The organism is Pseudomonas sp. AC229 (genome assembly GCF_979254655.1).
Genome location: NZ_CEEDHK010000005.1, coordinates 230,686 through 346,028, shown reverse-complemented (window position 1 = coordinate 346,028; position 115,343 = coordinate 230,686). Strand labels below are relative to the sequence as shown.

The 115,343-nt window shown below is 61.7% G+C and carries 87 protein-coding genes (1 of these 87 running past the window's edge); 47 read left to right on the top strand and 40 right to left on the bottom strand.

All coding sequences use genetic code 11. The features are described from left to right. Positions 1-137: the final stretch of a GlcG/HbpS family heme-binding protein gene (locus AC0IW7_RS09635; protein WP_471817450.1), read on the top strand. It extends 298 nt beyond the left edge of the window; the window shows 137 of its 435 coding nt (coding positions 299-435); its start codon lies off the left edge, out of view; it ends in the stop codon at positions 135-137. 40 nt (positions 138-177) lie between these two features. Here the strand turns inward: AC0IW7_RS09635 and AC0IW7_RS09630 are convergent, their stop codons facing one another. Next, on the bottom strand, positions 178-1,113 hold the full coding sequence (locus AC0IW7_RS09630; RefSeq protein ID WP_471817448.1) for a LysR family transcriptional regulator: 936 nt from the start codon (positions 1,111-1,113) through the stop codon (positions 178-180). A 217-nt stretch (positions 1,114-1,330) separates the two neighbouring features. Between AC0IW7_RS09630 and AC0IW7_RS09625 the strand changes: the two genes are divergently transcribed. Continuing rightward, positions 1,331-1,813, top strand: a complete 483-nt coding sequence (locus AC0IW7_RS09625) for a VOC family protein (protein ID WP_471817446.1) — start codon at positions 1,331-1,333, stop codon at positions 1,811-1,813. Between the two features lie 30 nt (positions 1,814-1,843). Here the strand turns inward: AC0IW7_RS09625 and AC0IW7_RS09620 are convergent, their stop codons facing one another. Beyond that, the gene (locus AC0IW7_RS09620; RefSeq protein ID WP_463382648.1) at positions 1,844-3,061 is read right to left on the bottom strand and encodes an MFS transporter; all 1,218 of its coding nucleotides are present in this window, start codon (positions 3,059-3,061) and stop codon (positions 1,844-1,846) included. A gap of 128 nt (positions 3,062-3,189) precedes the next feature. Between AC0IW7_RS09620 and AC0IW7_RS09615 the strand changes: the two genes are divergently transcribed. Beyond that, entirely contained in the window at positions 3,190-3,963 is a 774-nt protein-coding gene (locus AC0IW7_RS09615; RefSeq protein WP_471817444.1) for an AraC family transcriptional regulator, read from the top strand. A gap of 307 nt (positions 3,964-4,270) precedes the next feature. Here the strand turns inward: AC0IW7_RS09615 and AC0IW7_RS09610 are convergent, their stop codons facing one another. The 17 genes from AC0IW7_RS09610 to tssA all read right to left on the bottom strand — a co-directional run bounded on the left by AC0IW7_RS09610 (position 4,271) and on the right by tssA (position 23,646). Next, positions 4,271-4,648, bottom strand: a complete 378-nt coding sequence (locus AC0IW7_RS09610) for a hypothetical protein (protein ID WP_471817442.1) — start codon at positions 4,646-4,648, stop codon at positions 4,271-4,273. Positions 4,649-4,664: 16 nt separating this feature from the next. Continuing rightward, on the bottom strand, positions 4,665-5,906 hold the full coding sequence (locus AC0IW7_RS09605; protein ID WP_471817440.1) for a TIGR02270 family protein: 1,242 nt from the start codon (positions 5,904-5,906) through the stop codon (positions 4,665-4,667). Between the two features lie 42 nt (positions 5,907-5,948). Continuing rightward, complete coding sequence (locus AC0IW7_RS09600) at positions 5,949-6,857, bottom strand: hypothetical protein (protein WP_471817438.1); 909 nt, start codon at positions 6,855-6,857, stop codon at positions 5,949-5,951. A 9-nt stretch (positions 6,858-6,866) separates the two neighbouring features. Next, positions 6,867-7,901 carry a PAAR-like domain-containing protein gene (locus tag AC0IW7_RS09595; protein WP_471817436.1) on the bottom strand — a complete coding sequence of 345 codons (1,035 nt, stop codon included), beginning with the start codon at positions 7,899-7,901 and terminating at the stop codon, positions 6,867-6,869. Beyond that, a complete protein-coding gene (locus AC0IW7_RS09590) occupies positions 7,901-8,938 on the bottom strand; it encodes a hypothetical protein (RefSeq protein ID WP_471817434.1) in 1,038 nt (345 codons plus the stop codon). The genes AC0IW7_RS09595 and AC0IW7_RS09590 overlap by 1 nt, the downstream gene beginning before the upstream one ends. After that, positions 8,938-10,047: a DUF2169 family type VI secretion system accessory protein gene (locus AC0IW7_RS09585; RefSeq protein ID WP_471817432.1), complete on the bottom strand. Its 1,110-nt coding sequence runs from the start codon at positions 10,045-10,047 to the stop codon at positions 8,938-8,940. Before AC0IW7_RS09585 ends, AC0IW7_RS09590 begins: the two co-directional genes overlap by 1 nt. A gap of 23 nt (positions 10,048-10,070) precedes the next feature. Continuing rightward, positions 10,071-10,526, bottom strand: a complete 456-nt coding sequence (locus tag AC0IW7_RS09580; protein ID WP_471817430.1) for a DUF6484 domain-containing protein — start codon at positions 10,524-10,526, stop codon at positions 10,071-10,073. A gap of 47 nt (positions 10,527-10,573) precedes the next feature. After that, positions 10,574-12,799: a type VI secretion system Vgr family protein gene (locus AC0IW7_RS09575; protein ID WP_471817428.1), complete on the bottom strand. Its 2,226-nt coding sequence runs from the start codon at positions 12,797-12,799 to the stop codon at positions 10,574-10,576. Positions 12,800-12,823: 24 nt separating this feature from the next. After that, on the bottom strand, positions 12,824-15,529 hold the full coding sequence (gene tssH / locus AC0IW7_RS09570) for a type VI secretion system ATPase TssH (RefSeq protein ID WP_471817426.1): 2,706 nt from the start codon (positions 15,527-15,529) through the stop codon (positions 12,824-12,826). Further along, positions 15,522-16,574, bottom strand: a complete 1,053-nt coding sequence (gene tssG, locus AC0IW7_RS09565; protein ID WP_471817424.1) for a type VI secretion system baseplate subunit TssG — start codon at positions 16,572-16,574, stop codon at positions 15,522-15,524. Before tssG ends, tssH begins: the two co-directional genes overlap by 8 nt. Next, positions 16,538-18,397, bottom strand: a complete 1,860-nt coding sequence (gene tssF, locus AC0IW7_RS09560; RefSeq protein WP_463382639.1) for a type VI secretion system baseplate subunit TssF — start codon at positions 18,395-18,397, stop codon at positions 16,538-16,540. The genes tssG and tssF overlap by 37 nt, the downstream gene beginning before the upstream one ends. Then, complete coding sequence (gene tssE, locus AC0IW7_RS09555) at positions 18,394-18,906, bottom strand: type VI secretion system baseplate subunit TssE (RefSeq protein ID WP_463382638.1); 513 nt, start codon at positions 18,904-18,906, stop codon at positions 18,394-18,396. Before tssE ends, tssF begins: the two co-directional genes overlap by 4 nt. Further along, positions 18,906-19,691, bottom strand: coding sequence for a type VI secretion system accessory protein TagJ (locus AC0IW7_RS09550; protein ID WP_471817421.1), 786 nt, complete (start codon positions 19,689-19,691; stop codon positions 18,906-18,908). The genes tssE and AC0IW7_RS09550 overlap by 1 nt, the downstream gene beginning before the upstream one ends. A gap of 138 nt (positions 19,692-19,829) precedes the next feature. Continuing rightward, on the bottom strand, positions 19,830-20,318 hold the full coding sequence (locus tag AC0IW7_RS09545) for an Hcp family type VI secretion system effector (RefSeq protein ID WP_122453684.1): 489 nt from the start codon (positions 20,316-20,318) through the stop codon (positions 19,830-19,832). 191 nt (positions 20,319-20,509) lie between these two features. Continuing rightward, complete coding sequence (gene tssC, locus AC0IW7_RS09540; protein ID WP_471817419.1) at positions 20,510-22,006, bottom strand: type VI secretion system contractile sheath large subunit; 1,497 nt, start codon at positions 22,004-22,006, stop codon at positions 20,510-20,512. A 14-nt stretch (positions 22,007-22,020) separates the two neighbouring features. Next, positions 22,021-22,530 (bottom strand): type VI secretion system contractile sheath small subunit, encoded by a 510-nt coding sequence (gene tssB / locus AC0IW7_RS09535; RefSeq protein ID WP_122496435.1) that lies wholly within the window; start codon positions 22,528-22,530, stop codon positions 22,021-22,023. 99 nt (positions 22,531-22,629) lie between these two features. After that, positions 22,630-23,646: a type VI secretion system protein TssA gene (gene tssA / locus AC0IW7_RS09530; RefSeq protein WP_471817474.1), complete on the bottom strand. Its 1,017-nt coding sequence runs from the start codon at positions 23,644-23,646 to the stop codon at positions 22,630-22,632. 380 nt (positions 23,647-24,026) lie between these two features. Between tssA and tagH the strand changes: the two genes are divergently transcribed. From tagH to AC0IW7_RS09465, 13 genes are all read left to right on the top strand, one after another. Further along, on the top strand, positions 24,027-25,601 hold the full coding sequence (tagH, locus tag AC0IW7_RS09525; RefSeq protein WP_471817417.1) for a type VI secretion system-associated FHA domain protein TagH: 1,575 nt from the start codon (positions 24,027-24,029) through the stop codon (positions 25,599-25,601). Between the two features lie 77 nt (positions 25,602-25,678). Then, positions 25,679-26,158, top strand: a complete 480-nt coding sequence (gene tssJ / locus AC0IW7_RS09520; protein WP_463549769.1) for a type VI secretion system lipoprotein TssJ — start codon at positions 25,679-25,681, stop codon at positions 26,156-26,158. 11 nt (positions 26,159-26,169) lie between these two features. Beyond that, positions 26,170-27,504: a type VI secretion system baseplate subunit TssK gene (gene tssK, locus AC0IW7_RS09515; protein ID WP_471817415.1), complete on the top strand. Its 1,335-nt coding sequence runs from the start codon at positions 26,170-26,172 to the stop codon at positions 27,502-27,504. Positions 27,505-27,508: 4 nt separating this feature from the next. Beyond that, positions 27,509-28,882 carry a DotU family type VI secretion system protein gene (locus AC0IW7_RS09510; RefSeq protein ID WP_471817413.1) on the top strand — a complete coding sequence of 458 codons (1,374 nt, stop codon included), beginning with the start codon at positions 27,509-27,511 and terminating at the stop codon, positions 28,880-28,882. Next, positions 28,879-32,394, top strand: a complete 3,516-nt coding sequence (tssM, locus tag AC0IW7_RS09505) for a type VI secretion system membrane subunit TssM (RefSeq protein WP_471817411.1) — start codon at positions 28,879-28,881, stop codon at positions 32,392-32,394. Before AC0IW7_RS09510 ends, tssM begins: the two co-directional genes overlap by 4 nt. Further along, positions 32,395-33,060, top strand: a complete 666-nt coding sequence (tagF, locus tag AC0IW7_RS09500; protein WP_471817409.1) for a type VI secretion system-associated protein TagF — start codon at positions 32,395-32,397, stop codon at positions 33,058-33,060. It begins immediately after the preceding gene. Then, positions 33,057-33,773: a PP2C family protein-serine/threonine phosphatase gene (locus AC0IW7_RS09495; RefSeq protein WP_122496444.1), complete on the top strand. Its 717-nt coding sequence runs from the start codon at positions 33,057-33,059 to the stop codon at positions 33,771-33,773. The genes tagF and AC0IW7_RS09495 overlap by 4 nt, the downstream gene beginning before the upstream one ends. 138 nt (positions 33,774-33,911) lie before the next feature. Beyond that, positions 33,912-36,989 carry a serine/threonine-protein kinase gene (locus AC0IW7_RS09490; protein ID WP_471817407.1) on the top strand — a complete coding sequence of 1,026 codons (3,078 nt, stop codon included), beginning with the start codon at positions 33,912-33,914 and terminating at the stop codon, positions 36,987-36,989. Continuing rightward, on the top strand, positions 36,989-37,708 hold the full coding sequence (locus AC0IW7_RS09485) for an ABC transporter ATP-binding protein (protein ID WP_471817405.1): 720 nt from the start codon (positions 36,989-36,991) through the stop codon (positions 37,706-37,708). The genes AC0IW7_RS09490 and AC0IW7_RS09485 overlap by 1 nt, the downstream gene beginning before the upstream one ends. Then, positions 37,708-38,907, top strand: coding sequence for an FtsX-like permease family protein (locus tag AC0IW7_RS09480; protein ID WP_471817403.1), 1,200 nt, complete (start codon positions 37,708-37,710; stop codon positions 38,905-38,907). Before AC0IW7_RS09485 ends, AC0IW7_RS09480 begins: the two co-directional genes overlap by 1 nt. Next, positions 38,900-40,609 carry a formylglycine-generating enzyme family protein gene (locus AC0IW7_RS09475; RefSeq protein WP_471817401.1) on the top strand — a complete coding sequence of 570 codons (1,710 nt, stop codon included), beginning with the start codon at positions 38,900-38,902 and terminating at the stop codon, positions 40,607-40,609. The genes AC0IW7_RS09480 and AC0IW7_RS09475 overlap by 8 nt, the downstream gene beginning before the upstream one ends. 64 nt (positions 40,610-40,673) lie before the next feature. Next, complete coding sequence (tagQ, locus tag AC0IW7_RS09470; RefSeq protein WP_471817399.1) at positions 40,674-41,579, top strand: type VI secretion system-associated lipoprotein TagQ; 906 nt, start codon at positions 40,674-40,676, stop codon at positions 41,577-41,579. A gap of 339 nt (positions 41,580-41,918) precedes the next feature. Further along, positions 41,919-43,505, top strand: coding sequence for an ABC-F family ATPase (locus AC0IW7_RS09465; RefSeq protein WP_471817397.1), 1,587 nt, complete (start codon positions 41,919-41,921; stop codon positions 43,503-43,505). A gap of 133 nt (positions 43,506-43,638) precedes the next feature. On the opposite strand, the gene AC0IW7_RS09460 is transcribed toward AC0IW7_RS09465, so the two are convergent. Beyond that, positions 43,639-50,028 carry a C80 family cysteine peptidase gene (locus AC0IW7_RS09460; RefSeq protein ID WP_471817395.1) on the bottom strand — a complete coding sequence of 2,130 codons (6,390 nt, stop codon included), beginning with the start codon at positions 50,026-50,028 and terminating at the stop codon, positions 43,639-43,641. Positions 50,029-50,381: 353 nt separating this feature from the next. On the opposite strand from AC0IW7_RS09460, the gene AC0IW7_RS09455 reads away from it, so the two are divergent. Then, positions 50,382-50,651 (top strand): hypothetical protein, encoded by a 270-nt coding sequence (locus AC0IW7_RS09455; RefSeq protein WP_471817393.1) that lies wholly within the window; start codon positions 50,382-50,384, stop codon positions 50,649-50,651. A 117-nt stretch (positions 50,652-50,768) separates the two neighbouring features. Here the strand turns inward: AC0IW7_RS09455 and AC0IW7_RS09450 are convergent, their stop codons facing one another. After that, positions 50,769-61,895: a retention module-containing protein gene (locus AC0IW7_RS09450; RefSeq protein ID WP_471817391.1), complete on the bottom strand. Its 11,127-nt coding sequence runs from the start codon at positions 61,893-61,895 to the stop codon at positions 50,769-50,771. Between the two features lie 458 nt (positions 61,896-62,353). On the opposite strand from AC0IW7_RS09450, the gene AC0IW7_RS09445 reads away from it, so the two are divergent. The 3 genes from AC0IW7_RS09445 (at position 62,354) to AC0IW7_RS09435 (ending at position 67,524) form a co-directional block, all read left to right on the top strand. Next, on the top strand, positions 62,354-63,721 hold the full coding sequence (locus AC0IW7_RS09445) for a TolC family outer membrane protein (protein WP_122498511.1): 1,368 nt from the start codon (positions 62,354-62,356) through the stop codon (positions 63,719-63,721). A 263-nt stretch (positions 63,722-63,984) separates the two neighbouring features. Next, positions 63,985-66,135, top strand: a complete 2,151-nt coding sequence (locus AC0IW7_RS09440; protein ID WP_471817472.1) for a type I secretion system permease/ATPase — start codon at positions 63,985-63,987, stop codon at positions 66,133-66,135. Positions 66,136-66,165: 30 nt separating this feature from the next. Further along, a complete protein-coding gene (locus tag AC0IW7_RS09435) occupies positions 66,166-67,524 on the top strand; it encodes an HlyD family type I secretion periplasmic adaptor subunit (protein ID WP_122498507.1) in 1,359 nt (452 codons plus the stop codon). A 21-nt stretch (positions 67,525-67,545) separates the two neighbouring features. Here AC0IW7_RS09435 and AC0IW7_RS09430 read toward each other — a convergent pair whose 3' ends face one another. From AC0IW7_RS09430 to AC0IW7_RS09415, 4 genes are all read right to left on the bottom strand, one after another. Continuing rightward, positions 67,546-68,475 carry an aliphatic sulfonate ABC transporter substrate-binding protein gene (locus AC0IW7_RS09430; protein WP_471817389.1) on the bottom strand — a complete coding sequence of 310 codons (930 nt, stop codon included), beginning with the start codon at positions 68,473-68,475 and terminating at the stop codon, positions 67,546-67,548. A gap of 1 nt (position 68,476) precedes the next feature. After that, the gene (gene mgrA, locus AC0IW7_RS09425; RefSeq protein WP_471817387.1) at positions 68,477-69,517 is read right to left on the bottom strand and encodes an L-glyceraldehyde 3-phosphate reductase; all 1,041 of its coding nucleotides are present in this window, start codon (positions 69,515-69,517) and stop codon (positions 68,477-68,479) included. A gap of 16 nt (positions 69,518-69,533) precedes the next feature. After that, complete coding sequence (locus AC0IW7_RS09420; protein ID WP_471817385.1) at positions 69,534-70,871, bottom strand: LLM class flavin-dependent oxidoreductase; 1,338 nt, start codon at positions 70,869-70,871, stop codon at positions 69,534-69,536. A gap of 522 nt (positions 70,872-71,393) precedes the next feature. Beyond that, positions 71,394-73,619 (bottom strand): TonB-dependent receptor, encoded by a 2,226-nt coding sequence (locus AC0IW7_RS09415; RefSeq protein WP_471817383.1) that lies wholly within the window; start codon positions 73,617-73,619, stop codon positions 71,394-71,396. Between the two features lie 281 nt (positions 73,620-73,900). On the opposite strand from AC0IW7_RS09415, the gene AC0IW7_RS09410 reads away from it, so the two are divergent. Together AC0IW7_RS09410 and AC0IW7_RS09405 are read left to right on the top strand one after the other, a co-directional pair. Continuing rightward, on the top strand, positions 73,901-74,947 hold the full coding sequence (locus AC0IW7_RS09410) for a LacI family DNA-binding transcriptional regulator (RefSeq protein WP_471817381.1): 1,047 nt from the start codon (positions 73,901-73,903) through the stop codon (positions 74,945-74,947). Between the two features lie 221 nt (positions 74,948-75,168). Beyond that, the gene (locus AC0IW7_RS09405; protein WP_471817379.1) at positions 75,169-76,329 is read left to right on the top strand and encodes an MFS transporter; all 1,161 of its coding nucleotides are present in this window, start codon (positions 75,169-75,171) and stop codon (positions 76,327-76,329) included. On the opposite strand, the gene AC0IW7_RS09400 is transcribed toward AC0IW7_RS09405, so the two are convergent. Beyond that, the gene (locus tag AC0IW7_RS09400; protein WP_471817377.1) at positions 76,326-77,540 is read right to left on the bottom strand and encodes a YbfB/YjiJ family MFS transporter; all 1,215 of its coding nucleotides are present in this window, start codon (positions 77,538-77,540) and stop codon (positions 76,326-76,328) included. The genes AC0IW7_RS09405 and AC0IW7_RS09400 overlap by 4 nt on opposite strands. Positions 77,541-77,680: 140 nt before the next feature. On the opposite strand from AC0IW7_RS09400, the gene AC0IW7_RS09395 reads away from it, so the two are divergent. Continuing rightward, positions 77,681-78,259, top strand: a complete 579-nt coding sequence (locus tag AC0IW7_RS09395) for a TetR/AcrR family transcriptional regulator (protein ID WP_471817375.1) — start codon at positions 77,681-77,683, stop codon at positions 78,257-78,259. A 2-nt stretch (positions 78,260-78,261) separates the two neighbouring features. On the opposite strand, the gene AC0IW7_RS09390 is transcribed toward AC0IW7_RS09395, so the two are convergent. After that, positions 78,262-78,510 (bottom strand): transmembrane sensor/regulator PpyR, encoded by a 249-nt coding sequence (locus tag AC0IW7_RS09390; RefSeq protein ID WP_471817373.1) that lies wholly within the window; start codon positions 78,508-78,510, stop codon positions 78,262-78,264. Between the two features lie 232 nt (positions 78,511-78,742). Here AC0IW7_RS09390 and AC0IW7_RS09385 point away from each other — a divergent pair, with 232 nt between their 5' ends. Continuing rightward, complete coding sequence (locus AC0IW7_RS09385) at positions 78,743-79,477, top strand: substrate-binding periplasmic protein (protein ID WP_471817372.1); 735 nt, start codon at positions 78,743-78,745, stop codon at positions 79,475-79,477. Positions 79,478-79,483: 6 nt separating this feature from the next. On the opposite strand, the gene AC0IW7_RS09380 is transcribed toward AC0IW7_RS09385, so the two are convergent. Continuing rightward, positions 79,484-80,692, bottom strand: coding sequence for a PilT/PilU family type 4a pilus ATPase (locus tag AC0IW7_RS09380; RefSeq protein ID WP_205898648.1), 1,209 nt, complete (start codon positions 80,690-80,692; stop codon positions 79,484-79,486). A gap of 174 nt (positions 80,693-80,866) precedes the next feature. Here AC0IW7_RS09380 and AC0IW7_RS09375 point away from each other — a divergent pair, with 174 nt between their 5' ends. Next, positions 80,867-81,145 (top strand): peptidylprolyl isomerase, encoded by a 279-nt coding sequence (locus AC0IW7_RS09375; RefSeq protein ID WP_122498487.1) that lies wholly within the window; start codon positions 80,867-80,869, stop codon positions 81,143-81,145. A gap of 70 nt (positions 81,146-81,215) precedes the next feature. Here the strand turns inward: AC0IW7_RS09375 and AC0IW7_RS09370 are convergent, their stop codons facing one another. Further along, on the bottom strand, positions 81,216-82,442 hold the full coding sequence (locus tag AC0IW7_RS09370) for an acyl-CoA dehydrogenase (protein ID WP_471817369.1): 1,227 nt from the start codon (positions 82,440-82,442) through the stop codon (positions 81,216-81,218). A gap of 160 nt (positions 82,443-82,602) precedes the next feature. On the opposite strand from AC0IW7_RS09370, the gene AC0IW7_RS09365 reads away from it, so the two are divergent. From AC0IW7_RS09365 to AC0IW7_RS09320, 10 genes are all read left to right on the top strand, one after another. Beyond that, on the top strand, positions 82,603-83,520 hold the full coding sequence (locus AC0IW7_RS09365) for a LysR family transcriptional regulator (RefSeq protein WP_122451037.1): 918 nt from the start codon (positions 82,603-82,605) through the stop codon (positions 83,518-83,520). An 80-nt stretch (positions 83,521-83,600) separates the two neighbouring features. After that, positions 83,601-84,005 (top strand): MbcA/ParS/Xre antitoxin family protein, encoded by a 405-nt coding sequence (locus AC0IW7_RS09360; RefSeq protein ID WP_463542124.1) that lies wholly within the window; start codon positions 83,601-83,603, stop codon positions 84,003-84,005. 29 nt (positions 84,006-84,034) lie between these two features. Continuing rightward, a complete protein-coding gene (locus tag AC0IW7_RS09355; RefSeq protein WP_122498579.1) occupies positions 84,035-84,685 on the top strand; it encodes an RES family NAD+ phosphorylase in 651 nt (216 codons plus the stop codon). A gap of 17 nt (positions 84,686-84,702) precedes the next feature. Next, entirely contained in the window at positions 84,703-85,353 is a 651-nt protein-coding gene (locus AC0IW7_RS09350; RefSeq protein WP_471817367.1) for a DUF502 domain-containing protein, read from the top strand. A 92-nt stretch (positions 85,354-85,445) separates the two neighbouring features. Beyond that, on the top strand, positions 85,446-85,823 hold the full coding sequence (locus tag AC0IW7_RS09345; protein WP_122498479.1) for a MerR family transcriptional regulator: 378 nt from the start codon (positions 85,446-85,448) through the stop codon (positions 85,821-85,823). A gap of 44 nt (positions 85,824-85,867) precedes the next feature. Beyond that, positions 85,868-87,031 carry an isovaleryl-CoA dehydrogenase gene (locus tag AC0IW7_RS09340; RefSeq protein ID WP_471817366.1) on the top strand — a complete coding sequence of 388 codons (1,164 nt, stop codon included), beginning with the start codon at positions 85,868-85,870 and terminating at the stop codon, positions 87,029-87,031. 113 nt (positions 87,032-87,144) lie between these two features. Beyond that, complete coding sequence (locus AC0IW7_RS09335; RefSeq protein WP_471817364.1) at positions 87,145-88,752, top strand: carboxyl transferase domain-containing protein; 1,608 nt, start codon at positions 87,145-87,147, stop codon at positions 88,750-88,752. A gap of 126 nt (positions 88,753-88,878) precedes the next feature. Then, the gene (locus AC0IW7_RS09330) at positions 88,879-89,679 is read left to right on the top strand and encodes a gamma-carboxygeranoyl-CoA hydratase (protein ID WP_122498473.1); all 801 of its coding nucleotides are present in this window, start codon (positions 88,879-88,881) and stop codon (positions 89,677-89,679) included. After that, on the top strand, positions 89,676-91,613 hold the full coding sequence (locus AC0IW7_RS09325; RefSeq protein ID WP_471817362.1) for an acetyl/propionyl/methylcrotonyl-CoA carboxylase subunit alpha: 1,938 nt from the start codon (positions 89,676-89,678) through the stop codon (positions 91,611-91,613). The genes AC0IW7_RS09330 and AC0IW7_RS09325 overlap by 4 nt, the downstream gene beginning before the upstream one ends. Before the next feature lie 125 nt (positions 91,614-91,738). Continuing rightward, on the top strand, positions 91,739-92,641 hold the full coding sequence (locus AC0IW7_RS09320) for a hydroxymethylglutaryl-CoA lyase (RefSeq protein ID WP_471817361.1): 903 nt from the start codon (positions 91,739-91,741) through the stop codon (positions 92,639-92,641). A gap of 5 nt (positions 92,642-92,646) precedes the next feature. Here AC0IW7_RS09320 and AC0IW7_RS09315 read toward each other — a convergent pair whose 3' ends face one another. Further along, positions 92,647-93,690 carry an ABC transporter substrate-binding protein gene (locus AC0IW7_RS09315; protein ID WP_471817359.1) on the bottom strand — a complete coding sequence of 348 codons (1,044 nt, stop codon included), beginning with the start codon at positions 93,688-93,690 and terminating at the stop codon, positions 92,647-92,649. 313 nt (positions 93,691-94,003) lie between these two features. Here AC0IW7_RS09315 and AC0IW7_RS09310 point away from each other — a divergent pair, with 313 nt between their 5' ends. From AC0IW7_RS09310 to AC0IW7_RS09300, 3 genes are read left to right on the top strand one after another with little or no spacing between them, the layout of a single operon-like run. Beyond that, a complete protein-coding gene (locus AC0IW7_RS09310; protein ID WP_471817357.1) occupies positions 94,004-95,596 on the top strand; it encodes an ABC transporter permease in 1,593 nt (530 codons plus the stop codon). After that, positions 95,593-96,441 carry an ABC transporter ATP-binding protein gene (locus AC0IW7_RS09305; protein ID WP_471817355.1) on the top strand — a complete coding sequence of 283 codons (849 nt, stop codon included), beginning with the start codon at positions 95,593-95,595 and terminating at the stop codon, positions 96,439-96,441. The genes AC0IW7_RS09310 and AC0IW7_RS09305 overlap by 4 nt, the downstream gene beginning before the upstream one ends. A gap of 31 nt (positions 96,442-96,472) precedes the next feature. Then, positions 96,473-98,080, top strand: coding sequence for an arylsulfatase (locus tag AC0IW7_RS09300; RefSeq protein WP_471817353.1), 1,608 nt, complete (start codon positions 96,473-96,475; stop codon positions 98,078-98,080). A 232-nt stretch (positions 98,081-98,312) separates the two neighbouring features. Here the strand turns inward: AC0IW7_RS09300 and AC0IW7_RS09295 are convergent, their stop codons facing one another. The 3 genes from AC0IW7_RS09295 to AC0IW7_RS09285 are packed head-to-tail and all read right to left on the bottom strand — an operon-like array spanning position 98,313 to position 100,263. Continuing rightward, the gene (locus AC0IW7_RS09295; RefSeq protein WP_471817351.1) at positions 98,313-99,530 is read right to left on the bottom strand and encodes a winged helix-turn-helix domain-containing protein; all 1,218 of its coding nucleotides are present in this window, start codon (positions 99,528-99,530) and stop codon (positions 98,313-98,315) included. Then, positions 99,502-99,999: a DUF3291 domain-containing protein gene (locus tag AC0IW7_RS09290; RefSeq protein WP_471817349.1), complete on the bottom strand. Its 498-nt coding sequence runs from the start codon at positions 99,997-99,999 to the stop codon at positions 99,502-99,504. Before AC0IW7_RS09290 ends, AC0IW7_RS09295 begins: the two co-directional genes overlap by 29 nt. 30 nt (positions 100,000-100,029) lie before the next feature. Next, positions 100,030-100,263, bottom strand: coding sequence for a DUF1127 domain-containing protein (locus AC0IW7_RS09285; RefSeq protein WP_471817347.1), 234 nt, complete (start codon positions 100,261-100,263; stop codon positions 100,030-100,032). Between the two features lie 137 nt (positions 100,264-100,400). On the opposite strand from AC0IW7_RS09285, the gene AC0IW7_RS09280 reads away from it, so the two are divergent. The 3 genes from AC0IW7_RS09280 to AC0IW7_RS09270 all read left to right on the top strand — a co-directional run bounded on the left by AC0IW7_RS09280 (position 100,401) and on the right by AC0IW7_RS09270 (position 102,369). Further along, entirely contained in the window at positions 100,401-101,255 is an 855-nt protein-coding gene (locus AC0IW7_RS09280) for a LysR family transcriptional regulator (protein WP_463382591.1), read from the top strand. Positions 101,256-101,352: 97 nt separating this feature from the next. Next, a complete protein-coding gene (locus AC0IW7_RS09275; RefSeq protein WP_463382590.1) occupies positions 101,353-101,793 on the top strand; it encodes a MarR family winged helix-turn-helix transcriptional regulator in 441 nt (146 codons plus the stop codon). Between the two features lie 147 nt (positions 101,794-101,940). After that, on the top strand, positions 101,941-102,369 hold the full coding sequence (locus AC0IW7_RS09270; protein WP_122498449.1) for an organic hydroperoxide resistance protein: 429 nt from the start codon (positions 101,941-101,943) through the stop codon (positions 102,367-102,369). 64 nt (positions 102,370-102,433) lie between these two features. Here AC0IW7_RS09270 and efp read toward each other — a convergent pair whose 3' ends face one another. The 3 genes from efp to AC0IW7_RS09255 form a co-directional block, all read right to left on the bottom strand. Next, entirely contained in the window at positions 102,434-103,006 is a 573-nt protein-coding gene (gene efp, locus AC0IW7_RS09265) for an elongation factor P (RefSeq protein ID WP_108094583.1), read from the bottom strand. A gap of 46 nt (positions 103,007-103,052) precedes the next feature. Next, complete coding sequence (gene earP / locus AC0IW7_RS09260; protein WP_471817470.1) at positions 103,053-104,186, bottom strand: elongation factor P maturation arginine rhamnosyltransferase EarP; 1,134 nt, start codon at positions 104,184-104,186, stop codon at positions 103,053-103,055. Between the two features lie 138 nt (positions 104,187-104,324). Then, complete coding sequence (locus AC0IW7_RS09255) at positions 104,325-104,534, bottom strand: hypothetical protein (protein WP_471817344.1); 210 nt, start codon at positions 104,532-104,534, stop codon at positions 104,325-104,327. Positions 104,535-104,781: 247 nt separating this feature from the next. Between AC0IW7_RS09255 and AC0IW7_RS09250 the strand changes: the two genes are divergently transcribed. Then, positions 104,782-105,903 (top strand): HPP family protein, encoded by a 1,122-nt coding sequence (locus AC0IW7_RS09250; protein WP_471817468.1) that lies wholly within the window; start codon positions 104,782-104,784, stop codon positions 105,901-105,903. 2 nt (positions 105,904-105,905) lie between these two features. Here the strand turns inward: AC0IW7_RS09250 and AC0IW7_RS09245 are convergent, their stop codons facing one another. Beyond that, positions 105,906-106,766 carry a LysR family transcriptional regulator gene (locus tag AC0IW7_RS09245; RefSeq protein ID WP_471817342.1) on the bottom strand — a complete coding sequence of 287 codons (861 nt, stop codon included), beginning with the start codon at positions 106,764-106,766 and terminating at the stop codon, positions 105,906-105,908. Positions 106,767-106,972: 206 nt separating this feature from the next. Between AC0IW7_RS09245 and AC0IW7_RS09240 the strand changes: the two genes are divergently transcribed. The 4 genes from AC0IW7_RS09240 to AC0IW7_RS09225 all read left to right on the top strand — a co-directional run bounded on the left by AC0IW7_RS09240 (position 106,973) and on the right by AC0IW7_RS09225 (position 111,167). Then, positions 106,973-108,208 (top strand): saccharopine dehydrogenase family protein, encoded by a 1,236-nt coding sequence (locus AC0IW7_RS09240; RefSeq protein ID WP_471817341.1) that lies wholly within the window; start codon positions 106,973-106,975, stop codon positions 108,206-108,208. 119 nt (positions 108,209-108,327) lie between these two features. Beyond that, positions 108,328-109,086: an EAL domain-containing protein gene (locus tag AC0IW7_RS09235; RefSeq protein WP_471817339.1), complete on the top strand. Its 759-nt coding sequence runs from the start codon at positions 108,328-108,330 to the stop codon at positions 109,084-109,086. A 353-nt stretch (positions 109,087-109,439) separates the two neighbouring features. Beyond that, positions 109,440-110,711, top strand: coding sequence for a RidA family protein (locus AC0IW7_RS09230; RefSeq protein WP_471817337.1), 1,272 nt, complete (start codon positions 109,440-109,442; stop codon positions 110,709-110,711). Between the two features lie 186 nt (positions 110,712-110,897). Further along, the gene (locus AC0IW7_RS09225; RefSeq protein ID WP_471817335.1) at positions 110,898-111,167 is read left to right on the top strand and encodes a YceK/YidQ family lipoprotein; all 270 of its coding nucleotides are present in this window, start codon (positions 110,898-110,900) and stop codon (positions 111,165-111,167) included. Positions 111,168-111,612: 445 nt separating this feature from the next. Here the strand turns inward: AC0IW7_RS09225 and AC0IW7_RS09220 are convergent, their stop codons facing one another. The 3 genes from AC0IW7_RS09220 to AC0IW7_RS09210 are packed head-to-tail and all read right to left on the bottom strand — an operon-like array spanning position 111,613 to position 114,384. Next, positions 111,613-112,344, bottom strand: a complete 732-nt coding sequence (locus AC0IW7_RS09220; protein ID WP_471817333.1) for an LLM class oxidoreductase — start codon at positions 112,342-112,344, stop codon at positions 111,613-111,615. 10 nt (positions 112,345-112,354) lie between these two features. Further along, positions 112,355-113,713, bottom strand: a complete 1,359-nt coding sequence (locus tag AC0IW7_RS09215) for a sensor histidine kinase (protein WP_471817332.1) — start codon at positions 113,711-113,713, stop codon at positions 112,355-112,357. Continuing rightward, the gene (locus AC0IW7_RS09210) at positions 113,710-114,384 is read right to left on the bottom strand and encodes a response regulator (protein ID WP_471817330.1); all 675 of its coding nucleotides are present in this window, start codon (positions 114,382-114,384) and stop codon (positions 113,710-113,712) included. Before AC0IW7_RS09210 ends, AC0IW7_RS09215 begins: the two co-directional genes overlap by 4 nt. Positions 114,385-114,508: 124 nt before the next feature. Here AC0IW7_RS09210 and AC0IW7_RS09205 point away from each other — a divergent pair, with 124 nt between their 5' ends. Beyond that, complete coding sequence (locus AC0IW7_RS09205) at positions 114,509-115,057, top strand: SDR family NAD(P)-dependent oxidoreductase (RefSeq protein ID WP_471817328.1); 549 nt, start codon at positions 114,509-114,511, stop codon at positions 115,055-115,057. The last annotated feature ends 286 nt before the right edge of the window (positions 115,058-115,343 follow it).

Here is a 115,343-nt window from a genome sequence, read left to right as displayed (position 1 = left end):
GCGGCGTGTTGATTCGCTCCGCGCACGGTGAACTGCTGGGGGCGATTGGCGTGAGTGGCGACACCTCGGATAACGACGAGCGCTGTGCACTGCTGGCGATTGCGGCGGCGGGGTTGCAGGCGGATTGCGGGGACTAGCTCCCCTCACCCTAACCCTCTCCCTGCTGGGGCGAGGGGACTAAAAGCAGACTGCGTTCAGACTTTCCGCCTGCGCCACCAGCACCGAACGAAACCAACTCAACGCCGGGTCCGCATCCTGATACGGGTGCCACTGCACCACCTGCGTCGCGGCCGGAAACGCCAGCGGCGCAGGCACCACGCGCAGTGGATAGCGGCTGGCAAACAAAGCCGCTTGCCGCCGAAACAGCGTGGCCACCCGCGCGGTGCCGACGATAAAGTCCGGCATCAAGGCAAAGCTTTCTACCGCCACCGCAACCCGGCGGCTGATGCCGAGTTCTTCCAGGTGCGCGGCATCCAGCGCCAACTGACGGCCATCGGCAAATTCGCGCACCACATGCTCCGCCTCGCAATACGCCGCCAAGCTGATGCCATCGGCATAGGCGGCGTGCTCGGCGCTCACCAGGCAGCACAGTTCATCGGTCAGTAACGGCTGCTGCGGGTACGCCGGATTGAGCCGGCGCTGGGGCACGATGGCGCAATCGCTGCGGCGATAATCCAGCGCTTCACTGACCACGTCGCCGTCGCGCGGCAGCGGCAAATCACGCACGGTCAAGCGCACGCCCGGCGCCAGTCGCGCCAGTTCACGACTGACCGCCGGCATCAACACGGCCGCCACATAATCAGACGCCACCACGGTAAAACGCCGTTCACACTGCGCCGGCTCGAAGCGCACCGGCGCATCGATAATCTCGCGCGTCAGCGCCAGCGCTTCGCGCACTTTCGGCAGCAGCGCCAAGCCCAGCGTGGTCGGTTGCATCGTGCGACCGACCGCCACCAACAGCGGGTCGTTGAAATGCTCACGCAAACGCCCGAGCGCCGAGCTGGTGGCCGATTGGCCCAGGCACAAACGCTCGGCCGCACGGGTCACGCTGCACTCGCTGAGCAAGGCATCCAGCGCGACTAACAAGTTGAGATCGAGGCGGCGAAAACGCATCGGCACGGCTCACAAAAAGGCGGTAGCCGACCCTAATTCAGCGCGCTTCATCAGACCAATCAGCATTGGCGCTGGCAGGTATCGCGGCCGCTTATGCCTGGCCGGGCTCATCTTCAACCGCTCCGCGAAGGTGCTTGCTGCACGGGCCGCTTATTGCTGCAGGAAAAAAACCGCAGCATCCGGAGCTGTTAACCGCCACCGATTTCGGAGCATCGCCATGACAAACGCCGCCATTACCATCCAGCGCCTCGACCACTTCACCATCCGCACCAAAAAATGGGACGAAACCGCCGACTTTTTCAGCAACGTGATCGGCCTAAAACACGGCCCCCGGCCGGCGTTTCGGTTTCCTGGTTATTGGCTGTACGCCGGCGATCAGCCGATTTTGCACATCGTCGCCATCACCGATGCGCGCTCCGGGTTGGAGGCGTACCTGGGCGCACGGTCGGCGCGGCACGGTTCCGGTTCGATTGACCATGTGTCGTTGCGCTGCATGGGCCTGGGTCCGATGCAAAAACGCCTGATGTCGCTGGGCATCAGCTTCAGTGAGCGGGTGATCCCCGAAATTGGCGAGCACCAGCTGTTCGTCGAAGACCCGAACGGCGTGGTGGTGGAGATGGTTTTCCCCCACTCGCCCCTGGACCGCATCATTGGCCAGCCCATCGAACAGCCCGCCATGCGCGGTGAACAGGATGCGTAACGCTCACCGTGCGCGGGCCGGGGCGCGGTTTTACACGCCCTTGGTTGAGGGCAACAGCACGGTGAGAATGCCCAGCAGCGGCAGGAACGCGCACAGGCGGAACACGTATTCGATGCCGTGAATATCAGCGAGATAGCCCAGCAAGGCGCCGCCGATTCCGCCGAAGCCAAACATCAGCCCGAAGAACACACCGGCAATCATGCCGACGTTGCCGGGCACCAGTTCCTGCGCGTACACCACGATGGCCGAGAATGCCGAGGCCAGAATAAAGCCGATGATCATGCTCAACACGCCGGTCCAGAACAGGTCGACGTAGGGCAGCGCCAAGGTGAATGGCGCGGCGCCGAGGATGGAAAACCAGATCACCTTTTTGCGGCCGATCTTGTCGCCAATCGGCCCGCCGAAAAACGTACCGGCTGCCACCGCACCGAGAAACAGGAACAGGTAGAGCTGCGAGCTGGTGACCGAAACGTCGAACTTTTCGATCAGAAAAAACGTGAAGTAACTGGTCAGGCTGCTCATGTAGAAGTACTTGGAAAACACCAGCAAGGCCAACACCACCAAGGCGCTAATCACCCGCTGTTTGGACAAGCCATGGGTCGCCACGCTGCCTTGCTTGAGCTTGAACAGCGTGAGGTGATTGCGGTACCAGCGGCTCAGGCCGTAGAGCACGGCAATGGCAAAGGTGGCGAATAAACCGAACCACGCGACATGGCCCTGCCCGTACGGAATCACGATGGCCGCCGCCAACAGTGGCCCGAACGCGCTACCGGCGTTGCCGCCCACTTGAAAGGTGGACTGCGCCAGACCATAGCGCCCGCCCGAGGCCAGCCGGGCGATGCGCGAGGCTTCCGGGTGAAAGGTCGACGAGCCGATGCCCACCAGCCCCGAAGCCAGCAGAATCGCGGGGAAACTGCCGACAAAGGCCAGCAGCAAAATACCCACCAGCGTGCACAGCGAGCCCACCGGCAACAGCCACGGTTTCGGGTGGCGATCGGTGTGGTAACCAACCCAGGGTTGCAGCAGCGAGGCCGTCAGTTGAAAAGTCAGGGTAATCAGGCCGACCTGGGCGAAGGTCAGGCCATAGTTGGCCTTGAGCATTGGGTAAATCGACGGCAGCACAGCCTGAATCAGGTCATTGATTAAATGCGCCAGGGCGCAGGCGCCGATCACACGCATCACCAACGGGCTGGCCTGTTGAGTGACGGTACTGGCTAACGAAGGTGACGCAGTGGCACTGGTGGACATAGGGCAGCTTCCAGACAAGCCAGCGCAGAAACATGCGCTGGTAATTTCAGGGGTTGACGCTATGCTACGGGCACTTAAAAGCGCCTGTCTCACGGGATGCAGACAACAACTATCGCAAAACAGACAACATGATCAGACCCTTGCCGCAGTTGCTGGAAGAAATCGACGCCGCCGCCTGGCGCGTGAGCACCAGCGCCACCGACTACCCCGCCGATTGGCAAATCGCGCCCCACTGCCACAACAAGCACCAGCTGATTTACGCCATTCAAGGCGTGATGGTGGTGCACGCGGCGATGCACCAATGGACCGTGCCGCCGAGTCGCGGCATCTGGATGCCGTGCGGCCACGAGCACGCCATCCGCTGCATCGGCCCGCTGAAAATGCGCAGCGTGTTCGTGCACCCCGACGACTCGCTAGACCTGCCCACCGAAACCCGCGCCGTGAGCATTTCGCCGCTGTTGAGCGAACTGATCCAGACCGCCATTGGCATTGCCGAGCCGTACGCTAACAATTCGCGCGAAGCGCGGGTAATGAACCTGATACTCGACGAGCTGAAAATTCTGCCCACCCTGCCCCTGCACCTGCCGCAGCCCAGCGACCCGCGCCTTGGCGTCATCTGCCACACCCTGCAAGAAAACCCCGGCCACACTGCCACCCTCGCCGACTGGAGCGCGCGCCTGCACCTGGACGAAAAAACCATCCAGCGGTTATTCCAGAAAAGCACCGGCATGACCTTCGGCCAGTGGCGCCAGCAAGCGCGGCTGATGCAAGCGCTGGAACGCATCGCCGTGGGCGAGAAAATCATCGAAGTGGCGGGTGCGCTGGGCTACGAGAGCCCAAGCGCGTTTGCGACCATGTTTAAAAAGCAGTTTGGGGTTACGCCGAGTCAGTTTTTTAAGTAGTGCGTGGACGGCGGTTGTGTGTGGGCGCTGAGGCGACGGGCCAGGAGCGGCCAGTTACCCTGTTCGCCACACCACTCTGGATCCCCGCGTGCGCGAGGATGACGGTGCTGTCTGTGGGATAGGCGCTTAGCTCTAGGGCCAGGTTATGTCTTCGAACGTAGCCCAAACCTCCGTCATCCTCGCGCACGCGGGGATCCAGAATCTCGGCCAGTAACGAAGCTCGCCAAACGAAACTGGACTCCGAAAAATTCCAATCCACACGCGCAAAAAAGGGGACCTAAGCCCCCCTCGCCCATGCCCACTCGCCTCAACAATTAATCCCGGTCCGCTTACTCCCGCGATACGTAATGTACGTAATCAGCAAAAACAAAACCGCCATCGTGCTAATCACGTAGTCAATCCGGCCGCGGGCAAAGAAGAAGTACCCAGACATCGACACCATCGCCCCGCTCAGCAACAACCACACCAGCACCCCGCTCGCCAGTTGGTTGGTTTTGTACTGGCCGATGCCGTAGATGCGTTTGCCGCGTTCGTTCATTTCGGTGACTTCCGCCACCTCCACTTCACACGCTGGCGAGCAGGCCAAGCCTTTGGGTAACACTACCGCGCAGGCGCGGCACACGCCCTTGCCACAGCCTCGGCAGAGGCCCACGCCCGTTGCACCCGGGTGTTCAAAACATTCCATGTGAAGTCCTCTGAAGTCAGGCGCCTAACGCGCGACGCTGCCGACGCGCTGGAGCCGTAATGGGAAAAATCGCCAGGGTCGGCACGTAGCGCGCCAGCAAGCCCGCCGCCACGTGCCGCTGGCGCTGGTTGCCGCTGCTCAATACGCGCCGGCACGCCGCTTCGCTGAAGGGTTCGCCGAGCACATAGGGCGTGCCGTTGTGCAACGCGCCCGCGTTCTGTTCCAGCCAAGCGCTGATCAGCCCGGCGTCGGGCCAGGGCAGATTTTCGTCAGGGTCCAGGGCCACGTTCGGGTCGTTGGGGTCGTCGTTCGGGCCACCGTCGTAATCGGGTGAATGGCGCAGTTCCAGATCGAGGTCGGCAAGGTCGGCGCCGGTGATCTGGCTGAAGGCTTCGCCAGCCGCTCGCGCCATGGGCAGGTCGTGCATCTGTTGCACCAGCCACGGCAGCGCCACGGGGTCGCCAAACAGGCCGGTGGCTTTGATGGCGATGCGGCGCTGCGCCGGGTTCTGGGTCATGCGCCGAATCCAGGCCATGCTGATGTCTCGCGCTTGCCAGGCCAGCACCACGTGCAAGGCGCGCTCCTGATAGCGTCCAGGCTGTTCGGCGAATTGTTGAAGAATCGGCAGCGCTTCCTCGTCGCCCATCTGCGCGGTGGCCCAGTTGCTCCAGAAGCGCACGGCGTCGTCGGCGTGCACACGGTGCAGACGAATCGGCTGCATCAAGTCGCGGCGCCGCAACTCCCCGGCCGTGCGCGCGGCGGCGGCCAATACGCTGGGGTCGCTGTTGCCCAGCGCAGACAGCAACGCCGGACCTGGGTCTTGCCGGTGAAGGCCGCATGCGGTCAAACCCAAGCGGCGGAACAGCGGCTCGGGCGATGTCAGCAGGCGTTCCACCCACGGCTGAATCGCCGGCCACTCCAGCCAGCCGAGCGCGGCGGCAAAGTAACGCTCGCCCTCCTCGCTGGTGCGAATGTGTTCGCCCAATGTTTTCAGCGCCGCGCTGTTGTTCATCTGAAACGCCAACACCGTGGCCGCGAATACCTCGCCGTTGGCGTTGGGGTTGAGTTGTTCGAGCAGCACGTTCAAGCCCTTGAGGCCCGCAATCTGCAAACCATCGAGGTGCGCTTCGATGCGGTTGTCGAGCGTGGTCAGGTGCGCGAGGTCGTAGTTCGGCGCGCCCACGGCGTGGTCGCGCAGCATGGCGAGGAAGCTGGCTTCTTCGGCGTGTTGGTCGAGGATTATGGCGTTTATGGGCATGAGCAGCCGCTCGCCAGATACGTCAACGAAACGCGCGCGAAGTTAAACCGGATCACGTTCGGACCATGTGTTGCCGTCGAAAACCATCACATGAAAGTCGGTGGTGAATAGCAACACACCATCGCCATAGGACAGAAATCCGCCGCCGGAAGATGGCGGCAGGCCACAATCCACAGCAGTCAACACGTCGTTATCCAGCCGGAACAGATTGCCCTGATCGGTGCACAGGAAAAGGGTGTCGAACGCCCGTTCGATGCTGCTGAATGTCTCAGTGGTGAGGTCTTGCTCAACCACGTTGAGCGCACCTGCATCGCCGAGAATAAGCGTGCCCTGCGCCCCGCCCGCAATGAATCGGGTACCGCCCAGGTGCCGAACCGCTTCAAGGCGAATGTTGGTCGGGCTGTCCAGCTGGCTCCATACCTGATCGACGCACAGCCAGATCTCACCGCTCAGGCCTACGGCGACGAGCCAGGCTTCGCTAGCGCCATCGATATCGTGAAGGCTGCCAACCTCCAGGCTTGAACGTGGGATGTAAACACCTTGGTCGACGCGCTGCCAATCGCTGCTGTCCAGGTGGCGACGGAACACTTGCCGCTGCGCGCCCGCTACATACACGTGCGAGCCGACTATGCGCACGCAACGCAACGGTCTCAGCAAATTAGGACCGCCGTCCGGCTCGTGCTCACCAACACGTTCCTCGTCGGCGCCGTCGAAATCAGCGGTTTCCACAAACCCGTCGATGCCTACCGTCATCAGCTTGGCAACGCCTCGGCTGTCATAGCTGGTGATGCCCGCCAGGCGATGTTCGAAGGACCAGCGATCCCAGCCCTCGTCTTGCGACTCGAATAGGATCGCGTGGTGCACATCCTGGTCTTCCAATTCGACGGCAACGCCTGCGACGTAGAGTTTGTCGCGGCGCAGTACTGAGCAAAAGGTGAAACCAAATTCCATAGTGCTACCTCACTTTCTTTTCTTTTTCGGCGGCGCGTATTTCTCGGCCAGCGTCGGCCGTACGTCTTCGCCAATAGCTTGGGTATGGGGTTCGTTTAACGGCCGCTGGCCGTCCTCGCCATAAAAATCATCGAGCTGGGCTTCCAGGCAGTCACGCTTGCAACCCGAGCCTTTGAACACTTCGGCGTGGGCGTCCAGGCAGGCCTTCTTGCCGGCGGTATAGTCCCAGCCGCCGTTGGGTTTGGCCGCGTCGAATCGAGCGCCGCCGGCCATATGCGATTCTTCAAACGTGCCCTGAATATCGTGCATGCCACGGTGCACGGTGCCGCGTGAGCGGAAGCGGTTGGCGCACACGCAGGGCGCGGCGTTGTAACCGGCCGAGGCTTGCGCTGTCGGAAAACCGGAGTTGCCCTTCACCCAGTGGTCTTCGACCATGTGGTGGCCGGTGGTGTCGGGTTTGCAGCACACGGTTTTGTCTTGGCCCTTGGGCACAAACAGGCAACGTTGAGCGTCTTTGCAGCCTTGTTCACAGTTGTCACTGGTTTGCCCCGCGCAGGCTTTTTTGCCCTTGTCGATTTCTTCCTTGCACGCTTTCTGCACCGCAGCGCTCATTTTCGACACGTGCGCCATGGGCGGTGTGTTGCCGTTAGGTGAGGCGTGGTTGTGAGTGGTCATGTCGAGATGGCGCACCACGTTTTCGCCTTCGAATTTCACGTTCATTGACCAGGCGATGAAGTACACCTTGCCTTTGATCTTACTGGTCATTACCCCTTTTTTCGGCGCACACCCGGCTTCATCACCGTAACTGGTTTTGAAGTAGCTCTTGTTCTTGAGCATGACTTCCTTGCCGGTGATTTTGATGGTCCGTGTACCGTTGGTGGTGTCGGTGGACATACCGGTGTTCGGGTAAGGAATCGGCACACCCATGGGCGTGGGCGGCGCCTGCGGTGGGGTAAAGCAAACGTCGGGAAACGCGGCGATGGATTTACCGCTTGCCGACTTGCACGACACCTCCATGTTGTTGGCATACACCTGATTGGCCATCAGCGTCCTCCCGGCGTGTGATAACTCAGCAAGGCAGCGGCGCGCTCGCCCGCATCGTTGCCCAGATGACAGCAAATGTTCGGCCCGTCGCCATAGCCTTTTCGGCTGGCTGCCAGGGCTACCGCAAGAATTGCCGGGCCTATCGCCGCCCCACATTCGCCAATGCAGTCAGCGGGGTGCCACAGGTGGAAGAACTCTTTGCGTACGCGCAAGGTTCGGCTCAAAGCCAATGCGGCTTCTTTGAAATAGAACTGCTCGCCGGACAAATCAGTCACGCGATAGTCCATGCTCTCCAGCCCGCAATCGGCTTCGGTTAAGGCGGCGCGTAGGGCTTTGGTCAGGCCTTCGGCGCGCAGCGGAATGTCGTCGGACTCAATGGTGGCGGCCTCTTTGCCGAACCCCAAGCCCACGCACATCAGCTGCGGTTTCCCATTGGCCAGAGGCGCGCTGACCAGCACGGCTGCTGCACCCTCGCCTGGAATAAAGCCGTTGGAATTGCGGCTGGTGAGCAAACGCTCACGTGCCTCGAATGCTTTTAGCGTGGCCGCTGAAAGCAGCGAATCAACACCGCAAATCAACACATGGCGGTGCCCGCCTTCGTGAATAAGCTTGCGTGCATTTAGCAGCGCCACGGCCGCGCCAACCCGGCCACGAGCAATCACATTCGAGGTCGGATGAAAGACCAGGCCCAATTCGGTCTGGATATCGGCCAGAAAGCTGCTATCCAACTGAGCGAGGCGGCCCGGCCTTTCCAATTCGGCCACACAGAGCAACAGCGGGATTTGCGACGCCTGCACGTCGGTCTGCTCGCTCAAGGTTTCGGCAATGGCTTGCGCCGCCATGCGGATCAGTTTCAGTCGACCGCGCACCGGATCCTGTAACTCGACGGCGGCACCTAGCTGCCAGGCACCGCCTTGGTCCATAAAGCGGGTTTCCTGGAAGTTATCGACTGCGCAACGAATGGCCGCGCAGCTTGAGGGCGCGTCGTAACCCACCGCCGTAACCATGCCGGAACTGACAATGCTGATGGCGGACATCAACTGTCCTCCGGCAAGCGTTTGGCCAGGCTCAGTTCAGCCAGTGAAGGGAAATAATCTTTGCCCAGTTCGCGGGCGCGCCACCAGCCACGGGACATCTCGCCAACCAGCAATTGCTCCAGTTCGAAGATGTTGCGCTTCAACGCCCTACTCGCCCGCCACGTCACCTCCACCACCCCCGCATCGGTATCAATCACCAACGTATCAATCACCGCCTGCACCGTTTCATGCCCGCCCTTCTTCAAAAAGAACGTCACCGGCACCTGCATCGTCGGCACTTTGAAGCCGGCGCGTTCCTGGCGGGTGAGGCACAGCAGCAGCACGTCTTCGCCGCCTTTAAGGTGCTCGGTTTGCTGGTCCGGCGGCGCGGCCTGGTAGTAGCGGTTGTCGAAGTCCGGCGGCAGGAACGGAAAGTGATCGGCCAGCCAGGCGTCGTCGTAGGTGCCGGCGTAGCCGATGCGCGGCGGCCAGCTACGGCCAATGGGCCCGAGCGCCATGGGGGTGAAGTCGCCGTGGGGGCTGTCGACCGGTTGGCCGAGCATTTCCGTGGTGGGCATCGGCATGCCGACGATGTCCGCCGTGCTGGTGCCTTTGGGAAACCAGCCACGGCCACAGGTGTTGGCCGGGTAGCTGTCACGCAGCTCGGGGTTGTCGGCCACCGCCACGCTGCCGCCAAAGGCGTGGGCGTAGTCGATGGCTTGTTCGGTAAAGGCTTGCGCCACGCCGGCACCGGCGCCGATCAGGCCGGGTTGCCACTGGCGCGGGCCATACACGGTGAAGGCTTTGCTCACGCGGCCAACGCGAATGCCGGCGGTCAACTGACTCACCGGGCGGCCTTCGGGGGCATAGGCTTTGCCGTGAACCAGCACGTCGCAAAACGGTTTGATCGGGGCGAAGTCCATTTCCCGTAGCGGCGCGGACAAGCCCGGCTCGCCTGCGTATTCGTCGGCCATCAGCAGCGGACGTTGCACCGCCGCCAACGTCGCTTCGCGGCCGTCGAGGGGCAAGGTGAAGGTGCCTTTGGCGATGACCACCAGCGACTCACGTCCGTCCGGGGCCAGGCCTTGGGTGTAGGCAGCAACCAGACCGGTCGCGTTAAGCAGTTCCATGAAGGGCTTCTTGCTTCAGTGAATCAGTTGATTTGCACCGAACCGCCTTTGATGCGGTTCACGCCCGTGGAGCGGCTGGACAGGTACGTGCCGCGCACGATCACTTTGCCTTCGCGGGTAAGGGTGATGCTGGCCTTGCCGCAGCGCAGCACGATTTCCTTCTCGGCGCAAAACTCCAGGCGCTCGCCGTCCAGATGCGCCACGGCTACCGGTTTTTCCACCGGTGCCAGGCGCTGAATGCGGCCGATCACCAGCGGTTGGCTGGGGTCGCCGCCGACGAACATCAGCGCCACTTGCGTGCCGATATCCTCGCGGCTCAGCTGCGTGGTGGTGGTGGCGGCAATGCCGGTTTCCGAAGGGCAACCGGGAAACGCCACCACCGGCGAGGCGGCTTGCGGCACGTCGAGCAATATGCCGATCACCACGCCATCCAGTCGGGTGGCAGCGGCGCTTGCCGGGGTGAAGTGCTGAACACTCATACTGGTTTCTCTTCCGTTGGGCGGCCGGGGTTAGCGGCCACTGCTAATCAGTTCTGCAGAATCTTCTGGCCTTTGACGACCACGTTTTTGCTGGCTTTGATATTGATCGCGCCCGAGCCGTCGATGGTGATGTTTTTGCCACGAATGACGATGGTGCCGTCTTTTTTCATGCTGATGCTGGCCGCACCCGTGGTCAGGGTGATGGAGTCGCCGGCCGTCAGCTCGAAGTTCTTGCCCACGCTCAGCGAGTCGTCTTTGCCCACATCGGTGCTGCGGTTTTTGCCAACGCTGCGGCTTTCATCGCTGCCGATTTTGGTGGTCTGGTTGCTGCCGATGTCGATGTCTTCGTTGCTGCCCACGCTTTCGGTGCGGTTGGCGCCAATGGTGATTTTTTCGTTGCTGCCGACATCTTCGGTGCGGTTGGCGCCGATTTTGATGGTCTCGTTGCTGCCGACTTTTTCCGTACGGTCGGCACCGATGGTGATGTCTTCGTTGGCGCCCACGCTCTCGGTGCGGTTGGCACCAATGGTGATTTTCTCGTTGCTGCCAACATCCTCGGTGCGGTTGACGCCGATGGAGATGGTTTCGTTGTTGCCGACCTTTTCCTTGCGGTCCACGCCGATGGTGATGGTTTCGTTGTTGTCGACGGTTTCGGTGCGGTCGTGTTTGACGTGCACGGTTTCATCGTGGTCGATGGTTTTCGTGCGGTCGTGGCCGACCCAGTGGGTTTCGTCGTTCTCGACTTCGATGTCCTGGTTCTTTTCCGCGTGAATAAACAGCTGCTCCGAACCCTTCAAATCTTCCATGCGAATTTCGTTGAAATTGGCCGGCGAGCCGCCTTTGCTGGATCGGCTTTTCACGCCACTTTGGGTGGCGTTGGCGGGCAAGTCGTAGGGCACGGTCTGTTCAGCGTTGTACACACGACCGGTGATGATCGGGCGGTCAGGGTCGCCCTCAAGGAAGCTGACGATCACTTCCTGGCCGATGCGCGGAATCTGAATGGAACCCCAATTCTTGCCGGCCCAGGATTGCGACACGCGCATCCAGCACGAGCTGTTTTCGTTGGATTGGTCGTGGCGGTCCCAGTAGAAATGCACCTTCACGCGGCCGTATTGGTCGGTCCAGATTTCCTCGCCTTTGGGGCCGACCACCATGGCCGTTTGCGGGCCCTGCACGATGGGCCGCACGGTGATCGGCTGCGGGCGAAATGCCTGGCTGGCGTCCATGCAGTCGAGGTGGCTGATGAACTGCTGTTCCACGTCGTCGAAGCCGGTTTCGTAGTGCTCTTGCACGATCGTGTAACGGGCGCCGACTACCAGGTATTCGCGGTTCTGATCGTCACGCGGGTAGCGGGTCATGCTGAACAGATTGCCCGAGCCAATGCCACGCGCGGTGCCGCGCAACTGCACGCGCTCGAACTGGGTGTGAATCGCTTCAATGCGGGTGCGCGCGTAGTGCTCGCCGTCGCCGCTTTGCACGTATTCGCCGGGGTAGTCGTACAGCGGGTAATCGCTGGCGGTGTGCGGGCGGCTGATTACCGAGCGCACTTCCAGCCGCGCGCTGGGGCGCTGGAAGTCGTAATCGTTGAGCGCCAGGGAACCGGGCTGCACTTCGTGGCTCAGGTGCCAGTCATCAATGTGGTCCCGCTCGCGCTGCTCAGCGGTTGGCGGATAGAACGGCACGCTTGCGTAACCGGCGGCGGTGCTGTGGGCGCCGTAGGCATCGGCCAACACCAATACGTGGCGGCCTTTTTCATGGCGGAAGAAGTAGTAGATACCTTCCTGCTCCATCAGCCGGCTGACGAAATCGAAGCTGGTTTCGCGGTACTGCACGCAGTAGTCCCACTCGCGGTACGAGCGGCTGAGGCTGTCTTCAAAGTCGGAGAAACCGAGGTCGCGAAACACCTGCTTGATGATGTCCGGCACCGTGCGGTTCTGGAAAATCTTGCAGTCGGAGGTGCGCGACATCAGCCACAACCACGGCTTGAGCGTGACCCGGTACACGGCGAACTGGCCGATGCCGGCGCCCTGGCTGGCGCGGGCGACGATGCCGTGAAAGTAGCGCTTGCTGCCGTCCTGCAACTCCATGGTGATGCTCATGGGTTTGCCGAGCAGGCTGTTGAGCGCCAGCGAGGTGTTTTCCGAGACCAGGTTCAGCTCGTAATCGAACACCCGCCCCAGCTCTTCCACGCCGTCGAGCTGGCGCAGCACCAGAACATCGGTGCCCAGCGGGCTGTCGACCTGAACCAGGCGCGTGCTTGTGCTTAATGCCATATCCGTATCCCGACTGCGACGGCGTTAAACCGCAGCGCTGCTGTCTGTTGAAGCGCCAAAGGAGTAGTGGAAATCGCTGCCCTGGCGGCTGATGCGCACCGCTTCCAACGGCTTGCCTTCGAGCATGCGCGTGAGGAATTCACGGCTCATATCCGGCAGCAAGGTGTTGGTCAGAATGGTGTCGATCATGCGCCCGCCGCTCTCGGTTTCGGTGCAGCGTTCGGCGATCAAGGCGATTACGCCGTCGTCGTATTCGAACGGCACTTTGTGGGTGGCTTCCACGCGCTTCTTCACCCGCTCCAGTTGCAGGCGGGCGATGGATTTGATCATCTCGTCGCTCAGCGGGTAGTACGGAATGGTCACCAGACGGCCGAGCAACGCCGGCGGGAAAATCTTCAGCAGCGGCTCGCGCAGCGCCTTGGCGATGGCGTCCGGCTCGGGCATCAGTTCCGGGTCGTTGCACAGGCTGGAAATCAGCTCGGTACCGGCGTTGGTGGTGAGCAGAATCAAGGTGTTCTTGAAGTCGATCACCCGGCCTTCGCCGTCTTCCATCACGCCCTTGTCGAACACCTGGAAGAAAATCTCGTGCACGTCGGGGTGGGCTTTTTCCACTTCGTCCAGCAGCACCACGCTATACGGTTTGCGCCGCACTGCTTCGGTCAGCACGCCGCCTTCGCCGTAGCCGATGTAGCCCGGTGGCGCGCCCTTGAGTGTGGACACGGTGTGGGCTTCCTGGAACTCGCTCATGTTGATGGTGATGACGTTCTGCTCACCGCCATACATGGCCTCGGCCAGTGCCAGCGCGGTTTCGGTTTTGCCCACGCCCGAGGTGCCGGCCAGCATGAATACGCCGATGGGTTTGCTCGGGTTGTCGAGGCCGGCGCGCGAGGTCTGGATGCGCTTGGCGATCATCTCCAGGGCGTGGTCCTGGCCGATGATGCGTTTTTTCAGGTACTGCGCCAGGTTGAGCACGGTTTCCAGCTCGTTGCGCGCCATGCGCCCGACTGGAATGCCGGTCCAGTCGGCCACCACAGAGGCCACGGCCTGGTAGTCGACAATCGGCAGAATCAGCGGCGACTCACCTTGCAGCGCGGCCAGGCGGGTTTGTACGTCTTGCAAACGGGTGTGCAGTTCAGCGTTCGGCTCGGCGGGCGCCGGCTCCGTGCCGGTATCGTCCACCGCTTCGGCAGCGGCGCGCAATTGGGCGCGGATGTCGAGCAGTTCATCGACCAGGGCTTTTTCGTCGGCCCAGCGCGTTTCCAAACCCGTCAGGCGTTCGCGCTCTTCGCTCAGCAAACTTTCGGCACCGCGCAGGCGGTCACCGATATTGATGCCAATGGCCTTTTCGCGGCCGATGATCGCCAACTCGGTTTCCAGCGCTTCGATGCGGCGGCGGCTGTCGTCCACTTCGGCCGGCACCGCGTGCAGGCTGATGGCGGTGCGGGCGCAGGCGGTGTCGAGCAGGCTGACGGATTTGTCGGGCAGCTGACGCGCCGGAATATAGCGATGGGACAGCTTCACCGCCGCTTCCAGGGCTTCGTCGAGAATCTGCACCTGGTGGTGTTTTTCCATGGTCGAGGCCACGCCGCGCATCATCAGAATGGCTTTGTGCTCGGACGGCTCTTCCACCTGCACCACTTGGAAACGACGGGTCAGGGCTGGGTCTTTTTCGATGTGCTTTTTGTACTCCGCCCAGGTGGTGGCGGCGATGGTGCGCAAGGTGCCGCGAGCCAGCGCCGGCTTCAGCAGGTTGGCCGCATCGCCCGTGCCGGCAGCCCCACCGGCGCCGACCAGGGTGTGGGCTTCGTCGATAAACAAGATGATCGGCTTGGGCGAGCTTTGTACGTCTTCAATCACCGAGCGCAGGCGCTGTTCGAACTCGCCTTTCATGCTCGCGCCGGCTTGGAGCAGGCCGACGTCGAGGGCGCGCAGTTCCACGTCTTTTAGCGCAGGCGGCACGTCGCCGGCGACGATGCGCAAGGCAAAGCCTTCGACCACGGCGGTTTTACCCACGCCGGCCTCGCCGGTGAGAATCGGGTTGTTCTGGCGACGGCGCATCAGCACGTCGACCAACTGACGGATCTCTTCGTCGCGGCCCACAATCGGGTCGAGCTTGCCGCTGCGTGCCTGCTCGGTGAGATCAACGGTGAATTTTTTCAGCGCTTCCTGCTTGCCCAGCGCGCCGGGCGCCATGGCACCGCTGGCCTCGCCCGGTGCGGCACTGCTGAAGCCGTCGCTGGCGGTCAGGGCGTTTTCCGGCGAGCTGCCGACGTACTCGTCAAAGCGCTCGGTCAGCGCTTCAACTTTTACCTTGTCGAACTCCTGGGACAACGCCAGCAAGCCATGGCGCAGGCTCGGGGTTTTCAGAATGCCGACGATCAGGTAGCCGGTGCGCACTTGGTTTTCGCCAAACATCAGGCTGCCGTACACCCAGGCGCGCTCTACGGCTTCTTCGACATTGGAAGACAAATCGGTAATCGAGGTGGAGCCGCGCGGCAGGCGGTCCAGCGCTTCGGTGAGATCGCGGGCCAGGCGCGCCGGGTCAATGTTGAACTGGCGCACCAGCTGGTGCAGGTCAGAGTCTTGCAGTTGCAAGATCTGGTGCAGCCAGTGGGCCATTTCCACATACGGGTTGCCGCGCAATTTGCAGAACACGGTGGCGGCTTCAATGGCTTTGTAGGCAAGGCTGTTCAGCTTGCCGAACAGTGCAACCCGGCTGATCTCACTCATGACTCATCTCCTTATTCGGGCGTTGCAGCAGCCGGTCTCCGGCGTACTGGCTAGCCAGCAGTAAATCCTTGGCATCCTCGCCGGGGTGTCCCAGCCAGGCGTTGAAACCCAACCGCACACCGCCGGCCAGGTCCAATGGGGGTATTTCTTCCTGGCTCAGCACCAGGTTCACGTCCCAGTCCAGCTCATGGCCCAGGTACTCGCCGACCCACGCGGCCAACTGGCGAAACAGCTCGCCACCGGGCAACAGGCGCTCGTACTTGGCCAAGGGCATGGGGCCCAGACGCAGACGAAATTTATGTTGGCGGTCCCACACGTGGGTGCCCAGGCACACGTCCATGCCCAGGGTGCTGGCCCCTGCGCCAAGGCGACTGCGCTCGGGCAGTTCCAGCCATTGGCCGACGTATTCCTCGATGGCCACCGGCAGCTCGAAGTACTCGGACAGAATCACCTTCAAGCCATCGGGATAGCGACTCGTGGCCGCCAGGTGACCGGTGTAGTAATAGCGCGCCTGATCGGGAATCGGGCCCTGGCCGAGCAGGCTGTCCATACCGCGACCAGACAACGCAGCGAGGCGTGCCGACCAGTAATCGTCGTCTGGCCGGTCGTGGCTCACCGATGGCCGCGCTTCCGCCCAGGCGCGGTAGAACAGCGTGAGCAGGCGGTGGTGGAACACGTCCATAAACCGCGTAAAGCCGGGGTCGCCTTCGTTGCGCTGACGCTCGCGGGCGTATTCGGTCAAGTGCAGCGGCAACGGCCCGTTCGGCCCGGTAAGGCCGAAAAAGAACTGTTCTACGCGTGGCGGCGCGGTGTCGCTGGCGGGCTGGACCAGCGACAAAGTTGACGGCGCAAAGCCGCAGTCCGGGGTTTGCCCCAGGCGCAGCGGGTCGTCGGCCAGGCGCACGGAATGGCCGAGCCGGGGTTTGTCCTGGGCTTCGCATTCGATACGGCGCAGCGCCTGGAAGAAGTCATGCTCCCAGGGCGCGGCCGCCATCGCGGCGAGCGAATTCAGAGGTTCGGTCGGCATCCGGGTTTCGCCTGCCAACGCATGATTTCGCCGCGCTCGGTGGTGCGCAGCACGGTTTCGGTAAAGCTGTTGACCGACACATAGCGGGTCAGGAATCGCTCGAACACCGCGCCCAGCAGAAACACGCCGGTGCCACGAAAGGCGTTTTCATCGAACTCCAGGCTGATCTCCAGGCCACGGCCAAACACAATCGGTCCCGGCATCGGCAAGCGTCGGGTGCAGGGTTTGCTGCTGACTTCGCGCAGGCCTTCGATCTGCAATTGCAGCGCCGAATCCGTGGGGTCGCCATACAAGCGCAACAGCTCGCGCAACGCGGCCGCGCCCTGCCCTTGTTCGGACAACGACAAGTAATTCAGCGACAGCTGACTGATCAAGCGCCAGGCGCTGGCGTCATGGGCACGGCTGGCGCGCGGACGACTCGGGCCCGCCAGGCAACGCACGTCGAGCACCGGCGCGCTGTCTTCCAGGCTGAAATCGCTTTTGCTGGTGCCCACCGGAATAAACAACGCCAGGTCGCGGTTCGTACACAGCGCGCTGACGCCCAACTGGCGCAGGTCGTGGCGGTACGGCGCCTGATTGGCGTCTACCAGCGAGACAAAGGTTTCGCTGCCCACATAAGTGGAGCGCGGGCCGTTGCGCCGCTGGTTGCTCGACAACAGACGCGGCTCGCGGCGCACGATGTAATACGCCTGCTCGCGGCCATAGCGCGACGGGTCGCGCACGGCATAGAACGGCTGGAACGGCTGCTCCGGCCCAGTGCCGTGACCGGTCACTTGGGTGAGCGAGTGAATCTCGAAATCCATCGGCCGCGTGCGGTCGGCGATCACCTGGTGCTCGTTCACCCGCTCGCTCAAATGGATGCGGTCTGCGCGGCGCGGAAACAGGTTGATCGCGGGAGTGCAGAACGGCACGAACTGCGCGCCGCTGACCGTGCCTTCCAGCGTGGCGTCGTGCTTGTTAAACAGAATGATCAGGTCCAGCTCATTGCCGGCGCAGCGCTGCACCGAGCGACGCAGCTCGGCGAATTCAACGAACAGGAAACGGTTGGGCAGCGCGAAGTATTCCTGCAACAGGCGGTAGCCCTGGAACGCGCGCGGCACCACCGGCAGCAGCGCATCTTCGTCATCGAAACCACGGGGGCGCAGCGAGCCGGGCGGCAGGCGCTCGACCCAATCGCTGCCCGGCGCCTGGGCAAACACCGCGCAGGCGTTGCCGAGCAATTGCTCGTACAGGCGAAACGGCTGCTCATCGGCGCCGTGCAGGTACAGCGGCAGGCTGTCCAGGCTCAGGCTGTTGAGCGGCAGGCCGGCGCCACTGCGCAGGCGAATGCGCAAACCGGCCTTGGCCTTCGGCTCGCTGGCGGCCAGGCGCCCGAGCACCGCCGCCGGGTTGCCAAAGTATTCGGCGCTGGCCACTTCCAGCGGCCACAGCGTCACCGAATGGGCCGTGCGGTATTCGCAGGCGGTTTGTTCTTCGCGGCCCAGCACGCCACGTAGCGGCGCATTGCGCTCGATGGTAAAGCCGCTGCTCAGCGAGCCTTCGTTGGGGTCGGCGCGCAGTTGCACCACGGTCATCGATGGCGTCGGCGCCAGGTAATGCGGGTAAGCAATTTCCAGCAGGTTGTGGGTGAACGTCGGGTACTCGGCGTCCAGCTTCAAATGCACCCGTGCGGTCAGGTAGGCAAAGCCTTCGAGCAGGCGCTCTACGTACGGGTCGGCGCAATCCACACCCGACAACGTCAGGCGGCTGGCAATTTTTGGAAACTCGCGGGCGAACTCGGCGGCGCTCTCGCGAATGTGCGACAGCTCCTGGTTGTAGTACTCGAGTAAGCGCGGATTCATGCGCGCCTCCGCTGCTCGTTGGGCACGATTTTCACGTGGCCGGTTTCCAGGTCCAGATTGGTCGTGAGGATCAACCGCAGCGGCACCGGCAGTGCCCACAGGTCGCCTTCAATCTCGAACGCCAGGGCGTTGTGGTCCATGCCCTCCTCCTGCAAGCGCGCTTTGACGCGCAAGGTGGAACGCAAAATGCGTGGCTCGAAGGTGGCGATGGTTTTCGTCAGCAAGGCTTCGATCGCCGGCACGTCGATGTTCGACAAGGTGCGCCCCGACAGCGCCGGCAAGCCGTAATTGAGCACCGAAGTGCCGGCCGGCGTGGCGGCGGCGGTTTCCACATCGAGCAAGGCGGTGGTGTTGAACAGCCAGGTGAGGTCGCGCAATACCGAGGCTTTCAGTTGGCTCATGGACAGCACGCGCTTGTCCGGGCTCTCGTTCGGGTTGCTGCGGTCGTTGTCCACCAGGCGGTCGAGCAGCGACGGTTGCAGGCGCTCCTGCAAAGGCATGTTGGCCATCAGGCGTCTGCCACAGCGAATTCCACGGTGCGCAAATCGAACAGCGCGGTATCGCCTTCATCGGTGGCGAACAGGCGCTGGCCCAGCGGCACGCCGTTGTCGAGGAAATCGGTTTTGCGCGACAGGCGCGCGGCGTCATCACCTTGCGCCACGGTGTCTGGATAGCGGCTGGGCAGCAGCGCGACGGTGGTGCCGCCATTGATCAACGTGAGTTCAGCGGGCAGCCACACCAGGTCGCGCAGATCGGTCGGCGCTTCCACCGTGAGGCTGGCAATGTTGCTCATCGGCAGCCAGGCATAGCGACCATTGACGATCACTTCCAGCACCGGGCCCAGGCGCGGATCGGCGTCGGCGAACCAGGCGAACGGCGTGCCATTGACCTGACCGGGATTGGCCGGCGCGGCTTCAAAGGCTTCAGCGCGCATCTGTTCGGCGGCCTCAGGGTGACCGTCGGCGTCCATCTTCAAGGCTTGAATCAATGGCGCAATCCAGGCGGCAGGTTCGCCGAGAATGACCGGCGTTACACGCCCGGCAAACACCTCGGCCCGCAGCGCCTCGCACTCCAGCGCGGTGCGATAGGTTTGCACCATCGGCAGCGCGGCGGCGTCGAGTTCACCGACCACCTTCAACTGGTTCTGCGCCCGGCTCCATTGGCCCATGACGGCCAACAATTGAAAAAGAAAAATCCTCAGCGTGGCGTTGGCGGGAGCGCCGCGAACCTGGTCTTGCAGGGCCTTGAGCGCATCATCGAGGCGACCGGCACGCAACAGTTCATCGGCAGTCATAACAGCACTTCCCTGGGATTGGATGACAGATAAAAAGGAGCTCCCCCTGTAGGAGCGGCTTTAGCCGCGATGCTCTTTATCGCTGAAAAGCATCGCGGCTAAAGCCGCTCCCACAGGTTGAGAGCGGGTGCAGCCTTATCAGATCTTGACGTTCTGACGGATGTTCCAGCCGTACTTGATTGGGCCGCCTTCTTTGGAGCCGTCTTCTTTCTGGGCTTGGTAGTCCACTTGCACCTGAGCGAAGTTCAGGCCGATGGTTTCGGTCAGGCGATCTTCGCCGCCGCTGCCGCCGGTGGTCACCGAGGAGATCAGCACTTCTTTCATGGTGATCACCAGGTATTCAACCTGCGCGCTGCCGCCGGCTTTACGCACGGTCAGCTTGGCTTCGGGGTAATGCTTGCCCGAGGAGCACGCCATCATCAGGTTCGGTGTGGCCTTGTCGAGGTACTTGGTCAGGGTCAGGTCTTGCACGTTGACCTTGCCAGCGCCGCCGCCAGTGCCCAGGTGCATGTTGCCGTTTTGCGACATGCCCCAGCTCCACGCCAATACGTCGACTTCATCAGCGTGGGCCTTGTCCTTGGACTCGCCCTTGATGTCACCGATCTTGATGAACATATCAACAGCCATGTTTCCTCCTGCGTGGCCGTAGCCACTTCATCTTTGTGAACCCACCACCATGGCAAGTCCGTTTAAATGCACTGTGCAAAATTTTGGAAAACGTCGAGAGCGACGGCCGGGCAAGGCAAATGCAGTTGGCTGTAGCCAATGAGCATTTTTGAACCTGCTTTTAACGCCGCCCGGGCTAAGCTCCCGGCGTTTTACGCGCCTTTGGCGGACGGCAGCTTCGATACGAGACGCAACGAAACAGTCAGCCCTTCCAACTGGTAATGCGGACGCAGGAAGAACTTCGAGTTGTAGTAACCCGGGTTGCCTTCCACTTCTTCCACCACCACCTCGGCAGCCGACAGCGGGTGCTGGGCTTTGGTGGTTTCGGTGGAGTGCGCCGGGTCGCCGTCGACGTAGTTGAGAATCCAGTCTTGCAACCAGCGCTGCATGTCGTCCTTCTCTTTGAAAGAGCCGATCTTGTCGCGCACGATGCATTTCAGGTAATGGGCAAAACGGCAGGTGGCGAACAGGTACGGCAGGCGCGCGGCCAGGTTGGCGTTGGCGGTGGCGTCCGGGTCGTCGTATTCGGCCGGTTTTTGCAGGGACTGGGCACCGATAAAGGCGGCGAAGTCGGTGTTCTTTTTGTGCAGCAGCGGCATGAAACCGTTCTTCGCCAACTCGGCCTCGCGGCGGTCGGAAATGGCGATTTCGGTTGGGCACTTCATGTCCACGCCGCCGTCGTCGGTTGGGAAGGTGTGGGCCGGCAGGCCTTCCACTTCACCGCCCGATTCCACACCACGAATGCGCGAGCACCAGCCGTACAGTTTGAACGAACGGTTGATGTTCACAGCCATGGCGTAGGCCGAGTTGGCCCAGGTGTATTTGCTGCTGTCGGCGCCGGTGGTTTCTTCTTCGAAGGCGAACTCTTCCACCGGGTCGGTTTTCGCGCCGTACGGCAGGCGCGCCAGGAAGCGCGGCATGGTCAGGCCGATGTAACGCGAGTCGTCAGACTCACGCAGCGAGCGCCAGCCAGCGTATTCCGGGGTAGTGAAAATCTTGGTCAGGTCGCGCGGGTTCGACAGTTCCTGCCACGAGCCCATGCCCATCACAGTTGGCGAAGCAGCGGCAATGAACGGCGCGTGCATGGCGGCGGAAATCTTGGCCATTTCGCTGAGCAGTTCCACGTCGGGTGGCGACTGGTCGAAGTAGTAGTCGCCCACCAGGCAACCGTACGGTTCGCCGCCGAACTGGCCGTATTCTTCTTCGTACATCTTCTTGAAGATCGGGCTCTGGTCCCACGTGGTGCCCTTGAATTTCTTCAGGGTCTTGTGCAGTTCCGGTTTGGAGATGTTGAGCACGCGAATTTTCAGCTGCTCGTCAGTCTCGGTGTTGTTGACGAGGTAATGCAGGCCACGCCAGGCGCTTTCCAGTTGCTGGAAATCGGGGTGGTGCATGATCAGGTTGATCTGCTCGGTCAGCTTGCCGTCGATGGCCGCGATGATCGATTCAATCGACTTGATGGCGTCGTTGGAAATCAGATTGGTCTGTGCCAGGGCGTGTTCGGCCAGGGTGCGCACAGCGGTTTCCACTGCTTCGCGGGCACGCTCGGTTTTCGGTTTGAATTCTTGCAGCAGCAAGCTTGCGAACTCGCTGGTCTGCTCGGTCGTTGCCTGGGGCAGCGCCTGATTGTCGGTGCTCAATTCGGCCATGCTAAATCGTCCTCTTAAGCTTGTGGCTCGTCGGTTGGCTTCGGTGCGCTGGCCAGGGCCTGCAGCAGGGCCGGGTCTTTGATCGCTTTCATGATCATGTCTTCGGCGCCGGTTTTGCCGTCCATGTAGGTCAGCAGGTTGGCCAGCTGGGTGCGCGCATCAAGCAGTTTGCTGAGCGAATCAACCTTGCGGGCAATGGCCGCCGGGCTGAAGTCGTCCATGCTTTCGAAGGTCACGTCCAGGCTCAGGTTGCCTTCGCCGGTCAGGGCGTTTGGCACGTTGAAGGCCACGCGCGGTTTCATCGCCTTGAGGCGCGAGTCGAAGTTATCGACGTCGATTTCCAGAAACTTGCGGTCGGCTACCGGAGCCAACGGCTCGGCAGGCTTGCCAGCGAGGTCGGCCATGACGCCCATTACGAACGGCAGCTGAACCTTTTTCTCGGCGCCATACAGCTCGACGTCGTATTCGATCTGCACACGGGGCGCGCGATTTCGGGCGATGAATTTCTGGCTACTGGTGACCATGTTGCTCCTCCCTCGCCATCAGGCGACTGAACAGTGACGTCATCGACAAACCACTGATGACCGACTTATTGGATTACGCAGTTGGGGCACGCCCCAACGTCATTCGGAATCAGGCCCGCGCAAGGCTTCGAACTGCGACATGCCATCGGGAATAAGGTTGCGCACGATGGCGGCGAAATCTGCGGTGACCAGGGTTTTCGCGCGGCTGAGCAACACCGGCACCGGGCTCGATGGCTCGTGGCGGGCGTAGTAGTCAAGCAGACGATCGAGCTGGCGCAACACGTCATCGCGCGTGGCAATTTCACCACTGGCCCGTGGCGGTTGTGTGGCACCCGCTGGGGCGTCGCTGGTGGCCATGCTGTCGCCCTCGCCCGCTGAGTCGTTGCTGCTGGTATCGGTTTGCGCATTGGCGCCGAGGGTTTGCCCGGCCTGGCGCAGCATCAATTTCAGCGGCGCCAGATCGACGCCCTGATCAGAGCCGACCTGCTCGCTGACTTCACGCTCGATGGCGGTCAGTGCAGTGAGCGCCTGGGCCACCGCGTCGCGGGTGGTTTGCAGCGCTTCGGCATCGCTGTCACGCAGCGCGGCGTTGAATTGATCCTGACCGAGGGTTTCGCTGGCGAAGCGTTGCAGGCCGTGGGCGTTGATCGCGGCACGAACCGTGACGGTGCCAAAGGTGCGCGAGCGCACCAGGGCGCTCTCCCACAACAGGCGCAGGTTGTCTTCGGCGTTAAGGCCGGTCAGCGCGTTGATGCGCGAGGTGGGGTCGTTGTCGTCGGGGTCCAGCCGTGGGTGCAAATCGACCCAGTACTGGTTGAGCAATTCGCTGATCAGCAACAGCGCCTGAGCAAATCCCGGCAGGCCGTAAAGGGCCAGGGAACTGCGCACCAGAATATTGGCGACACGCAGGTCTTTGGTGCGGGAAAAGAGGTCGTGAATTTGCTGATTGACGCTGGGCCATTCGGGCGGTTCTGCCGGTAAAACGGCGTCACCCATTTGGCGTTCCGGCTGACCTTGCGCACTACGCTCCAGCTCGAGAAAAGCTGCATCGTATTCAAGGTCCTCGCCGCAGGGTGCGTCGGCGTTTATCGGAGCCAGTAAAGCGGGTACATCCAACACTCGGGCGATCTCCATATCAGGCTGCTGGAACGCAGCCCTGATCCGATTGGGGTGCCTACGAGAACCGATTCCTTCGGCTCGCGTGGTGGCCAAACCATGGCTCAAAAAAACGCCACTGGCGGGGCGACGGGCATTCTTGGAGCACGTCAAAGCGTTGTCAAGCCGCGCTTGGAGGACGAGTGAGCAACAGCTAGCCTAGAAGATCAATCTGTGAAGCGTGTCTTTTTTATCCTGAATTTTCAGATGAAAGACGGAACTCTGTGCGTTGGCCGCTGTAGTATTCGCGCAGGAAAAATAAGGCGACGGGGTAAGGCTTTTCTTCAAGCCGCCCGCATCAGCCCGGAGGTAACGCCGCAAGGCGTGTGCAAGGAGTCGCAATGCCACTGCGTTTGACCATCACCAGCTACCACAAACTGACACCCGGCCAATTGTCGGAACGCCAGTTGGACCAGGGTAGCCTGACCATCGGCCGTGGCCCCGAAAACGATTGGGTGCTGCCCGACCCCGAACGCCTGGTGTCCAGCCTGCACTGCACCATCACCAGCCGCGACGGCGCTTACTACATCACCGACAACAGCACCAACGGCGTGCTCTTGGTGCAGTCGGGCCAACGCTTACGTCGCGGCAACAGCGAGCGTTTGCAAGACGGCGAATTGGTGCGCTTGGGCGAGTACGACATTCTTGTGCAGCTCGAGGCCATGAGCGGTTTTGCCTCCAGCAGCGCCGCCTCGGGCATCGCCACCGACCCCAACACCAGCTTCGATGCCTTGATGAGCCGCCAGGCCGGCAGCGTTGCGCCGGCCGCCATGCCGACGCCAGTGACGCAACACGCCGCCGCGCATTTCCAGGGCAACTCGCCGCTGGATACCAAGCCCGATCTGTTTGATTTCCTCAATCCGCCGTCGGGCGGCGCTGCGCCGATTCCGGATCATGTGCCGGCCGAGCGCCATGACTTTCGCCCGCCAACGCCGCAAGCCATGCCGACCTTTGATGCGCCGGCTGCCACACCGGTTGCCAGTGGCGGCGCGTCGATGATTCCGGATGACTGGGATCCGTTTGCCGATCTCTCAGCCGCCAAGCCTGCGATTCCTGATCCGTTCGCCCAGCAACCGCCCGCCGCCGTGCCGCCCGTGCCGCCCGTTTACGTCGCGCCGCCTGTGCCGGCTGAACCCGAGCCGATGGCAGTGCCGCCAAGCGCGGTGGCCGATGACCCGTGGGCCGGCATTGTCACCACGCCGAGCGTTGCGCCCCCTGCTCCGCCCGCGCCGCAGGAATTCATTCTCGACCCCACACCCGAGCCGGTTCGCGAGCCGCAGCCCATTCGCCTGCAACCGCCTTTGCCACCGCTGGACGCGGCGCCAAGCGGCGACTTGCTCCAGGCATTTTTACGCGGTGCTGGTGTGTCGCAACTGCGCGTCGACCCGGCGCAAGCCGAAGCGCAAATGGAAGCCATCGGCCGCAGCTACCGGCAAATGGTTGAAGGCATGATCGAGGTGCTGCGCGCGCGCAGCAGTTTGAAAGGTGAGTTCCGCATGCAGCAGACCACCATTCAACCGATCCAGAACAACCCGCTGAAATTCGCCCCGAACGTGGATGAAGCGCTGCTGTTGTTATTGCGTTCCGGCAACCAGGCATTCCTCGCCCCGGACCAGGCCATTGCAGACGGCTTCGACGACATCAAGGCGCACCAGATGGCCGTGATGGCCGGCGTGCAGGCGGCGATTCATCATCTGTTGCAACGCTTCGAGCCCAATGCCCTGGAAGCCCGTTTCGAAAAACCCAGCGGCTTTTCCGCCTTGCTACCCGGCGCGCGCCATGCGCAGTTGTGGGAGCAGTTCAGCGCCTTGTACGCGAGCATCCAGCGCGAAGCCGAGGACGACTTTCAAGACCTGTTCGGCCGTGAATTCAGCCGCGCTTACGAGGAGCACAGCAGCCGTTTGCGACGTCGCTAATTTTCTTCATACACGGAATCGTTGCCCGGCTTTGGCCAGGGCAACGCCAGTCAGGCGCTCATTTCAAGGACTCAAGAATGCCAAGAATTTTTTCCCTGTTGCACGGCGTGGTGCTGGCCTCGTTGCTGGCCGCCTGTGCATCCGAGCCACCACCGCCGCCACCGCCGACCGTGCTGCAACTGCACTTTCTCGGCTCCAGTGAACTGAACCCCTCCCCGGCTGGCGACCCCGCGCCGGTGCGCGTGCGCTTGTATGAACTGAAAAGCGCCAACAACTTTTCCCGCGCCGACTTTTTCAGCCTCATCGATAAACCGGAAAGCGCCCTGGGCTCCGACCTGGTCGCCCACGACGAATTGCTGCTGCGCCCCAGCGAGCAAAAAGAACTTGAGCGCACGTTGGACGAGCAAACCAAATTCCTCGCCATCGTCGTCGGCTACCGCGACCTCGACCACGCCTTGTGGCGTCAGGTGGTTGCCGTGCCCGCGCAAAAAACCAGCCCATACGACGTGATGGTCGGCAGTCATGCCGTGGCCATCACCCCGCGTTCAGCGAACTAGCAGGAGCCAGCATGTCTTGGAATAACCGCGTGGTCTGGTCGGAAGGAATGTTCCTGCGCCCCCAGCATTTCCAGCAACACGACCGCTACCTCGAAGCACTGGTTGATGGCCGTTGCCGCCCATTGCTCGCCGGTGGCTGGGGCTTTTCCGAGTTGCAGATCGACGAGGCGCTGCTGGCCCAGGGCAAGCTCGCCATCCTCAGCGCCAAAGGCATTTTGCCGGACGGCACGCCGTTCAATATTCCCGGCGACGACAGCACGCCCGTGCCGCTGAGCGTGGACGACAACGCCCGCGACGCCATCGTGCACCTGGCCCTGCCGCTGCGCCGTGCCGGCACCCGTGACACCGTGGACGAAGGCGAAGCCCTCGGCGGCGCCCGTTACCTGAGCCAGGTGCGCGAAGTGCGTGACGACAACGCCGCCTTTGAAAGCCGCGCCCCGGTATCCATTGGCGGCCAGGCCTTTCGCCTGCTGACCGACAAGGACGGCCTCGGCGAATACGCCAGCGTCGGCGTGGTGCGCGTGCGGGAAAAACGCGCCGACCGCGCCCTGGTGCTCGACCCCGATTACCTGCCGCCGCTGCTCGATGTGGCCGCCGCCGCGCCACTGGCCGGTTTCTGCAAGGAACTGGTGGGCTTGCTGCATCAACGCGGCGAAGCCCTGGCCGGTCGCGTAGTCGCCTCCAGCGCCGGTGGCGCTTCGGAGATTGCCGACTTCCTGCTGCTGCAATTGATCAACCGCGCCGAAGCCCTGACCGGCCACCTGGCCCGTTTGAGCCCGCTGCACCCGGAGCGCCTGTACACCGATCTGGTGGCCCTGGCTGGCGAACTCTCGACGTTCACCACCAGCGAGCGGCGCCCGGCGGAATACCCGCAATACGCCCATGACGACCTGGCCGGCAGCTTTGCTCCGGTGTTCCTCGCCTTGCGCATGGCCCTGGCAACGGTGATCGACAGCAAGGCCGTGGCCATTCCGATTGTGGAGAAATCGTACGGCGTGCACGTGGCGATGCTGGCGGACAAAACCCTGATCGACAACGCCGCTTTTATTCTGGTGGTGCGCGCCGATGTGCCGGGCGAAACCCTGCGCGGCAACTTCCCGCAGCAAGCCAAAGTGGGCTCGGTGGAACACATTCGCGACCTGGTGAACTTGCAGTTGCCGGGCATTGGCTTGCTGCCGATGCCGGTGGCGCCACGGCAGTTGCCGTACCACGCCGGCTCGACCTATTTCGAGCTGGATCGCGGCAGCGCGCACTGGAAGCAACTGCCTAATTCCGGTGGTTTTGCTTTCCATATTGCCGGGCAGTTTCCGGGGCTGAATCTGGCCTTCTGGGCCATCCGAGGATAATCCGATGCACCCAATCGACGATCCGTTCGGCAGCCCTCCACCCGGAACCGGCTCCACCAATAACCCCGGTGGTGGTCGCCCCGACGACCGCACCATGATCATGCCGCGCCCCGGTGGACGCGCGCCGGATCCGGCCGCCGCCGGCCGCCCGACGCCGCCGCCAGCACAACCTGCCGGCCCCATGGCCAGCGCGCCGTTGCCCACCACGCGCGGTCAGGGTTTGAATCCGCTGGAGCAGGCCGCCGGTCCGCTGCTGGCCTTGCTCACCCGCTTGCGCAACACCATCGCGCACCCGGCGCCGGCCAGCTTGCGCGCGCAAATACTCGGGCACTTGCGTCAATTCGAAGAGCAAGTGCGCCAGGCCGGCGTGCCGCAGGATGAAATGATGCTGGCGCGCTATGTGTTGTGCACCGCGCTCGACGAAGCCGTGCTCAGCACGCCGTGGGGCAGCAGCAGCGAATGGGGCAAACAGAGCCTGCTGATCACCCTGCACAACGAAGCCTGGGGCGGCGAAAAGGTCTTCCAACTGCTGGATCACTGCCTGCAAAACGCCCATCAGCGCCTGCATTTATTGGAGCTGTTGTACCTGTGCATGAGCCTCGGTTTCGAGGGCCGTTACCGGGTCATGAACGACGGCCGCAGCCAACTCGAAGCCTTGCGTGAACGCACCGCTGCCACCATTCGTTCGGTGCGCGGTGAGCGCGACCGTGAGCTGTCGCCGCACTGGCGCGGCTTGAGCGTGGTGCGCGACCGCCTCTCGCAATACCTGCCGCCGTGGGTCGGCATCGCCATCGGTTTGGCCCTGTTGCTGCTACTGGTGTTCGGCCTGCGCATGAAGCTGGCCGCCGACGCCGAACCCGTGTTCAAGAAGATTCATGCCCTGGGCGAAATTCCGGTACAGGCCATCGACCGTCCGCCGATGCAGCCGAAAATCATCGAGCGTCCGCGCCTGGCCGGCTTCCTTGCCGAGGACATCAAAGCTCAGCGTGTGGCCGTGGAAGACGCGGTGGACCGCTCGGTGGTGACCATTCGTGGCGACGAGCTGTTCAGCTCTGGCAGTGCCAGTATCGACAGCGACCTGCAACCGCTGCTGATGCGCATCGCCGACGCGGTGCAGAAAGTCAAAGGCAACGTGCTGGTCACCGGCCACAGCGACAACCGCCCCATCGCCACCCTGCGCTTCCCGTCGAACTGGAAACTGTCGCAGGCGCGGGCCCAGGAAGTGGCCGGCATTCTTGCGGCGAAAACCGGCGACAGCACGCGCTTCCGTGCCGAAGGTCGCAGTGACACCGAGCCGGTGGCCTCGAACGCCACCAACGAAGGCCGCGCGCGCAACCGCCGGGTCGAAATTACGGTATTTGCGGAGGGCGTCGAGTGAAGTCGTTTTTCAACTTTTTCGCCCGCTGGGTCATGCCGGTGCTGGGCCTGATTGCCCTGAGCCTGATCATCTGGTTTGTCGGCCCGTTGCTGCGCATTGGCGAGCACGAACCGTTGGCGTCGGCCACCAGCCGCTGGGTGCTGATTGCCCTGCTGTTTCTAATCTGGATCGGCTACCGCGTTGCCCGCATCCTGCAAGCCCGACGCAACGCCGCCAAGGTGATGAGCGGCCTGGCCGCCGTCAGCGCGCCGGATGCTGCCAGCGTGGCCACCGCAGAAGAACTGGCGACCCTCAAGCAGCGCATGGACGAAGCCCTGGCGTTGCTCAAGCGCGCCAAGCTCGGCGGTGATGAGCGCCGCAGCCTGTACGAGCTGCCGTGGTACGTGATCATCGGCCCGCCCGGCTCGGGCAAAACCACCGCGCTGATGAACTCGGGGCTGAACTTCCCGCTCGCCGGCGAACTGGGCAGCGGCGCCATTCGTGGCGTGGGCGGCACGCGCAACTGTGATTGGTGGTTTACCGACGAGGCCGTGCTGCTCGACACGGCCGGCCGCTACACCACGCAAGACAGCCACGCAGCGGTCGACAAAGCCGCCTGGTTGGGCTTTCTCGACTTGCTGAAAACCCAGCGCAAACGTCGGCCCATCGACGGTGCGTTTATCGCCATCAGCCTGTCGGATTTGCTGCTCGGCACCGAGGCCGAACGCCTGGCCCACGCCCGCGCCATTCGCGCGCGCATTCAAGAGCTGTACACCCAGCTCGGCGTGCGCTTCCCGATTTACGTGATGCTCACCAAGCTCGACCTGGTGCCGGGCTTTATGGAGTTTTTCGACAACCTGAGCAAAGAGGATCGCGCGCAGGTGTGGGGCATGACCTTTGCCCTGGACGATGGCAAAAACACCGACGGCCCGTTGGCGGTATTTGCCAGCGAATTCGCCGGCCTCGAACAGCGCCTGAACGAAGGCCTGGTGGAGCGCCTGCAAACCGAACGCGACCCGGCGCGCCGTGATCTGATTTACGGCTTCCCGCAGCAGGTTTCGGCGCTCAAAGACAACCTCAGCAGCTTCCTCGAAGGCGTGTTCAAACCCACCACCTTTGAAGAGCGCGTGCTGCTGCGCGGCGTGTACCTCACCAGCGGTACGCAGGAAGGCACGCCGATTGATCGGCTGATCGGCTCCATGGCGCAGTCGATGAACCTCGACCGGCAGCACCTGGCGCGGCAAAACGGCACCGGACGCAGCTACTTTATCGAGCGCCTGTTCCGCACCGTGGCCTTTGGTGAGCGCGGCTTGGTCGGCGCCGACGCCAAGGTCGAGCGGCGCCGCAAATGGCTGGCGCGCGGCGCCCTGGCCGCCACCGTGCTGGTGGTGTTGGTGGTGGCCGGCGTGTGGTTTGCCAGCTACCGCGCCAACCAGGCCTATATCGCCGCTGTCGAACAACGCGTGCAGCCGTTGCCCGCAGCGCTGGAAAGCCTGAGCCCGGCGCAGCGCGACGTGCTGGCGGTGCTGCCGCTGCTTAACGCGATCAAGAACGTGGCCGGCGATCCGCCCGGTTGGGCCGAAGGTTACGGCCTGTACCAAGGCGACATGCTTGGCGAGGAATCGGCCAGCGTGTACCGCAAGCTGCTGATTGCCGTGTTCGCGCCGCGTTTGGTCACCCGTATGGAAGAACAGCTGCGCTCCGGCGGCAGTTCAGACTTCCTCTACGAAGGCCTCAAGGCCTACTTGATGCTCGGCAGCCCGGACCATTACGACGCCGACTTCATCAAAGCCTGGATTGCTCTGGACTGGGACCGCGCCCTGCCCCGCGACCTGGCGCCCGAGCAGCGTCAAGCCTTGCATGAACACTTGGACGCCCTGCTGGAACGCCGGCCGCCGAGTGCGCGCCTGGACGAAAACCTGGTGGAAGACCTGCGCCGGCAACTGCAACGCCTGCCGGTGGCGCAGCGCGTATACGACCGGGTGAAACGGCAAAAACTGCCGCAAGGCCTGCCGGACTTCCGTATCAGTGAAGCGGCCGGTCGCGATGCGCCGCTGGTGTTCACACGCAAAAGTGGCAAGCCATTGAGCGAGCCGTTGAGCGGCTTCTTCACCTACCGGGGCTACCGCGAAGTGTTCCTCACCGCCAGCCTCAGCCAGGCCGGCACCATCGCCGAAGAACAGTGGGTGCTCGGGCGCACGCTGGACGACGTGCAAGGCGTAGCCGGTTTGGCCTCGGAAGTGCGCAAGCTGTATTTCGAAGACTACCTGCGCCAATGGGAAGGCTTGCTTGGTGACATCGACGTGGTGCCGATCAGCAACGTGGCGCAAGCCGCCGACGTGCTGCGCGTGCTCTCCGGGCCGAACTCGCCGTTCAAGAAGTTGCTGGTGGCGGTAGCGAAGGAAACCGACCTGCAACAAGCCGACCGTCTGCTCGCCGAACAAGGCAAGAAAGTCGACGGCACGGTAGACAAGCTCAAGCAACAACTGGGTTCGCTAGTGGGCGAAGAACAAGCCGCGCAAAGCGAAGCGCCGGCTGAAACCGATCCCATCAGTGCGCGCTTTGCCGAGCTCAACAGCCTGGTCGCCACCACCGGCAACGAACCGCCGCCCATCGACACCTTGCTGGCCGATATGAACGCGCTGTATGTGCAAGTCAGCGGCATGGTCGGCGCCAGTGGCGAGGCTTTGCTGGGTGAGTCGAAAAACCAGGTGGCCGCTGCCGCCTCGCGCGTGGCGCTTACCGCTGAGCGTCAGCCGCCTGTGGTGCAAGGGCTGGTGAAGTCGGTGGTCAACTCCACCACCAACAGCATGATGGGCGGCGTGCGCAATCAATTGAACGGCGCGTGGGTCAGCGAAGTGGTGAGCGTGTATCGCCAGTCCATCGCCGACCGTTACCCGATCAACCCCAGCAGCAGCCGCGACGTGACGCTGGAAGACTTCGGTCTGTTCTTCGGCACGGGCGGCGTAATGGACAACTACTTCCGCAAGTACTTGCAGCCCTACGTCGACACCTCCGCCGCGACCTGGCGCTGGCAGCCGGGCGCGGCGCAGAAGCTGGGTATCAACCCCAACGTGCTGGGCACCTTCCAGCGCGCGGCGGCCATTCGCGATGCGTTTTTCCGCGCAGGCGGCACGCAACCGGCGGTGCGTTTCGAGCTGCGGCCTGTGGCCATGGACGCCAGCATCGAGCAATTTTTGCTCGACCTCGACGGCCAGCAAATGACCTACGACCACGGCCCGAGCCGGCCGGTGGCGATGCAATGGCCGAGCCCCAACAGCACCGGTGGTGTGCGCGTGTCCATTCTGCCGCCGCCCACCGGTGGCCGTTCCGGGCTGACGCTGGATGGCCCGTGGGCGTGGTTCCGCCTGCTGGAACAATCGGAACTGGAACGCGGCAACGCGCCAGACCGCTTCACCCTGCGCCTGCATGTGGATGGTGCGAGCATCTCCTGTGAGCTGCGCGCCAGCAGCGCCTTCAACCCGTTCAAGAGCCGCGTGCTATCGGGTTTCAGCCTGCCGGAGCGGCTGTAAATGAGCGCTGGGTTTTACGGCAAGCTGGCCGCCCGTGGCGACTTTCTCAGTCGCGACCTGCCGCCCACGTTTATCGAAGCCTGGGACGCTTGGCTGGCCGCCGGCATGGCCGCCAGCCAGCGCGAGCTGGGCGATGCCTGGCTCGACGCGTATCTGGTCAGCCCGCTGTGGCGTTTCGCCGTGCCGGCCAACCTGCTCGGCAGCCAGCCGGTGGCGGGCGTGATGATGCCGAGCATCGACCGCGTCGGCCGTTACTTCCCGTTGACCATCGCCTGCCTGCTGCCGGCCGATGCCGACATCGCCAGCGTGGTCGGCGGCGACGAGCAATGGTTTGATCGCGCCGAAGCCTTGTTGCTGTCCACCCTCGAACCGGACGCCGACGTCGAGCTTTTCGAGCAGGCCGTCAGCGCCCTGGGTGAACCAGCGGTGGCGCCTCGCGCCCATGTCGGTGGGCTGGGCACTTTGTTGCGCAGCGACGTCACCACACCCCACGCGCGCTTGGCGCTGTTGGCTCAACTGAGCTGCGATGGCTTCAGCTGCTGGTGGGGGCACGGTTCCGATCAGGTCGCGGCCGGCCTGTTGCGCTGCCACGGATTGCCGGCGCTGGAAGACTTTGCCCGCCTGCTGATGGGCGAGCGCCGCAGCGTGCTGAGGGATTCGCCATGATTAGCGCGTATGAGGCCGCCAGTTACAGCCACGTCGGCATGGTGCGTCAGGTGAACGAAGACGCCTGCCTGGAACTGACCGAGCGCGGGTTGTGGGTGGTGGCTGATGGCATGGGCGGCCACGCGGCGGGTGACTACGTGAGCAACCTGATCATCGACACGCTGCGCCAGATTCCCGCGCCCCAGGAATTGGCCGAGTACGTCGCCGCCCTGCGCACGGCGCTGGCGCAGGTAAACGAACAAGTGCTGCAAGAAACCGCGCGCCGTGGCGTGAGCATGATGGGCAGCACCGTGGTGCTGTTGGCCACGCGTGGCGAGCAGGCCGTGTGCCTGTGGGCCGGCGACAGCCGCCTGTACCGCCTGCGCGACGGCCAGCTGGAAATGATTTCCCGCGACCACAGCTACGTGCAAGACCTGATCGACAACGCCATGCTCAGCGAAGAAGAAGCCCGCGTGCACCCACGTGCCAACGTCGTCACCCGCGCCGTGGGCGTGTTTGAACAGCTGGAGCTGGCCGAAGTGAGCTTTACCGTGCAGCCCGGCGACAACTTTCTGCTGTGCAGCGACGGCCTGAACAAAACCGCCGACGACAGTGAATTGCGCGACGTACTCAGCAACGCCGAACCCTACGCTATGGTGAGAAGCCTGGTTCACCTGGGGCTTACCCGGGGGGCGCCGGATAACATCACGGCGATTACGGTTCGGGCGTTGTGAATTGGTATGAAGAGCATCGCGGCTAAAGCGGAATGCCGCCCAGCCGTTCCCACAAAGACCGTGTGCTCTTTGTGGGAGCGGCTTCAGCCGCGATGCTTTTGAACGAAAAACTAGCCGCCTCATAAGAGCAGTAAAGGCATGCAAATCGAGATACCTGGATACGACATAGAACGCGGCCTTGGCGAAGGCGCCATGGCCACGGTTTATCTGGCCACGCAGCGCTCGTTGCAACGCAAGGTGGCGCTCAAGGTGATGGCCAGTGCGCTGGCGGCCGACCCGAGTTTTTGCGAACGCTTTCTGCGCGAGGGCCGCATTTTGGCGCGCCTGTCGCAGCCCAACACCGTGACCATTTTCGACATCGGCAACGCCGGGCCCTGGTACTACATGGCCATGGAATACCTGGCCAACGGCACGCTGAAAGAACGCATCGAAGAAGGGCTGAGCCCGGAACAGGGCTTGTCGATTCTGCGTCAGGTGGCCTCGGCGCTTGGCTACGCGCACTCGCAAGGGCTGGTGCACCGCGACGTAAAACCGGCCAACATTCTGTTCCGCGCCGACGGCACGGCGGTGTTGTCGGACTTCGGCATCGCCAAGTCGATTGAAGAAAGCACGCAGTTCACCCAGGTCGGTTTTGCCATCGGCACGCCCAGCTATATGAGCCCCGAGCAAGCCCGTGGTTTGCCCATCGACGGGCGTACCGACCTCTACGCCCTCGGCGTGGTGCTCTATGAAATTCTCACCGGCAAGCTGCCCTATGTCGGCACCGACTCGCTGTCCACCGCCCTCGCCCACCTGACCGAACCGCTGCCGGAACTGCCGATCAACCACGGCCGTTATCAGGACATTCTGCGCAAGCTGCTGGCCAAGAACCCGGACGAGCGTTTCCCCACCGCCGGGGCGTTTATCGCCGCGCTGGATCACCTGGCGCCAAGCGCCATGGAAAGCACGCAGATTCGCCCGCTGAACCTGCCGCCAACGCCGCGTAGCGAAGAAGCGCCCACCGCCGCCACGCCGGTAATTACCGCCGACACCGGTGGCCTGACGCCAATGTCCATCGACATGCCGCCGCTGCAAGCCACCGATGCCGGCGCCACCCTGCCGCCGCCCGCGCCCACTTACACGCCGCCCATCGAGAAGAAACGCTCGGGCAGCAAAGTGCCGCTGATTGCCGGCGCCGGTTTGGGCCTGCTGCTGATTCTCGGCGGCAGCGGTTATTTCCTCTTGAGCGGCTCGCCGAAAGCCGACAAACCGCCGGTTGCTCAGGTTGAGCCCGAGAAAAAACCGGCACAGCCGCCTGCTTCGACCACGACGGCATCAACCACAACCGCCAGCGTCGCCCCGGCCGCCAATCAGGACGGCGGCGACAAACCGCTGCTGATGGCCGGCAAGAAAACCCTGTTCCAGCGCGTGTTGAGCAAGCCCGGCGCGCAACTGGCCCAAGAAGCCGGTGGCAAAGCCGGCAGCACGGCGTTGCCGGCGTTCTCGGTGCTGTACGTGTATGCCCGCCAGCAAGTCGGCGGCGAACCGTGGGTGAAGGTTGGCGCCTCCAGCGATGGCCGCAGCGAAGGCTGGTTGCCCGCCGCGCAGGTCAGCGACTGGAAGCAGAGCCTGGTGCTGAAATTCACCGAGCGCTCGGGCCGTGGTCCGGTGATTTTCCTGCGCAAGGCCGACGACGTGGAACGTCTGCTGGCCGACACCAACGCCGCGCGTAACGAGGTCACCAAGGCGCAGCGCGACGACGGTTCCAGCCAAAACGTGCTGGCCATCGAGCCGCAAGACATGGCCATCGCCCAGGACCAGTTTTATCTGCTGCCGATTTTCGAGTCGCGCGAAAGCTTCGACGCCGACGGCCAGCCGGCGCAGTTGCTCAACGTGGCCTCCATCGATCCGGGCAACACGCCGCAGCTCAATGGCGCCGGCGCCAAGCTCGCCAGCAAGCCCGACGCCTTCCGCACCGGCATCGTGCTGGTGGTGGACACCTCGGTGTCGATGCAGCCGTATATCGACCAGGTCAACGACGTGGTCAAAGGCCTGCAAGAACAGATCGGCGCCCGTGGCGAGCTGGATAAAGTCAGCTTTGGCATGGTCGGTTTCCGCAACAACACCGACAAAACGCCAGGCCTGGAATACGTCAGCAAAACCCTGGTGCCGTTGCAGCAAGACAACGACCCGCAGCGCTTTATCGAGCTGGCGCGCAATGTGAAAGCCACCACCGTGTCGAGCCATTCGTTCAACGAAGACGCCTTTGCCGGCGTGATGGACGCGGTCGACAACATGGACTGGTCGCCCTATGCCGGTCGCGTGATTTTGCTGGTGACCGACGCCGGCGCCCTGCGCAAAAACGATCCGCTGGGCCGCACGCAAATGAACGAAGCCCAGGTGCGCGAAGCGGCGCTGCGCAAGCAGATCAAAATCTACGCCCTGCACCTGCGCACCCCGGCCGGCAAAAACAACCACGGCTACGCCGAGCAGCAGTACCGCAGCCTCACCGCCGACGCCAACCCGAAAATCGGCGACCTGTACATTTCCGTGGCTGGCGGCGACGTCGGCAAATTCGGCAACACGGTCAATGAAATCGGCTCGGTGTTTGCCGACCTGGTGCACAACGCCGGCCAACAAAAAGCCCAGCCGGCGCCGCAGCTGCAAAGCGGCCTGAGCCTGGCGGCAAAAACCGCCGCCATCGGCTACGCCATGCACATGGACTTCCTCGGCCAGCGCGGCGCCGCCCACGCGCCGCAACTGGTAACCGCCTGGACCGCCGACCGCGACCTGACCAACCCGGCGCTGCCGGCATTTCAGGTGTGCGTGCTGCTGAGCAAAATGCAGCTCAACGACCTGCAGCAGTCGCTGAAACTGATCGTCGACGCGGCGCGCCGCACCCAGAGTTCGTCGAAAGACTTCTTCGAAGAAATCGCCACGGCCAGCGCCTACATGAGCCGCGACCCATCGAAATTGGTGAAGGGCAGCAACCTGGCGCAAAGCGGCATTCTCGGCGAGTACCTGGAAGGCCTGCCGTACCGCAGCAAGTCGCTGAACATGACCCAGGAATTGTGGTTGTCGCTGAGCGTGGCCGAACAGGAAGACTTTATCGACGAGCTGGATTCGAAGATTCGCCTGTACGAAACCTTCCACAACGACGTCGCCAACTGGGTGCGCTTCGGCGACGCCGAGCCAGGCGATGCCTTGTACCGCGTTCCACTGTCGACCCTGCCCTGATGCTGCGCCTGCGCGACATTCAAAAAACCCGTGGCGCCGGCCGCCTGCGTTACAGCCTGAACATTCCCCGGCTGGACCTGGCGGCGGGCGAGCAGATTGCCGTGGTCGGCCCCAGCGGTTGTGGCAAAAGCACGCTGCTGGATTTGCTCGCCCTGGTGCTGTCGCCGGATAACAGCGGGCAGTTTCACTTCGAGGTGGAGGGCGGCCAGTTCGACATCGCCGCGCTGTGGCGCGCCAACAACCACGACGCCCTGGCACGGTTGCGCAGCAAAGCCTGCGGCTACGTATTGCAAACCGGCGGGCTGCTGGAGTTTCTCGACGTACGCGGCAATATCGAACTGCCGCGCCGCCTGTTGAACCTGGCCGCCGACGAGCAGGTGCAGCGCCTGGCCGAACACTTGGAAATTACCGAGCAACTGGACAAGCGCCCGAGCCGGCTGTCGGTCGGCCAACGGCAACGGGTGAGCATCGCCCGCGCCCTTTCGCACCGGCCGAAACTGGTGCTGGCCGACGAACCCACCGCTTCCCTAGACCCGGCCAACGCGCAGCGCGTGATGCAGCTGTTGGTTGAGCAAGCCAGGGTTCATCGCACCTGCACCGTCATCGCCACCCACGACGAACCCCTGGCCCGTAGCGCCGGCCTGAGCGTGTTGCCGATTGAATGGCGGCGCGATGCCGATGGCGGCGTAACCGCGACACTTACGCAGGCGGGGCACTGATGCGCGTCGGCCTGCTGCTGTCACTGGCCTGGGCGGATTACCGCACCGAAGCGCGCCTGTCGCTGTGCGCGGTGCTGGCGCTGACGGCGGTGATTACGCCGCTGCTGGTGTTGTTCGGGCTCAAGTTCGGCCTGGTCACCACGCTGACCGAACGCCTGGAAAACGACCCGTCGATTCGTGAAGTGATCACCCTGGGTGGCGGTCGTTACCGCGCGGCCGATGTCACCGAATTGAAACTGCGAGCGGACGTGGCCTTCGCCCTGCCGCGCACCCGGCAGATTGCCGCCACTACGGATTTGTCGGTAGACGGCAGCGGCCAGTCGTTAACTGTCGAGATGATTCCCACCGCCCAGGGCGACCCGTTGCTCGCCGATGTGCCGCTGCCAACCGGCGAGCAGATTGTGTTGAGCCAAAGCGCCGCCGAAAAGCTCGGTGTCGCAGCCGGCGAGCGCCTGAGCGCGCGTTTCGGGCGGCAGCAGAACGGGCAAGTGGAATCACGGCAGATCAGCGTGACGGTGCAGGCGGTGCTGCCTTTGGCCACCTTCAACCGCGATGGCTTGTTCGCCCCGCTGAGCCTGCTGGAAGCCGCCGAGGATTACCGCGACGGTCGCGCGGTGCCCGCGTTCGGCTGGCCGGGCGAAACGCCGTCGGTGCCGGGCAGTCGTGTGTATCCGGGGCTGCGCGTGTATGCGGCGGACCTCGATGGCGTGGAAAGTTTGCGTCAGCACTTCGCCGGGCTCGGCCAGGAAGTGGCCACGCAAGCTTCAACCATCGCTCAGGTGCGCTCGCTCAGCCATAACCTCACGCTGGTGTTCTGGCTGATTGCCGCGCTGGCCGTGGGCGGTGCTTTTGCTGCCGTGGCCGCCAACACGCTGGCGGCGGTGGAGCGCAAACGCAAAGCGCTGGCCGTGTTGCGCCTGCTGGGTTTTCCGACGGCCGCGCTGGTGGGTTTTCTGCTGCTGTTGGCGCTGTACAGCGGCGCGTTTAGTCTGCTACTGGCCGGGTTACTGTACGCAGTCGCCGGCGCCGGACTGAACCAGTTATTCGACACGGACACCGGCGAGTTCGTGTGCCAGTTATTGCCCATTCATTTTTTCCTGGCGGCGCTGGCCACCCTGACCTGCAGCGCCCTGGCCGCTGCACTCGGCGGTTGGCGCGCGGCGCAGATCGAAGCTTCGGAAGGATTACGCGATGTTTAAGCGGTTCACGGCAGTAGCAGCGCTGGCCTTGGCCCTGGGGCAGAACGCCTGGGCGGAAGAACCCTCGGTGGACAACCCCAAGCCGCTACCCGACGACGTCAGCCTGCCGCTGCCCTGCGGCGGCAATCTGGTAATGCGCTACGTGTACGTTCTCGCCAACGGCGCCCTGGATGACCGTGAAATCAGCCTGGGCTACCCGTTCGCCGAAGGTGAAAGCGGCTACCAGCAGTCGTTTATTTCCGGTTACCGCCGCGACTTTATCAACGGCCAGTTCACCCTCACCGACTTGCCGGAAACCTGGCGCGAAACCCTGAAACCGGTGCTGCCGAAAAAAGAAGCCGGCACGCCGCTGTCGCCCATGCTGTATTTCATCGGCAAATACGAAGTGACCGCCCGCCAGTACGCCGCCGTCATGGACCAGGCCGCCTCGTTGGCCGGCCAGGGCGAACCGCCGGCCTGCCCGGAACCGGCCACCGGCGCAGCGGCGCGCTTGCCGAAAGTGAAGGTGTCGCACTTCGACGCCGAGCGTTTCGCCGCCGTGTACACCGCCTGGCTGATGAAAAACCACCGCGACCTGCTGCCCGTCAGCGGCCGCACCGCCAAAGCCGAAGACGGCGGCCTGAGCTTTGTGCGCCTGCCCTCCGAAGCCGAATGGGAATTCGCCGCCCGTGGCGCCCAGGCCGTCAGCCGCCAGGAACTGGAAGGCCGGCTGTTCCCGCGCAAAGTCGAAGGCAGCGATCAGGAAGGTCCGCTCGGCGACTGGGCCGTCTACAACCAGGTCGCAGGCGGCAGCGGTCAGGCCGCGCGCTTGCTGCCCATCGGCACCAAACTGCCCAACCCCATCGGCCTGTACGACGTAATCGGCAACGCCGCCGAAATGGTTCAAGAGTCGTTCCAGCTGGTACACGCCGGTCGCCGCCAAGGCACCTACGGCGGCTTTGTGGTGAAAGGCGGCAACTACCTCGAAGGCGAAACCACACTGTTCACCGGCATGCGCCGCGAGTACCCGCTGTTCGCCACCGACGGCACCGAGCAAGCCAACGAAACCACCGGTTTCCGCGTGGCCCTGGGCGCCCTCTCCGCCCCGCGCTCGCGCTACAAAGAGCTGCTCACGCAATGGCAAAAAGAAGGCCGCCTGGCCTCGCTCACCGACGCCATCGACGACACCGCCGACCCGACCAAAAGCCTCGACAGCCTGATCGCCGCCAGCACCGACCCGGCGCTGCAAGCTCAGCTCGGATTAATTAACGAAGAATTGAAACGCAACGTCTCGCTGATTGCCCAACAGCGAGAAGAAGCAGCCGGCAACCTGATTCAGTCGGCGGCATTGGTGGCTGAAACCATCAACAACTACAACATTCGCCTGACCAACCTGAAAAAAAGTCAGGAACAAGCAAAGGCAAATAAGGACGAAGCCTCAGCTAAGCTGTTTGCCACCGCGATGGCCAACGGCCGAAGCGCACTGGATGGCGCCGTACAGATTTACATCGACAACCTGGCCACCGGCACCCGCTACACCGATGCCGTGATCCAGGCGCAGTTGCAACGCATAAAAGAAGAGCTCAACCGCAAACCAGTGCTCGGCAAGAGCCTGGTCAAACGTGCCACCCTCTTCGTTACGCACGTAGGAAAGTATCGCCAGGAAAAGCGAGCCGATCCGGCGGCGATTCTGGAGCAGTTGCTCGCGAACGGCGAGCGTTAAGGAAGCGTTTGCGGCCGGGCTCACCGGGCCGCGAAACACACAACACCAAGAACGGGAAAAAACCATGAAGCAGGCAAGCATCAACAAAACACTTAACTCGTCGGCACGTATGGCGGTGTCCTTTCTGGCCGCCAGCTGCATCTTCATCAGCGGTTGCGCCAGCACCGGCCCCACCTCGAAAGTAGCGGCCACCACCACCGCCCAGTACTACCCAGCGTGCTACGAACCGGTATCGCACCTGCGCGGCACCGAAGACGCGGTGAAAAACTCGGCCGTGACCGGCGCCATTGCCGGTGGCCTGATCGGCGGCCTGGCCGGCGGTTTGTCCGGTGACGACCACGCCGCACGCAACGCCCTGATCGGCGCAGCCGGCGGCGCACTGGTTGGCGGTGCAGCGGGTTACTACGTCGAGAAGCAAAAACAGATCACCGACGACAACCAGCGCATCGGCTCCTACGCCACCGACATCGACCGCAGCACCGGCGAAATCGACCGCAGCGTCGGCTACGCCAAAGCCGCCCAAGCGTGCTACCAGCGCGAATTCGCCAGCCTGCGCGATGCCCGCAAAGCCAAGAAAATCAGCGAAGCCGACGGCCGCGCCCACCTGGCCGAGATCGTCAGCGGCCTGAAAGAAACCAACGCCCTGCTCGCCGCCGCTGACGGCCGCACCGGTGAAGACCTCGACGCCTACACCCAAGCCTACGAAAAAGACCTGATCGCCGTTGGCGTGCAGCGCGACACCGTAGCCAAAGTGGCTGAAGCGGACGCCGGCAAGAAAGTGACCGTCACCAAAGCCCAACGCGCCAAAGTACCGACCCAGGCCGTCGCCACCGAGAAAGCCGCGCAAAAAGCGCAAACCTCGCGCACCGAAAGCCAGAAAGTCGCCACGCAAGGCAAAACCATGATCAACGACGTGTGCAACAACCCCGATATGGGTGACTGGGCACCGGAGAGTTGCGCTAAGGCGTAACGCGCTGCTGGTCTGAGCGAGCGGCGCCACTGCGGTCCTTTATGGGGCACGGTGGCGCCGCTTTTTTTTTGGTTGTTCGAAGCGTGTCTGTAGGGAAACCACCCATTATCGGCCGCCATACACCTGTCGCATCACCTATGCGACAATGCGCGCCCTGTTTGGCATGAACCCCGCATCAAACGCCCGCCAGCGCCGCCCGATTGGGCAGACGCTGCGTTTATTTCATGCCCGCCGGACCCATTTACGCTCCGCCTGGAGCGGACAGGAAACGCTGAATATCGGTCTCCAATCGGTATCAGGCAACTCCTGACACCTTTACGTTATTGATAGGTAAGCCCTTTGATTTCCACCGCTAACATCACCATGCAGTTCGGCGCCAAGCCGCTGTTCGAAAACGTTTCCGTGAAATTCGGCAACGGCAACCGGTACGGCCTGATTGGTGCGAACGGCTGTGGCAAGTCGACCTTCATGAAGATTCTCGGTGGCGATCTGGAGCCGTCCGGTGGCCAGGTGATGCTGGAGCCGAATGTGCGCTTGGGTAAGCTGCGTCAGGATCAGTTCGCGTACGAGCAGTTCACCGTGATCGACACCGTGATCATGGGTCACGAGGAATTGTGGAAGGTTAAGGCCGAGCGCGATCGCATTTATTCGCTGCCGGAGATGAGCGAAGAAGACGGCATGGCCGTGGCCGAGCTGGAAACCGAGTTCGCGGAAATGGATGGCTACACCGCCGAGTCCCGCGCCGGTGAGTTGTTGCTGGGTCTGGGCATTCCGTTGGAGCAGCATTTCGGCCCGATGACCGAAGTGGCGCCAGGCTGGAAGCTGCGGGTGTTGCTGGCGCAGGCGCTGTTTTCCGATCCGGAAGTGTTGCTGCTCGACGAGCCAACCAACCACCTGGATATCAACACCATCCGCTGGCTGGAAAACATTCTCACGGCGCGTAACAGCACCATGATCATCATTTCCCACGACCGTCACTTCCTGAACAGCGTGTGCACGCACATGGCCGACCTGGATTACGGCGAGCTGCGTCTGTTCCCGGGCAACTACGACGAGTACATGACCGCCGCCACCCAGTCGCGCGAGCAATTGCTGGCCGACAACGCCAAGAAGAAGGCGCAGATCAACGAGCTGCAAAGCTTCGTCAGCCGCTTCTCGGCCAACGCCTCGAAAGCCAAACAGGCGACGTCGCGCGCCAAGCAGATCGACAAAATTCAGCTGGCCGAGGTCAAGCCGTCCAGCCGCGTGAGCCCGTTCATTCGTTTCGAGCAAACCAAGAAGCTGCACCGCAATGCCGTGATGGTCGAGAACATGGCCAAGGGTTTCGACGGCAAGCCGCTGTTCAAGAACTTCAGCTTCCAGGTTGAAGCTGGCGAGCGCGTAGCGATCATCGGCCCGAACGGCATCGGCAAAACCACCCTGTTGCGCACATTGGTGGGCGAGCTGACGCCGGATTCCGGCAACGTGAAATGGACCGACAGCGCCGAACTCGGCTATTACGCCCAGGACCACGCCCACGACTTTGAAGACGACGTGAACCTGTTCGACTGGATGGGCCAGTGGACCCAGGGCGAGCAGATGATTCGCGGCACCTTGGGCCGCATGCTGTTTTCCAACGACGAAATCCTCAAGTCGGTCAAAGTGATTTCCGGCGGTGAGCAAGGCCGTATGTTGTTCGGCAAGCTGATCCTGCAAAAGCCGAACGTGCTGGTAATGGACGAACCGACCAACCACTTGGACATGGAATCCATCGAAGCGCTGAACCTGGCGCTGGAGAACTATCCGGGCACGTTGATTTTTGTCAGCCACGACCGCGAGTTTGTGTCGTCGTTGGCGACGCGGATTATCGAATTGTCGGCCAGTGGCGTGGTGGACTTCAGCGGCACCTATGACGATTACTTGCGTAGTCAGGGTGTGGTGATTTAAGCGCTGCCAGTACCGCTGTTTGCGTGATCCTCTGATCCGTGAATGCACAAAGACCCGACACACTCCGGTGTGTCGGGTCTTTTTTTGCACGCCTTTTAGCTAGCGTCGTGCAAGGTGTTCACCGCGCGCGGTTTTACTCCGGCCCCTTTTCCGTATCGCTGTGATCGGCGTGTTCAACCTCGATCGGGTGGCTAGGCCAGCCACTGTAGTCATACGAGTCGCCGTAGTCATACAACAGCGCTTCACCCGCCGGGACTGCCCGCAGAGCCATCAGGTACAGCAAGGTGCTACCCAGACGTACGGCGGTCAGGTTGTTCTGGGCGTCATCCATCCCCTTGTTGGTCAGACTGGATATATTGCCGACGCCGTCTCCGAAGGCACTGATGAGCGAGTTGTCGCTCTTGGTGCCAAACGTATAGTTGGTAAAGTTCATGCCGACCTTTTTCCATTCGGCATTAATGGCTGCGTCGCCTTTCAGATATTTGCCGGCGTAAGGTGCCAATACCGTGAAAGGTGGAATATCGCGAGCCGCCTTGATGCCTCTTCCCATGCCCGGAACGTCTTCGACTTCCATCCAGCTTTCCATGTAGCGAGCCCGTTCTTCACCCGGCACGGTGGTCAACCAGCGGGCTTGCTGGGCGATGTCGTCTTTGATTTTCTTTGTGCTGGCGCGCACGTTGCCAGCCCCGGCCAGGGCTGCCTGCGCCGCGATGGCCTCATTAACGTCGGCACCCAGCGTTAGCGTCATACGGTCAAGCAGCTCCTTAACGCTCCCGGCCTGCCATTTTTTCTGCACAGGTTGCAGGGCGGCGAACAGGACATCTTCACCGTTCTCCCCTTGCAGAATCGGCACGGTGTTGTCGATGCTGTGGCGCAATACGGGCACTTCTTCCTTCACCGCCAGATCGACCTCCAAGGGTTCGGGAACGGGCGTTGGACTTGGCACCGGTGATGAGTCGGGCTCTGTTTTTATCCAAGGCTGGAAATAAGCGTTCTGTTGCGACGGCATCACGACGACGTCGGGGCTTTGTGGCGGCGAATCGGCGTCAGACGGTGCGGTAGCGGTTGCTACCATCGGCGGACTGTCATCGCGGTCTGGCTCAAGTGGGATCAATGGCGGTGCGTTGACATTGATGTAGCTGTCGAGATCCACCTGTACCACTTCAGGCGTTTTCGGCGGCATGCCCCCCGTCGCGGAGGCGACGCTGGAACTGTCCGATGGCCTAGCGTGCGGTGTTTCCGGCCGGTTGACATCGCCGGGTTGAGTATCCAAGTGTTGTCCCGACGCTGGCACCACAGGTATGTGCTGTTCGCCAGCACGCGCGCCTGCTAATCGGGCCATTCCCGGGGACAGCGTTAAAAGGTCGGGGCGTTTCTCTACCAACTGGAGCATCACTTTTTGGTGCACATCCTCAGCCCCTCTGATCCACGCTCTCGAAGTCAGTATCCACTTGTTCAAGCTGTGTAACTTCACACCTTGCTGTTCTGCAAACGCTTTAAGCTTTACGTCCGCCGCCTGCTCAGCACTAAGGTTGTAATAGCGCATTGCAGCTAGGTAGGTTCCCTTACCGTCCAATGCGTTTGTAATATTTTCGTATGTTTTACGTGCCCCACCTTTGGCATTCTCAGGCGTAGCCCTCACGATTTCTCGCATGACGTTGGATCGATCGAATACGTCAGGCACGTTTCGCAATATTCTGTCTATCTTGCTTTGCAAACTCTCGATACGTGGCGCCTCTACCGTTTCTAGCGGAGCAGGCTGTTTAAAACTATGCGGCTCAGAAAAACCACTAAAAAGCTTTGGGCGTTTGGCGTGAAGTTGCTCTGCTACTTTCCGGTGCGCCTGCGGTGAACCCAAGGACCAAGTTGCATCGGTGCGTATCCACCTACTTAGCGTGGTGCGATTCAAACCGGTCTGCTCGGCAAACCCAGTAAGGTCATGAAATGCCGGGGCATCCGGCGATAACATGTGAAACTGCAACGCCCCCAAATAAGGCCCCCTGCCGTCGAGCGCTTTGCTTATTTCCCGGCTGTATTTTTCTACATAGCGGTTATTTAGTTCTGAGTCGGTGTTGAGCATAGCGAACGCCGGGCTGTTCACATCAAAAACATCTGGCGCCTGGAGTATCCAATTATCGAAACTCTCTCGCGCCGCGTAGGCCGCCTCTCTGCGCTCTTTATAAGAGGCAGCCCCCGATGAGTTTGTGGCGTTGTCGACAGTCGGGTCGAAAGTTGTCGTGGGCCGTGCAGGCTCGTCGACCGACTTCAAAGCCGAGTTTAAACGTTGCGAAATAAGTGAATCTTGCACGTGCCGGAGCTCTACAAGAAATTGGCGTACCGGAACACCATGCTCTAAAGCGAATTTGCTTGTATTGGCCGTAGACTCACCCTTTAAACGCGCCGCCATAAACGCCTTGGCAGCTTTCACGGGGTCCGGTTTTTTACCGCTTACAGTAGCCTGATAATTGTTCCAGAGTTTGCTCGCGCCAGTGACAGGAACATTTTCACGTTTCAGGTAGCGCCAGAAATCAGCTCTATCGTTAGGGTCTACCGCCGTTTTGCGCCATTCGGTGAGAACTTCGTATTTCCAGGGTTGGTTTTCTCCCGAATCAGAACTTCGGTCTGTCTTGCGCTTATGCTCCTTAGGCGGCGCCGAGACAGTGGAAACTGCCGACAGTGCATTACCAACAGGCTGGGTTACCGGACGCTGCGCGCGAGCAGCGTCCCCCGTGCTGACGGGCCGCATCTGCCCATTGGAATGAGTGACAGGCTGGCTGGGTGAGGCCAGAGGTGCTTCGGCATCCCGCGGCGGTTGCGCTTCCATCCAGGCGCCAGGAGCGTGTTCAGCCAGGCTTGACGAAGGCGAAAGGTTGTAACCGGCAGGCATCGTCAGAGCGTTATTGGCCGCCGGTGGCGGTGTCGTGGAGTGCTCAGCCAGGTAACGCTGCAAGATCCGCCGCTTTGGGTTCAAAGGCGTCGATGCCTCATCAGCGCTCTGTTGTATATCTGCCGCGCGCTTGCCCAGCGCATCGGCCGCCTCTGCGGTAGTGGGTTGTTTATGCCCTTGGACGTCCACCGCTATTGGCGAGTCGTAGCCTTTCACCTGAGTTAAAGCCCCTTGCATGTGCAAAACGGCGCCGACTTGATTCACCAGGCTCGGCCCGTCGTTCGCGCAAGCCGTGCCACAGCCTACAAGTGTCAGTTTGTCGATACGGCTGTTACCGCCATTGGCCAGTGTCTGCACCACGTCACTGATCTGTTTGCTGTCCAGGCCCCCAAGTTTCAAGCCGGCACTATGGCCCACCACCTCGACTTTCTTGCTACCGCCGTCGACCAGCACACCGCTCAATACCTGGACGCGGCCGTCACCGATGGGAGCAATTACGACGCTGGTGTCGGGGTGTTTGTTGGCGAGGTTTTGGGCGGCTTTGTTGACCACCGGATTGCTCGCGTCAGTGTTGACGATCACGCGCTGGCCAAAGGTTGCCAAAGAGGTGGTGGGTTGGCCAAGAGCGGCGTCGGAACGAAGGCTATACGGCTGAGGGGACAGTAAATAATCGGCCAGGGAGTACGGCGAATAATCCGGAAATGGCAACAGCTCGGTCGCATCTGGTCTCGCCGGGGCATTTGATTCGCGGCCCCCTTGAGATGTGCTTGTTGAGGGCTCGTTCACTTTCTGGGCAGGGGCCTCTAGTACCGGCGTTGCGGTCGACAAAAACCTGACGCCCGCTTTCGTAAGTCCCGTATCTTTAAGATATCTCACGGCACTAGGCGCATATATGTTTTGACTGTTCGCCCACGCTCGCGCACCGCCTGCGTCTTTCCTTTGCTCCTGTGTCATCTGCTGCCACGTGATCAACTTTGGCAAAGCGTCCAGCCCAAGTTTATCCTGGCCGAGATAGGTCAACCCCCTATTCGTAAGCGTGTGCTTGGCACTATTGGGGTCGATCCCCTGACTTTTAGCCCATTCCATCGGGCCTCCTACCGCGTCTCTTTGTTGCCGAGTCATCTCTCCCCACGTTTTCAGGTGCACGGCGGTTATTTGAAGGCCATCGTGTTGCTGCTTGAGTTGCGCCTGCGTGGATAGGATCCGTTCGGCAGCGCGCAACGCCCGTCTCTTCTCGGCCGTAGCGGCTGTCTTAGCGCCTTTATTAGATGCAGCGATCTTGTCTTCGCCCTTTATGGTCAGTCCCTTGTCAGTGATGTGTTCTGCGGCATTGCGAAGTTTAAGTCCCTGGCTCAACGCCCAGGCTTCGCGTCCGCCAGCGTCTTCCCTTTGCTTCTGAGTCATCGCTTCCCAAGTTTTTAAATGCTCGACAGTGATGGGGCGACCTTCGGTATTTAACTCGGCTCGACCAAGTGTGCTAAGGCCTGAATTTGTTAAGCGGGATTTGGCGGTTCTCATGTCGATATTTTGCGATATCGTCCAAGCAACCCATCCGCCAGCCTTGTCTTTTTGCACCTGCGGCATATTTTCCCACTGTTTTAGCTGTTCAGCGGTAATAGGACGACCTTCGGAACTCAACATGGCTTTTTGATAGGGGTTAATGCCGGAGTTATTTAACCATCGCCTGGCGCTTGTGATCTCAATCCCTTGAGCTTCAGCCCATCCCCTCCATCCCCCAGCGGCATGCTTTTGCTGTTGAGGTAGTGCTTCCCATGTATCTATCTGTTTGCTAGTAATCTTGGTACCGGTTTTGTTAAATGTGACAGCTACCTCGTTATTCGTACCATGGTTGTTGAGAAAACGGATGGCGCTTCCTAGTTTAATTCCTTGTTTCTGTGCCCAACTTACCCACCCGCCTTCGCTATGGCGCTGCTGTTGAGACATCGTTCTCCAGATATCAACTTGCTCTGGGGTAATGGACTTACCTTCTGTTGACATCCTTATCTTTCCCCTCTGGGCGAGTCCGCTGTCTGCCAGATAACCTCTCGCTTTTGCCGTATCGATATTCTGAGTCTCAGCCCAAGCCTTCCACCCGCCGGCATTGTTCCTCTCTGCTTTGCTCATTGAGGCCCAGGTGGTTAATTGCTCGTCTGTAATGACGCTGCGCCTCCCAGGTTTCGCTGCCTGTGACGTGGACGAAGACGAGTTGTGCACGTCGTCCTGAATTTTTGCGTTTTCAGTGCCCGCTAACTGGGTTTGCGATTCAAGCGGCGATTTTGCAGCTTGAGCGTCAGTTGCCACAGCGTTGACCGGATTGTTTACAGGCTCCAAGCCAAACAGCAGATCGGATACTTGCAGGTTATCCAAGTCATGCGGGATGCTGGCCTTTTCAACATCTGTTAACGCGTTCTTCGGCTGAAGTGTCGGTTTGTCATCTCCGGAGTTAAGCAGCGGTTGTTTGTCCGGCGTCTTTCCAGTCTCCACTCCAAACAGCAAGTCAGATAACTGGAGGCTGTCCAGATCGGGCGCAATCTTAGACATTCCACTATCCGCTACTGCTGTCTGCGGCCGAAGTGTCGGTTTGTCGGGTGCTAAGTTGGTTCGCAGGTCGTCTGCCGGAGTGCTTATCGGCTTGGGGCCAAACAGCAATTCGGAAACTTGGAGATTATCCAAGTCATGGGGAGTTTTAGCCTTTTCAACGTACGGTAAGGTTGCCTGCGGCTGGATCGAGGGTTTATCAATTCCAGCGTTGGCGGCCACATAGCCGGTCGGGGTGCTTACAGGCTGAAAGCCAAACAGCAAATCGGAAACCTGAAGGTTATCCAGGTCGCTGGGAATGGCCGCGCTTCCCAAGTTCGCCAGCCCCTGTCCCGGCGGTGGCCCATATAAACTTCCTGCCAGTAAATCTAACGAGGCGGGGTCTGAATGGACGGTTGGGGCGGACATTGAAAGTTCTTGGGCAAGTTTAAGTATTGCTAATCGGCTGTCCGTTTCTACGGTTCTGATTGACGATGACGTTGGGTTGCTCGTCGCAGTGAACGGGTCAGTAAATGACGGCAGCATTGCTTTTTCGCCGGCTGCATTGCGCCCCGCGGCAAGAGGCTGCCGGCCATCCAGATCATCGCTTCTGGAGGCTCCGGAAGTAGCCTCCTGCTGCTGCGTCAGGCGGCGACCCTGGCTGTCGAGTGTGCCGTCAGCGGTCTGAGCGGTATGGGTAGATTGCCCATACGCAAACTTTTTCTGCGCGGGATATTCAGGTGTGGAAAGAAGCTTTCTTTTAGCTAATGCATCCGCATCGTCAGCATCGGTGGCGCGTTTACTTCGGCAATCTCGATCACTGGCACGCCATTGGCAGCACTGGCCACACTGCCGCCGCCGCTGCGATCCAGCAGAATTTCCGCCGTTCCCCAACCGGGCGTGCCGGCCAGCACCAGGGAAAGTACGAGGCGTTTTAGCGAAGAGACGGGAGGAAATAACGGAAGGGAAACGCGTGACACCGCTTGATGTCGGCCCGGCTTGCCCTGGGCAGTTGTGATTTCGGCGACGGGAATTAAAAAGCCAAGTGGCTTGCTGAAAATAAGGCGAAAGCAGCGCTTGTTCACGACCAACATCCAATTGCGGGGAATAGTCGGTCAACGGTAGAAACTCAATGACGGGGAAACTGTAAGACCGCTCGGATAAGAATCCGACCGGCCAGAGATATCGTTCGATGCAATGCCTTGCATGACGGCAGAACCAAACTCTCAGGCCTGCGGAAAAATCGCTACGCGACCTTCATCCCCCGTCGATAGCGCATCACAGCCCCAATACCGCCACGAAATCTGCTCGCGAACACGCCACCGTTCACATTTGCGACGTTTTTCATCATTTCAGCGACCTTATTGTGACTCAAAGGTCAGCTCCGGCCATCAACACTCCTGAAGGCCCCAGTAGCGAAGATTCGCTCCAGCGGCCGCTTACTGTTTGGGACCCATCGGAGAAACGACCCCATGACTACCCCGCTCCGTGTTAACGAAGCTTTGTTGATTGCTCACCGCGCTTTTCAGCCTTTTCAATGTGTTGCCTGGGCGCCGCAAGATGGCAAAGGTGAGTTGAATTTTTCTGTTATCGACCGCACCAACACCCGCCTGCTCGGCCGTACTCAAGTGGCCAGCAGCGCGTTTACCGATCCAACCCAACTCGAGCGTTTGCTGAAGCAGTCACGCGATGAGTTGAACAAACAAGGTTACTACCTTGAGCCTTGGCAGATGACCGCTTAAGGCATCACACGCAACACCCTACGGGCAGCCTTCGAGCTGCCCGTAGTCGTTTTTGGGGGACGTAAACCGTGGGCAAAAAAAGGCCCGCCGAAGCGGGCCCAAGTCAGGAACAACGGGTTAGACGGTGTCGGTTTTCAGGGCGTGGTCGCTGATCATGCCGTTGATGACCGTCGCCGCATCGGTGCTGCCGTAGTAAGCGCCGCTGGAAAGATCCACGCCGCTCAATACCACCGATTGCTGAGCCGGCCCGCCAGCGGTGGTGGAAATACCGATGGTGGTATTGCCGCCGCCGAAGTTGAAGCTCAGGTAGTCGTCCAGGGCATTGCCGGCCTGCGCCACCCCCGAGAGCAGTTGCGACAGGTCGAGCACGTCCGAGCTGTTGCCGCTTAGGTCAACGTGGAAGTCGTTGATGGTGTCGGTGCCACCGAGGCCGCCTTTCTCCCATACAAAGGTGTCGTTGCCGGTGCCGCCCGTCAGCGAATCATTGCCAAGCCCGCCGACGAGGACGTCATTGCCTGCTCCGCCATTGAGGGTGTCATTGCCGGCGCCGCCGTGGATGTAGTTGCTGAGGCCGTTACCCGTCAGGGTGTCGGCGTAGTCGGAGCCGATCAGGTTTTCGATGCTGCTGAAGGTATCGGCACCCGCCGCGCCGGAGGACGAGCCGCCCGTTGCGGTGAGGATGGCGGTCACGCTGCCGGTGGCGTCGTGGTAGCTGACGGTGTCTATGCCGTTGCCGCCATTAAGCGCATCGTTGCCGAGGCCGCCGACCAAAATGTCGTTGCCCTCACCGCCGTTTAGCGTGTCGTTGCCGCCCAGGCCCAGCAGGATGTCGTCACCGTCATTGCCGTTGAGGGTGTCTGCCGTTTCGCGGCCCAGCAGCACTTCGTTGCGGAAGGTGCCGTCGAGGGTACCTTGGCCAGACTGAGTACGATCAACCGTGACCACCGCCGTATCCAGCGCGGCATGGCCATCAATCGAGGCGGTGTAGGTGAAGCTACCGCCATCGCGCGCAGTGGCGTTTTCTTCGCCGAATACTTGCGCCCCAGCGGTGTGGTTCACGTTGCCGTCCACGGCATTACCGGCCGCGATAATCGATAGCAGGTTGTGGCTTGGGCCGGTGTCGTTGGCCAGCAGTGCCCAGGTGGGGATGCTGATCTGGTCGTCGCCGCTCTGGGCGGCGGCGTTGCTGAGCACCAAGTCGTCGCGCACCACCATCGGGGCCTGGCCGGCATCAATGGCGATGTTCAGCGCGGCGCTGGCGGTGTCGCCGTCCAGGTCGATCAGGGTGAAGACGATGCTCGCGGCAATGGCTGTGCTGATCACGCTCGGCGGCGAGAAGGTGTACGCGCCGCTGTTGACGTTCACCGCCAGGCTGCCGCCTGAGGCCAGGCCCAGGGTGAGAATGCCCGAGCTGTAAGTGAACGGCGCGCCGCCCGTGGCCGTGACGCTGTTGGCGGTTTTGTCGTAGGTGAAGGTTTTGCCGTCAACGGTCAGCGCCCGCACATAGCCGCCGTCAGCACCAAAACTGCCGCCGCTGGTGAGGTTGCCCGACAGCGGTGAAGCCTGCGCCGTGCTTACCAGTACCGAGGTGAGGTTGTTGAGGTCGCTCACCACCTGGCCGCCGGTGTTGGTGTGGGTGACGCCGTTGTAGGCGATGGGGTCCAAGCCGCCGACGCTGCTGCCGGTGCCCATGCCCAAGGCATACGAGCGCACGTTGTTGGCGTTGAGGAAGTTGACCCACGCCTGCTCTTCCGACGCGCCGCCGTTGGAGTACGGCGTTGGCCAGCCGCTGGCACTGCCGGCGGCGTTGGAGATGCCGGCATCACCGTTGGGAACGTTGGGTTCGCCGTCGGAGAGGAAGTACGCGACGTTCTGCACGTTGCCGACGGCGATCTTGCCGGGCTGGCCGTAGGCGTTGATCGCGGCAATCAGCGCGGCGTCGAAGTTGGTCGAGTCGGCCGGTTGCAGGGCCAGAATCGCGGCCTTGGCGTCGGCGATGTTTACCCACACTTCTTCGGTGGTGGCGTTGGTGGAGAACGACACCAGGCTGACTTTTACATCGCCCAGCGCATCGTATTGCTCGAACAATTCCAGCAGCGAATTCTTCGCCACGTCCAGGCGACTCATGTCGCCGACGCCCGCGTTGTTGTCCATGCTGCCGGAGACGTCGAGCACGATCATCAGGTTGGTATTGAGCGCGGTGCTGGCCTGGCCGTTCTGCACGATGTTGGCAGCGGTTGGCGCGTCGTCGAGGAAGCTCAGCGAGTTGCCCAGGTTCAGCGCCGTGCTGGCGGTATCGCCGTCGTGGTCGGTGACGGTGGCCACCAGTTGCACCAAATTGGCGGCGCTCAAGGTGGTCGATTGGTTCGGCCCGGTGTCTGGCGAATGTTGCAGCGCCAAGGCTTGATCGAGGCTGACCTGACCGGTGCTGGCGTTCACGGTGAGGGTGAACGAAGTCGCCCCGCCCGCGCCGCCGACTTTGCCGACAATGGCGTTGCCTTCTTTATAAAGCAGGATGTCGCTGCCGCTGGCCGCATCTTTCAGCCCGCTGGCCACGCCGGCCGAGCTGACGTTGAGGCTGTAGGTGGTGCTGCCGGCACCGTCGCCGCCGTGGTTGACGGTAAAGGCGTTGGCAAAGTTGCCGGTGGCGTTCGCGGCCAGGTTACTGTCGTCCACTTGCAAGGTCGGCGTTTGCGCGCCGCTGAGGGCGACGGTCGGCACGTCGTCTTCAATCTGCACGAGGAAACCGCCCGCCAGGGTCATTGGGTTGTTGCTGCCGTCGACGGCTTTGAGAATGCTGGCAAAGTTCAGGCTCAGCGCTTCAGTGTCGTCGCCATTGGCCAGCGGGTGATCCAGCGGGCCTTTGAGGGTGAAGGTGTAGCTGCCGTCGGTTTGCACTTGCAGGGTGAATACCTGCGGGCCAGCAGCGCCTGCGGTGGCAGTCAGGGTGTTGCCGACCACGCTGTAAACCAGGGCAACGCCCTGCGAGGTGGCCGAGGCCAGGCCGCTGGTGTTGCTGCTCAGGCTGAATTGCGCGGTGCCCGGGCCAAATACCAGATCGCCGACATTGCCGGTGGCCACGGTGCCGAAGCCATCACCATCGGGCACGCCGCCTGGCAGTTCGTCTTCTTCCACGCGGCCCACCACGGGCGCTGCGTCTTCGACGTACACCGTTAGCGTGGCCGAGGATGGATCGCCGTCGTGGTCGACGATGGTGTATTGGAAGCTTTCCACTTTGTCGCCAGTAACCGTGGTCGGCGCCGTGTAGGTGTAGGCACCGGTGCTGAAGTTGAACGACAGCTTGCCGCCCTCGGCTGTGACGATATTGCTCAGCGAATTGCCGCTGATGTTGGCGCCGCTGCTTGGGTCGATGGTGTTGGCACCGTCCCACGCATAGGTGATGCCGTTGATTTGAATTGACTGGATATGACCGCCGCCATCGGCGCCATAGCTGTCGTCATCGCCGCCACCGACCGCGCCGTTATTGCCCAGCAGCACGTTGCCGGTCACCAGCCCACCGGTGACTTGCGCCACCAGCGTGTCCACCAGGCCGGCGAAGTTGCCCACCAGAATCGGCGCGCCGCTGCCGTCCACGTCCACTTGTTGCAGGTGCACGGTATCGATGCCGTCGCCAATGCCGATGGTGCTGACGTTGATGTGGTTGTTGCTGACGAAGTTGGTCCACTGCGACGCCACGGTTGCGCTCAGCGACGCGCCGCCAGGGCCGGTGGATTCGTTGGGGTTGCCGTCACTGATGAAGAACACCTGATTGCTGTAGCCGGCAATCGGCGTGTACGAACTGATGACCTTGGTGACCGCGTCGCTGAAATCAGTGGAGCCGCTGTAAGGCCGAGCGCCACCGATCTGCGAGTTGAGGCTGTCGATTTTCGCCGCGAAGTCGGCGTAGTTATCGAAGGTCGGGTACGCGGTGGCATCGCCGGAGAACGCCACGATTTGCGCTTTCACGTCGCCACTGGTGCCATTGAATAACGCCTGGGCAGCGGTTTTCACCGCTGTGAGCATGGTGTTCAGTTCGCTGTTGTCGATGCTGCCGCTGAAGTCGAGCACGAACACCGAGTTGAAGTTCTGACCCTGGGCCTCCTGCACATAGGCGATGTCGCCTTTGGCCAGCGGCGTGTCGTCATCGACGTTAACGCTCAGCGAGCCGGTGGCTTCGTCGCCGTCTTTGTCGGTGACCTGGTAGCTGAGGTTGAACGGTTGGTTGTTTTCGGCCTCGCCCGGCGTGTGGTTGATGGCCGCGTTCTGCACCACGTTGTAGGCACCGGTGGCGCTGTTGAGCGTGACGGTGAGCACGGTGGTGGCGCCCTGTTTCACCAGCAGCGAGGTGCCCGAGGTTTCGTAGCTGAAGCCACTCGGCGCGCCGCTGGTCAGCCATTGAATCGAGCCCGCGCCATCAGCGCCGAAGCTGTGCGCGAGGGTGCCGCTGCTGTTCACCGAATCGGCGTCGTCGCCAATCCCGCTGGCGTTGCCGTTGGCCAAGGCATCGTCGTCCAACAACACCGGGGCGTTGCTGCTGACGGTGGGGCCGTCATCTTTGAAGCTGATGGCGTTGCCCAGGTTGAGGGTGGCGCTGCTGCTGTCGCCGTCGTGGTCGATGATGGTCGCAACCAACTGCACCAGGTTGCCGGCGCTGAGGGTGGCGGCCTGATCGGGGCCGCTGTCCGGGGTGTGGGCGATGGCGCGAACCTGGTCGAGGGTGACCACGCCGCTGGCATCCACTTTCACGGTAAACACCGTGGTGCCGCCTGCGCCGCCGTACTTGCCGACCACGTCGTTGCCGATTTTGTACAGTTGGATGTCATTGCCGGTGGCGCTGTCTTTCAGGCCACTGTTAACCCCGGCGCTGCTGACGTTCAGACCATAGGTGGTGCTGCCCGCGCCATCGGCGCCGAACTGGCCGGTGAAGGCGCCGGCAAAGCTTTGGCTGGCGTTGGCCGCCAGGTTGGTTTCATCCACTTGCAGCGAACCAGCTGCCGCATTGCCAGCGGCAATGGTGGGAATGTCGTTTTCGATCTGCACCAGGAAATCACCGGCCAACGGCAGCGCATTCACGCCGTTGGTGGCCTGCAACAGGCTGGCGAAGTTCAGGGTTACCAGCGAGTCGTCGCCGGAGCCGGCGGTGTGGTCCAGCGGTGCTTTCAGGGTGAAGGTGTAGTCGCCATCGCCGGCCACCTGCAAGGTGAACACTTGCGGCCCGCCGGCACCGGCCGTAGCCGTGAGGGTGTCGCCGGCCACGCTGTACACCAACGCCACGCCATGGGAGGTGGCCGAAGCCAGGCCGCTGGTGTTGCTGCTCAGGCTGAACTGCGCGCCACTGCCAGCGGCGCTCAGGTCGGCGACGCTGCCGGTGGCGACGGTGAAGGTGCCGTCGTTGTCGGTGATGCCGCCGGCCAGTTCGTCTTCATCGACGCGCGCCACAATCGGCGAGGCATCTTCGACGTACACGGTGAGGCTGGCACTGGACGGGTCACCGTCGTGGTCGACGATGGTGTAGGTGAAGGTTTCCACCTTGTCGCCGGCGATGGTGTTCGGCGCGGTGTAGCTCCAGGCGCCGGTGCTGAAGTTGAACGACAGCGTGCCGCCCTGCCCCGTGGCGATGTTGTTGAGCTGGTTGCCAACGATGTTGGCGCCGCTGCTTGGGTCGATGGTGTTGGCACCGTCCCAGGTGTAGGTCACGCCGTTCACTTCAATGGACTGAATGCGCCCGGCGCCGTCGGCACCGAAGCTGTCGTCATCGCCGCCGCCCACCGCGCCATCGCTGCCGTTAAGCACGTTGCCGTTGACGAAGCCGCCGGTCACTTGGCCAACCAGGGTATCGATCAGCGAGCCGAAGCCGTCGACCAGAATCGGTACACCGTTGCCGTCCACGTCCACTTGTTGCAGCGGGCCGGTGGCAATGCCGTCACCGATGCCAATGGTGCTGACTTGAATGCCATTGGAATTAACAAAGTTGTTCCACTGCGCAGCGGCTGCCGGGTTCAATGCCTCGCCGTTAGGGCCGAGCGATTCGTTCGGGTTGCCGTCGCTGATAAAGAACACCTGGTTGCTGGCGCCGGCAATCGGGGTAAAGGAATTGACCACTTCCTGCACCGCGTCGCTGAAGTCGGTCGAGCCGCTGTAAGGCCGTGCGCCGCCAGGCAGGTTGGTGTTCAGGCTGTCGATTTTCGCCGCGAAGTCGGCGTAGTTATCCACCGGCAGGTACGACGTGGCATCGCCGGAGAACGCGACGATTTGCGCGTGCACATCGCCAGTGGTGCCGTTGAACAACGCCTGCGCTGCGGCTTTCACCGCCGCGAGCATGGTGTTCAGTTCGCTGTTGTCGATGCTGCCGCTGAAGTCCAGCACAAACATGGTGTTGAAGCTTTGGCCCTGCGCCACCTGCACCTGAGCCACGTCGTTTTTGGCGATGGGGGTGTCATCGTCGACGTTCACTTGCAGGGTGCCGTTGGCCTTGTCGCCGTCTTTGTCGGTGACTTGGTAGTTGAAGGTAAAGCCCTGGTTGTTTTCGTCGTCGGCGTTGGCGTGGTCGATGGCCGCGTTTTGCACCACGTTGTACTCGCCGGTGCTGCTGTTCAGCGACACGGTCATTACCGTGGTGCCGCCCTGCTTGACCAGCAAGTCGCTGCCTGAGGTTTCGTAGCTGAAGCCAGCCGGTGCGCCGCTGGTGAGCCACTGAATCGAGCCTGCGCCGTCAGCGCCGTAGTTGTGCGCCAAGGTGCCGCTGGCGTTGGAGGAGTCGGTGTCATCGTTGACCCCGCCGGCATTGCCATTGGGCAGCGCGTCGTCGTCGAGCAGCACGGTGCCATTGCTGGTCACGCTTGGGCCGTCGTCGCGGAAGCTGATGACCTGGCCGAGGTCGACGGTGGCGGTGGCACTGTCGCCGTCGCCATCTACTACGGTGGAGCCGAGGCTGATATGCCCGGCGCCCAGGTACGCCGCTTCGTCCGCGTCACCGGTGGGGTGCACGATGGCGCGAATTTGGTCGAGGGTGACGGTGCCGCTGGCATTCACGCTGACGGTGAACACCAACTCGTTGCTGCCGCTGGTGCGCCCTTCGATTACGCCGCTGGCGTTGACGCTGAGCATCACGTTCTCGCCGGTGGCGGTATCTACCAGGCCGGAGTTAGCGTTTGTCACGCCGAGGTTGTAGGTCTGGCTGGCGATGCCATCGGCACCGGCCTGCACGTTGAAAGTGCCGGCGAAGTTGGCGCTGGCATCTGCGCCGAAGTTGCTTTCATCCACTTGCAGCTGCAACGACGAGCCCCACGTCACGTTGGTGGCAACGTCGTTGTAGTCGTAGTCGGAGCCGTTGGTGAGGTCTTCCCAGTTCTGATTGCCCGCGCTGCCGGTGTCTTGCAGGTGCGAGCCGCCGGGGTTGAGCGAGGCGTCAGTGAACAGCACATTGGCGCCATCGTCGCCCACCAGCGGCACGCCGCCCACCGAGGCCACCCACTTGCCGCCCACTTGGCTGAAGCTGACGGACGCACCGTCTACCAGGCCAGCGTTGCCGTTGGCCCCGTTGGGAATGATGAAGAAACCAGTGGTGCTGGGGTCCAGGCTGCTGATGTCGGCGGTGTCGCCGGCGGTCTGGTCCTGCACGTTGGCCCAGATGATTTTGCCGTCGACCGGCAAGCCATCCGGCCCTTTGGTGTAGTAGCCATAGCTACTGGCGTAACCCGCACTGGTGCCGTTAAAGGTGACCTGCGAGCTGCCGCCCAGATCGGACGCCTGAATGGTCGGGCTGTCGTCGTTGATATTGACCGCCAGGTTGCCGCTGGCCTGGTCGTTATCGCGGTCGGTGACGGTGTAGCCGACGTTCAGCTGCAGGGTGTCTTCGGTGCCGGTTGTGGGGTGCATCAGCGGTTGCAACAGGCTGACGGTGTAGGCGCCGGTGCTCGGGTTGGTGAGCTCAACGCGCACCAGTTCGCCACGGGCGGAACTGATGGTCAGGGTGTTGGTGCTGGCATCCCACACCGAGGTCACCGCCTCAGTGCCCAGGCTGCTGGGCCCGGTGAGCGCGATGCTTTGCAGGCCATCGGCGCCCGCGGCGAAGTTCAGCGTGCCGCTGGTGGTGGTGGCCGCGCCGGCGACATCGCCCGGGCCGCCGTTGATGCCGCCGAGCAGGCCTTCGTCGTCCAGTGTGGCGGTGGCCGTGGTTGGCGAGACGGTGGGTGCATCGTCTTCGAAACTCAGCGCGCCGCCGATATTCACGGTGGCCGAGGTGGTGTCGCCGTCACCGTCGGTGATGGTGCCGGTCAGTTGAATCAGGTTGCCCAACAGCGAATCGCTGGCTTGGTCCGGCCCGGTGTTGGGCAGGTGGGCGATGGCCAATTGTTGGTCAAGCGTGACCACGCCGGTCGCCGCATTCACCGAAACGGTGAAGGAGATCGGGCCGCCGGCATCGCCGACGCGGCCAACCAGCAGGTCGCCTTCTTTGAACAGCACAATGGCGTTGCCGCTAGCGGTATCGACGAGGCCGGTGTCGGCGCCCGGTGCGCTGACGTTCAGGGTATACGCCACATTGCCCGCGCCATCGGCGCCGAACAGCGGCGTAAAGGCGCCACTGAAGTCGGCGCTGGCGTCGACGTTCAGGTTGGTTTCGTCCACCACCAGCACCGGCGGCAAGCCGGTGCCCGGGTCGATGATGGGCGCATCGTCGGCAAAGCTCAGGGTGCCGCCGATGTTCAGGTTGGCGGTGGCGCTGTCGCCGTCTTTGTCGGTGACGGTGGCGCTCAGCTGCACCAGATTATCGGTGAGCAAGCCGGTGGTTTGATTTGGCCCGGTGTCCGGGTCGTGCACGATGGCGCGCTGTTGATCCAGCGTGACCACGCCGGTCGCTGCGTTCACCGTTACGGTAAAGGAGATCGGGCCGCCGGCATCGCCGACGCGGCCCACCAGTGTGTCGCCTTCTTTAAACAGCACGATGGCGTCGCCGCTGGCGGTGTCCACCAGGCCGCTGTCGGCGCCGGGGGTGCTGACGTTCAGTTGATAGCTGACGCTGCCGGCGCCATCGGCACCAAACACGGGCGTGAACGCGCCGCTGAAATCAGCGCTGGCATCCACCGAAAGCACGCTTTCATCCACCACCAGGGCGATGCCGGCCAAGGTGCCGGGGGTGATGCTTGGGCCGTCATCGCGGAAGCTGATGGCATTACCTAGGTCGAGGCTGCCGCTGGCCGTGTCGCCATCGCCGTCAGTGGCCGTGGCCACCAGGTTGATGTGGCCGCTGCCGAGCACATCGACATCGTCGGGGTTGCTGCCGTCGTCATGGACCACGGGGCGAATCTGATCGAGGGTCACGGTGCCGTCGGCGCCCACGCTCACGGTAAACACCAGTTCGTTGCTGCCTTCGGTACGGCCCTCGACCACGCCGGCGTTAACGCTGAGCACCACGTTCTCGCCGCTGGCGGTGTCCACCAGGCCGCTGGCCGGGTCACTGACGGTCAGCTCGTAACTCACGCTTTGCAGGCCATCGCCGCCGGCTTGCACGTTGAATGCATCGCTGAAGTTGGCCGAGGCGTTGGCGCCCAGATCACTTTCATCCACTTGCAGCTGGGCTTCGGTGCCCACGGTGCCAATGGTCGGCACATCGTCTTCGATGTTGATCACAAACAGGCCACCGGCCGTGCCGAAGCCTTGCACCGGATCGCCGTCGAAATCGGTGGCGGTCAGCAGGCCGGTGAAGTCGATACCCAGCACGTTGCCATTGCCGAACAGCTCGCCGTCGTCGCCATTGGCGAGCGCGTGGTCCAGCGGCCCTTGCAGGGTGAAATTGAAACTGCCATCGGCGCCCACTTGCAGGGTGAACACGTCGTAGCCGGGGCCGCTGGCGGTGAGTGTGGTGTAGCTGCCGTCAGCCGACACCACGACGGAATAGGTCAACGCCACGCCGCCCGAGGTCAGTCCCTGGGCATCGAGCACGGCGGTGGCGGCAGCGGTGCCGACCAGGCCGAAGCTGCCAATGCCATCGGCACCAAAGTTCACCAGACTGGTGAGCGAGCCGGGGCCGGATTCCACGCCGACATTCACGGTCTGCGCGGGGTTGCTGTCGGAACCCGGCGCATCGCCGTCTTCGTTGTTGCCCTCGTAGGGCGCGGCAACCGCCACGCCCGGAAGACCTGACTGACCGCTGGCCGGCAATTGGCTCAGCGCGTCTTCATGGACGGTGCCGCCCACGAACGGCGAACCCTCACCGCCGGTATTCAATTCGGGGCTGTCGTCGTTGATGCCCACGGCCAGGGTGCCGGTGCTCGGCGTGCCGTTGCCGTCGGTGATGGTGTAATCGAGGTTGAGGTTTAGCGTGTCTTCGGCGCCGGCCACTGGATGATCCAGCGGCAACTCCAGGTTGAAGTCGAAGGCGCCGGTCAGCGGATTGGTGTTGGTGGCGGTGAATACCACCGGACCGTCAGCGCCGCCTTGGTGGGCCGTGAGCGTCAGGCCGTCGGCACTGATAACCACCACCAGCGGTTGACCTTGCGAGGTGATGCCAGACAAATCCACCGCGTTCCAGGCGAACGCCCCCGGACCGTCCGGCCCGAAGTTATAACCCAGGCTGCCACTGAGCGAAGCCGGCACGCCGGGCTGGTCGTCGCCGTACGGGCTGCCTTCGATGCTGCCGGGCAGGTCGCTGTCTTCGTCGAGGGAAATGGACACGGTGCCGGCGTCGGGGTCGCCATCCGGGGCAGCAGGATCAGGCAGGTTACGGGCTGCCGGGTCGGGATCGGGAAACTCGGGGCCGCGCGCCAGGCCTTCGGTGGGGAAACCAATGTTCGGGGTCACGGCGCCGCCGACTTCGGTCAGCAGCACGAAGGAACGGCCGCCGCCTGCACCGCCGGGGCCGCCTGCGCCTGCACCCGGGCCGGCAGCGGTGGCTTCACCGGCTTGGGTCGGGTCTTGGCCCGCCTCGATGGCCGCTTGCAGTTGCTCAACGTCAGTCAGGTCGTCCTGGCTCGGCGTGGCCGGTGCAACGGGGTCTTGAACGATCACCTCGTTACCGCTGCCGCCGTTGAGCAGCGCGGTATCCAGTTCCAGGCTGCTTTCACGGCCCAGGGTCAGTTCACCGCCGTTGGCCAGTGCCACGGCGACGGCGCCTTGAGCGCCGGTGTCCAGTTGTTCGCCCGCGTATACGCGGTCGCCTTCAGTCAGCGCGCGTCGCGATCCATCGCTCGCTACCGCAAAGACCTCGCCGATTACTTTACTGACGACACCAATCAACGTAGCCATGATTCCTTCCTCACTACTGCTGCCAACGACCCGTCGACACGCATTTTCAAAAGGGCCAACCGCCTTTCAAAACCTGAGGAATACGAAAAACCCGCCGAAAGTTAGGCAACGATGATTTGCATCAAAAAGCCATGACGTCAAAAAACTACCGCCCTAGCGCTGCTCAAACTACCGCAGTGTTTCTCCCCGTTCCAGACGCTCGAAACCGCAATTGACCGTGATTTGCAAGTCTCGCCAGCGTCAAAGACCCCGGTAAACGTGACGTGCAGGCAAAAACAATGTGCTCGTTTTCACATACTGCATAAGAATAAATATTCATAAGGTTTGTTCCAAAAATTTCTTAGGTTCTTCTAAAGTTGTTCTTAGCTGGAATGTTACAAGCCTGAAACGGTCTAGTAGGCGCATAAGCCAATTTATTGGCATACCAACACAACGTTCACACCTATGGAGAAGTACCCATGCCTGCAATAAAACCGCTATGGACTAGCGTGCTGTTGGCTGTGGTCTGCGCACAGGCGCAGGCCATGACCCTGTCCGAAGCCATCCAGAGCACCATCGACACCCACCCCGAGCTGCAAGCCAGCATCAACGACCGCCGGGCAAGCAAGGAGCAAGTCGGCGTCGCACAAGGGGGTTACTACCCGGTAGTCGACGCCATCGCCGGTTACGGCCGCGAAGAAACCGACAACCCCACCACCCGCGCGCGCGGCAATGGCCTGAACAGCCACAACAAGGAACAACTCGACTACGGCACCTCGCAGCTGCGCCTGCGGCAAATGCTGTTCGATGGCTTCAACACGCCGAACGAAATTGCCCGCACCGAAGCGGTGGTCAATTCGCGGTCTTATTACATCCAAGGCACCGGTGAAGACCTGGCGCTGCGCACCGTGCAGCTTTACCTCGAAGTGCTGAAACGCCGCGAGATGGTCGACCTGGCCCGCAATAACTTGCAGGCGCACCAACGCATGGGCGATCAGATCAACCTGCGCAGCGAGCGCGGTGTGGGCAGCAACGCCGACTCCGATCAGTCGTCCGCGCGTTTGGCCCTGGCAGCCAACAACCTCTACACCGAGGAAGTGAACCTGCAGGACGCCGAAGCCAATTTCTTCAGTGCCGTTGGCCGTCCGGCCGATGAGCTGGAAATTCCGGCCTCGATCAAAGGCCAGATTCCCGAAGACGTGAACGAAGCGCGCCAGCGCGTGGTGGATAACAACCCCATGCTGAAATCGGCCCAAGCCGACGTGATCGCCGCCGAGAAACAATACGAAGTGGCCAAGTCGCCCTTCTACCCACGTTTCGATGCTGAATTGGCGGCCAACGCCAACAACAACACCGCCGGCGACGAAGGCCATGACAACAACTGGCGAGCGGGCGTGGTGATGACCTACAACCTGCTCAACGGCGGCCGCGACAAGGCCAACCTGCAATCCACCGCCTACCAGATCAACCAGGCGATGGACATCCGCAACAACGCCCTGCGTCAGATCAACGAGAACGTGACCCTGGCCTGGAACGCCCTGCGCAACGCCCGCCTGCAAACGCCGCTGGCCCGTGACTACGCCGACTACACCAAGCGTGTACGCATGGCCTACCAAGACCAATTCGGCCTGGGCCAACGCACCCTGCTTGACCTCCTCGACAGCGAGAACGAACTGTTCACCGCCAACCGTCGTTACGTGGAAGTGCGCTACACCGAGGAATTCTCGATGTACCGCCTGCAATCGGCCATGGGCGAGTTGCTGCGCAAGCAAGGCACCGTGCTGCCCGCCGAAGCGACTGCGCTCAACGAAGTGAAAAGCACCGCGCAACTGCCGTCGATGAAATAAGCGACGGCAGCCAGCCGCCCCACCCCGCCTTTGTAGGAGCGGCTTCAGCCGCGATGCCCTTGATCGTCGAATCCAGAGCATCGCGGCTAATCGGAATGCCGCCCAGCCGCTCCTACAGTGCCGGGGTGGCGCCGGTTCCGGCTGTATCAGTCCTCGGTGAACTCGCTGAATAATTTGTCTGAACCACAGTGGCACAGTGCGATCAGACAGCAGTCAGCCGAGTGCTCAAGGTCTGAATGAGGAGTAGTGAGACTGTGACCACCATGGAACGGACCGGCCCGTCCGGCGACCCGCGTTTAGACCACGATGACCCGCTGCTCGATGGGTTGTTGATTTTGTGCAACCTGCACAACTGTTCGGCCAGCCGTGGCAGTTTGAGTGCCGGCTTGCCGATGCCTGAACAACGTCTGAGCCCCGATTTATTACCTCGCGCTGCAGCCCGCGCCGGCTTGCAAGGCCGTTTGCTGCGCCGTGAATTGAATGCCATTTCCGCCCTTAACCTGCCGGTGCTGTTGGTGCTCAAGGGCGGCCGCTGCGCCGTGCTGCGCGAGTGGCGCGCCGATGGTCAGGCGCTGATTTTGCCCAGCGAGGCCGAAGGCGGCGAGCAATGGGTAAGCCGCGAGTTGCTGCAAGCCGAGTACGCCGGCCAGGCGCTGTTTGCCCGGCCGCGCCATGAACTGGAAGACTTGCGCACACCGCTGGTGCCGCGCGTGGAAGCCTGGTTTCGCGACACCTTGAAACTGTCGCGCTGGCTGTATGCCGACGCCATTCTCGCCAGCCTGCTGATCAACCTGCTGGGCATGATGGTGCCGCTGTTTGTGATGCAGACCTACGACCGCGTGGTGCCCAACCAGGCCATTTCGACCTTGTGGGTGCTGTCCATCGGTTTGCTGTTGGGCACGATGTTCGAATTGCTGCTGCGGGTGCTGCGTTCCCATCTGCTGGATGTCGCCGGCAAGAAAACCGACGTGGTGCTCTCGGCCACCTTGTTCGAGCGCATCACCGGTATGTCGATGAGCGCCCGGCCGGCCAGCGTTGGCGGCTTCGCCCAGAGCATTCACGACTTCCAGGGCCTGCGCGAGTTTCTCACCGCCGTGACCCTGACCAGCATCATCGACCTGCCCTTCGCCCTGCTGATGATTGTGGTGATTGGTCTGCTCGGCGGCTGGATTGTGGTGATTCCCCTGCTGGCCTTTCCCATCACCATTATTTTTGCCCTGATCATTCAGTCGCGCCTGCGCGACACCGTGCAAAAAAGCCTGGCCCTGGGCGCCGAGCGTCAAGCCTTGCTGATCGAAACCCTTAGCGGCCTGGAAACCCTGAAAGCGTGCAGCGCCGAAAGCGAGCGTCAGCACAAATGGGAAACCACCCACGGCGCCATGACCCGCCTCGATGCCCATGCGCGCAACCTATCGGCGCTGGCAACCAACGGCACGCTGTTCCTCCAGCAGTTCTCCGGCATGGCGACGATCATTGCCGGCGTGTACCTGATTATCGACGGCAACCTTAGCGTCGGCGCCCTGGTGGCCTCGTACATGCTCGGCAGCCGCGTGATGGCGCCACTGGGGCAAATTGCCGGGCTGATTACGCGCTACCAACAAGCGCAAATCACCATGCGCAGCACCGACGCCATGATGTCCATGCCGCAGGAGCGCCAAGCCAAACAGCGGCCGCTGGAGCGCACCCAACTCAAGGGCGCGCTGGACATGCACAAGGTCAGCTTTACCTACCCCAACGCCAGCGGCCCTGCCCTGGTCGGCGCCAGCCTGCATATGCAGCCGGGCGAGCGCATCGGCATCATCGGCCGCAGTGGTTCAGGCAAAAGCACCCTGGCGCGGCTGATCATGGGCTTCTACACACCCGAAGAAGGCCAATTGCTGCTGGACGGCCTCGACCTGCGCCAACTCGACGTCGCCGACCTGCGCCACCAGATCGGCTACGTCGCCCACGACCTGCCGCTGCTGTCGGGCAGCCTGCGCGACAACCTCACCCTCGGCGCCCGCTACGTGAGCGATGCACGGATGCTCGAGGTGGCGGAAATGACCGGCGTCAGCGAACTCGCCCGCCAGCATCCGCAAGGCTTCGAGCGCCCGGTGGGTGAACGCGGCCAGTTGCTCTCCGGTGGCCAGCGCCAGGCGGTATTGCTGGCCCGCGCGTTGCTGCTGGACCCGCCGATTCTGGTGCTCGACGAGCCCACCAGCGCCATGGACAACGCCAGCGAAGAAGCGCTGAAAGCCAAGCTGAACACCTGGATTCAAGGCAAAACCGTGCTGCTGATTACCCACCGCACCTCGATGCTCAGCCTGGTCGACCGTCTGGTGGTGCTCGACAACGGCCAAGTGATGGCCGACGGGCCGAAAGACGCGGTTATCGACGCCCTGCGCAAAGGCCGCATCGGCCAGGCCTCGGTGTGACGTCAACTGATGAGTGTTAACGGAAAAAACATGGACCTGAGCCAACCGCCACGCGGGTACTTTTCAAGCCTGCGGCAGAAAAAGCAGGACACCGAGTTCATGCCGGAAGTGGACGGCGTGGTGCGCGAAGATTCGCCCTGGCTGTCGCGCATCACCTTGTGGGTGACCTGCGGCCTGCTGCTCACCGCCCTCGGCTGGGCGCACTTTGCCGTGCTCGATGAAGTGACCACTGGCGAGGGCAAAGCCATTCCCTCAAGCAAGGTGCAGGTGATCCAGAACCTGGAAGGCGGCATCGTCACGGAAATTTTCGTGCGCGAAGGCCAGATGGTGAACAAGGGCGACAAGCTCATGCGCCTGGATGACACGCGGTTTTTATCCAACCGTGGCGAAACCGAAGCTGACCGCATGGCGCTGGTAGCGCGGGTGGAACGGTTGTCTGCCGAAGCCGAAGGCCGGCCCATGCAGCTGTCTGCCGACGTTCTGGAAAAAGCGCCGCAACTGGCCGCCGACGAACTGGCGCTGTACAGCTCGCGGAAAAAACACCTGGAAAGCGAGCAGCGCACCCTCAACGAACAACTGCGGCAGAAAACCCAGGAGCTGGCTGAGTTTCGCTCCAAGGTTGAGCAATACCGCTCCAGCCTCGGCTTGCTGCAGCAAGAGCTGAACATGTCCGAGCCATTGGTGGGCACCGGCGCGATCTCGCCAGTGGAAATTCTGCGCTTGCGCCGCAGCGCCGTGGAAATTCGCGGCTCGCTGAATTCCACCTCGCTGGCCATTCCCCGCGCCGAGGCGGCCATCGACGAAATCAAAAGCAAGATGCAGGAATCCGACCTGGCGTTCCGCTCCGACGCCTCGAAAGAGCTCAACGAAAAGCGCACCGAACTGCAAAAAATCACCGCCACCAGCGTCGCGATTGACGACCGCGTCAGCCGTACCACCGTCACCTCTCCGGTGCACGGCATTATCAAAACGCTGAAGATCAACACCATTGGCGGCGTGGTGCAGCCCGGCAGCGACATGCTGGAAATTGTGCCGCTGGAAGACAACCTGCTGATCGAAGCGCGGGTGCGCCCGCAAGACGTCGCGTTCCTGCACCCCGGCCAAAGCGCCATGGTCAAGTTCACCGCTTACGACTACACGATTTACGGCGGGCTGAAAGCCAAGCTGGAACTGATCAGCGCCGACACCGTGACCGACGACAAGGGCAACAGCTTCTACCTGATCCAGGTGCGCACCGACAAAAACCACCTGGGCACCGATGAGCATCCGCTGCTGATTATTCCCGGCATGGTGGCCAACGTCGGCATCATTACCGGGCATAAAAGCGTGCTGGATTACCTGCTTAAACCCGTGCTCAAAGCCCGTTCCGAAGCGATGCGCGAGCGCTAAGGCGCCCCGCTCGCCTGGCGGTTACGGCCGCCACACCGCCGCGTCGATATTCAGTTTTTTCGGCAACAAGCGATTGGCCAGAAACAGGTCGGCGGTCGCCTGCTGCGCCTGCACGATCTCGGCGCTGACCGCCATCGGCGGCGACGGCGGACGATGGCTGAAGGTGCGTTCGATCACCGCTGGCTGCAAGCCCATAAAGCTGGAAAGCAGCGCAATGCTGGCGGCTTTGTCAGTACGGGTCAGCGCTTCGGCTTTGCCCAGTTCATCCAGCAACGGCGGAATAAACTGCGGGTTCGCCTCGGTATAAGGCCGCGCCGCCAGGAAGAAGGGCCCAATCAGGCCAAGCCCTTCGCCATTGGCCAGCAGGCGTGCCTTGCCTTCCAGTTCGAGCGCTGAATAGTACGGATCCCAAATCACCCAGGCGTCGACGCTGCCCTGCTCGAACGCCGCGCGGGCGTCGGCGGGCGACAGGTACACCGGCTGAATATCGCTAAATGCCAGGCCGGCTTTGTTCAGCGCCCGCAGCAGCAAGTTGTGCGAGCTGGAGCCTTTCTGAAAGGCGACTTTTTTGCCCTTTAGCTCGGCCACGCTGTGAATCGGGCTGGCATTGCCGACCACAATCACCTCGGCTTGCGGCTTGGCCGGCTCGGCGGCGATATAGAGCAAATCGGCGCCAGCCGCCTGGGCGAACAGCGGCGGAATATCGCCGGTGGAACCGACGTCCAGCGCGCCGATATTCAACGCTTCGAGCATCTGCGGGCCGGCCGGAAATTCAATCCATTTGATTTGCGTGTTGGCAAAGCGCTGCTCCAGCAGCTTGTGCTCTTTGGCCAACACCAGACTCGCCGAGCCCTTCTGATAGCCGATGCGCAGCGTGGCCGGATCGGCCAACGCCAATTGACAGCATGCGGCGAGCAGCCACAGCGCGGTAAAACGGTTTAATAGGCGCATGTCATTCCCAGTCGGTGGACGGTTTTTCCCAGAGGTTGATTCCGCCTTCAACGGCGTAGCGGTCGATCTCGGCCAGCTCCTCGGCGCTAAAGGCCAGGTTGTTCAGCGCCGCGACGTTTTCCACGATCTGCTCAGGATGGCTGGCGCCGATCAGGGCCGAGGTCACGCGTGGGTCGCGCAGGGTCCAGGCCAAGGCCAGTTGCGCCAGGCTTTGGCCACGGCGCTTAGCGATTTCATTCAGCGCGCGGGCGCGTTCGATGTTGGCTTCGGACAAATGCTCGGGACGCAGCGAGGCGCCGCCCGGCCGGTTTACGCGCGAATCTTGCGGCACGCCGTTGAGGTATTTGTCGCTGAGCAAGCCCTGGGCCAGGGCGGTGAACACGATCACGCCCGCGCCCACCTCGTCGGTGGCATCGAGCAAGTCTTTTTCGATCCAGCGATTGAGCAAGTTGTACGCCGGCTGGTGAATCAGCAGCGGCACCTGGCGCTCGCGCAGCAAGGCAGTAATCTCGCGGGTTTTGCCCGCCGAATACGACGAGATGCCGATGTACAACGCCTTGCCCTGCTCAACGATGCTGGCCAGCGCGCCGGCTGTTTCTTCCAACGGCGTGTGCGGGTCGAAGCGGTGCGAATAGAAGATGTCGACGTAATCCAGGCCCAAGCGCTGCAGGCTTTGGTCGAGGCTGGAAATCAGGTACTTGCGCGAGCTGCCGCCTTGGCCGTACGGGCCGGGCCACATGTCCCAGCCGGCCTTGGTGGAAATGATCAGCTCGTCGCGGTGCGCGGCGAAATCTTCCTTGAGCAGGCGACCGAAATTGGTTTCGGCGCTGCCGTAGGGCGGACCGTAGTTGTTGGCCAGGTCGAAGTGATTGATGCCCAGATCGAACGCCGTGCGCAGCAACGCGCGCTGGGTGGAAATAGGCGTGGCATCGCCGAAGTTGTGCCACAGGCCGAGGGACAGCGCCGGCAACACCAGGCCGCTGCGGCCGACGCGGCGATAGGGCATGGAATGGTAGCGGTCGGGGTTGGCGAGGTAGGTCATGGGTCGTCTCTTGGTTTCAGGAATCGAGGCTGAAAAACGGATTCACCGGCCGAGTCAGGCCTAGGTGCTCACGCAGGGTGCTGCCCTGATACTGAGTGCGAAACAAGCCTCGCCGTTGCAGCTCCGGCACAACAAAACGGGCGACGTCTTCCAACCCGGCCGGCAAGTGCGGCACCAACACGTTGAAGCCATCCGCCGCGCCGCCTTCGAACCAGGCCTGCAATTCATCGGCGATGTCGCTGCCGGTGCCGATCAGGCTGTAGTGCCCTCGCCCGCCAGCAATGCGCCGGCCCAGTTGCGCCAGGCTCAGGTTCTCGGCGCCGGCCAGTTCGGTGAGCAATTTCTGCCGGCTCTGCTGACCGTTTTCGGTGAGCGGTAACTCGGGCAGCGGGCCGTCCAGCGGATAGCCCGACAAGTCAAAATTGCCCAACATGCGTCCCAGCAAGGCGACGCCCACCTGGGGCTCCACCAGTTCCTGAAACTGCTCGAATTTCTCCTGCGCTTCGTCACGGCTCTGGCCGACCACGACAAACACGCCGGGCATGATTTTCAGCGCGTCGGGCTCGCGGCCAAAGGCGGCCATGCGCCCTTTTACGTCGGCATAAAACGCCTGCGCTTTGGCCAACGAGGTTTGCGCGGTGAACACCACTTCCGCCGTTTCCGCCGCCAGGGCGCGACCGGTTTCCGAAGAACCGGCCTGCACGATTACCGGCCGACCTTGCGGCGAGCGGGCGACGTTAAGCGGACCGCGCACACTGAAGTGCTCGCCGCTGTGGTTAAGCACGTGCAGCTTGACCGGGTCGTAGAACTGGCCGGACTGTTTGTTCTGCACAAAGGCATCGTCGGCCCAGCTGTCCCACAGGCCGGTAACCACCTGATGGAATTCGCGGGCGCGGGCGTAGCGTTCGGCGTGGGGAATATGCGCGTCACGGCCAAAATTGAAGGCCTCGGCGGCGGCGTCGGAAGTGACCAGATTCCAGCCCGAACGGCCGCCCGACAAGTGATCCAGCGAGGCGAATTTACGCGCCACGTGGTACGGCTCGTTGTAGCTGGTGGTGACCGTGCTGATCAGCCCGATACGCTCGGTTACTGCACTGAGCGCGGCCAGCAACGTCAGCGGCTCGAAGTACACCGAACGCGAGGTGTGGCTGGCGATGTCGTCGGTGCTGGCGGCCACGCTGTCGGCAACAAAGACCGCATCGAAACAGGCCGCTTCGGCGATTTGTGCGGTGCGTTTGTAGCTGGCGAAATCCAGCGGATTGGCCTGCACGTCAGGGTGGCGCCAGGCGGCGATGTGGTGCCCGCCGGCCATCAAGAAAGCGCCAAGGCTGAGTTGGCGGGTGGGGGTGGTCATGGGTTTGGGTTTCCTGGTGGTGCTTTTTGGGTTGTTTAAGGGCAAGGGCATCGCGGCTGAAGCCGCTCCTACAGGGGTGGTACGGCGGTCTCGCATCAAACATCCGTCATCCTCGCGCACGCGGGGATCCAGAGTTTTGTGACGAGCACCGTTCGACGGGCCATTCTGGATCCCGAATCGTCGGACCGCCGCGTGCGCGAGGATGACGGTGGGTTTTTTCAAAAGCGGTGGTTAAAGCGGCGGTTAAACCTCAAAAATCCTTCCGCACCTCAACCCCAAAGTACCGCTCATCATCCCTCGGCACCGAGCGATACACGTAGTCAGCGCCGCTGTACGCCAGCCCATTCGAGTAGCGCCTACGGGGGGTTGTCGGAAACGAATTTCTTTGCCCATACATCCGTCATCCTCGCGCACGCGGGGATCCAGAATTTTGTGACGAGCACCGTTCGACGGGCCATTCTGGATCCCCGCTTTCGCGAGGATGACGGTGGTTTTTTTCAAAGTAATGGTCAGGCTCGAACCTCAAAAGTCTTTGCGCACCTCAACCCCAAAGTACCGCTCATCATCCCTCGGCACCGAGCGGTACACGTAGTTGGCGCCGCTATACGCCAGTCCATTCGAGTAGCTCTTGTCCGCCAAGTTTTTACCCAGCACCGCCACACGCCAGCCGTCGTTGTAGTCGGCCAATGCCACGCTGGCGTTCCAGATGCCGTAGGCGCCCTGGATGGTGTTGGCGTTCTGGTCGAGGCTGTATTGCACGTGGTCTTGCCAGGCGTAGTCGGTGCTCAGTTCGATATCCAGGCCGTTGTCGAGCGGGATGGTGTAGTCGCCGCGTACGTACGTTTTCCAGTCCGGGCTGTAGGGCAGCGGTTTGCCGTTGATGTCGCACGAGGCGGCGGCGCCGACCGGGCAGCTGAATTCGTCAACGCGCGCTTTGGTGTAGGCCACGGCGCCGGAGAATTTCAGTTGGCTGGTGGCCTGCAGGCTCACATCCAGCTCCACGCCTTCGGTTTTCACGCTGCCGGCGTTGATCAGGCGGGTTACCACGGCGCCGGCCACCACGTCGTAGAAGTTGGCCTGGTAGTTGTCGTATTCGGTGTGGAAAGCAGCCAGGTTGGCGGTCAGGCGGTTGTTGAAGGCGGTGCTTTTCAGGCCCACTTCCCAGGAGTTGGAGGTTTCCGGTTTCAACGCTTCGGTGTCACGCGGCTGCATGTTGAAGAACACGTTGTAGGCCGGGCCTTTGTAGCCGCGCGAGTAGGTGATGTAGCTGGTCAGGTTGTCGTTGATGTCGTACTGGAAGCCGGCGCGACCGGTGAAGCCGTCTTCGTCCACCGAGCCGTTGCTGGCGTAGCTCGGCTGAATGCCGGTGGCGGCAGCGGTTGATACACGCTGGTGTTTGTATTCCAGGTCGTCGTGGGTCCAGCGCAGGCCGAGGATGCCGCGAAAGTCTTCGGTGAAGTTGAAGGTGTTTTCACCGAATACCGCGTAGCTGTCGTTGGTGGCTTCGTAGTCGGCGCGGCCGCGCTGGGTGACGAAGCTGACCGGCGTGACGGCGCGCTGGTAGGTCTCTTCACTTTTGCCGTGCATGTAAAAGGCGCCGAGCAAGTATTCGTTGAACTCGCCTTTGGGCGAGGCCAGGCGAAGTTCTTGCGAGTATTGGTCGTAGTCGAGCTGACCTTTGTCGTGGGACTGCGGGAAGCCGACCGCCACTTGCGCCAGGCGGTCGCCGTCCTGGTATTGGGTGTTGTTCCAGCCGCGCCAGGCGGTGATAGACGTCAGCGTGTAATCGCCGAGGCTCCAGTCCACCTGGCCAGACAAGCCTTGGTTGCGATCGTAGACGCGGGTGTTGAAGTCGCTGTTGATGCTGCGGTTGTGGTCGCTGGGGCTGACGCTGCTGCCCAGAGCGGTGCCAAACGCGGGGCTGGCTTGGGTGATGACGCCGTTGGGAATGGTGTCTTTGCCGTCGGTGTAGTCGGCGATCAGCGTGACCTTTACGTCGTCGTTCGGCTCGATTTCCAGCTTGCCGCGCGCGCCTTTGCGGTCGTAGCCGTTGACGTCATGGCCGTTGTATTCGTTTTCGACGTTGCCGTCGTACTTGCCCAGCAAGGTGGTGAGCGAGCCTTTCACCGTGTCGGTCAGGCGCCCACCAATACCAAAGCGCAGGCGGTTTTCGCTGCCGCCGCCAAAGTGCGAGTAGTCGACGTAGCCGTGGGTTTCCTCCGGCGCCGCTTTACTGACGATGTTCAGCACGCCGGCCGAGGCGTTTTTGCCGAACAGCGTGCCTTGTGGGCCGCGCAGCACTTCGATGCGTTCCAGGTCGAGCAGGTCGAGGGTCGACTGGCCAGGGCGGCCGAGCACCACGCCGTCGATCACGGTGGCCACGGTTGGCTCAATGCCCGGCGAGGTGGTGATGGTGCCCACGCCACGGATAAACAACGAGGTGTCTTTGTTCGACGCGCCACTGCGGTAGTTGAGCGTGGGCACCTGCTGCACGATGCTCGACACGTTGTTGCGGTTGTCGCGCTCCAGTTGCTCGCCATCGACCACCGACACCGCGACCGGCACCTTTTGCAGCGACTCTTCGCGGCGGGTGGCGGTGACCGTAACGGTGCTCAGGGTGGGCGCTTGTTCGGCGCTTTCGGTTTGTTCAGACGGCTCGGCGGCAACGCTGTACTGGCCCAGCGCGGCGAGCAGTACGGCCACGGCCAACGGGCTGCGACGTGGAAAAGCGGATGGTGCGGTGTTCATGGTGGACTGCCCCTTTCAAGACCCAGACGTGGCCCACTGCTGCGGTGGGCTCTGTGGAGCGCTGTCGGTGTCTGGTCTCGCTCGTACGAGTGGCAGTGCGTGGCGACAGCGCGGCGCTTGTTAGCGCTAACATCGCCAGTATCAGCGGGGCGTTTATAGACCGTCAAATACTAATAAATTACTTTTATATTCCATAAAGTGATTTAGTGCAGATCTTTTGTTAGCGCTACCAAATGCAGTAAGGTGGCCGCCACTCTCCTCGCCCAGGATCGGCTTCTACCGTGAGCAGCGACAAAGAAACCACCCGCAAACGCCGTGGCGCCGGGCGCGTGACGTTAAGCACCGTGGCTAAGCAGGTGGGTGTTTCGGCCATTACCGTGTCGCGCTATTTCAACCAGCCGGAACAGGTATCGCCGGAGCTGCGCGAGCGCATTCAAGCGGTGGTCGCCGAGTTGGGCTATGTGCCCAATCTGGTGGCCGGCGGGCTGGCTTCAGCCCGTGGGCGCATCGTCGGCATGGTGGTGCCAAACATCTCCGGGCCGATCTTTGCCAACACCATTCAGGGCTTCAGCGACACCCTGGCCGCGCACGGGTATCAGTTGCTGTTGGCCTCCAGTTATTTCTCGGAAGACCAGGAAGAAAACGCCGTGCGGGCGTTTCTCGGTTGGTCGCCGGCGGCACTGGTGGTGACCAGCCATTTCCACTCGCCGGGCACCGACAAAATGCTCGCCGAGGCGGATATTCCGGTGGTGGAAATCTGGGATTACCAGCCCGAGCGCAGCCCCATGCAGGTCGGCTTTTTGCACCACGACGTGGGCGTACGCGCCGCGCGCTATTTGCTCGACAAGGGCTACCAGCGCATCGCCTTCGTGCAGAACAGCGCAGCCGGCGACTTCAGCGCCCTGGAACGCCGCGACGGCTACGCGCAAACCCTGCGCGAAGCCGGCCGCGAACCCTGGTTTTTCGTGCCCAGCAGCGACGCCACGCCCTTCGAAGGCGGCAAGCAGGCGATGGACGCGCTGATGAACCGCACCCCGCGCCCCGACGCCATCATTTTCGCCAACGACAACGTCGCCGCCGGCGGCCTGCTCGCCGGCCAGCGCGCGGGTTTGCGCATTCCCCAAGACTGCGCCGTGGTCGGCTTTGGCGATTACGCCTTCGCCGAAATGCTGCTGCCGAGCCTGACCACCATCAAACCGCCCGCCCGGCAAATTGGCGAAGTGGCAGCGCGGCGGGTGTTACAGGCGCTTGGAGTGATCGAGGGAGATGAGCCGTTGCAGCAATTGAATTTGCTGGAATGTGAACTGGTGGAGCGGGAAAGCGCTTAAAATGCGCGGCCTTGTTGATGCTGATTCGGGACCACCGTTGGTGCGTCTAGCCTGGATCCCGAATCGTCGGACCGCCGCCTGCGCGAGGATGACGGTGGTGGGTGAGTTGACTCCGTCATCCTCGCGAAGGCGGGGATCCAGTATCTTGCATGTAACGCCGCCTCAAGCTAACCGCAGCCTCCCCGATTGGAACCCCCCGCTCAATGCACGCCCGCACCCTCATGTCCCTCCCCCTGCTCGCCCTCGCCCTTGGCGGTTTTGTAGTCGGCAGCAGTGAATTCATCATCATGGGCTTGCTGCCCGAACTCGCTGCCGACCTGAATGTGAGCCTGGCGAACGCCGGCCTGCTGGTCAGCGCCTATGCCCTGGGCGTAGTAGTCGGCGCGCCATTGCTGGGGCCGATGCTCGACCGCGCACCCAGACGCCAGGCGGTGATCGCGCTGATGTTTATGTACACGCTGGGCAACCTGGCCTGCGCCCTGGCGCCGGATTATCACTGGCTGCTGGCCGCGCGCCTCGCTACAGCCATAAGTCACGCGGGCTTCTTTGGCTGCGCCACCCTGCTCGCCCGCGACCTGGCGCCGCCCCATCGCCAGGCCTCGGCCATGGCCATGGTGATCAGCGGCCTGACCATCGCCAATGTGCTCGGCGTGCCGCTCGGTGCCTGGCTGGGGCAAACCACGAACTGGCGCGTGACGTTTTTTGTAGTGGCCGGTATCGGGGCGCTGACGGTGATCGCGCAATTTATCTGGCTGCCGCCCACTGCCCGCCCGGTGCGCAGCGCGAGCGGCAGCTGGAGCGGCATCTTCCGCCGCCCGGTGTTGCATACCTTGCTGGTGTGCAGCCTGACGTCGGTGTCGCTGTTTACCGTGTTCACCTATATCAGCCCGTTTCTGCGGGAAGTCACCGGCTTTACCCCAGACCAAAGCAACGGCGCGCTGTTGCTGATGGGCGTCGGTTTGACCCTGGGCAACGTGCTTGGCGGGCGCCTGGCTGATCGCGGTGTGCAGCGCGCGGTGCCGATGGCCTTGGCCTGCGGAGCGCTGATGGTGTTGGGCTTGTACCTGTTTGGGCAGTGGCAACTGCCGACCCTGGCGATTCTGCTGTGCTGGGGCATCGCCACCTTTGCGGTGTCGACGCCGCTGCAACTGTTGCTGGTGGAGCAAGCGGGCGAATCGGCCAGCCTGGCCGCCACGCTGAGCCACGCGGCGTTCAACTTGGGCAACGCAGCAGGCGCCTGGTTTGGCGGTTTGTGGTTAAGCGCGCACCTGGGCTTGCCGCTGCTGCCGGTGTTCGGCGTGTTGCTGCTGGCGCTCAACTTCGCCGTGGCCTGGTGGCTGCCACGGCTCAAAGCGGTGCCGCACGACATTCCGCTGCATTAATCGACGGCGGCGCGGCGGCTGGCGCTGGGAATCAGGTCGAGCAACAAGGCCAGCACCACCGCCGCCCCGCCGATGACAAACAGCAGCGTGTAGTTGCCGTGACTCAGGGCGTACAAGTACGAGTAGGCATAACCGGCCAGCGCCTGGAACAGCGCAAAGGCTGTGGTGGCGCGGCTCCAGGCGTGGTTCTGCGCGCTTAGGTCGCCCGGCAGCAAATGCTGAATGCGGCCCAGGTTGACCGGCACGATGCCGGGTGGGAACGAGCCGATCACCAACACCGCTGCTACCAAGGCCGGCACGCTGTGGTCCAGCGCCAACAAGGCAATCGCCAGCGCCTGAATACCGAGCACCACGCGGCTGGTGGTGGCAAAACCGATGCGGTCGGCCAACGCGCCGTACACCATCGGCCCCAGAATCGCGCCAATGCCATACACCACCCACACCATCGCGCCCCAATGTGCGCCCCACTGCAGGCCGCGCGCCACGTAGTCGACCAGAAACACCATCATCGGCACCAAGGCCACGGCCATCAGCGCGTATTGGGCGTAGAGCAGTTTCATGGCGGTCGGCGTTTTGCTTTCTGCGCCGGCGGCAATCACCGGCGTTGGCGTCGCCACGGTCGGCCAGCCGCTCCAGCTCACGGCGGTGAGCACGGCAGACAGCACACCGAGGCCGATCCAGGTTTGTTGCAGGCCGAGGTTCAGCAGCAGCGGCACCAAGGTGCCCGAGGCGGCGATGCCTAGGCCCAGACCCAGGAAAATCGCGCCGCTGGCCAGGCCTTTGCGCGCACCGGGAATAAACGGCAGCACGCTGGTGGCGGCCAACACCATGATCGCGCCGCCCGCCAGCCCGGAAACAAAGCGCCAGGCAAAGAACCACAGCACCGACACCGGAAAGGCGCAGGCCAGAAACGCCAGCGAGGCGAACAGCATCATCACCCGCAGCGTCCATGGCCCACCGAGGCGGCGCGCGATAGGCCTACCGCTAAGCGCCCCGGCCAGGTAACCGACCAGGTTCGCAGCGCCGAGGTACATCACGTCATTGGCGGCGAACCACTGCGCTTCGATCAGCGAGGGAATCAAGGGCGTGTAGGCGAAACGCGCCAAGCCGATGCCGACCAGGCTGGCGCACAGGCCGGCGATAATCGCGTGCATCACGCTGGGTTGGCGGGGGCCGCTGTCGAGGTGGGTGACGCTGGCTTCACTGGTCATGTGTGGCTCGCTTGGCAAAAGGCTGATCGGCTGTCCACGCCATCTTTGACATACCTGTCATGATTGCTAGTGTTGTGAGCAACGAAGCGCCTGTCAAGGCATTATTGACACACCTGTCAAACAAGAGTGAAATTGCCGCCATGGCCGGAATACGACAATTCAACGAAGACCAAACCCTCGAACGCGCCCTGGAAGTTTTCTGGCGTAAAGGCTTCGGCGCGACCTCGATGCCCGAACTCGCCGAAGCCACTGGCGTGCAACGTGGCTCGCTGTACAACGCCTACGGCGACAAGCAAGGCTTGTTTCTCGCGGTATTCGCTCGCTACAAAGCGGGCTTTCTCGCCACTGCCGGCGAAACCCTGACCTCCCCCGACACCCGCGAAGCGCTCAAAGCCTTTTTCACCTTTGCCATTGCCTCGATGAAATCCGGCGAAGCGGCACGCGGCTGTTTGTCGACCAAAACCACGGTGGATGAAAACGCCAGCGCCGAACCCATCCGCGAGGTGCTGCGCGGCATGGTCGACGGGCTGGAAGGTTTGCTCGCAGAGCGCCTGAGCCAGGCCACCGAGCCGCTGGCGTTGCCCATTGAAGACGCCGCGCGGCTGCTGGTGACGCTCACGCGCGGCATCGTCGTCATCGAACGTCTGTACCCGGACACCGCGCGGTTGCAGGCCACGGCGGATACGCTGGTGGACCTGATCGTGCCCGCTGGCGCCTGATTTCACGCGTACGCCACAGCCGAAGCCTTGCGCAGGTTGTATTGGGCGATCAAGCGCATCACGTAACCGATCTTCAGCGCCGTTGGGCCGAGAATCACACCGGCGTGGGCGGCGACCAGCGTGGGCAGATTCAAACTGCCCTCGTAGCCGTAGGCGACGAACACACCGACCAGCAACACCACCAGGCCCGCCATCAGCAATTGGTTGGACAGGTGCATCACGTTTTTCGGGCTGCTCAGGTAGGCAAACATGGGTGAATCCTCCGAGTGAACGCCGGAAAGGCTTTCCGTTGCGTACCTAGGACTAATCAGAATGCGTGCCACATTTTTTATTGATCAAAATCAATAGATTAGCCGTTAGCGCAGTCACAACGACTCACCCTGAGTGCGAGTCAATTTGACCGTGCGAAGTCATATGGACCCCGCTAATCGGCGCGCAAAACCTCACCTATACTCCTTCCACTGCCCTCCTACGGACGTCGCCATGCTGCCCCGAATAGTCGGTTTGTTGCTGGCCCTGCTCGGCGCCAGCGCGTTGGCTGCCCCGCCTGTTTTTGATTTGTACATTCCCGACGCCATGCCGCTGGCCGCCCCTAACGACCCGTTGGGCCACGGACTGGTGGGCGACGCCGTGCTGGAAGCGGCAGCGCTGGCCGGCTACCGGGTGAACATCGTTTCCGAGCCGTGGCTGCGGGCGCAGAAGCGCGTGCGGGAGGGGAAAAATTTATTGATTCTGCCGCTGTCGAGAACGCCGGGGCGGGAAACCCAATACACCTGGATCGCCTCCGTACTGCCGCTGCCCCGGGCGTTTTTCACCTTTAGTCAGCCGCTGCAGAACTTCGAACAGGCGCGCACCGAGTACAAGCGCATCGGCGTGGGCATTGGTTCAGCACAGGAGGAAATTCTGCTCAGCCAAGGGTTCAGCCGCGAGCAGATTTATCCGCTGCAACTGGGCGATAAGCCGCTTCGGCTGCTCGAGTTAAAACGCATCGACGCCTGGTTCACCACCGTGCCCGAAGGCCAGTTCGCCTGGAACCGCAACACCCGCGATCCTTTGCTGATGAGCCCGGAAATGGCGACCACAGAAATGTACCTGGCGTGTTCAAAAACCTGCGACGCCACGGTGATCAAACGCATGCGCGCCGCCATTGCCAAGCTGCGCGCCAATGGCAGCGTCGAGCGCATCCGCGAGCGCTATATGAACCCGCCGACGAAATAGCCAGGCTTAGATGCCGTGGCGACCGGGATCTTCCGGTGGCGCCGGTTCTTCTTCGATGTCTTCCAACTTCAACTCCATGCCCCAGTCGCTGGCTTGCGGCACTGGCGCGGCGGGCGCCACCGGAGCAGCCACCGGCGCCGCAGCCACGGCCGGCGTTTCACGGTAGAGCTTGAGTTTGAGGCGCACGTTGTTGGCCGAGTCGGCGTTTTTCACCGCTTCTTCTTCATCAATCGCCCCCTCGTTAACCAGCTCGATCAGCGCCTGGTCGAAGGTCTGCATGCCCAGGTTGCGCGACTTCTCCATGATTTCCTTGATCTCGCTAAGCTCGCTGCGCTTGATCAGATCACGCACCGTGGGCGTTCCCAGCAGCACCTCCACGGCGGCGCGGCGCTTGCCGTCGGTGGTCTTGACCAGGCGCTGAGAAACGAAAGCTTTGAGGTTGTTGCCAAGGTCATTGAGCAACTGCGGGCGACGCTCTTCGGGGAAGAAGTTGATGATGCGGTCCAGCGCCTGGTTGGCGTTGTTGGCGTGCAAGGTGGAGATCGCCAAGTGCCCGGTGTCGGCAAAGGCCAGGGCGTGTTCCATGGTTTCGCGGTCACGAATCTCGCCGATCAGAATCACGTCGGGCGCCTGGCGCAGGGTGTTCTTCAAGGCGGCGTGGAAGCTGCGGGTGTCTACGCCGACTTCGCGCTGGTTGATGATCGACTTCTTGTGCCGGTGCACGTACTCGACCGGGTCTTCGATGGTGATGATATGGCCGCCGCTGTTGCGGTTGCGGTAGTCGATCAGCGCTGCCAGCGAGGTGGATTTGCCCGAGCCGGTGCCGCCGACGAACAACACCAAGCCGCGTTTTTCCATCACGGTTTTCAGCAGAATTTCCGGCAGCTTCAGGTCTTCGAACTTGGGGATTTCCATCTTGATATTGCGCGCCACAATCGACACTTCGTTGCGCTGCTTAAAGATGTTGATGCGAAAGCGGCCAATGCCGGCCAGCGATATGGCGAGGTTCATTTCCAGCTCGCGCTCAAACTCAATTTTCTGCGCCGAGTCCATGATCGAATCCGCCACGGCGGCTATTTCACCCGACTTCAGCGGCTCGGCACTCAAGGGCTTGAGCACGCCATTGAACTTGGCACAGGGCGGCGCGCCGGTGGACAGGTACAGGTCTGAACCGTCCTGAGTCGCCAGAATTTTCAGCATCGGGTTCAGGTCCATGGGCAAAGCCTCCTTGGGTCGTGGAAGTAATACGGTAGGTCAAAGTGAGCACACTGGCGGCCATGTTATTGGCGCCAGTAAAACGCCGCCGCAAATACTGGCACACTACGCGCCCCGTAACCGAGGCTTATGCCTCGATGCGTTGGCAAATAAAGAAGATTCCGAGGAGCCCCCATGGCAAAAGCAATGGCCCGCCATATTTTGGTGAAAACCGAGGCGGAAGCGGCCGCGCTGAAAAAACGCATCGCCGCGGGCGAGGCGTTCGATGTATTGGCGAAAAAATACTCCACCTGCCCGTCCGGCAAAAAAGGTGGCGACCTGGGCGAAGTGCGGCCCGGGCAGATGGTGAAGTCCATCGACTCGGTGATTTTCAAAAAGGAAGTGCGCACCGTGCACGGCCCCGTGAAAAGCCAGTTCGGTTATCACCTGGTGCAAGTGTTCTACCGCGAGTAACGGGGCAGAACGGCAGACGCAAAAAAGCCCGCCACGGCTAAACCGGGCGGGCTTTTTCATGCGCTAGCGCTTAGTGGCTTTTGAGCATGTCTTTGGGCATGTGCTTGCCGATCTCGAATTTGCCGATGGCGGCGCGGTGCACTTCGTCCGGGCCGTCGGCCAGGCGCAGGGTGCGTTGCATGGCGTACATGTAGGCCAGCGGCGTGTCATTCGACACACCCGCGCCGCCGTGCATTTGAATGGCGCGGTCGATCACTCGCAGGGCGACGTTTGGCGCGACAACTTTGATCTGCGCGATTTCGCTTTTGGCCACTTTGTTGCCCACGGTGTCCATCATGTAAGCCGCTTTGAGCGTCAGCAGACGGGCCATGTCAATTTCCATGCGCGAGTCGGCGATGATGTCGACGTTGCCGCCCAGGCGGGCCAACGGCTTGCCAAAAGCGGTACGGCTAACGGCGCGTTGGCACATCAGTTCCAGGGCGCGTTCCGCCATGCCGATGGAGCGCATGCAGTGGTGAATACGGCCTGGGCCAAGGCGACCTTGAGCGATTTCAAAACCACGGCCCTCGCCTAGCAACACGCTGTCGTACGGCACGCGAACGTTTTCGAACAGCACTTCGGCGTGGCCGTGCGGGGCATCGTCGTAGCCGAACACAGGCAGCGGACGCAGAATTTTCACGCCGGGTGCATCAGTCGGTACCAGGATCATCGAGTGCTGCTGGTGACGCGGGCCGTCCGGGTTGCTCAGGCCCATGAAAATCATGATTTTGCAGCGCGGGTCGCAGGCGCCCGATGTCCACCATTTCCGGCCGTTGATGACCCACTCATCACCCACGCGCTCGGCACGGGCTTCCATGTTGGTGGCGTCGGAGGAAGCCACGCCCGGTTCGGTCATGGCGAACGCCGAGCGGATTTCGCCAGCGAGCAGCGGCTCGAGCCAGCGTTTTTTCTGTTCTTCGTTGGCGTAGCGCACCAGCACTTCCATGTTGCCGGTGTCTGGCGCGGAGCAGTTGAACGGCTCGGAGCCCAGCAGCGAGCGGCCCATGATTTCGGCCAGCGGCGCGTATTCCATGTTGGTCAGGCCGGCACCGAGCTTCGACTCGGGCAAAAACAGGTTCCACAGGCCTTCGGCTTTGGCCTTGGCTTTCAACTCTTCCATGATCGCGGTGGGCTGCCAGCGATCACCCTCGTTCACTTGAGCTTCGAACACCGCTTCGGCGGGATAGACATAAGTGTCCATGAATGCGGTAACGCGTTCGCGCAGTTCTTGAACCTTGGGGGAATAAGCGAAATCCATCGGAGGCACCTTCTGACGGGCTGTTGTGAGGTTGGAAAAGATCCTAGAACAGGGATCAAGATTTATCTAACCTATTCTCGGCGTGTATTAACATTCATCACCGATATATGATTAGCTGATTCCGGGACCCCAAACCAATAAGACCAGGAGCGCGTTGGCAATGAATTTGAGCAAGGTCGATCTCAATCTGTTTATCGTCTTCGACGCCATCTATACCGAAGCCAACCTGACCCGTGCCGGGCAGATTGTCGGCATCACCCAACCCGCCGTATCCAACGCCCTCGCCCGCCTGCGCGAAACCTTCAATGACCCGCTGTTCGTGCGCACGGCCCAAGGCATGGTGCCCACGCCCATGGCGCAGAACATCATTGGGCCGGTGCGCAACGCGCTGTCGCTGCTGCGTGTTTCCGTGCAGGAAAGCCGCACGTTCAACCCGCTGCAAGCGAACAAAACCTACCGCATCAGCATGACCGACCTCACCGAGGAGATCATTCTGCCGCCGCTGTTCCAGCGCCTGCGTCGCCAGGCGCCGGCCGTGCAGATTGAGAGCTTTTTGTCGAAGCGCCGGGAAACCACTAAAGAGCTGGCCGCCGGCCGCCTCGACTTCGCCGTGGACGCGCCGCTGAACACCGACCCGCAGGTGCGCCACGTCAAGCTGCTGTCTGACCGCTATGTGTGCGCGATCCGCAAAGGCCATCCGCTGGCCAAGGAAAAGCTGACGCTCGACGAATATATGTCGCTGACCCATATTCACATCTCCAGCCGCCGCAGCGGTCTCGGGTATGTCGACCTGACCCTTGGGAAAATGGGCATTCAGCGAAAGATCGCCCTGCGCTCCCAGCATTACCTGATGGCTTCGATGGTGATGCAGAAAACCGACATGGCCATGACCGTGCCCGAGCGCTTTGCCCGCAGCCATGACCTGCACTACGTCGGCGTGCCGGTGGAAGTGCCCGCCGTGGAAACGCACCTGTATTGGCACGAGAGCACCGACCAGGACCCGGCGAACCGCTGGATGCGTGAGCAGATGATCGAGCTGGCGCAGCAGATCAGTGTGCAGGACGCCGGGCAGGCGTAAGCGCGCTGGGTGTGAGGGCACTTGCGATTTATCCATATGCGGACTAAAGTGACATCACTGTCCACTTGTGGAGAAACACCATGTCCCTCGCCAGCCCGTCCAACAGCGCAGTTCTCGACCTCGACTCGGCTCACGCCGGGCACGTGGCGCTGAAGTTTTTCTTCAACCTGATGGAGAAATGGAACTGCTCGGTCGAGGAACAAACCGTGCTGCTGGGCTCCATCGGCCGCAGCACGCTCTACAAGTATCGCCAACTGCCCGAAATCCGCTTACCGCGCGACACGTTAGAGCGGGTTTCCTATCTGATGGGCATCCACAAAACGCTGCGTATCTTGTTTGGCGATAAACCGTCGACTTACGAATGGATTCGCAAGGCAAACAGCGAAGCACCCTTCAACGGCATGAGCGCTTTGCAGTTGATGCTGGCAGGCGGCGTGATGGATATTGCCGTGGTACGTCGCTACCTGGATGGAGTACGCGGTTGAAACAACCGACTCAAGTGGTGCCTGCATGGATGCGGGCCTATCGCATCGTTTCCAGCGCCTTCCCGCCAATTTCGGTGTTTGAAGATGTGCTGGACCCCGCCGATCTGGAACAAGCCTTTCTGATTGAAAGCCTGACCAACGACCGCCTGCGCGAAGAGGCCGGCCTGCTTAGCCATGTGGCCCCCGAAGACCGCGTGTGCGGCCCCGGCGCCTCGCCGTTAATGGCTGCCTTTACTCACGTGGGCGCCAAAAGCCGCTTCACCGACGGCCAATACGGCGTTTATTACTGCGGCGACAGTTTGCAAACCGCCATCGCCGAAACCCGCTTCCACCGCGAACGCTTTATGCGCGCCACCCACGAGCCGAGCATGGAGCTGACCCTGCGCACCTACGTGTGCAAAGTGGTGCAGCCGCTGGATGACGTGCGCGAAGGCTACGACGAACTCTACGACCCCGACCCGAACGCCTACGCCCTGCCTCAACGCTTTGCCGCCGAGCGCCGTAAAGCGCGCTCGTGGGGTTTGCTGTACCGCAGCGTGCGCAACGAAAACGGCGAATGCGCGGCGCTGTTCCGCCCGCCGGCCGCCAGCATTCCGGTGCAGGGCGAGCATTTGCGTTACGTGTGGGACGGCCAGCTGCAACAGATCACCCAGGTATTCACCCTCAAAGCCATCGCTTGATTGCCGCGGAAGTCCCGATGCTGAAGAAAAGCTTCAATTCCCTGCTGACCACCTGGTTGGCGGGGTTGATCGTTTTATTGCCGCTGACCTTGACCCTGGTGTTGCTCACCTGGGTGGTGAGCCTGCTCAACCGCATCGTCGGGCCGTCGACCTACGTCGGCCGGCTGTTTGCCGCCATGGGCCAACCATTCGCCAGCAACACCTACCTCGCCTACGGCTTGGGCACGGTGCTGCTGGTAATCGCGATTTATGTGCTGGGTTTGGCCGTGCAACACGGCTTGCGCAAACCGCTGGCCTGGTTGACCGACGTCACCCTGCGGCGCATTCCGCTGTTCGGCAAGTTGTACAACCTGGCCGACCGCTTCGTGGCGCTGCTGGAGAAAAAAGAAGGCGCCGACATCAACGCCATGAGCCCGGTGTGGTGCTTCTTCGGCGGTGATGGCGTGGCGGTGTTGGCGTTGATGCCCAACCCGGAACCCATTGATATCGACGGCCGCCACTATTACGCCGTGCTGGTGCCCACCGCGCCAATTCCCATCGGCGGCGGCTTGCTGTATGTGCCAGTGGAATGGGTGAAGCCGGCCAATATCGGCGTGGATGCGTTCACCAGCATCTACGTATCGATGGGCATCAACGCCCCACCACAATCGCCGCGCAAAACCGTCTGACGCCAAAACGGCGCACGAAACACTCGCTTGACGCTGTAGGGAAAGGTGCTTTACGTTAACGTAAAGGTAACTTTTCGAGTAAGCATTTTCCTATGCCGACCACCTACAGCATTTCCGACCTGGCCCGCGAGCTGGACGTCACCACCCGCACCATTCGTTTTTACGAAGAGCAAGGCATGCTCACCCCCGAGCGCCGCGGCCAGGAGCGCATCTACTCGGCGCGCGACAAAGTCACCCTCAAGCTGATTTTGCGCGGCAAGCGCATCGGTTTTTCCCTGGCCGAGTGTCGCGAGCTGATCGAGCTGTACGACCCCACCGGCAACCACAAACAACTCGAAACCTTCATGCGCAAGATCGCCGAGCGCCGCGAACAGCTGCGTCAGCAATTACTCGACATCGAGCAGATGCAAATGGAGCTGGACACCGCCGAAGAGCGCTGCCTGGCCGCCATGGCGCAAATTCCCGCTTAACCCGTTACTGGCAGCTCAACAACAATAATCAGCAGGTGCCCACCATGACTTACCCTTCCCTGAACTTTGCCCTCGGCGAAACCATCGACATGCTGCGCGACCAAGTGCGGGCCTTTGTCGCCGCCGAACTGACGCCACGCGCGGCGGCCATAGACAGCGACAACCTGTTCCCCCACGACATGTGGCGCAAATTCGGTGACATGGGCTTGCTGGGCATTACCGTCAGCGAGGAATACGGCGGCGCCGGCCTCGGTTACCTGGCGCACGTGGTGGCGATTGAAGAAATCAGCCGCGGCTCGGCCTCGGTGGGTTTGTCATACGGCGCGCATTCCAACCTCTGCGTGAACCAGATCAACCGCAACGGCACCGCCGAGCAAAAGGCCAAGTACCTGCCGAAACTGATCAGCGGCGAGCACGTCGGCGCCCTCGCCATGAGCGAGCCCAACGCCGGCTCGGACGTGGTGTCGATGAAACTGCGCGCCGACAAACGCGGCGACTGCTACGTGCTCAATGGCAGCAAAACCTGGATCACCAACGGGCCAGACGCCAACACCTACGTGATCTACGCCAAAACCGATCTGGAAAAAGGCGCCCACGGCATCACCGCGTTTATCGTCGAGCGCGACTGGAAGGGTTTTTCGCGCAGCAACAAATTCGACAAGCTCGGCATGCGCGGCTCCAACACCTGCGAGCTGTTTTTTGATGACGTTGAAGTGCCAGAAGAAAACATTCTCGGCGTCCTCAATGGCGGCGTGAAGGTGCTCATGAGCGGCCTCGACTACGAGCGCGTGGTGTTGTCCGGCGGCCCGGTCGGCATCATGCAAGCCTGCATGGACGTGGTGGTGCCTTACATCCACGACCGCAAACAGTTCGGCCAGGCCATCGGCGAATTCCAGCTGATCCAGGGCAAAGTCGCCGACATGTACACCCAGCTCAACGCCAGCCGCGCCTACCTCTACGCCGTGGCAAACGCCTGCGACCGTGGCGAAACCACGCGCAAAGACGCCGCTGGGGTGATCCTCTACAGCGCCGAGCGCGCCACGCAAATGGCCCTGGATGCCATCCAGATTCTGGGTGGCAACGGCTACATCAACGAATTCCCCACCGGCCGATTACTGCGCGACGCCAAGCTGTACGAGATCGGCGCCGGCACCAGCGAAATTCGGCGGATGTTGATTGGTCGGGAATTGTTTAACGAGACCCGTTGACCACCAGCCCTACATCGACTGTAGGAGCGGCTTTAGCCGCGATGTTGTTGATCTAAAAGCATCGCGGCTAAAGCCGCTCCCACAGGTACCAAACGCATCGCCCGGAGCGCCCCATGGCCATCCTCACCACCCACATCAACACCCGCAGCCCCGAATTCGCGGCCAATACCGATGCCATGCTCGAGCAGGTCAATCACCTGCGCGCCCTCCTCGCCCAGGTGCAGCAAGGCGGCGGCGCCAAGGCGCAGGAACGCCACACCTCGCGGGGCAAGTTGCTGCCGCGCGAGCGCATCAACCGTCTGCTCGACCCCGGCTCGGCCTTTCTTGAAGTCGGCCAACTGGCTGCCCACGAGGTGTACGGCGAAGACGTGCCGGCCGCTGGGGTGATTGCCGGCATCGGTCGCGTCGAGGGCGTGGAGTGCATGATTTTGGCCAACGACGCCACGGTCAAAGGCGGCAGCTATTACCCGCTCACGGTGAAGAAGCACCTGCGCGCACAAACCATCGCCAAGGAAAACCGCCTGCCCTGCATCTATCTGGTGGATTCGGGCGGCGCCAACCTGCCGCGTCAGGACGAGGTGTTCCCCGACCGCGAACACTTCGGCCGCATCTTCTTCAACCAAGCGAACATGAGCGCCATGGGCATCCCGCAAATCGCCGTGGTCATGGGCTCGTGTACGGCCGGCGGCGCCTACGTGCCGGCGATGTCGGACGAAACCATCATGGTCCGCAACCAGGCCACCATCTTTCTCGCCGGGCCGCCGCTGGTGCGCGCTGCCACGGGTGAAGTGGTGAGCGCCGAAGACCTCGGTGGCGCCGACGTGCATTGCAAAACCTCCGGTGTCGCCGACCACTACGCCGAAGACGATGAACACGCGCTGGCCCTGGCGCGCCGCTGCATCAGTAACCTCAACTGGCGCAAGCACGGCCAATTGAACAGCCGCCCGCCGCAACCGCCGCTGTATGCCAGCGATGAGATTTACGGCGTGATTCCCGCCGACGCCAAGCAACCGTTCGATGTGCGCGAGGTGATTGCCCGCCTGGTCGACGGCTCGGTGTTCGATGAATTCAAAGCCCTGTTCGGCAGCACGCTGGTGTGCGGCTTCGCCCACCTCAACGGTTACCCGCTGGCGATCATTGCCAACAACGGCATTTTGTTCGCCGAGTCGGCGCAAAAAGGCGCGCACTTTATCGAGCTGGCGTGCCAGCGCGGCATCCCGTTGCTGTTTTTGCAGAACATCACCGGCTTTATGGTCGGGCAGAAATACGAAGCTGGCGGCATCGCCAAGCACGGCGCCAAGCTGGTGACTGCGGTGGCCTGCGCCAAGGTGCCGAAGTTCACGGTGATTATCGGCGGCAGTTTCGGCGCTGGTAATTACGGCATGTGCGGCCGCGCCTACGACCCGCGCTTTTTGTGGATGTGGCCCAACGCGCGAATCGGCGTGATGGGCGGCGAGCAGGCGGCGGGCGTGCTGGCGCAAGTGAAACGCGAGCAGGCCGAACGCAGCGGCCAGCAACTGAGCGCCGAGGAAGAAGCGGCCATCAAGCAGCCGATCCTGGCGCAGTACGAACAGCAAGGTCACCCCTATTACTCCAGCGCGCGGCTGTGGGATGACGGCGTGATTGACCCTGCGCAAACCCGCGAGGTGTTGGGCCTGGCACTTTCCGCAAGTCTGAACGCGCCGATTGAGCCCACCCAGTTCGGTGTGTTCCGGATGTAGTTCAGCTGAACGGCGTTTCCTGTAGGAGAGGTTTGAGCCTCGATGCTTTTGATTTCTTCAGCATCCCATCAAGGCTGAAGCCTCTCCCACAAAAAGCCAGCCCAGTTCCACACAGAGATTTGTGCAATGACTGACTTCACCACCATCGAACTCGATATCACCGCCAACGGCATCGCCACCCTGTGGCTGAATCGTGCGGACAAGAACAACGCCTTCAATGCCCAGATGATCCGCGAGCTGGTTCTGGCGTTGGACATCATCAAGGCCGACCGCAGTATTCGCTTCATGCTGCTGCGCGGGCGCGGCAAACACTTTTGCGCCGGCGCCGACCTGGCCTGGATGCAGCAATCGTCCAACCTCGACTACAGCGCCAACCTCAACGACGCCCGTGAGTTGGCCGACCTGATGTACAGCCTGCATCAGTTGAAAATCCCCACCGTGGCCGTGGTGCAAGGTGCGGCGTTTGGCGGTGCCATCGGCCTGATCAGTTGCTGCGACATGGCCATCGGCGCGCGCGATGCGCAGTTCAGCCTGTCGGAAGTGCGCATCGGCCTGGCGCCTGCGGTCATCAGCCCGTTCGTGGTGCAAGCCATCGGCGAGCGGGCCGCGCGCCGCTTTGCGCTGACCGCCGAACGCTTCGACGGCCAACGTGCGCAGCAGTTGGGCTTGTTGGCCGAGTGCTACGAACCTGACGAGCTGGAGGCGGAAGTAGAACGCTGGGTCGCCAACCTGCTGCTCAACAGTCCGTTAGCCATGCAGGCCAGCAAGCAATTGCTGCATGAAGTAGGCACTGGCGCGCTGACCCCGGCCCTGCGCCGCTATACCGAAAACGCCATCGCTCGAATCCGCGTCAGCGCCGAAGGTCAGGAAGGCCTGCAAGCCTTTCTGGCCAAGCGCAAACCCGCCTGGCAGGAGCCGCAGTCATGATCAACCGTTTACTCGTCGCCAACCGAGGCGAGATCGCCTGTCGCGTGATGCGCACCGCCAAGGCCATGGGCCTGAGCACCGTGGCCGTGCACAGCGACATCGACCGCCACGCCCGCCATGTGCGCGAGGCCGACAGCGCCGTGAATCTGGGCGGCGCCAAGCCGGCTGAGAGCTACCTGTGCATCGACAAACTGATCGCCGCCGCTCAGGCCAGCGGCGCCCAGGCAATCCACCCCGGTTACGGTTTTCTCTCCGAAAACGCCGATTTCGCCCGGGCCATCGAAGCGGCCGGGCTGATTTTTCTCGGCCCGCCCGCCTCCGCCATCGATGCCATGGGCAGCAAATCGGCCGCCAAAGCGCTGATGGAAAAAGCCGGCGTGCCCCTGGTGCCCGGCTACCACGGCGAGGCGCAAGACCTCGCCACCTTCCGCGACGCCGCCCAGCGCATCGGTTATCCGGTGCTGCTCAAAGCCACCGCAGGCGGCGGCGGTAAAGGCATGAAAGTGGTCGAGCACGAAGGCGAGCTGGCCGAGGCCTTGGCGTCTGCGCAGCGTGAGGCGCTGTCCTCGTTTGGCAACAGCCAGATGCTGGTGGAAAAGTACGTGCTCAAACCTCGGCACGTGGAAATCCAGGTGTTCGCCGACATGCACGGCCACTGCCTATACCTCAACGAACGCGATTGCTCGATTCAGCGCCGCCACCAGAAAGTCGTCGAAGAAGCCCCCGCCCCCGGCCTTAGCCCTGAGCAGCGCCGGGCCATGGGCGAAGCGGCCGTTAAAGCGGCCCAGGCCATCGGCTACGTGGGCGCCGGCACGGTGGAGTTTTTGCTGGATGCGCGCGGCGACTTTTTCTTTATGGAAATGAACACGCGCCTGCAAGTGGAGCACCCGGTCACCGAAGCCATCACCGGCCTTGACCTGGTGGCCTGGCAAATTCGCGTGGCGCGCGGCGAAGCGCTGCCGCTAACGCAAGAGCAGGTGCCGTTGATAGGCCATGCCATTGAAGTGCGCCTGTATGCCGAAGACCCCGACAACGACTTCCTGCCCGCCACCGGCACCTTGCAGCTGTACCGCGAATCGGCACCTGGCGCGGGTCGGCGCGTGGACAGCGGCGTGGCGGAAGGCGATGTGGTGTCGCCGTTCTACGACCCGATGCTGGGCAAGTTGATCGCCTGGGGAGAAAACCGCGAGGAAGCGCGCCTGCGTTTGTTGGCCATGCTCGGCGAATTTGCCGTAGGCGGCCTGAAGACCAACCTGGCGTTCTTGCAGCGCATTCTCGCGCACCCGGCGTTTGCCGCTGCCGAACTGGATACCGGCTTTATTCCGCGCTATCAGTCCGAGCTGCTGCCGCCTCCCGGTGAACGGCCCGAAGCCTTCTGGCAACTGGCCGCCCGCGCCTGGCAACTGACCGCAACGCCTGTGTCCCGTGACGATGATCCCCACAGCCCGTGGGCCGCCAGCACGGGTTGGCGCGCCGGCCTGGCCAGCGAAACCGACCTGCACCTGACCTGCGCTGGCGAGCAACGCGTGGTTCGCCTTCGCGACGCCGACGCGACCATCACGCGCCAAGGCGATCAGCTACGGGTAAACGCCAACGGCGTCACCACCCAGCACCTGGCCATCCGCCAAGGCGCGACCTTGTTCCTGCGCTGGAATAACGAGCTGCACGCCGTGCAACAGTTGGACCCCATCGCCGCTGCCGAGGCCAGCCATCAGCAGCACGGCGGGCTGACGGCGCCCATGAACGGCAGTATCGTGCGCGTGCTGGTAGAAGCCGGCCAGGCCGTTCAAGCCGGCACGCCGCTGGTGGTATTGGAAGCCATGAAAATGGAACACAGCATCCGCGCCCCGCACGATGGCACCGTCAAAGCGCTGTACTGCGCCGAAGGCGAAATGGTGGCCGAAGGTGCGGTGTTGGTGGAGCTGGAAACCTGAAAAAAAACGCGGTCCTGTAGGAGCGGCTGGTGCGACGCTCCGGTTAGCCGCGATAGTTTTTGAATACAACAGAGCATCGCGGCTAAAGCCGCTCCCACAGGACGGCAGATAGTTTGGAGAGTGAAATGGTCTTGCCCACCCACGTCCGCCTGGTCGAAGTCGGCCCGCGCGACGGTTTACAGAATGAACAACAGGCCATCAGCGTCGACGCCAAGGTGCGCTTGGTCGATCAGCTGTCGGCCGCTGGCGTGCGCTATATCGAGGTTGGCAGTTTCGTGTCGCCCAAGTGGGTGCCGCAAATGGCCGGCTCCGCCGAGGTGTTTGCCCAGCTCCAGCGCCAGCCCGGCGTTACGTACGGTGCGCTAACCCCCAATCTCAAGGGCCTGGAAGCAGCGATTGAAGCCGGTGTCAGCGAAGTGGCGGTATTCGCGGCGGCCTCGGAAGCGTTTTCGCAGAAGAACATCAACTGCTCCATCAGCGAGAGCCTGGCGCGCTTTGCGCCGGTGATGGAGTTGGCGCAGCAGCACAACGTCAGCGTGCGTGGTTATGTGTCGTGCGTGCTCGGCTGCCCGTATGAAGGCGAGATTGCGCCGGAGCAAGTGGCCAGGGTCGCGCGCGAGCTGTTCGCAATGGGCTGCTACGAAGTGTCGCTGGGCGACACCATCGGCACCGGCACGCCGGCCAATACCCGACGGCTGTTCGAGGTGGTCGGTCGCGATATCGCCCGCGACAAACTCGCCGGCCATTTCCACGACACGTACGGCCAGGCGCTGGTGAACATCTACGCCAGCCTGCAAGAAGGCATCGCCGTGTTCGACAGCTCCGTCGCCGGCCTCGGCGGCTGCCCGTATGCCAAGGGCGCCACCGGCAACGTCGCCACCGAAGACGTGCTCTACATGCTCAACGGCATGGGCATTAGCACCGGCATCGACATGGCGAAACTGATCGCGGCCGGCCAAGGCATTTGCGAGGTACTGGGCAAGGCCAACGGTTCGCGGGCTGCCAAAGCCTTTCTCGCCAAGCAGTAACCCTGCTACTGCGCAGCCACCGCCGGCTGCGTAGTTGCCACGTCTTTGGCCACCCACTCGGCGGTGCTGAAGGGTTTACGAATCAGCCGCTGCTCACCGGCCAGTTTGATCGACGCATCCAACTTGCCGAGAAACTCGGGGTCCAGCCGGGTCTGGAACAAGTGGCCAAGCTGTTCATCGCCCAGGTCGGTTTGCAGAATCAGCGCCGGATAGCCCGCCAGGCGCGACACCAATTGGATGTACGCCTCTTTATTCGCCTCGTCACTGACCCACTGCACGGCGGTTTCCTGCGCCTTGAGCAGGCGTTTGACGATGTCCGGGTGCGCATCGACAAAGGCCCCCGAACCCACCAGCACGCTCTGCACACTGCCGGCGCCGTTGAGGTCTTTGGTGGTCAGCGGAATATCGACCAGGCCACGCGCGCGCAGCGCCGTCAGGTTGGAAGCGCCCCAGGTGGCGTCGATTTGCTTGGCCACCAGCGCCGAGGTGGACGCGGTGAAGTCCAGGTTAATGACCTTGAAATCTTTCTCCGTCAGGCCCTGGCTCACCAGCGCGGCGTCAAACGACAGCTGCACAGCGGTGCCCCGAAAAATGCCCACGCGCTTGCCTTTCAAGTCTGCCAGCGACTGAACGCCGGAGCCCGGTAGCACGCCGAGATACAGCTTCACGTCGCGGGCCGTGGCGCTCAGCAGCCGCGTGTCGAGGCCGTTGGATTTACCGACGATGGCCGCCAGGTCGCCCAGGTACGCCAAGTCGACCTGGCCGTTGGCGAATGCTTCGTTAATAGCGGGACCGGCGCCCTTGAAGAAATTCCACTGAACCTTGATGCCCTCCGCCGCCAGCGCCTTCTCGAATAACTGCTGCTCGCGCACCACATCGACGATGCCGCCGCCACTGTGGGTGGCTACGGCGCTGAGGTCGGGCACGGCAATGCGAATTTCCGTCAGCGGCTCTGGCGCGCCGTGAGCCACCAGCGGAAACACGCCCAGGAGTCCCGCCAGCAGCGGCGAGGCGAACAGGCTCAATGCCGAGTTAAAGAAGGTTTTCATCGTTGCAGGCTCCCGCCAAAAAATGCCGGCACCGCGCCAGCGTGAGCCGGGAATAAGACACAGCAGAAACGAAACTTTAAATACTATTAAATTATTTTTTAGTAACCATTTGACCTAAGCACTGGTCAGCGTGGCCCCGAACGCCCATGCGGGAAAAGCATAAAAAGTATTCAAGAAAGGCATTTGCCTGGCTGCGGGGGCGGCCCTTAAATGCGGTTCTTAGCTTAAAAAGCGCAGATAACCGAATTTGATATACCTATGAAGAATATATCTAAGCCCTTCTCCCCTGCTCTCGCGTCATCGGGTTACTGATATGGCCAGCGTCCGTTCCATTGCGCTGAACCCGCCCGCTCGACGCTTCGCCTTCAGCTCAAGCGTTGCGCGTCGAGCGCTGCGGCCCTGGGTGGTGCCGGCCTTATTGTTGCTGGTCTGGGCGCTTGCCGCGCGCTACGGCTGGATGTCTGCGCAAACCCTGCCGGCGCCCGCCTTGGTTTGGCAGACCGCACTGGAACTGGGCCGCGACGATTTGCTCGGCCATTTGTGGATCAGCCTGCAGCGCTTGTTCTGGGGGTTGTCAGTTGGCGTGGCGGTGGGCGCGGTGTTGGGCGCTACGCTGGGCTTCAGCCCACGGGCAGAACGCCTGGTATTCCCGACCTTCAGCGCCCTGGCGCAGATTCCAACCTTGGCGTGGATTCCGCTGTTCATGCTGCTGTTTGGCATTGGCGAAACCTTGAAGCTGGTGGTGCTGGTGAAGGCCGTAGTGGTGCCGGTGACCATCCACACGCTGGTCGGCGTGCGCGACGCCCAGCCCAAACTGCGCGAAGCCGCCGCCGTGTTGCGCTTGCCGACCTACCTGCTGATATGGCGACTGGTGTTGCCCGCCGCCCTGCCGTCGTTTATGGCGGGTTTGCGCGTGGCGCTGGCCACCGGCTGGTCGTCATTGCTGGCCGTGGAGTTGCTCGCCTCCAGTGAAGGCATCGGCTACCTGATGGTCTGGGGCCGCCAGTTGTTCATGCTCGACGTGGTGTTCGTCTGCATCCTCATCATCGGCATCGTCGGCGTGCTGATGGAGCGCGGCATCACCCTGCTCGACCGCGCGCTCTTGTTCTGGCCGCACCCGCCCACCGCCGAGTTTCGCCGCCGCCCCGTGGGCAGCGGTTGGCAACGCTGGCAGCCGTGGCTGTTGCCGCTGGGCCTGGTGGCGCTCTGGCAGGCGGCTAGCCAATTGCAATGGCTGGACAGCAACGTGCTGGTCAGCCCGTGGCAGGTGCTGCTCAGCACATACGAAGGCGTGAGCGACGGCAGTTTGCTGACGGCCATGGGCCACAGCCTGCTGCGCGCGCTGGCCGGTTTGCTGGTCGGCGGCGGTCTGGGCTTTGTACTGGGCGTGGTGCTGGGGTTGTCGTCGCGCACCGACCGCCTGCTGGGCCCGAGTTTATCCGCGCTGCGCCAAATCGCCATTTTCGCCTGGGTGCCGCTGCTCACCGCCTGGTTCGGTCTGGGGGAATTGGCGAAGTTGGTGTTCGTCGGGCTGGCGGCGTTTTTCCCGCTGCTGGTGGCTACTCAACGGGGCATTCGCAACCTGTCGCCACAGTTGGGCGAAGCCGCCACGGCGCTGCGCCTGAATCTGTTCCAGCGCTTGCGCCTGCTGATCCTTCCGGGCGCCACGCCGGCGATTTTCGCGGGCTTGCGCCTGGGTCTGATCTGCGCCTGGCTCGGCACCATCGGCGCGGAATATTTCATGGCCTCGGGCTACGGCATCGGCACCTTGATGATCGGCGCGCAGCAGCTGTTTCGCATGGATCAGGTAATGGCCGCAATGCTCCTCATCGGCCTTACCGGCGCCGCCCTCAACGCCCTCGGCCAATTTATCGAAGCGCGGGCAACGCGCTGGAGAACCGCATGAGCACACTCGCCTTTCCCTCGGCCAAAGCCAACGCCGCGCCGTTGGTGCGCTTCAACCACGTGGGCAAACACTTCGCTGTCGACGGCGGAGAGCTGGAAGCCATTCGTGAATTCAATCTGGATATCGCGCCCGGCGAGTTCGTCGCCATCGTCGGTTCCAGCGGCTGCGGCAAATCCACCCTGCTGCGTTTGCTGGTGGGCCTGGATAGCGAATTTCGCGGGCAGATTGAGGTGGCCGGCAAACCGGTGCAGGGCATCGGCGGCGATCGCGGCATTGTGTTCCAGGAACACCGCCTGTTTCCGTGGCTGACGGTGGAGCAGAACATCGGCCTGGGCTTGGTTAACGAACACCTGAACCAGGCCGAGCGCTTTCGCCGGGTCAGCGAGTTTATTCATCTGGTGGGTTTGCAAGGCTTTGAACGCGCCTACCCGCATCAGCTCTCCGGCGGCATGGCGCAACGGGTGGCGATTGCCCGAGGCCTTGTGGCCAGCCCACAAATTCTGCTGCTCGACGAACCGTTCGGCGCGCTCGACGCCCTCACTCGTCAGCACATGCAAGACGAACTCCTGGCCATTCGCCGCCGCGCAACGATCACCACGCTGCTGGTGACTCACGACGTCGAGGAAGCGATTTATCTCGCCGACCGCGTGGTGGTCATGGAGCCGCGCCCCGGCCGAATCAAGCGCGTGGTGGCCGTCGACCTGCCGCACCCACGGGCGCGCAGCAGTTTCGAATTCCATCAACTGCGCGAAGAACTGCTGCATGAATTGACCAGCGACGGCGCCTACGTGGCCCCGCCCGTGGTGCGCGTGGAAGACCTGCCGCTGGCTTATATCGCCTACTGATTTCTACCGGTTAAAAGAAGGATGCTGTGCCATGAGTAAACGCCCGAATTTCCTGGTAATCGTCGCCGACGACCTGGGTTTCTCCGACCTCGGCGCCTTTGGTGGCGAGATCGCCACGCCGAACCTCGACGCCCTGGCCACCGCCGGCGTGCGTCTGACCGACTTCCACACCGCGCCCACGTGCTCGCCAACCCGTTCCATGCTGCTCACCGGCACCGACCACCACATCGCCGGCATCGGCGCCATGGCCGAGGCCATCGGCCCGGAGCAACTCGGCCAACCGGGCTACGAAGGCTATTTGAACGAGCGCGTGGTGGCCCTGCCGGAGCTGCTGCGTGAAGCGGGCTACCAGACGCTGATGGCCGGCAAATGGCACCTCGGTCTGACTGCTGACCAGGCGCCGCACGCTCGCGGTTTCGAGCGGTCGTTCTCGCTGCTTCCCGGCGCCGCCAACCATTACGGCTACGAACCACCCGAAGACGAAAAAACCCCCGGCATCATCAAAGCGACACCCGTGCTGTACATCGAAGACGACCAATTCATCGACACGCTGCCGGACGATTTCTACTCATCCGACGCTTTTGGCGACAAGCTGCTGCAGTACCTGAAAGAGCGCGACCAGGCGCGACCGTTCTTCGCCTATTTGCCCTTCTCCGCCCCGCACTGGCCGCTGCAGGCGCCCGCCGACGTGGTGGCCCACTACAAGGGCCGCTACGACGCCGGGCCCGAGGTATTGCGCCAGGAACGCCTGGCCAAACTCAAGGAATTGGGCTTGGTCGGGCAGGACGTGGAAGCCCACCCTGTGATCGCGCAGAACCAGGAATGGCAGGCGCTCAGCGACGAGCAGCGGGCGATCTCTGCGCGCACCATGGAAACCTATGCGGCGATGGTCGAGCGCATGGACTGGAATATCGGTCGCGTGGTCGATTACCTGCGCCAGCAAGGCGAACTGGACAACACCTTTGTGCTGTTTATGTCCGACAACGGCGCCGAAGGCCTGCTGCTGGAGGCGTTTCCGCTGTTCGGCGAAACGCTGCTTACCTACCTCGACACCCACTACGACAACAGCCTGGACAACATCGGCCGCGCCAATTCCTACGTCTGGTACGGGCCGCGCTGGGCCCAGGCGGCGACAGCGCCTTCGCGTCTATACAAAGCCTTCACCACTGAAGGCGGCATTCGCGTGCCGGCGCTGGTGCGTTACCCGGCCTTCCACCGGCAGGGGCAGATTGTTAAGGAATTCAGCACGGTGATGGACATCACCCCCACCATTCTTGATCTCGCAGGGGTTCGCCACCCTGGCAAGCAATGGCGAGGCCGCGAGGTGGCCGAACCGCGCGGCAAATCGTGGCTGGGCTACCTGAGCGGCGAGACCGAGCAGATTCACGACCAGAACACCGTCACCGGCTGGGAGTTGTTCGGCATGCGCGCCATTCGCCAAGGCGACCTGAAAGCCGTGTTTATTCCCGGCCCGGTTGGGCCTTCGACTTGGCAGCTGTATGACTTGAGCAGCGACCCAGGAGAGATTCACGACCTGGCTGAACGCGAGCCCGAGAAGCTGGCCGTGTTGCTGGAACATTGGCACCAGTACGTGGCGGAGACGGGGGTGATATTGAGCAAGTCGCCGTTTCAGGGGTAAGCGCTTAGAGCAAGAGCATCGCGGCTAAAGCCGCTCCCACAAAAGAGCGAAGCCGCGACGCCTGCCAGCTGTTTTTTTGTGGGAGCGGCTTTAGCCGCGATGCGGTGGGCCGGCGAAAGAGCGGTTCGGAGTAAACCCGTCAATCACCGCGGCTGGACCCCCGCCTTCGCGGGGGTGACGGAGTAAGTGATTCCGCGCAGGCGATCTGCAGACCGGCCGGGCGGCCGTGCCATTAGGCGCGAAGCGCGCTGCGCAGCCGTTGGCTCTCACCTTTCGGGCAATTCACCTCCACCTGCGACAAACCCAACCATTGCGCCATGGCTATTAAATTACGCGCCAGGGCCTGCACGCCCTCCTCATCCAGGCCCACCGTTTCCTCGTGCAGCGCATGCACCAGCAGGCGCCCGCTGCTGCGCTCGGCGCGCAGGTCGACCCGGGCGGCCAGCCGCTCGTTGTGCAGGAATGGCAGCACGTAATAGCCGTACACGCGTTTGGCTTGCGGGGTGTAAATCTCCAGGCGGTAGCGGAAGTCGAAGAGCCGCTCGGTGCGCGCGCGTTCCCAGATAAGCGAATCGAACGGCGACAGCAACGTCGAGGCTTTTACGCTACGGGGGATGCTGAGCGCCGGAAGGCTATAGGCGGTTTTGTCCCAACTCTGCACGGTCACCGGTTGCAACGCGCCGGCCTCGACCAACTCGGCCAGCCGCGCCTGGCTGTCTTTGGGGTCGAGGCGAAAGTAATCGCGTAAGTCTTTTTCGGTGGCCACGCCCAACGCCGCAGCCGCGTGTAGCAGAAGCTGGCGTTGCGCCTCGGCTTCTGGCACGTCCGGGTGGTTGAGCCAGGCGTGGGGGACTACCCGTTCGGGCAAATCGTAGAGCCGTTCGAAACCGCGTCGGCCGGCCACGGTGACCTCGCCGGCAGCGAACAGCCATTCCAGCGCCATTTTCTCCGCGCTCCAGTCCCACCATGGCCCGGCCCGTTCTACCCGGGTGGTCAGTGCACCCGCGCCCGTCGCGCCGCTGTCGCGCACCGTGGCAAGCACCCGCTGCACCACCTGCTGCTGCTCCTTACCGAATGTGGCGAGGTGCTGGTAGATGCCCTGACCGTGGGCGGCGCGCTGCATGCGCCAACGCATCAGCGGATACACCGCGAACGGCATCAGCGAGGCTTCATGGCCCCAGTATTCGAAAAGGGTTCGGCGTTTGCCCCGGCCCCATGCAGCCTGCTCGAGCAGGCTGGGCGAATAGTCGCCGAGGCGGGAAAACAACGGCAGGTAATGGGAGCGGACCACGGCGTTCACCGAGTCGATCTGCACCACGCCCAAGCGCTCGATCAAGGCGTTGAAGCGCGCCGGTTTGACTTCGCTGGCGCGGCTGCGGTCGGCAAAACCTTGGGCGCTCAAGGCCAGGCGGCGGGCCTGGTTAAGGGATAGCGATAGCGGTGTGGACATCGGCTGCACCTGGTTCGGCTTCGGGTGCAGGATACGGCCTGGCGAAGGTGAATACAGTCGCGCTGGGGCCGTTTTTTGCCAAAAGCGCCAAGCGCTCTTTGGCTTCGAGCGGCGTTGGCAGTTGGCCAACGGGCAGCCACCAGAGAGCCAACGACGGCGTGTCGAGTTTCTCCATCCAGCTTTTCTTCGACTTCAGCACGCTCAGGTGGTCGCCGCTGTACACGTAGGCCTTCAACGCCTCGAACGAAGTCCAGACCGAGAGGTTGACGATGAGGCGCGGGTCGTCGAACAGCACAATCGAGGTGGCGTCGCCCTCTTCCGTTTGCAGCCGCCAGACGAAACCAGGGCTGCGGTCAGCCAATTGATTGATGGGGTCCAGTTGCTCAACAAAGCCCCGCATCAACGGGTCATCGAGCGGGGCTTTGGTGCGGGCAATGTTGACTTGCGCCAGATGGAACTGCGAGTTCATGCGGTCTTCCTTGGTTGCGGTGGCGTGGGCTCAACGTTTCAGGGGGTCTTCCCAGAATGGCCGTTCCACTTCCTGCTCGATGTCGGAACGCGACAGGCCCAAGTCTTTGAGCGTAGCGTCCGGCATGCTCGCCAGCAGGCGGCGTTGCGCGGCCAGCTGGTGCCAGCGTTTCACTTGCAGCCACAGCCGGGCGAACAGGCCTTGGGAACCCTGCCGCGAACGTGGCAAGGCGGCGGCGATGGCGTAACCTTTTTGCGCTTTCATGATCAGCTCTCCTTGTTCAATGCTCCCCCTGAGGTGTGCGACGAACTGCTGCGCGAAGGGGATGGCGAGAGTGTCCGCCCGGCGCTAAGATCAATCCAACGAATGTTTCTTATGCAACCCATCTCGGGAGTTGATGAATGAGCAGCTATGTCGGCATCGACAGCGAACTGTTACGGACCTTTGTGGCCATCGCCGATCTGGGCGGTTTTACCCGCGCGGCGGAAGCGGTAAACCGCACGCAGTCGGCGGTGAGCATGCAGATGAAGCGCCTCGAAGAAGACGTAGTGCAGCGCGCCTTGTTCGAGCGCGATGGGCGTCAGGTGCGGCTGACGGCCGAGGGCCAAGTGCTGCTCGGTTATGCGCGGCGCATCTTGAAACTGCATGGCGAGGTGATGAATACCTTGCGCGAGCCGCACATGGTCGGCTCGGTGCGCATCGGCACGCCGGATGACTACGTGATGCGCTTTCTGCCGGGCATTTTGTCGCGCTTCGCCCAGGCCTATCCGATGGTGCAAGTGGAGGTGCATTGCGAATCGTCGTCACAACTGTTGCAGCGACAGGATCTGGATTTGTCCATCGTCACGCGTATGCCGGGCGATGAAATCGGCCAACTGCTGCGCCAGGAACGGTTCGTCTGGGCCGAGGCCTTGGGCTTCAGTCCGCACGAGCAAACGCCGCTGCCCTTGGCGATGTTCAACAACGATTGCTTCTGCCGCCTGTGGGCCTGCAATGCGCTGGACACCATGGAGCGGCAATACCGCGTGGCGTACACCAGCCCGAGCCTGTCGGCGATCATGGCGGTAGTCAGCGCCGGGCTGGCGGTCACGGCCCAGCTGCAAAGCCTGATTACCCCTGACATGCGCATTCTGGGAAAAGCCGAGAACCTGCCGGAGCTGCCGCTGTGCAGCATTGTGCTGCTGCGCAACACACGCACGCAGTCGCCAGTGACGGAGAGCCTGGCCGAGCACATTGTCGAAGGCTTCCGCATGTGAAACGGCGGTGGGCGAACAGCCATTCCCTGCAACCCATGGCGCATTAAAGACAAGCGCGCTAACTTTATGCATCCCTTACGTATCTGCCGGAGGCACCATGGCCACGCCCGAACAGCTCAAACTCGATAACCAGCTGTGCTTCGCGCTGTACTCTACATCGCTGGCGATGACCAAGGTGTACAAGCCGCTGCTTCAGGCGCTCAACCTCACGTATCCCCAGTACTTGGCGATGTTGGTGCTTTGGGAAGGCGATGGCATTACCGTCGGGGAGCTGAGCCAGCACTTGCTGACCGACCCCGGCTCCGTCACCCCGCTGCTCAAACGCCTGGAAGCGGAAGGTTTGCTCACCCGCACCCGCAGCAGCCAGGACGAACGCGTGGTGCAGCTGCACCTGACCGACAAGGGCCGCGCCTTGCAGGAACAGGCCATGGGCGTTCCCGCCTGCATTTTGAAGGCGACAGCGCAGCAGCCAGCGGAGCTTATGGAGCTTAAAAACGAGCTGGTTACCCTGCGAGACGCGCTGCAAGGCTCGGTCTAGACGCTTATTCCACAAATACAGAACGGTTAGAACAAATTAGTCCAACTATTTAGCTTGCGCGCAAACTAAATAGACACTAAATTTCACTCCACGCACTGCTTAGTGCACAAAACTTTAGCAAACTAAATAGACAACTGGAGAACGACCATGCAAACCATCAAAGCTCTGTACACCGCTACTGCAACCGCCACCGGTGGCCGCGACGGCCGCGCTGTTTCTTCGGACGGCGTGCTCGACGTGAAACTCTCCACCCCTCGCGAACTGGGCGGTCAAGGCGGCGAAGCTACTAACCCGGAACAACTGTTCGCTGCCGGTTACTCGGCTTGCTTCATCGGCGCGCTGAAATTCGTTGCCGGCCAGCAGAAGAAACAACTGCCCGCTGACAGCTCCATCACCGGCAAAGTCGGCATCGGCCAGATCCCCGGCGGCTTTGGTCTGGAAGTGGAACTCAACATCAGCTTGCCAGGCTTTGATCAAGCTGAAGCCCAGGCGCTGGTTGATGCAGCGCACCAGGTTTGCCCGTACTCCAACGCTACCCGCGGCAACATCCAGGTAACCCTGAACGTCGCTGTGTAAAAGCAACAGGCACAAAAAAGCCCGACCTAGGTCGGGCTTTTTCATGTCGGCAATAAAGTCGGATTTAAACCGGAGCTTTAGCGCGCGATTTGTACTCGCCGGTACGGGTGTCGATTTCGATCCAGTCGTCGATTTCGCAGAAGTCAGCCACTTTGACTTCAGTGCCGTTGCTCAGCTTGGCAGGCTTCATCACTTTGCCCGAGGTATCGCCACGAGCCGAACCTTCGGTGTAAGTGATTTGGCGAACGATGGTGGTCGGCAGGTCAACCGAAACCACTTTGCCTTCGAAGAACACGGCTTCGCAGACGTCGGTCATGCCATCAACGATGAACGGCAGAACGCTTTCCAGGTCTTCGGAGTTCAGTTCGTACTGGTTGAACTCTTCGTCCATGAACACGTAGTTCGGTTCGCTGAAGTAGGAGTAAGTCACGGCAACGCGGTCCAGGATAACTGGTTCCATTTTGTCGTCGGCTTTGTAAACGGTTTCAGTAGAAGAACCGGAGAGCAGGTTCTTCAACTTCATTTTAACGATGGCGCTGTTACGACCGGATTTAGTGAATTCGGCCTTTTGGATAAGCCATGGCTGGCCGTCGATCAGGGCCACACTGTTTGGCTTCATTTCTTGTGCGGTTTTCATACGAGTATCCGAATTTGGATGGAGGTACAGAATTCTAGGCCGCGTATCATAGCCAATTTCGGTAAAACAGTACCAGCGCCGATGCAAGATCGGCCTGAGAACCCCATTCTAGAGCCTTCTGCTCGGCATGCCGATTGAACTCGGAGTGACACTCCGACAGATTGTTCCACGCCTCGGCTAGCGCGCCTTCGGTATTCCACGCCAGCCAAAAATCACGCAACGCCGCCTGCGCGGCTGTCGGCAGCCCCTGCTGGTACAGCGCCAGAAATGCTTGGAGTTTGTCGAGATGAGCGTCGTCTTGCTGTTTGTAGATGTGCCACACCAGGGGCCGCCCCGCCCACAGCGCGCGTACAAACGAGTCCTCGCCACGCACGGCATTGAAGTCGCAGCACCAGAGCAATCGGTCGTACCTCTGCTGCGACATGAACGGCACCACCTGCACGCGCACGTTGCCCCGCTCCGTCGCATCTCCAGCGGCTAGGGACTGACCGCCGAGCCAGCGCTGCACGTCGCCCAGCACCCTCCCTTCCGGCACCAGCACATGGCTGCGCTCGTTGGCTTGGGCTAAAGCGTCGAGCCATTGGCCGAGCATCGGCAGTTCGTACGCGAATAGGGAAATCAGCTGCGTACCAGGTGCTTGAATCACGCCTAACGACGCGAGAAACCGCTGCCGCGCTGCCGGATCCAGCTGCAACGCGTCGCGCTGGGCAAGCAAGTCGCGTTCGCGCAGCAAGCCGCCGGTTTTTTCGGTAAATCCAGGGAAAAAGAAAAACTTCTGTAAGCCGTTGGATTGCATCGACGGCAAGCCATGGCAGCCCTCAACCCACGCTTCGGCGCTCAGGTATTCCAGGTTCAGCCAGAGCGACGGCCGCTCGCGTTCGCTCATTGCCTGGATATAAGCGGCCGGCAGTGTGCATGCGAAAGCCTCGATCACCACGTCTGCCGCCGGCACGGGCTGCCACATGGTGGGCCATTGCCGTACCTCTACGCCGTCTTGCCACTGTTGAGCGACAGACGCGTCGCCCTGAGGGCAGATACGCGCGTACGCGGACAAATCGTCGACCCAAAGCCGCACCGCGCAACCGTGCTCGGCGACCAGTTGCCGAGCAAGGCGCCAGGTCACGCCAATGTCGCCGAAGTTATCCACCACGCTGCAGAAAATGTCCCACTTCACGCCGATGCTTCCGATAAAAGACGCGGCAGTTTATCGCGAGAAAAGAAAAGCCCGTCACAAGGACGGGCAAAAGGCGTGGAGCAACGCAGAAATAAAGAGGCAACCGGGGAGTTGCCAAGGGACGCCGGGGGAGCAGCGTGAAAATCAGGCAGCGAGCGCGTGGGTCGGCTTGCTGCGTAAAAGCGATTCGAAGGTCCAGAGGGTTTTGCTGGCCACCGCCACCTCGAAGGAGCTAAACGGGCCGGAGCGCTGCACGCCATCGACCATCACATACCAGCAGGCGAGAACGCCGTCGGCGCGCAGCGTGGCCGGAACGGCACTGCCAACCACTGACATGATGTTGATGTTCGTCATAACCACCTCCGCAATTCGGTATAGCGCTACGTTACGGCGCCGCGCCAGCGCGCGGAAATCAGTCGGGTCGATAGTGGCTATGTCTGAAGAGGATGAAGCCGCGTTCCTAAGAGCTTTTAAGAAACGGCTGTCGGAATCTCCCTTAGCAGCAACTTAATTGCACTTAACCAACATTATTATTCATTTGTGCCGTCTCCTGCCCCTCGCCACACTCGCCGCCGTCGCCAATACCGAGCTTGTTGCCCCGATGTTTGCCGCCTGGTTAAAGACCTTCCTGCCTTCCGCAACGCCCACCCGTCCTACCGAATGGCTGCGTGCCGCATACGGCGCCGCGCTGGGCGTTCTAGCCTGCGCCTGGGCCGGAAGCCACTTGTTTGGAGCGCAAGTGGCCAGCCATTTGCTCGGCCCCCTCGGCGCCTCCGCGGTGCTGCTGTTTGCCGTGTCGTCGGGCGCGCTGGCGCAGCCGTGGTCGATCGTCGGCAGCTACGCAGTGGCCACCGTAGTGGCGGTCGGCACGCTGCACATGCTTGCGCCCGGAATTGCTGCTGCCGCGCTAGCTGTGGGCGGTACGGTGGTGTGCATGTTTCTGCTGCGCTGCGTGCACCCGCCGGGCGCGGCGCTGACCATTTGCGTGGTGTTCGGCGGGCCGAGCCTGACGGATCTGGGCTGGCACGTGCTTTACCCAACGCTGTTCAACGCCTTGGCATTGCTCGCGTGCGCCCTGCTCTACAACAACCTCACCGGCGTGCGCTATCCCAGGCTGCCCGCACCAGCGGCCAACGCTCACGCCACGCAAGACCCGCCGCCGCAAGAGCGTATGGGCATCACCAGTGCCGACCTGGATGAAGCGCTGAACGAGCTGGGCGGTTTCGTTGATATCCAGCGCGAAGACCTCAAGCAAATCATTCGCGCCACCGAGAAGAACGCGCTGCGCCGTAGCATGGGCGACATCCGTGCCGAACAGATCATGTCGCGCGATGTGCAAACCGCCACGCCGCAGACCACCCTCAAGCAGGCGTTGGGCCTGCTCAAGCATCACCATTTGAAGACCTTGCCGGTGCTGGACGAACAACGTCATCTAGTCGGTATCGTCAGCCTCATCGACCTCATCAGTCACAGCCGCCGCTCAGGCCGCCGCAATCTCTTGGGCCGCCTCGGTTTAAAGAGAGATGTAGTGCTGGAAGAAGTCATGAGCCACCCGGTAATCGCCGTGCAGCGCACCACCCATGTGGTGGAGATGATTCCGCTGCTGTCGGATCAGGGTCTGCACTGCCTGCCCGTGCTCGACAAAGGCGAGTTGCTGGGCATCGTTACGCAAACTGACTTGATCGCGGCCTTGCACCGCGACCTGTTGATGCACCTGGGTTAACCCTAGGCGGGGTCCCAACGCTGCGACCAATCTGCCCCGCTGCGAATCACCTCGCGCAACAAGGCAAACGTCTGTTGCAGCGCCTCACTGTCACGTTCGCGCACGTAAACCAGGTAAGTCGGGTAATTGAATTCCGGCGCTTTCTCGACCCGTTCCAGCGCGCCGCTGTCGAGATAGCTTTGCACCACCCGTGTACGGAAATAACCGCTACCGCCGGAAGCCAAGATGTACTGCAGCGCCAGCGGACCATGATTGAAACCCAGCGCCGCCTTCGCCCGTTCAGGCAAGGCTGCGTCATGTTGACGGCGAAACTCCTCACCCCAATCGATGTACACGTAGGGCTCCGGCGTCTGCGGTTGGCGCACCAAAATCAGCTTTTCTTCCAACACTTGCTCAACCTGCAAGCCAGGCCAATAGGACGGCTGGTACACCAGCGCGGCATCCAGCACACCCAGTTCCAATTGCTTGAGCAGCGCCTGGCCGTCGCCGATTTGCGCGCGTACCGCCAGCGCCGGCATGTGCTCGCGCACTTGCTGCACCCACCTAAGCATTAACGGGTTGCACAGGCTTACCTCCCCTCCCAAGCGCAGCACCGTGCGATACCCCGGCATTAACGGTAAATCACGCTGCGCCGCCTCCCAGGTTTGCACCAACTGGTTGGCAAACACCACAAAGGCTTCGCCATCGACCGTCAGCTTCGCGCCCGCTCGATTGCGCACGAACAGCTTGCAGCCCAGCTGGTTCTCCAGATTCTGCACCCGCGCTGTGATCGCCGTTTGCGTCACATGCAGTTGCTCGGCAGCGGCAACCAGGCTGCCGCTGCGGACAATCTGCAAAAAGGTGCGGGCGAGTTCGATATCCATGGCGCGGCTCGGCGAAAAAGTGAAGCGCCATTGTAGGGAGAGTCGCACCGCAGCGGGTATGCCTGACTAATCGCAAGTCAGGCGAGCACTGCAACAACCTGCGGTATTTTCCACGCCGCTGCGGGAAACCGATCAGCTACCGTTACCCCATCGCGCTGTAGCCCTCACGCCACAGCATTGCTCTGCCACTGCTTGGGAAAACCTGCATGACCGCCCCTGCCTATGACCTCGTCGTATTCGGTGCCACCAGTTTTGTCGGCCAGCTCCTAACCCATTATCTGGCCGAGCACTTACCCAGCGAAGCGCCGGCACTGCGTTGGGCAATCGCAGGGCGCTCCGCCGCCAAGCTCAGCACGCTTAAACGCACATTGGGCGCTCTCGGCGAGAACCTGCCGACACTGATTGCCGATGCCGGCGACGAGGCGCAGTTGCGCACGTTATGCCAACAGACCCGCGTTGTGGTCTCCACCGTTGGACCCTATGCCTTGTATGGCGAGCCGTTGGTAAAAGTCTGCGCGCACCAGGGCACCGACTACTGCGACCTCACCGGCGAGGTGCAATGGATTAAACGCATGCAGGACAAATACGAAAGCACCGCCAAACAATCTGGCGCGCGCATCGTCCATTGCTGCGGCTTTGACTCGGTGCCTTCCGACATGGGCGTTTACGTGCTGCAACAACAGGCCATGGCGCAATTCGGGGTGCCTGCAACGCAAGTGAAAATGCGCGTGAAAACGCTGAAAGGCGGAGCATCGGGCGGCACCATCGCTAGCATCATCAACGTGGCGCAAGAGGCAGCTGCCGACCCAGCCTTGCGCAAAGAACTGATGAACCCCTACTCCATTTGTCCGCCGGGCCACGGATTCACCACCCGCCAACATGCGGTTCGGGGAGTTGAACACGACAGCGATTTCGGCATGTGGATCGGCCCCTTCCTCATGGCTGCGATTAACGAGCGAGTCGTCCATCGCTCCAACGCGCTGAGCGGTCATGCCTACGGCTCCACCTTCACTTACAACGAAGCCACACTGACGGGCCCCGGCTTGAAGGGGCGCCTCATGGCGTTCGCCATGGTATTTGGGCTGGGCTTTTTCATGCTCGGTGTGATGATCTCTCCCATTCGCCGCCTGCTGGAGCGATTCGTCTTGCCTAAACCTGGCGAAGGCCCGAGTCCAGAAGCCCAACAGGCGGGGCGTTACGACCTGCGCTTTCTCGGCCGCACCGCCACCGGCCAGGTGCTGAACGTGAAAGTGACCGGCGACCGCGACCCGGGCTACGGCTCCACCAGCAAAATGCTCGGCCAGGCCGCGATCAGTCTGGCCCTGGACCTTCCCAAAGAAGCCGGCAAGGGCGGCGGGTTCTGGACACCCGCCACCGCCTTCGATCAGCGCTACGTCGAGCGACTCAGGCGCTACGCCGGCCTCACCTTTGAGGTGCTGTGATCAGCGCACAAAAAACTCACCGACCATTTCTTCATCTGCTACGGTCCAAATTTCGCCACAATAGAAAAAACCGGACACCGTTCCGGACGTTATCCCTGGCCAATTTGGGTTTTTTCGCCATGACTACACAACCAAACAAGCCTAGCTGCGACGCCTGTCGCGACGGTGCAGCCCTCGAATTTGACTTCACCATGGCTTTCCAGCCCATCGTCAACCTTGTCGAGCGCAGCGTTTATGCCTACGAGGCGTTGGTGCGTGGCACGGACGGCAGCAGCGCCGCCTCAGTGCTCGGGCGCGTCAACGAGCACAACCGCTACGCGTTTGACCAAGCCTGCCGAGTCAAGGCGGTGGAACTGGCAAGTCGACTGCAGATGCCGTGTTTGCTGAGCATCAATTTTCTCCCTAACGCCGTCTACAAAGCCGCTACGTGCATTCGGGCCACGCTTGAGGCCGCCAAGCGCTTCAACTTCCCCACTGAGCGCATTATTTTCGAGCTCACCGAAGGGGAAGAACTGGTCAACAAAGACCACTTGAAAGAGATCGTCACCGAATACCACAAGCATGGCTTTCGCACCGCCATCGACGACTTCGGTGCCGGCTACGCCGGACTTAACCTGCTCGCCGAATTCCAACCCGACATCATCAAACTCGACATGGCCTTGGTGCGCGACATCGACAGCCACCGTGTCCGCCAGGCAATTGTTGAAGGAATTGTGGGTGTTTGCCGGGCGCTGGAAATTGAAGTAATTGCTGAAGGTATTGAATCGGTCGGTGAACTGCGCCATTTGCAATCGCTGGGTATAAACCTGTTCCAGGGCTACCTGTTCGCCCGACCGGGTTTTGAGGCGTTGCCAACGGTGCAATGGCCGGAGATTTGAAAGAGTACATGTTGGGTGGTTTGAAGCATTTTTGAACTGTGCGACTTTTCCGGCGCTCCGCCCGCGCTCTTTAGGAAAGTCGCTCGTTTACCAGAAAAGGCTTTGGCACCAACTGCATGTTGGATCTATGCAGTAAGGAATTTCCCACAGGTCTCTCAGGATTTTCCCGCCGAGTTCTAAAGCTATCGTACATAGCGCACGGAGCGATCACCTCTACACTCTGCTCATCCGAACGGGTCCTTCGATTTATTTAACTACCCGCGCGACTAACTCCGCGACCGGAAACGCAGCGGCATTTGAATTAAACAAACTGACCGCTGCATTAATTTCCTTTGTATCAGGTGAGCGCTATTATGACTGGCTATAACGCAGTACTGGCAAGAAATCCGCAAAACGCTGCCAAGCCTATCGGCCCATATTCACAAAGTGTCGCATTTTCCCATTACAACAATTTGTCCGCTCAGTTACCGATTGACCCCAAGACTGGGAACTTGGTATCTGATGACATTCGCGCGCAAGCCGAACAGTGCTTTAACAATCTTAAAGACATCGTCACTGGCATTAATCACAACTTGGAAGATGTAGTCAGAATCACCCTATTTCTTCGAGACATGGCTGATTTGGATATTGTTAACTCGGTATACGCTGACTTCTTTCCCTATTACGTTCCCGTCGTAACCGTGGTGGGCGTCGCCGCTCTGCCAATGGGCGCAGCCTTGCAGGTAGAAGCACTGTTGTCGAACGGCGAAGGCACCATTCCCCAAGCGCCTCAGGCCGGCGATCTGATTAAATCGGCAGCCGACGTAGAAAATGCTCCGGTAGACTCGTTGTCAGCCCAAACGGTCGCCTTTTCTCACTACAACAATCTCTCCGCACAACTTCCTATCGACCCGGCAACCGGAAAATTGGTTTCTGGCGGCATCAAGGAACAAGCTGCGCAATGTTTGAAAAATGTAAAAGCTATTCTGCAAGGCATCGACGTTCCATTCGATGACATTGTCAAAGTTAACGTTTTTGTAAAAAACCTCAGCGACATTCAAGCGGTTAATGAGGTTTACACCACATTCTTCCCCGACTCGGCCATTGCCCGCACCGTTGCTTATATGCCGGCGCGCACCGTAGTTCCGGTTGCTGGCTTGCAGTTGGATGCACTGGTTCAAATCGAAGTTGTTGTATCGCACGGTGACGGCACTCCGCCGCAGCTCGTTGAAGATCGCCACGGCATCGTTATCAAAGCCAACAACACTTCACGCGCACCGATCTGCCCGTTCTCGACACAAACTGTGGCGTTTTCTCACTACAATCACCTGTCGGCACAATTACCCATTGATGCGGCAAACGGCAAGTTGGTGCCCGGCGGTATCATGGCGCAAGCGGCCCAGTGCATGAACAATATCAAGGTCATTATTGAAAGCATTGGCCATGTCATGAATGACGTCGTCAAAGTTAATATCTTTCTCAAGAATATTGACGACATGGCAGCGGTTGATGAGGTGTACGGCAAGTACTTCCCCGGCGGCGTCCCTGCCCGCCGCACCGTGGGTGTGTCCGAGCTTCCACTGGGCGCGCTTATTCAGATTGATGCCGTAGTCGCTAACGCCGAAGGCACCCCGCCTAACGCGTAATTTGCTGTTCCGCTGTTCGGTGAGGGCGGATTAATCGTTCCTGATTAATCCGCCGCACTTCCCTCGCCACGTCCCCACGCAAAAATAACGATCCGCCACGACTTCGAACGTGGCGACAATCGCGCATTTAATTCCCTGCTGAATGCTAGAGTCTCGCCCCTGGTTCATTTAGGGAGTTCAGTTCGCATGCGCATGGTGATAACAGCAACAGCGCTGGCAATGCTGGCAGGCTGCTCGACTGTTTCGGAAACCTTCGGCGACAGCAAACACTGCGGTATCCATCCCTATTGCGGCTCTGCCGTCGACCTGATGGTCATCAAGGGCGCAACGGAAGAAAACGCCGGCGTCATGGTTGTTCTTGCCCCCATCGCAGTAATCGACCTTCCCTTCAGCCTGGTTGCCGACACGCTGGTACTGCCTTACACGCTCCTGCATACGGACACCGTCGAGCCTTAACGCCAGGCCGCGCGCCATCGGAACCCAGGACTATTCCTGTTAGACTCCCCGCCCCGAAACTGTCCCCCAGACACCGACGATGACCGCCCCATTCGCACCTTCCCACTCCGAACCCTCACGCCGCTTCTCCGTGGCGCCGATGATGGATTGGACCGATTAATTTAAATAAAACATACAAATCAACTACTTAACTGTAAAAAAATAATTGCTTTAGCAAATTTTAAGCAAGGGCTCGCCAATATCACCATGCAATACGCAATGGGCTCGGGTGGGGTGGGGGTCTATGGGTAGGAAACATGCGGGTTTCAGCCACATACGTACCCAGCAAAACACCACGTTTGGTATCAAAATTGGTATCAGCTTGATGCGCAGTATCTAGGTCGCAACCCTTCCCCGTGAGGCTATTTTTCTCCCTTCCTGTAGCACGTCGCGCCTAGTAAACAAGCTAACCAACGGCGAGCGGAAAGTGACGGTTTGGCACGCGCTCAAGCCCAATATTTTCACGTAAGGTTCGCCCTTCATAGTGACGCCGAAACAAGCCATGCCGTTGCAGATGCGGAATTACCAGTTGGACAAAATCATCGATGCCTCCGGGCAAATGGGTGAACAGCAGATTGAAGCCATCCGCGGCGCCTTGTTCGAACCAACTGGTCATTTCTTCCACCACCTGACGTGGGGTCCCCACCAGCATTCGATGCCCACCGGTCCCCAACTTGCGTAATAGTTGGGCGGCTGTGGGGCGCTCACGACGGATTAGATCAATGACCAACTGCTGGCGGCTCTTGTGCCGCTCAGTAACGGGTATTGGGTCCGGCAGCTCAACCAATGCATCAGCCGGTAGGCGATGCAGATCGATACCCAGCTCGAGCAAAAAGCTCAGGGCTTTCAGCGCGGCTTCAGGGTCGACCAGGGCCTGCAATTGCTCGTGTTTTTCTTCTGCCTCGCTGCAGGTACGCCCCACTACAGGCGCGAGCCCTGGCAGTATTTTCACCGTGCCTGGCGCCCGCTCCAGCAGCGCCAAGCGCTGATGAATATCGGCGTAAAAGGCGCAGCCCTCCTCCAGGGTTTGTTGTGCGGTAAACACCAGCTCGGCGGTGCGTGTAACAGCGGCACATCGCGGGCAGCCGCGTAAGTGGTGCGGGCGCCGACCATCAGCGTCGAGTCCGTGAAGGAACATGCTGGCCTACTTAAGCCGCCACGTTCCCGTTCCCACGCAATAAGGGCAACTGAACAGTGAACACCGCTCCGCCAGTGGGCGCATTTACTACGGTAACTATGCCCGCGTGTGCGCGCACAATTTCCTGTGCGAGGTGTAAACCCAGCCCATGCCCAGGGTTGTCAGTGGCGCCACGGTAGAACGGATGGAAGATATGCTCGCGGTCTTCGGGTGCCACCCCAGCGCCTTGATCTGCGACGGCCACCGTGCCGTTTGTCCGCACCGTTACGCTAATGGTGCCCTCGCCTCCACCGTGCACTAACGCGTTCTGCACTAGGTTGGTGATAACGCGGCCCAGCGCGTTGGCTTGACCCAATACCCACACAGGCTCGTGCGGTGCGTCAAAGACCAAATCCTCGCAGCGTTGCAGCACCAGGGGCGCTATTTCAGCGACGATTTCGCGTAACAGAATAACCAGGTCAACCGGCGTGAAGTCGATCTTTGGCGCCTGCAGTCGCTGCAGGTCCAGCAGTTGCTCAGCCACATTCGCCAAGCGCCCCAAATCCAGCAGTAGCACCGATTTCAAGGGGTGCGCAGGCATGCCGTCGATGCGCGCCATCAATACCGCGATAGGCATCCTTAATTCGTGGGCAGCGTCGCGCAGAAACCTATCCCGGGCGTGGTATGCCTTGCCGAGTCGCTCCATGGCGGCGTTGAACGCCGCAACCAGCGGGCGAATCTCGCGCGGTATGGTGTCTTCTGCCAAATGCCCGTCCAGTTTGGAAATGTCCAAAGCTGCCGTGTCCTTGGCCAGCTTTCGCACACTTCGTGTGGCGCGAAATACTGCGATCGGCGTAGCCAGCAGGGTGAACAAAATCAAAGGGGTCAGGAAGTAAGGGCTGATAAAGCCGGTGATTTGAAAAATAAGCGCGCCAAAATTTGATGTTTCCGCACCGCCGACCATGATGTGCACGACGTGATTCTGGATCGGCTTTATCTCTACACGCATGGTCAAATCATTGCTGCCCGGCAGCGCGTGCGCATTCGAGGGCCCAAGCAAGCGCAGACTTTTTTCCATTTCCAGGAAGGCTGACGGTACTGAGCCCAGGCGTGCACGACGGTTTTGCTCGTCTGCGACGACCACCCATAAGTCGGGATTAGCTGCCTGCAATTCGCTTAGCGCCACACTGGGGTTTAGACGCAAGCCGTCAGATTGTACCGACGTGGAACTGGCGATCGCGTCGATGGTGGCGTCATCAATGAAGATGAATTTGTCGTCGATGAGGTAATACAGGGTGCCCGCAATCGAGGTCACCAGCACCACCGCCTGCATGAGGCAGAGCGACCAAAGCAAGCCACCAATCAGCGAGTTAGCGCGCAGTCGTTTCATTGGCTTTCCTTGAGCAAATACCCAATCCCACGAATCATGACGATATCCACTCCGGCGTCCGCCTCCTTCAAAGCGCGGCGTAGTTTCGAAACGTGGGCGTCTAGGGCGTTCGACTGAATTTCATCCTGTAGCCCGTACACCGCCTCATGCAGGCTTTCGCGCTGCACAGTGCGGCCTTGGCGATACACCAGGGTCTCTAAAATTAGCAGTTGCCGCCTGGGCAAATGCAGTGGCTGGTTTTCGACAATGGCTTCGCGCACGCCGAAGTCGAAGCTCAATGCACCAATGGTGGCGCTTGGCATTGGCGCTGCAGACGGGCGCCGAGCAATGGCACGAATACGCGCTAACAACTCATCGACCGCAACTGGCTTTACGACGTAGTCGTCAGCCCCACCGTTCAAGCCGTCCACACGTTCGGCCACCTCGCCGCGCGCGGTGAGCAGAATGATTGGCAAGGTCGGTGAAAGGCGGCGAGCCGTGGTAATAAACGCGACGCCATCGCCATCGGGCAAACCGCGATCCAGCACCAGCAGATCGTGCACACAAAGCTTCAATGCGGCCCCCGCGCTGGCCAGTGTATGGACGATATCGACGATCAAACCGTGGCGCTCAAGCGCGCTCTGCAGGGCTTGGGCCAGCTCAAGGTCGTCTTCGACTAGAAGGATACGCACGCGGTCTCTCAGTGCTCTGCTTACGGGGTGCCATAGTAACGGAGGATAAAAAACCGCGACGCAATGTTGAGGCAATGTTCAGCGGTAAAGATGCATCGTAATAGACGGCCCACAGGAGCGCTTTATGAGTCTGGCCATAGTCGTGTTCGGTGCGCAAACGAGCCGTGGCGCGTTGGTTGCCCGACAATACGGCAATGCTGGTTACGATGTGGTGCTGGTTGCCAGCCAGACCCAAGACCTACAGGCACTGGTGCAGGTACTGCACAGTGAAGGGGTCAACACCCGTACCTTCTTCAGCGCGCTGGACTCGCCCGAACAGGTCGCCGAGTTAGTTAAAACCATACACGCCGAGGTTGGGCCGATTGAAGCAGTGGTGTACAGCCCGACCCCGGCGAGCCCACTACCTGATGTCGATGGGAAGCAACTGGACCTGACCTTGGTGACTATCTTCAGTGAGATATTGCCAGCGATGCTTGTCCGCAAGTCGGGGACCTTGCTCGTTGCGCCCCGCAGCGGTAGCGATGCAGAACTACCAGGCACACGCCTCTACCTGCAATTACTGCGAAGAAACCTCGCGAGCGAGGGCGTGCAAATCGGCACGCTTAGCGTCGGCTCGCTGTTCTGCCACAAGCACACTCTGGCGCTCGGCAATACAGCAACAGAAGCCGGTTAGTGGCAGACCAAAAGTTCCCCAGTGACCCCACAGTAGAGCGCCACATGCGAGCGATAAAAAACCACTGTTTGATCGTGCTTTTTTTGCTCGTCAGCCTGGACGTCCTGACCTCGACAGCTGCGCAAAACCTTCGCCCCGAGTTCGCACTCCTGACTCAGTTGCTAAGTGAGGGCGAGTAGCGTTTTTGCGGCCTAGCCCACGTTGCAAAAGCAAGCACTTCTATCTCCCGGATAGCAGGTTAACCGCCCTACCTTGGTATTGCAGCAGCGCCGGCCTGCCGTCATTG

Bases quoted from the DNA above. Each gene is read 5' to 3' on its own strand.
- AC0IW7_RS09630 (WP_471817448.1), bottom strand. From the start codon at position 1,113: ATGCGTTTTCGCCGCCTCGATCTCAACTTGTTAGTCGCGCTGGATGCC.
- AC0IW7_RS09625 (WP_471817446.1), top strand. From the start codon at position 1,331: ATGACAAACGCCGCCATTACCATCCAGCGCCTCGACCACTTCACCATC.
- AC0IW7_RS09620 (WP_463382648.1), bottom strand. From the start codon at position 3,061: ATGTCCACCAGTGCCACTGCGTCACCTTCGTTAGCCAGTACCGTCACT.
- AC0IW7_RS09615 (WP_471817444.1), top strand. From the start codon at position 3,190: ATGATCAGACCCTTGCCGCAGTTGCTGGAAGAAATCGACGCCGCCGCC.
- AC0IW7_RS09610 (WP_471817442.1), bottom strand. From the start codon at position 4,648: ATGGAATGTTTTGAACACCCGGGTGCAACGGGCGTGGGCCTCTGCCGA.
- AC0IW7_RS09605 (WP_471817440.1), bottom strand. From the start codon at position 5,906: ATGCCCATAAACGCCATAATCCTCGACCAACACGCCGAAGAAGCCAGC.
- AC0IW7_RS09600 (WP_471817438.1), bottom strand. From the start codon at position 6,857: ATGGAATTTGGTTTCACCTTTTGCTCAGTACTGCGCCGCGACAAACTC.
- AC0IW7_RS09595 (WP_471817436.1), bottom strand. From the start codon at position 7,901: ATGGCCAATCAGGTGTATGCCAACAACATGGAGGTGTCGTGCAAGTCG.
- AC0IW7_RS09590 (WP_471817434.1), bottom strand. From the start codon at position 8,938: ATGTCCGCCATCAGCATTGTCAGTTCCGGCATGGTTACGGCGGTGGGT.
- AC0IW7_RS09585 (WP_471817432.1), bottom strand. From the start codon at position 10,047: ATGGAACTGCTTAACGCGACCGGTCTGGTTGCTGCCTACACCCAAGGC.
- AC0IW7_RS09580 (WP_471817430.1), bottom strand. From the start codon at position 10,526: ATGAGTGTTCAGCACTTCACCCCGGCAAGCGCCGCTGCCACCCGACTG.
- AC0IW7_RS09575 (WP_471817428.1), bottom strand. From the start codon at position 12,799: ATGGCATTAAGCACAAGCACGCGCCTGGTTCAGGTCGACAGCCCGCTG.
- tssH (WP_471817426.1), bottom strand. From the start codon at position 15,529: ATGAGTGAGATCAGCCGGGTTGCACTGTTCGGCAAGCTGAACAGCCTT.
- tssF (WP_463382639.1), bottom strand. From the start codon at position 18,397: ATGAATCCGCGCTTACTCGAGTACTACAACCAGGAGCTGTCGCACATT.
- tssE (WP_463382638.1), bottom strand. From the start codon at position 18,906: ATGGCCAACATGCCTTTGCAGGAGCGCCTGCAACCGTCGCTGCTCGAC.
- AC0IW7_RS09550 (WP_471817421.1), bottom strand. From the start codon at position 19,691: ATGACTGCCGATGAACTGTTGCGTGCCGGTCGCCTCGATGATGCGCTC.
- AC0IW7_RS09545 (WP_122453684.1), bottom strand. From the start codon at position 20,318: ATGGCTGTTGATATGTTCATCAAGATCGGTGACATCAAGGGCGAGTCC.
- tssC (WP_471817419.1), bottom strand. From the start codon at position 22,006: ATGGCCGAATTGAGCACCGACAATCAGGCGCTGCCCCAGGCAACGACC.
- tssB (WP_122496435.1), bottom strand. From the start codon at position 22,530: ATGGTCACCAGTAGCCAGAAATTCATCGCCCGAAATCGCGCGCCCCGT.
- tagH (WP_471817417.1), top strand. From the start codon at position 24,027: ATGCCACTGCGTTTGACCATCACCAGCTACCACAAACTGACACCCGGC.
- tssJ (WP_463549769.1), top strand. From the start codon at position 25,679: ATGCCAAGAATTTTTTCCCTGTTGCACGGCGTGGTGCTGGCCTCGTTG.
- tssK (WP_471817415.1), top strand. From the start codon at position 26,170: ATGTCTTGGAATAACCGCGTGGTCTGGTCGGAAGGAATGTTCCTGCGC.
- AC0IW7_RS09510 (WP_471817413.1), top strand. From the start codon at position 27,509: ATGCACCCAATCGACGATCCGTTCGGCAGCCCTCCACCCGGAACCGGC.
- tagF (WP_471817409.1), top strand. From the start codon at position 32,395: ATGAGCGCTGGGTTTTACGGCAAGCTGGCCGCCCGTGGCGACTTTCTC.
- AC0IW7_RS09495 (WP_122496444.1), top strand. From the start codon at position 33,057: ATGATTAGCGCGTATGAGGCCGCCAGTTACAGCCACGTCGGCATGGTG.
- AC0IW7_RS09490 (WP_471817407.1), top strand. From the start codon at position 33,912: ATGCAAATCGAGATACCTGGATACGACATAGAACGCGGCCTTGGCGAA.
- AC0IW7_RS09485 (WP_471817405.1), top strand. From the start codon at position 36,989: ATGCTGCGCCTGCGCGACATTCAAAAAACCCGTGGCGCCGGCCGCCTG.
- AC0IW7_RS09480 (WP_471817403.1), top strand. From the start codon at position 37,708: ATGCGCGTCGGCCTGCTGCTGTCACTGGCCTGGGCGGATTACCGCACC.
- AC0IW7_RS09475 (WP_471817401.1), top strand. From the start codon at position 38,900: ATGTTTAAGCGGTTCACGGCAGTAGCAGCGCTGGCCTTGGCCCTGGGG.
- tagQ (WP_471817399.1), top strand. From the start codon at position 40,674: ATGAAGCAGGCAAGCATCAACAAAACACTTAACTCGTCGGCACGTATG.
- AC0IW7_RS09455 (WP_471817393.1), top strand. From the start codon at position 50,382: ATGACTACCCCGCTCCGTGTTAACGAAGCTTTGTTGATTGCTCACCGC.
- AC0IW7_RS09450 (WP_471817391.1), bottom strand. From the start codon at position 61,895: ATGGCTACGTTGATTGGTGTCGTCAGTAAAGTAATCGGCGAGGTCTTT.
- AC0IW7_RS09445 (WP_122498511.1), top strand. From the start codon at position 62,354: ATGCCTGCAATAAAACCGCTATGGACTAGCGTGCTGTTGGCTGTGGTC.
- AC0IW7_RS09440 (WP_471817472.1), top strand. From the start codon at position 63,985: ATGGAACGGACCGGCCCGTCCGGCGACCCGCGTTTAGACCACGATGAC.
- AC0IW7_RS09435 (WP_122498507.1), top strand. From the start codon at position 66,166: ATGGACCTGAGCCAACCGCCACGCGGGTACTTTTCAAGCCTGCGGCAG.
- AC0IW7_RS09430 (WP_471817389.1), bottom strand. From the start codon at position 68,475: ATGCGCCTATTAAACCGTTTTACCGCGCTGTGGCTGCTCGCCGCATGC.
- mgrA (WP_471817387.1), bottom strand. From the start codon at position 69,517: ATGACCTACCTCGCCAACCCCGACCGCTACCATTCCATGCCCTATCGC.
- AC0IW7_RS09420 (WP_471817385.1), bottom strand. From the start codon at position 70,871: ATGACCACCCCCACCCGCCAACTCAGCCTTGGCGCTTTCTTGATGGCC.
- AC0IW7_RS09415 (WP_471817383.1), bottom strand. From the start codon at position 73,619: ATGAACACCGCACCATCCGCTTTTCCACGTCGCAGCCCGTTGGCCGTG.
- AC0IW7_RS09405 (WP_471817379.1), top strand. From the start codon at position 75,169: ATGTCCCTCCCCCTGCTCGCCCTCGCCCTTGGCGGTTTTGTAGTCGGC.
- AC0IW7_RS09400 (WP_471817377.1), bottom strand. From the start codon at position 77,540: ATGACCAGTGAAGCCAGCGTCACCCACCTCGACAGCGGCCCCCGCCAA.
- AC0IW7_RS09395 (WP_471817375.1), top strand. From the start codon at position 77,681: ATGGCCGGAATACGACAATTCAACGAAGACCAAACCCTCGAACGCGCC.
- AC0IW7_RS09390 (WP_471817373.1), bottom strand. From the start codon at position 78,510: ATGTTTGCCTACCTGAGCAGCCCGAAAAACGTGATGCACCTGTCCAAC.
- AC0IW7_RS09385 (WP_471817372.1), top strand. From the start codon at position 78,743: ATGCTGCCCCGAATAGTCGGTTTGTTGCTGGCCCTGCTCGGCGCCAGC.
- AC0IW7_RS09380 (WP_205898648.1), bottom strand. From the start codon at position 80,692: ATGGACCTGAACCCGATGCTGAAAATTCTGGCGACTCAGGACGGTTCA.
- AC0IW7_RS09375 (WP_122498487.1), top strand. From the start codon at position 80,867: ATGGCAAAAGCAATGGCCCGCCATATTTTGGTGAAAACCGAGGCGGAA.
- AC0IW7_RS09370 (WP_471817369.1), bottom strand. From the start codon at position 82,442: ATGGATTTCGCTTATTCCCCCAAGGTTCAAGAACTGCGCGAACGCGTT.
- AC0IW7_RS09365 (WP_122451037.1), top strand. From the start codon at position 82,603: ATGAATTTGAGCAAGGTCGATCTCAATCTGTTTATCGTCTTCGACGCC.
- AC0IW7_RS09360 (WP_463542124.1), top strand. From the start codon at position 83,601: ATGTCCCTCGCCAGCCCGTCCAACAGCGCAGTTCTCGACCTCGACTCG.
- AC0IW7_RS09355 (WP_122498579.1), top strand. From the start codon at position 84,035: ATGCGGGCCTATCGCATCGTTTCCAGCGCCTTCCCGCCAATTTCGGTG.
- AC0IW7_RS09350 (WP_471817367.1), top strand. From the start codon at position 84,703: ATGCTGAAGAAAAGCTTCAATTCCCTGCTGACCACCTGGTTGGCGGGG.
- AC0IW7_RS09345 (WP_122498479.1), top strand. From the start codon at position 85,446: ATGCCGACCACCTACAGCATTTCCGACCTGGCCCGCGAGCTGGACGTC.
- AC0IW7_RS09340 (WP_471817366.1), top strand. From the start codon at position 85,868: ATGACTTACCCTTCCCTGAACTTTGCCCTCGGCGAAACCATCGACATG.
- AC0IW7_RS09335 (WP_471817364.1), top strand. From the start codon at position 87,145: ATGGCCATCCTCACCACCCACATCAACACCCGCAGCCCCGAATTCGCG.
- AC0IW7_RS09330 (WP_122498473.1), top strand. From the start codon at position 88,879: ATGACTGACTTCACCACCATCGAACTCGATATCACCGCCAACGGCATC.
- AC0IW7_RS09325 (WP_471817362.1), top strand. From the start codon at position 89,676: ATGATCAACCGTTTACTCGTCGCCAACCGAGGCGAGATCGCCTGTCGC.
- AC0IW7_RS09320 (WP_471817361.1), top strand. From the start codon at position 91,739: ATGGTCTTGCCCACCCACGTCCGCCTGGTCGAAGTCGGCCCGCGCGAC.
- AC0IW7_RS09315 (WP_471817359.1), bottom strand. From the start codon at position 93,690: ATGAAAACCTTCTTTAACTCGGCATTGAGCCTGTTCGCCTCGCCGCTG.
- AC0IW7_RS09310 (WP_471817357.1), top strand. From the start codon at position 94,004: ATGGCCAGCGTCCGTTCCATTGCGCTGAACCCGCCCGCTCGACGCTTC.
- AC0IW7_RS09305 (WP_471817355.1), top strand. From the start codon at position 95,593: ATGAGCACACTCGCCTTTCCCTCGGCCAAAGCCAACGCCGCGCCGTTG.
- AC0IW7_RS09300 (WP_471817353.1), top strand. From the start codon at position 96,473: ATGAGTAAACGCCCGAATTTCCTGGTAATCGTCGCCGACGACCTGGGT.
- AC0IW7_RS09295 (WP_471817351.1), bottom strand. From the start codon at position 99,530: ATGTCCACACCGCTATCGCTATCCCTTAACCAGGCCCGCCGCCTGGCC.
- AC0IW7_RS09290 (WP_471817349.1), bottom strand. From the start codon at position 99,999: ATGAACTCGCAGTTCCATCTGGCGCAAGTCAACATTGCCCGCACCAAA.
- AC0IW7_RS09285 (WP_471817347.1), bottom strand. From the start codon at position 100,263: ATGAAAGCGCAAAAAGGTTACGCCATCGCCGCCGCCTTGCCACGTTCG.
- AC0IW7_RS09280 (WP_463382591.1), top strand. From the start codon at position 100,401: ATGAGCAGCTATGTCGGCATCGACAGCGAACTGTTACGGACCTTTGTG.
- AC0IW7_RS09275 (WP_463382590.1), top strand. From the start codon at position 101,353: ATGGCCACGCCCGAACAGCTCAAACTCGATAACCAGCTGTGCTTCGCG.
- AC0IW7_RS09270 (WP_122498449.1), top strand. From the start codon at position 101,941: ATGCAAACCATCAAAGCTCTGTACACCGCTACTGCAACCGCCACCGGT.
- efp (WP_108094583.1), bottom strand. From the start codon at position 103,006: ATGAAAACCGCACAAGAAATGAAGCCAAACAGTGTGGCCCTGATCGAC.
- AC0IW7_RS09255 (WP_471817344.1), bottom strand. From the start codon at position 104,534: ATGACGAACATCAACATCATGTCAGTGGTTGGCAGTGCCGTTCCGGCC.
- AC0IW7_RS09250 (WP_471817468.1), top strand. From the start codon at position 104,782: ATGTTTGCCGCCTGGTTAAAGACCTTCCTGCCTTCCGCAACGCCCACC.
- AC0IW7_RS09245 (WP_471817342.1), bottom strand. From the start codon at position 106,766: ATGGATATCGAACTCGCCCGCACCTTTTTGCAGATTGTCCGCAGCGGC.
- AC0IW7_RS09240 (WP_471817341.1), top strand. From the start codon at position 106,973: ATGACCGCCCCTGCCTATGACCTCGTCGTATTCGGTGCCACCAGTTTT.
- AC0IW7_RS09235 (WP_471817339.1), top strand. From the start codon at position 108,328: ATGACTACACAACCAAACAAGCCTAGCTGCGACGCCTGTCGCGACGGT.
- AC0IW7_RS09230 (WP_471817337.1), top strand. From the start codon at position 109,440: ATGACTGGCTATAACGCAGTACTGGCAAGAAATCCGCAAAACGCTGCC.
- AC0IW7_RS09225 (WP_471817335.1), top strand. From the start codon at position 110,898: ATGCGCATGGTGATAACAGCAACAGCGCTGGCAATGCTGGCAGGCTGC.
- AC0IW7_RS09220 (WP_471817333.1), bottom strand. From the start codon at position 112,344: ATGTTCCTTCACGGACTCGACGCTGATGGTCGGCGCCCGCACCACTTA.
- AC0IW7_RS09215 (WP_471817332.1), bottom strand. From the start codon at position 113,713: ATGAAACGACTGCGCGCTAACTCGCTGATTGGTGGCTTGCTTTGGTCG.
- AC0IW7_RS09205 (WP_471817328.1), top strand. From the start codon at position 114,509: ATGAGTCTGGCCATAGTCGTGTTCGGTGCGCAAACGAGCCGTGGCGCG.